The organism is Mycobacterium sp. NGS26 (assembly GCF_059813025.1).
Window position 1 is genome coordinate 228902 of the sequence record NZ_JCALDU010000003.1, and the last position, 115343, is coordinate 344244.

The 115343-nt window shown below is 68.3% G+C and carries 96 protein-coding genes and 2 pseudogenes (2 of these 98 running past the window's edge); 53 read left to right on the forward strand and 45 right to left on the reverse strand.

The window, feature by feature from the left end; translation table 11 throughout:
• The 3 genes from rpmA to proB form a co-directional block, all read left to right on the forward strand.
• A protein-coding gene (gene rpmA / locus AC5Y6X_RS12060; RefSeq protein ID WP_499986669.1) for a 50S ribosomal protein L27 crosses the window boundary here: on the forward strand, window positions 1–71 show its end. It extends 187 nt beyond the left edge of the window; only the last 71 of its 258 coding nucleotides appear in the window; its start codon lies off the left edge, out of view; its stop codon occupies window positions 69–71.
• Between the two features lie 89 nt (window positions 72–160).
• The gene (gene obgE / locus AC5Y6X_RS12065; protein ID WP_499986670.1) at window positions 161–1603 is read left to right on the forward strand and encodes a GTPase ObgE; all 1443 of its coding nucleotides are present in this window, start codon (window positions 161–163) and stop codon (window positions 1601–1603) included.
• Between the two features lie 35 nt (window positions 1604–1638).
• Window positions 1639–2703, forward strand: coding sequence for a glutamate 5-kinase (gene proB, locus AC5Y6X_RS12070; RefSeq protein ID WP_324680966.1), 1065 nt, complete (start codon window positions 1639–1641; stop codon window positions 2701–2703).
• Between the two features lie 4 nt (window positions 2704–2707).
• Here proB and AC5Y6X_RS12075 read toward each other — a convergent pair whose 3' ends face one another.
• Window positions 2708–3346, reverse strand: coding sequence for a TetR/AcrR family transcriptional regulator (locus AC5Y6X_RS12075; protein WP_499987036.1), 639 nt, complete (start codon window positions 3344–3346; stop codon window positions 2708–2710).
• An 89-nt stretch (window positions 3347–3435) separates the two neighbouring features.
• On the opposite strand from AC5Y6X_RS12075, the gene AC5Y6X_RS12080 reads away from it, so the two are divergent.
• Window positions 3436–4704, forward strand: coding sequence for a cytochrome P450 (locus tag AC5Y6X_RS12080; protein WP_499986671.1), 1269 nt, complete (start codon window positions 3436–3438; stop codon window positions 4702–4704).
• On the opposite strand, the gene AC5Y6X_RS12085 is transcribed toward AC5Y6X_RS12080, so the two are convergent.
• From AC5Y6X_RS12085 to AC5Y6X_RS12100, 4 genes are all read right to left on the reverse strand, one after another.
• Complete coding sequence (locus AC5Y6X_RS12085; protein ID WP_499986672.1) at window positions 4701–5531, reverse strand: Sir2 family NAD-dependent protein deacetylase; 831 nt, start codon at window positions 5529–5531, stop codon at window positions 4701–4703. The genes AC5Y6X_RS12080 and AC5Y6X_RS12085 overlap by 4 nt on opposite strands.
• Window positions 5532–5627: 96 nt before the next feature.
• Entirely contained in the window at window positions 5628–8297 is a 2670-nt protein-coding gene (locus AC5Y6X_RS12090) for an ATP-binding protein (RefSeq protein ID WP_499986673.1), read from the reverse strand.
• On the reverse strand, window positions 8294–11467 hold the full coding sequence (locus AC5Y6X_RS12095; protein WP_499986674.1) for an ATP-binding protein: 3174 nt from the start codon (window positions 11465–11467) through the stop codon (window positions 8294–8296). The genes AC5Y6X_RS12090 and AC5Y6X_RS12095 overlap by 4 nt, the downstream gene beginning before the upstream one ends.
• A gap of 140 nt (window positions 11468–11607) precedes the next feature.
• Window positions 11608–12084: a CAP domain-containing protein gene (locus AC5Y6X_RS12100; RefSeq protein ID WP_499987037.1), complete on the reverse strand. Its 477-nt coding sequence runs from the start codon at window positions 12082–12084 to the stop codon at window positions 11608–11610.
• A gap of 167 nt (window positions 12085–12251) precedes the next feature.
• Between AC5Y6X_RS12100 and AC5Y6X_RS12105 the strand changes: the two genes are divergently transcribed.
• Window positions 12252–13712, forward strand: coding sequence for an FAD-dependent oxidoreductase (locus AC5Y6X_RS12105; RefSeq protein WP_499986675.1), 1461 nt, complete (start codon window positions 12252–12254; stop codon window positions 13710–13712).
• Here the strand turns inward: AC5Y6X_RS12105 and AC5Y6X_RS12110 are convergent.
• Genes AC5Y6X_RS12110 through AC5Y6X_RS12120 form a run of 3 tightly spaced genes read right to left on the reverse strand, consistent with a single transcriptional unit; the run spans window position 13705 to window position 15871 of the window.
• Window positions 13705–14082: a nuclear transport factor 2 family protein gene (locus AC5Y6X_RS12110; protein ID WP_499986676.1), complete on the reverse strand. Its 378-nt coding sequence runs from the start codon at window positions 14080–14082 to the stop codon at window positions 13705–13707. The genes AC5Y6X_RS12105 and AC5Y6X_RS12110 overlap by 8 nt on opposite strands.
• Before the next feature lie 49 nt (window positions 14083–14131).
• Window positions 14132–15271 carry an amidohydrolase family protein gene (locus tag AC5Y6X_RS12115; RefSeq protein WP_499986677.1) on the reverse strand — a complete coding sequence of 380 codons (1140 nt, stop codon included), beginning with the start codon at window positions 15269–15271 and terminating at the stop codon, window positions 14132–14134.
• A gap of 60 nt (window positions 15272–15331) precedes the next feature.
• Window positions 15332–15871: a cysteine hydrolase family protein gene (locus AC5Y6X_RS12120; protein WP_499986678.1), complete on the reverse strand. Its 540-nt coding sequence runs from the start codon at window positions 15869–15871 to the stop codon at window positions 15332–15334.
• 59 nt (window positions 15872–15930) lie between these two features.
• On the opposite strand from AC5Y6X_RS12120, the gene AC5Y6X_RS12125 reads away from it, so the two are divergent.
• Window positions 15931–17973 carry an NAD(+) synthase gene (locus AC5Y6X_RS12125; protein ID WP_499986679.1) on the forward strand — a complete coding sequence of 681 codons (2043 nt, stop codon included), beginning with the start codon at window positions 15931–15933 and terminating at the stop codon, window positions 17971–17973.
• Here the strand turns inward: AC5Y6X_RS12125 and AC5Y6X_RS12130 are convergent.
• Window positions 17970–18839, reverse strand: a complete 870-nt coding sequence (locus AC5Y6X_RS12130; protein ID WP_499986681.1) for a PfkB family carbohydrate kinase — start codon at window positions 18837–18839, stop codon at window positions 17970–17972. The genes AC5Y6X_RS12125 and AC5Y6X_RS12130 overlap by 4 nt on opposite strands.
• A gap of 127 nt (window positions 18840–18966) precedes the next feature.
• Between AC5Y6X_RS12130 and AC5Y6X_RS12135 the strand changes: the two genes are divergently transcribed.
• The 5 genes from AC5Y6X_RS12135 (at window position 18967) to AC5Y6X_RS12155 (ending at window position 26289) form a co-directional block, all read left to right on the forward strand.
• A complete protein-coding gene (locus AC5Y6X_RS12135) occupies window positions 18967–21180 on the forward strand; it encodes an adenylate/guanylate cyclase domain-containing protein (protein ID WP_499986682.1) in 2214 nt (737 codons plus the stop codon).
• Window positions 21180–22583, forward strand: a complete 1404-nt coding sequence (locus tag AC5Y6X_RS12140) for a mechanosensitive ion channel domain-containing protein (protein WP_499986683.1) — start codon at window positions 21180–21182, stop codon at window positions 22581–22583. Before AC5Y6X_RS12135 ends, AC5Y6X_RS12140 begins: the two co-directional genes overlap by 1 nt.
• A 69-nt stretch (window positions 22584–22652) precedes the next feature.
• On the forward strand, window positions 22653–23924 hold the full coding sequence (locus AC5Y6X_RS12145; RefSeq protein ID WP_499986684.1) for a glutamate-5-semialdehyde dehydrogenase: 1272 nt from the start codon (window positions 22653–22655) through the stop codon (window positions 23922–23924).
• A 35-nt stretch (window positions 23925–23959) separates the two neighbouring features.
• A complete protein-coding gene (locus AC5Y6X_RS12150; RefSeq protein WP_076064394.1) occupies window positions 23960–24835 on the forward strand; it encodes an AAA family ATPase in 876 nt (291 codons plus the stop codon).
• A 5-nt stretch (window positions 24836–24840) separates the two neighbouring features.
• Window positions 24841–26289, forward strand: coding sequence for a vWA domain-containing protein (locus AC5Y6X_RS12155; RefSeq protein ID WP_499986686.1), 1449 nt, complete (start codon window positions 24841–24843; stop codon window positions 26287–26289).
• 184 nt (window positions 26290–26473) lie between these two features.
• Here the strand turns inward: AC5Y6X_RS12155 and AC5Y6X_RS12160 are convergent, their stop codons facing one another.
• Window positions 26474–26635, reverse strand: coding sequence for an AbrB/MazE/SpoVT family DNA-binding domain-containing protein (locus tag AC5Y6X_RS12160; RefSeq protein ID WP_499986687.1), 162 nt, complete (start codon window positions 26633–26635; stop codon window positions 26474–26476).
• 103 nt (window positions 26636–26738) lie between these two features.
• On the opposite strand from AC5Y6X_RS12160, the gene nadD reads away from it, so the two are divergent.
• The 5 genes from nadD to AC5Y6X_RS12185 are packed head-to-tail and all read left to right on the forward strand — an operon-like array spanning window position 26739 to window position 30003.
• Window positions 26739–27371 (forward strand): nicotinate-nucleotide adenylyltransferase, encoded by a 633-nt coding sequence (gene nadD, locus AC5Y6X_RS12165; RefSeq protein WP_499986688.1) that lies wholly within the window; start codon window positions 26739–26741, stop codon window positions 27369–27371.
• Entirely contained in the window at window positions 27368–27757 is a 390-nt protein-coding gene (gene rsfS / locus AC5Y6X_RS12170) for a ribosome silencing factor (protein ID WP_324680785.1), read from the forward strand. Before nadD ends, rsfS begins: the two co-directional genes overlap by 4 nt.
• The gene (gene gpgP / locus AC5Y6X_RS12175; RefSeq protein ID WP_499986689.1) at window positions 27754–28434 is read left to right on the forward strand and encodes a glucosyl-3-phosphoglycerate phosphatase; all 681 of its coding nucleotides are present in this window, start codon (window positions 27754–27756) and stop codon (window positions 28432–28434) included. The genes rsfS and gpgP overlap by 4 nt, the downstream gene beginning before the upstream one ends.
• On the forward strand, window positions 28424–29161 hold the full coding sequence (gene octT, locus AC5Y6X_RS12180) for a diglucosylglycerate octanoyltransferase (RefSeq protein WP_499986690.1): 738 nt from the start codon (window positions 28424–28426) through the stop codon (window positions 29159–29161). Before gpgP ends, octT begins: the two co-directional genes overlap by 11 nt.
• A 2-nt stretch (window positions 29162–29163) precedes the next feature.
• Entirely contained in the window at window positions 29164–30003 is an 840-nt protein-coding gene (locus AC5Y6X_RS12185; protein ID WP_499986691.1) for a DegV family protein, read from the forward strand.
• Here the strand turns inward: AC5Y6X_RS12185 and AC5Y6X_RS12190 are convergent.
• From AC5Y6X_RS12190 to AC5Y6X_RS12220, 7 genes are all read right to left on the reverse strand, one after another.
• Window positions 29995–30888, reverse strand: coding sequence for a hypothetical protein (locus tag AC5Y6X_RS12190; protein WP_499986692.1), 894 nt, complete (start codon window positions 30886–30888; stop codon window positions 29995–29997). The two genes, AC5Y6X_RS12185 and AC5Y6X_RS12190, sit on opposite strands and share 9 nt — an antisense overlap.
• Window positions 30889–30948: 60 nt before the next feature.
• Entirely contained in the window at window positions 30949–33855 is a 2907-nt protein-coding gene (locus AC5Y6X_RS12195; RefSeq protein WP_499986693.1) for an MMPL/RND family transporter, read from the reverse strand.
• Entirely contained in the window at window positions 33852–34310 is a 459-nt protein-coding gene (locus AC5Y6X_RS12200; protein ID WP_499986695.1) for an MmpS family transport accessory protein, read from the reverse strand. The genes AC5Y6X_RS12195 and AC5Y6X_RS12200 overlap by 4 nt, the downstream gene beginning before the upstream one ends.
• A gap of 165 nt (window positions 34311–34475) precedes the next feature.
• Window positions 34476–35534, reverse strand: a complete 1059-nt coding sequence (locus AC5Y6X_RS12205) for an NAD(P)H-dependent amine dehydrogenase family protein (RefSeq protein ID WP_499986696.1) — start codon at window positions 35532–35534, stop codon at window positions 34476–34478.
• Window positions 35535–35560: 26 nt separating this feature from the next.
• Complete coding sequence (locus AC5Y6X_RS12210; protein WP_499986697.1) at window positions 35561–35983, reverse strand: PPOX class F420-dependent oxidoreductase; 423 nt, start codon at window positions 35981–35983, stop codon at window positions 35561–35563.
• A gap of 3 nt (window positions 35984–35986) precedes the next feature.
• On the reverse strand, window positions 35987–37102 hold the full coding sequence (locus tag AC5Y6X_RS12215; protein WP_499986699.1) for an acyl-CoA dehydrogenase family protein: 1116 nt from the start codon (window positions 37100–37102) through the stop codon (window positions 35987–35989).
• A gap of 7 nt (window positions 37103–37109) precedes the next feature.
• A complete protein-coding gene (locus AC5Y6X_RS12220; RefSeq protein WP_499986700.1) occupies window positions 37110–38267 on the reverse strand; it encodes an acyl-CoA dehydrogenase family protein in 1158 nt (385 codons plus the stop codon).
• Window positions 38268–38463: 196 nt separating this feature from the next.
• Between AC5Y6X_RS12220 and AC5Y6X_RS12225 the strand changes: the two genes are divergently transcribed.
• Genes AC5Y6X_RS12225 through holA form a run of 3 tightly spaced genes read left to right on the forward strand, consistent with a single transcriptional unit; the run spans window position 38464 to window position 41904 of the window.
• Window positions 38464–39318, forward strand: coding sequence for a ComEA family DNA-binding protein (locus AC5Y6X_RS12225; RefSeq protein WP_499986701.1), 855 nt, complete (start codon window positions 38464–38466; stop codon window positions 39316–39318).
• 51 nt (window positions 39319–39369) lie between these two features.
• Window positions 39370–40884 (forward strand): ComEC/Rec2 family competence protein, encoded by a 1515-nt coding sequence (locus AC5Y6X_RS12230; protein WP_499987038.1) that lies wholly within the window; start codon window positions 39370–39372, stop codon window positions 40882–40884.
• Window positions 40885–40938: 54 nt separating this feature from the next.
• Window positions 40939–41904: a DNA polymerase III subunit delta gene (holA, locus tag AC5Y6X_RS12235; protein ID WP_420715958.1), complete on the forward strand. Its 966-nt coding sequence runs from the start codon at window positions 40939–40941 to the stop codon at window positions 41902–41904.
• Window positions 41905–41919: 15 nt separating this feature from the next.
• Here holA and rpsT read toward each other — a convergent pair whose 3' ends face one another.
• Entirely contained in the window at window positions 41920–42180 is a 261-nt protein-coding gene (gene rpsT, locus AC5Y6X_RS12240) for a 30S ribosomal protein S20 (protein ID WP_324680811.1), read from the reverse strand.
• A 147-nt stretch (window positions 42181–42327) separates the two neighbouring features.
• Here rpsT and AC5Y6X_RS12245 point away from each other — a divergent pair, with 147 nt between their 5' ends.
• The 4 genes from AC5Y6X_RS12245 to AC5Y6X_RS12260 are packed head-to-tail and all read left to right on the forward strand — an operon-like array spanning window position 42328 to window position 46511.
• A complete protein-coding gene (locus tag AC5Y6X_RS12245; protein ID WP_499986703.1) occupies window positions 42328–44025 on the forward strand; it encodes a circularly permuted type 2 ATP-grasp protein in 1698 nt (565 codons plus the stop codon).
• The gene (locus tag AC5Y6X_RS12250; protein WP_499986704.1) at window positions 44025–45005 is read left to right on the forward strand and encodes an alpha-E domain-containing protein; all 981 of its coding nucleotides are present in this window, start codon (window positions 44025–44027) and stop codon (window positions 45003–45005) included. The genes AC5Y6X_RS12245 and AC5Y6X_RS12250 overlap by 1 nt, the downstream gene beginning before the upstream one ends.
• Window positions 45005–45844 (forward strand): transglutaminase family protein, encoded by an 840-nt coding sequence (locus AC5Y6X_RS12255; RefSeq protein WP_499986705.1) that lies wholly within the window; start codon window positions 45005–45007, stop codon window positions 45842–45844. The genes AC5Y6X_RS12250 and AC5Y6X_RS12255 overlap by 1 nt, the downstream gene beginning before the upstream one ends.
• A gap of 10 nt (window positions 45845–45854) precedes the next feature.
• A complete protein-coding gene (locus tag AC5Y6X_RS12260; protein ID WP_499986706.1) occupies window positions 45855–46511 on the forward strand; it encodes a hypothetical protein in 657 nt (218 codons plus the stop codon).
• Here AC5Y6X_RS12260 and AC5Y6X_RS12265 read toward each other — a convergent pair.
• A complete protein-coding gene (locus AC5Y6X_RS12265; RefSeq protein ID WP_499986707.1) occupies window positions 46508–47341 on the reverse strand; it encodes a ribonuclease Z in 834 nt (277 codons plus the stop codon). The genes AC5Y6X_RS12260 and AC5Y6X_RS12265 overlap by 4 nt on opposite strands.
• Before the next feature lie 182 nt (window positions 47342–47523).
• On the opposite strand from AC5Y6X_RS12265, the gene AC5Y6X_RS12270 reads away from it, so the two are divergent.
• Entirely contained in the window at window positions 47524–47952 is a 429-nt protein-coding gene (locus AC5Y6X_RS12270) for a CBS domain-containing protein (protein WP_324680823.1), read from the forward strand.
• A 76-nt stretch (window positions 47953–48028) separates the two neighbouring features.
• On the opposite strand, the gene AC5Y6X_RS12275 is transcribed toward AC5Y6X_RS12270, so the two are convergent.
• Window positions 48029–48643, reverse strand: a complete 615-nt coding sequence (locus tag AC5Y6X_RS12275; protein WP_499986709.1) for a type II toxin-antitoxin system PemK/MazF family toxin — start codon at window positions 48641–48643, stop codon at window positions 48029–48031.
• Between AC5Y6X_RS12275 and lepA the strand changes: the two are divergent.
• Window positions 48637–50575 (forward strand): annotated as a pseudogene (gene lepA, locus AC5Y6X_RS12280) (translation elongation factor 4). The gene AC5Y6X_RS12275 and the pseudogene lepA overlap by 7 nt on opposite strands.
• 67 nt (window positions 50576–50642) lie before the next feature.
• On the opposite strand, the gene AC5Y6X_RS12285 reads toward lepA, so the two are convergent.
• Together AC5Y6X_RS12285 and AC5Y6X_RS12290 are read right to left on the reverse strand one after the other, a co-directional pair.
• Window positions 50643–52694 carry a glycoside hydrolase family 15 protein gene (locus AC5Y6X_RS12285; protein ID WP_324680827.1) on the reverse strand — a complete coding sequence of 684 codons (2052 nt, stop codon included), beginning with the start codon at window positions 52692–52694 and terminating at the stop codon, window positions 50643–50645.
• Between the two features lie 67 nt (window positions 52695–52761).
• A complete protein-coding gene (locus AC5Y6X_RS12290) occupies window positions 52762–53997 on the reverse strand; it encodes an FAD-dependent oxidoreductase (protein ID WP_324680829.1) in 1236 nt (411 codons plus the stop codon).
• Between the two features lie 70 nt (window positions 53998–54067).
• Between AC5Y6X_RS12290 and AC5Y6X_RS12295 the strand changes: the two genes are divergently transcribed.
• The 5 genes from AC5Y6X_RS12295 (at window position 54068) to AC5Y6X_RS12315 (ending at window position 58361) form a co-directional block, all read left to right on the forward strand.
• Entirely contained in the window at window positions 54068–54262 is a 195-nt protein-coding gene (locus tag AC5Y6X_RS12295) for a hypothetical protein (RefSeq protein ID WP_324680831.1), read from the forward strand.
• A 311-nt stretch (window positions 54263–54573) separates the two neighbouring features.
• Window positions 54574–55605 (forward strand): sulfate ABC transporter substrate-binding protein, encoded by a 1032-nt coding sequence (locus AC5Y6X_RS12300; protein WP_324680833.1) that lies wholly within the window; start codon window positions 54574–54576, stop codon window positions 55603–55605.
• Window positions 55602–56462, forward strand: coding sequence for a sulfate ABC transporter permease subunit CysT (gene cysT, locus AC5Y6X_RS12305; RefSeq protein ID WP_324680835.1), 861 nt, complete (start codon window positions 55602–55604; stop codon window positions 56460–56462). The genes AC5Y6X_RS12300 and cysT overlap by 4 nt, the downstream gene beginning before the upstream one ends.
• Entirely contained in the window at window positions 56459–57277 is an 819-nt protein-coding gene (cysW, locus tag AC5Y6X_RS12310; protein WP_324680837.1) for a sulfate ABC transporter permease subunit CysW, read from the forward strand. The genes cysT and cysW overlap by 4 nt, the downstream gene beginning before the upstream one ends.
• A 16-nt stretch (window positions 57278–57293) precedes the next feature.
• The gene (locus AC5Y6X_RS12315; protein WP_324680839.1) at window positions 57294–58361 is read left to right on the forward strand and encodes a sulfate/molybdate ABC transporter ATP-binding protein; all 1068 of its coding nucleotides are present in this window, start codon (window positions 57294–57296) and stop codon (window positions 58359–58361) included.
• A gap of 20 nt (window positions 58362–58381) precedes the next feature.
• On the opposite strand, the gene AC5Y6X_RS12320 is transcribed toward AC5Y6X_RS12315, so the two are convergent.
• The 5 genes from AC5Y6X_RS12320 to AC5Y6X_RS12340 form a co-directional block, all read right to left on the reverse strand.
• The gene (locus AC5Y6X_RS12320) at window positions 58382–60310 is read right to left on the reverse strand and encodes a gamma-glutamyltransferase family protein (protein ID WP_324680842.1); all 1929 of its coding nucleotides are present in this window, start codon (window positions 60308–60310) and stop codon (window positions 58382–58384) included.
• A gap of 24 nt (window positions 60311–60334) precedes the next feature.
• Entirely contained in the window at window positions 60335–61066 is a 732-nt protein-coding gene (locus AC5Y6X_RS12325; protein ID WP_499986710.1) for a sirohydrochlorin chelatase, read from the reverse strand.
• Window positions 61045–61782 carry a phosphoadenylyl-sulfate reductase gene (locus AC5Y6X_RS12330; RefSeq protein ID WP_324680846.1) on the reverse strand — a complete coding sequence of 246 codons (738 nt, stop codon included), beginning with the start codon at window positions 61780–61782 and terminating at the stop codon, window positions 61045–61047. The genes AC5Y6X_RS12325 and AC5Y6X_RS12330 overlap by 22 nt, the downstream gene beginning before the upstream one ends.
• On the reverse strand, window positions 61779–63461 hold the full coding sequence (locus AC5Y6X_RS12335) for a nitrite/sulfite reductase (RefSeq protein ID WP_324680848.1): 1683 nt from the start codon (window positions 63459–63461) through the stop codon (window positions 61779–61781). Before AC5Y6X_RS12335 ends, AC5Y6X_RS12330 begins: the two co-directional genes overlap by 4 nt.
• 114 nt (window positions 63462–63575) lie before the next feature.
• Window positions 63576–63677: an Ms4527A family Cys-rich leader peptide gene (locus AC5Y6X_RS12340; protein WP_420715959.1), complete on the reverse strand. Its 102-nt coding sequence runs from the start codon at window positions 63675–63677 to the stop codon at window positions 63576–63578.
• A 224-nt stretch (window positions 63678–63901) separates the two neighbouring features.
• On the opposite strand from AC5Y6X_RS12340, the gene hemW reads away from it, so the two are divergent.
• Window positions 63902–65074 carry a radical SAM family heme chaperone HemW gene (hemW, locus tag AC5Y6X_RS12345; protein ID WP_499986711.1) on the forward strand — a complete coding sequence of 391 codons (1173 nt, stop codon included), beginning with the start codon at window positions 63902–63904 and terminating at the stop codon, window positions 65072–65074.
• 3 nt (window positions 65075–65077) lie between these two features.
• Here hemW and AC5Y6X_RS12350 read toward each other — a convergent pair whose 3' ends face one another.
• Together AC5Y6X_RS12350 and AC5Y6X_RS12355 are read right to left on the reverse strand one after the other, a co-directional pair.
• A complete protein-coding gene (locus AC5Y6X_RS12350; RefSeq protein WP_499986712.1) occupies window positions 65078–66298 on the reverse strand; it encodes a sodium-dependent bicarbonate transport family permease in 1221 nt (406 codons plus the stop codon).
• A 232-nt stretch (window positions 66299–66530) separates the two neighbouring features.
• Window positions 66531–67757: a sodium-dependent bicarbonate transport family permease gene (locus AC5Y6X_RS12355; protein WP_499987039.1), complete on the reverse strand. Its 1227-nt coding sequence runs from the start codon at window positions 67755–67757 to the stop codon at window positions 66531–66533.
• Window positions 67758–68106: 349 nt separating this feature from the next.
• On the opposite strand from AC5Y6X_RS12355, the gene AC5Y6X_RS12360 reads away from it, so the two are divergent.
• Window positions 68107–69459, forward strand: a complete 1353-nt coding sequence (locus AC5Y6X_RS12360; RefSeq protein ID WP_499986713.1) for a salicylate synthase — start codon at window positions 68107–68109, stop codon at window positions 69457–69459.
• Window positions 69460–69615: 156 nt separating this feature from the next.
• A complete protein-coding gene (locus tag AC5Y6X_RS12365) occupies window positions 69616–70620 on the forward strand; it encodes an acyl-ACP desaturase (RefSeq protein WP_499987040.1) in 1005 nt (334 codons plus the stop codon).
• A gap of 4 nt (window positions 70621–70624) precedes the next feature.
• Here AC5Y6X_RS12365 and AC5Y6X_RS12370 read toward each other — a convergent pair whose 3' ends face one another.
• The 5 genes from AC5Y6X_RS12370 to AC5Y6X_RS12390 are packed head-to-tail and all read right to left on the reverse strand — an operon-like array spanning window position 70625 to window position 75842.
• Entirely contained in the window at window positions 70625–71548 is a 924-nt protein-coding gene (locus tag AC5Y6X_RS12370) for a MerR family transcriptional regulator (RefSeq protein WP_499986714.1), read from the reverse strand.
• A complete protein-coding gene (locus AC5Y6X_RS12375; protein WP_499986715.1) occupies window positions 71529–73031 on the reverse strand; it encodes a flavin-containing monooxygenase in 1503 nt (500 codons plus the stop codon). The genes AC5Y6X_RS12370 and AC5Y6X_RS12375 overlap by 20 nt, the downstream gene beginning before the upstream one ends.
• Window positions 73028–73948 (reverse strand): ferritin-like domain-containing protein, encoded by a 921-nt coding sequence (locus AC5Y6X_RS12380; protein WP_499986716.1) that lies wholly within the window; start codon window positions 73946–73948, stop codon window positions 73028–73030. The genes AC5Y6X_RS12375 and AC5Y6X_RS12380 overlap by 4 nt, the downstream gene beginning before the upstream one ends.
• A 17-nt stretch (window positions 73949–73965) precedes the next feature.
• A complete protein-coding gene (locus AC5Y6X_RS12385) occupies window positions 73966–74829 on the reverse strand; it encodes an SDR family NAD(P)-dependent oxidoreductase (protein ID WP_499986717.1) in 864 nt (287 codons plus the stop codon).
• 2 nt (window positions 74830–74831) lie between these two features.
• Window positions 74832–75842 carry an alpha/beta hydrolase gene (locus AC5Y6X_RS12390; protein WP_499986719.1) on the reverse strand — a complete coding sequence of 337 codons (1011 nt, stop codon included), beginning with the start codon at window positions 75840–75842 and terminating at the stop codon, window positions 74832–74834.
• Window positions 75843–76028: 186 nt separating this feature from the next.
• On the opposite strand from AC5Y6X_RS12390, the gene AC5Y6X_RS12395 reads away from it, so the two are divergent.
• The 5 genes from AC5Y6X_RS12395 to AC5Y6X_RS12415 are packed head-to-tail and all read left to right on the forward strand — an operon-like array spanning window position 76029 to window position 81053.
• Window positions 76029–77294 (forward strand): saccharopine dehydrogenase family protein, encoded by a 1266-nt coding sequence (locus tag AC5Y6X_RS12395; RefSeq protein ID WP_499986720.1) that lies wholly within the window; start codon window positions 76029–76031, stop codon window positions 77292–77294.
• 31 nt (window positions 77295–77325) lie between these two features.
• Entirely contained in the window at window positions 77326–78015 is a 690-nt protein-coding gene (locus AC5Y6X_RS12400; protein WP_499986722.1) for a transporter, read from the forward strand.
• 8 nt (window positions 78016–78023) lie between these two features.
• Complete coding sequence (locus AC5Y6X_RS12405) at window positions 78024–79244, forward strand: acyl-CoA dehydrogenase family protein (RefSeq protein WP_499986723.1); 1221 nt, start codon at window positions 78024–78026, stop codon at window positions 79242–79244.
• Window positions 79241–80023 (forward strand): SDR family oxidoreductase, encoded by a 783-nt coding sequence (locus AC5Y6X_RS12410; RefSeq protein ID WP_499986724.1) that lies wholly within the window; start codon window positions 79241–79243, stop codon window positions 80021–80023. Before AC5Y6X_RS12405 ends, AC5Y6X_RS12410 begins: the two co-directional genes overlap by 4 nt.
• On the forward strand, window positions 80016–81053 hold the full coding sequence (locus AC5Y6X_RS12415) for a phosphotransferase family protein (RefSeq protein WP_499986725.1): 1038 nt from the start codon (window positions 80016–80018) through the stop codon (window positions 81051–81053). The genes AC5Y6X_RS12410 and AC5Y6X_RS12415 overlap by 8 nt, the downstream gene beginning before the upstream one ends.
• Before the next feature lie 3 nt (window positions 81054–81056).
• Here the strand turns inward: AC5Y6X_RS12415 and AC5Y6X_RS12420 are convergent, their stop codons facing one another.
• The 6 genes from AC5Y6X_RS12420 to AC5Y6X_RS12445 form a co-directional block, all read right to left on the reverse strand.
• Window positions 81057–82349: an NAD(P)/FAD-dependent oxidoreductase gene (locus AC5Y6X_RS12420; protein WP_499986727.1), complete on the reverse strand. Its 1293-nt coding sequence runs from the start codon at window positions 82347–82349 to the stop codon at window positions 81057–81059.
• Window positions 82337–83656 carry a saccharopine dehydrogenase family protein gene (locus tag AC5Y6X_RS12425; RefSeq protein WP_499986728.1) on the reverse strand — a complete coding sequence of 440 codons (1320 nt, stop codon included), beginning with the start codon at window positions 83654–83656 and terminating at the stop codon, window positions 82337–82339. The genes AC5Y6X_RS12420 and AC5Y6X_RS12425 overlap by 13 nt, the downstream gene beginning before the upstream one ends.
• Window positions 83657–83685: 29 nt before the next feature.
• On the reverse strand, window positions 83686–84675 hold the full coding sequence (locus AC5Y6X_RS12430) for an alpha/beta hydrolase (RefSeq protein ID WP_499986729.1): 990 nt from the start codon (window positions 84673–84675) through the stop codon (window positions 83686–83688).
• Window positions 84672–86174, reverse strand: coding sequence for a flavin-containing monooxygenase (locus AC5Y6X_RS12435; RefSeq protein ID WP_499986730.1), 1503 nt, complete (start codon window positions 86172–86174; stop codon window positions 84672–84674). The genes AC5Y6X_RS12430 and AC5Y6X_RS12435 overlap by 4 nt, the downstream gene beginning before the upstream one ends.
• A 354-nt stretch (window positions 86175–86528) precedes the next feature.
• Window positions 86529–87644, reverse strand: a complete 1116-nt coding sequence (locus tag AC5Y6X_RS12440) for an NDMA-dependent alcohol dehydrogenase (protein WP_499987041.1) — start codon at window positions 87642–87644, stop codon at window positions 86529–86531.
• A 156-nt stretch (window positions 87645–87800) separates the two neighbouring features.
• Window positions 87801–89051, reverse strand: coding sequence for a PucR family transcriptional regulator (locus AC5Y6X_RS12445; RefSeq protein WP_499986732.1), 1251 nt, complete (start codon window positions 89049–89051; stop codon window positions 87801–87803).
• Between the two features lie 123 nt (window positions 89052–89174).
• Here AC5Y6X_RS12445 and AC5Y6X_RS12450 point away from each other — a divergent pair, with 123 nt between their 5' ends.
• Both AC5Y6X_RS12450 and AC5Y6X_RS12455 read left to right on the forward strand, forming a co-directional pair.
• Window positions 89175–89585, forward strand: coding sequence for a TA system antitoxin ParD family protein (locus AC5Y6X_RS12450; RefSeq protein ID WP_499986733.1), 411 nt, complete (start codon window positions 89175–89177; stop codon window positions 89583–89585).
• Window positions 89586–89598: 13 nt separating this feature from the next.
• Window positions 89599–90177, forward strand: a complete 579-nt coding sequence (locus AC5Y6X_RS12455) for an ATPase (protein WP_499986734.1) — start codon at window positions 89599–89601, stop codon at window positions 90175–90177.
• Between the two features lie 15 nt (window positions 90178–90192).
• Here the strand turns inward: AC5Y6X_RS12455 and AC5Y6X_RS12460 are convergent, their stop codons facing one another.
• Entirely contained in the window at window positions 90193–90783 is a 591-nt protein-coding gene (locus AC5Y6X_RS12460; protein WP_499986736.1) for a TetR/AcrR family transcriptional regulator, read from the reverse strand.
• Window positions 90784–90879: 96 nt separating this feature from the next.
• Between AC5Y6X_RS12460 and AC5Y6X_RS12465 the strand changes: the two genes are divergently transcribed.
• The 10 genes and pseudogenes from AC5Y6X_RS12465 (at window position 90880) to AC5Y6X_RS12510 (ending at window position 101928) form a co-directional block, all read left to right on the forward strand.
• Entirely contained in the window at window positions 90880–91713 is an 834-nt protein-coding gene (locus AC5Y6X_RS12465; protein WP_499986737.1) for a CoA transferase, read from the forward strand.
• Between the two features lie 2 nt (window positions 91714–91715).
• On the forward strand, window positions 91716–92876 hold the full coding sequence (locus AC5Y6X_RS12470) for an acyl-CoA dehydrogenase family protein (RefSeq protein ID WP_499986738.1): 1161 nt from the start codon (window positions 91716–91718) through the stop codon (window positions 92874–92876).
• Window positions 92877–92904: 28 nt separating this feature from the next.
• A pseudogene (locus tag AC5Y6X_RS12475) lies at window positions 92905–93756 on the forward strand (SDR family oxidoreductase); the annotation flags it as partial.
• Complete coding sequence (locus AC5Y6X_RS12480; RefSeq protein WP_499986739.1) at window positions 93753–94967, forward strand: acetyl-CoA C-acetyltransferase; 1215 nt, start codon at window positions 93753–93755, stop codon at window positions 94965–94967. The pseudogene AC5Y6X_RS12475 and the gene AC5Y6X_RS12480, both read left to right, overlap by 4 nt.
• 5 nt (window positions 94968–94972) lie before the next feature.
• Window positions 94973–97129: a 3-hydroxyacyl-CoA dehydrogenase NAD-binding domain-containing protein gene (locus AC5Y6X_RS12485; protein ID WP_499986740.1), complete on the forward strand. Its 2157-nt coding sequence runs from the start codon at window positions 94973–94975 to the stop codon at window positions 97127–97129.
• A complete protein-coding gene (locus AC5Y6X_RS12490) occupies window positions 97126–97944 on the forward strand; it encodes an alpha/beta fold hydrolase (RefSeq protein WP_499986741.1) in 819 nt (272 codons plus the stop codon). Before AC5Y6X_RS12485 ends, AC5Y6X_RS12490 begins: the two co-directional genes overlap by 4 nt.
• 2 nt (window positions 97945–97946) lie before the next feature.
• The gene (locus AC5Y6X_RS12495) at window positions 97947–99722 is read left to right on the forward strand and encodes an AMP-dependent synthetase/ligase (protein WP_499986742.1); all 1776 of its coding nucleotides are present in this window, start codon (window positions 97947–97949) and stop codon (window positions 99720–99722) included.
• A 120-nt stretch (window positions 99723–99842) separates the two neighbouring features.
• Window positions 99843–101291, forward strand: coding sequence for an FAD-dependent oxidoreductase (locus AC5Y6X_RS12500; RefSeq protein WP_499986743.1), 1449 nt, complete (start codon window positions 99843–99845; stop codon window positions 101289–101291).
• Between the two features lie 53 nt (window positions 101292–101344).
• Complete coding sequence (locus AC5Y6X_RS12505; protein ID WP_499986744.1) at window positions 101345–101626, forward strand: type II toxin-antitoxin system RelE/ParE family toxin; 282 nt, start codon at window positions 101345–101347, stop codon at window positions 101624–101626.
• Window positions 101627–101640: 14 nt separating this feature from the next.
• Window positions 101641–101928 (forward strand): HigA family addiction module antitoxin, encoded by a 288-nt coding sequence (locus tag AC5Y6X_RS12510; protein ID WP_499986745.1) that lies wholly within the window; start codon window positions 101641–101643, stop codon window positions 101926–101928.
• A gap of 104 nt (window positions 101929–102032) precedes the next feature.
• Here AC5Y6X_RS12510 and AC5Y6X_RS12515 read toward each other — a convergent pair whose 3' ends face one another.
• The 4 genes from AC5Y6X_RS12515 to AC5Y6X_RS12530 form a co-directional block, all read right to left on the reverse strand.
• Entirely contained in the window at window positions 102033–104858 is a 2826-nt protein-coding gene (locus tag AC5Y6X_RS12515) for an MMPL/RND family transporter (protein WP_499986746.1), read from the reverse strand.
• On the reverse strand, window positions 104855–105253 hold the full coding sequence (locus AC5Y6X_RS12520) for an MmpS family transport accessory protein (RefSeq protein WP_324680970.1): 399 nt from the start codon (window positions 105251–105253) through the stop codon (window positions 104855–104857). The genes AC5Y6X_RS12515 and AC5Y6X_RS12520 overlap by 4 nt, the downstream gene beginning before the upstream one ends.
• 154 nt (window positions 105254–105407) lie before the next feature.
• On the reverse strand, window positions 105408–105836 hold the full coding sequence (locus AC5Y6X_RS12525; protein ID WP_499986748.1) for a hypothetical protein: 429 nt from the start codon (window positions 105834–105836) through the stop codon (window positions 105408–105410).
• A gap of 68 nt (window positions 105837–105904) precedes the next feature.
• A complete protein-coding gene (locus tag AC5Y6X_RS12530; protein ID WP_499986749.1) occupies window positions 105905–107542 on the reverse strand; it encodes a (2,3-dihydroxybenzoyl)adenylate synthase in 1638 nt (545 codons plus the stop codon).
• A 99-nt stretch (window positions 107543–107641) separates the two neighbouring features.
• Between AC5Y6X_RS12530 and AC5Y6X_RS12535 the strand changes: the two genes are divergently transcribed.
• The 3 genes in view from AC5Y6X_RS12535 to mbtD are tightly spaced (each overlapping or abutting the next) and all read left to right on the forward strand, a layout consistent with a single transcriptional unit that may run on beyond the window.
• Window positions 107642–111901, forward strand: a complete 4260-nt coding sequence (locus tag AC5Y6X_RS12535; protein WP_499986750.1) for a non-ribosomal peptide synthetase — start codon at window positions 107642–107644, stop codon at window positions 111899–111901.
• The gene (locus AC5Y6X_RS12540) at window positions 111891–113222 is read left to right on the forward strand and encodes a beta-ketoacyl [acyl carrier protein] synthase domain-containing protein (protein ID WP_499986751.1); all 1332 of its coding nucleotides are present in this window, start codon (window positions 111891–111893) and stop codon (window positions 113220–113222) included. The genes AC5Y6X_RS12535 and AC5Y6X_RS12540 overlap by 11 nt, the downstream gene beginning before the upstream one ends.
• Window positions 113212–115343: the 5' portion of a mycobactin polyketide synthase MbtD gene (mbtD, locus tag AC5Y6X_RS12545; RefSeq protein WP_499986753.1), read on the forward strand. It continues 865 nt past the right edge of the window; 2132 of the gene's 2997 nt are visible here — the first part of the coding sequence; the start codon lies at window positions 113212–113214; the stop codon falls past the right edge of the window. Before AC5Y6X_RS12540 ends, mbtD begins: the two co-directional genes overlap by 11 nt.

Below are 115343 nucleotides of genomic sequence, written 5' to 3' on the forward strand. Positions count from 1 at the left end.
AAGCCGGGTCCGTCGAGTTCGGCGTCCGGCGCGGGCGCAGGACCGTCAGCATCGTCGCGTCGGCCGACTGAGCGTCACGAGCGTGCACCCACTGCGATAATTCGAGGCAAATCTCGCAGTAGCTGCACGTTCGGCGAGCGAGACGGGTGAGAGGATCCCGATGCCCCGGTTTGTCGACCGCGTCGTCATCCACGCACGGGCGGGTTCCGGCGGTAACGGCTGCGCGTCGGTGCATCGCGAGAAATTCAAGCCGCTCGGCGGGCCCGACGGCGGCAACGGCGGCCGCGGCGGCAGCGTCATCTTCGTCGTCGACCCGGCCGTGCACACCCTGCTGGACTTTCACTTCCGCCCGCACATCACCGCGCCGTCGGGCAAGCAGGGCATGGGCAACAACCGTGACGGCGCCGCCGGAGCGGACCTGGAGGTCAAGGTTCCCGACGGCACCGTCGTGCTGGACGAAAACGGCCGGCTGCTCGCCGACCTGGTCGGCGCGGGCACCCGCTTCGAGGCCGCCGCCGGTGGCCGCGGTGGCCTGGGCAACGCCGCGCTGGCGTCGCGGGCCCGCAAGGCCCCCGGTTTCGCGTTGCTCGGCGAGCCGGGCCAGGCCCGTGACCTCACCCTCGAGCTCAAGACCGTCGCCGACGTCGGCCTGGTCGGATTCCCGTCCGCGGGAAAGTCCTCGCTGGTGTCGGTGATCTCGGCGGCCAAGCCGAAGGTGGCTGACTACCCGTTCACCACGCTGGTTCCCAACCTGGGCGTGGTCTCGGCCGGCGAGCACTCGTACACGGTGGCCGACGTGCCCGGTCTGATACCGGGCGCGTCGCAGGGCCGCGGCCTGGGCCTGGATTTCCTGCGGCACATCGAGCGCTGCGCCGTGCTGGTGCATGTCGTCGACTGCGCGACCGCGGAACCCGGCCGCGACCCGATCTCCGACATCGACGCGCTGGAGGCCGAGCTCGCCGCGTATACGCCGACGCTGCAGGGCGACCCGGCGCTGGGCGACCTCACCGAGCGGCCGAGGGCGGTGGTGCTCAACAAGGTCGACGTGCCGGAGGCTCGCGAGCTCGCCGAGTTCGTCCGCGACGACATCGCCGAGCGCGGCTGGCCGGTGTTCCTGGTGTCGACGGCGACCCGGGAAGGCTTGCAGCCGTTGATCTTCGGGCTGTGGGAGATGATCGAGGCCTACAACGCCGCCCGGCCGGCGCCGGTGGCGCGTCGCCCGGTGATCCGCCCGGTGCCGGTGGACGACAGCGGCTTCACCGTCGAACCCGACGGGCAGGGCGGCTTTGTCGTGACCGGCGCGCGTCCCGAGCGCTGGGTCGGACAGACCAACTTCGACAACGACGAGGCGGTGGGCTATCTCGCCGACCGACTGGCCCGCCTGGGCGTCGAGGACGAACTGGTGCGGCTGGGCGCCAAACCGGGCTGCGCGGTGACCATCGGCGAGGTGACGTTCGACTGGGAGCCGCAAACGCCGGCGGGCCACCAGGTCGCGCTGTCCGGCCGGGGCACCGACGCGCGGCTGGAACGCAGCGAGCGCGTCGGCGCCGCCGAGCGCAAGGCCGCCCGGCGTCAGCGGCGCGAACACGGCGGCCCCTCGTGAGCACGCATCGCGAGGCCATCCGCACCGCGCGCAGCATGGTCGTCAAGGTCGGGACGACCGCGCTGACCACGCCGTCGGGCGTGTTCGACGCCGGCCGGCTAGCCGGGCTGGCCGACGCCATCGAGGCGCGGATGAAGGCGGGTACCGACGTCGTCATCGTGTCCTCCGGCGCCATCGCCGCCGGCATCGATCCGCTCGGGTTATCGCGTCGCCCAAAGGATTTGGCCACCAAGCAGGCCGCCGCCAGCGTCGGGCAGGTCGCGTTGGTGAATTCGTGGAGCGCCGCGTTCGCCCGCTACGGCCGCACGGTCGGGCAGGTCCTGCTGACCGCTCAGGACATCTCCGTCCGGTCCTCGCACACCAACGCCCAGCGCACGCTGGATCGGCTGCGCGCGCTGCATGCGGTGGCGATCGTCAACGAGAACGACACGGTGGCCACCAACGAGATCCGGTTCGGCGACAACGATCGGCTCTCGGCGCTGGTGGCCCACCTGGTCGGCGCCGAGGCCCTGGTGCTGCTCTCCGACATCGACGGGCTCTACGACTCCGATCCCCGGAAAGTGCCTGGGGCGCAGTTCATTCCGGAGGTAGCGGGGCCGGCCGACCTCGACGGTGTGGTCGCCGGTCCGAGCAACCACCTGGGTACCGGCGGGATGGCGTCGAAGATGTCGTCGGCGCTGCTGGCCGCCGACGCCGGGGTGCCGGTGCTGCTGGCCGCCGCGGCCGACGCCGCGACGGCGCTCACCGACGCCTCGATCGGCACGGTGTTCGCCGCGCGGCCCGTCCGGATGTCGGCCCGCCGATTCTGGGTGCGTTACGCCGCCGAGGCGGCCGGCGCGCTGACCCTCGACGAGGGGGCGGTGCGCGCGGTGGTGGGGCAGCGCCGCTCGCTGCTGCCCGCGGGGATCACCGCGGTGTCGGGCCGGTTCTACGGCGGCGACGTCGTCGAATTGCGCGGTCCCGATGCGGCCCTGGTGGCCCGCGGCGTGGTCGCCTACGACGCGGCCGAACTGGCCACCATGATGGGCCGGTCCACCTCGGAGCTGCCCGGCGAGCTGCGCCGCCCCGCCGTGCACGCCGACGACTTGGTTACCGTGTAACGCGTCAGCTCGCCGTCATGGGTTTGAGATATAGTGCACCCCAGGCGATCTCGGCCAGCGTCTCGGCCAGCTCCGCATCGTAGTCGCGCGGCTTCACCGGAAGGTTCTGGTGGCAAGCCCTCTCGACCATCCACACCAGTGCGCTAGCAGTGGTGGCGGCAGGCAGCTCGCGACGGATTGCGCCGTCGGCCTGGCCGTCCTCGATGACACGGGTCATACGCGCGGAGATCGCGGTCAGCAGGTCGCGATACGTCTGCCCTGTTTCCGGGTCGTAAGCGGCCATCTCGTTGAGGGCAACGAGCACCGCTTGATGACGTCGATAGGTTTCGATGATGGCGGCCAGCGCGGCGCGCACGTCGTCTGGATCGCGACGCCTCGCAACCCCCCACCACCGCTCGGCGCCGGCGGCAAGATCGCCGAACACCTGGACGGCGAGGCGGCGCAGCAGGTGGCCCTTGTCCTCGAAGTAGATGTAGAAGCTGGCCCGCGAAATGCCGGCCTCGGTGGACAGCCGATCGACGCTGAGCTCGGTGAAGCTGGCGCCGTCGCGCATCAGCCGTTCGGTGGCGTCCAACAGCCGACGTTCCAGCTGCGCTCGCCGCTGCTGGCGAGTCACCTGTGGCTTGCGGGTAACCGACGGCATTGGTAGATCATAACCGACCTTGGACATATTGACTAGACAGTATGTCTAGGCATATCGTCGGGTTCAAATCGGTTCTTTGGAGGATTCCCATGACGGCTATGACAGGGATGTCTGGCACCGCCCGTGCTTACGACCCGATCGATCTGTCCTCGCGCGCGTTCTGGTCTACCACCGCCGCGGACCGGGAACGCTCGTTTGCCGTGCTGCGGGCAGAGCGGCCGGTGAGCTGGCACCCACCGGTCGAGGACGCCCTGATGCCCGACCCGGACGACCCCGGCTACTGGGCCGTCACCCGGCGCGCCGACATCGTCACCGTCAGCCGCAACAACGAGGTGTTCCAGTCCGGCAAGGGCGTGATGTTCGAGAACATCCCGGCGGAGCTGCTCGAAGCGTCGCAGTCGTTCCTGGCGATGGACCCGCCCCGACACACCAAGTTGCGCAAGCTCGTCAGCGCCGCCTTCACCCCGCGGCAGGTTCGCCGCATCGAGGACTCGATCAAGGCGAATGCCAAGACCATCGTCGAGGAGCTCCGGGCGGCCGGCAGCGGGGCCGACTTCGTCGACCATTGCGCCAAGGAATTGCCCATCCGCACCCTGTCGGACATGGTGGGGATTCCCGAATCCGAGCGCGAGCACATGGCGCACGCCACCGACGCCATGGTGTCGTGGGCCGACCCCGCCTACCTCGACGGCCGCAACCCGATGGAGGTGCTGGTCGAGAACCAGGTGTACGTGCATCAGGTGGCCGGCGCGCTCGCGGCGGAGCGCCGTGAGCATCCCGGCGACGACCTGATCAGCAGCCTGGTGCACGCCGAGGTGGACGGCGACCGGCTTTCCGACGCCGACGTGGCCGCGTTCTTCGTGTTGCTCTCCGTCGCGGCCAACGACACCACCCGCCAGACCACCAGCCATGCCATGAAGGCGCTCACCGACTTCGGAGACCAAAGGGCATGGCTGCTAGAGGATTTCGACAACCGCATCGGCATCGCGGTCGAGGAATTCGTCCGGTGGGCCTCCCCGGTGATGACCTTCCGCCGCACCGCCGCAACGGATTACGAGCTGGGCGGCCAGACCATCCGGGCGGGCGAGAAGGTGGTGATGTTCTATCCGTCCGGCAACTGGGACACCGAGGTGTTCGACCACCCGGAGCGGTTGGATCTGAGCCGCAACCCCAACCCGCACGTCGGCTTCGGCGGCGGCGGAGCGCACTTCTGCCTCGGGGCGCACATGGCACGCGCGCAGCTGCGCGCCATCTTCGGCGAGCTACTGCGCCAGCTGCCGGACATCGAGGCGGGCGATCCGACCTACGTGGCGGGCAACTTCATCCACGCCGTGCGCAGCATGTCCTGTACATTCTAGGCCAACGCTCCGGCGAGTTCGGTGGCCAGCAGCGCCAGCAGCTCCGAGCAGCCGCCGTCGAGTTTGACGGTCGCCAGGCCATCGCCGCGGGTGGGGCCGCGGTTGACGATGGCGATCGGAATGTCCCGCGCGGCGGCGTGCCGCACGAACCTGTAGCCGGAGAACACCGTCAGCGACGAGCCCGCGACCAGCAGCGCCTCGGCTTCTTCGACCACCGAATACGCCTGGGCCACAGTGTCTTTGGGGACGCTTTCGCCGAAGTAGACGATATCGGGCTTGAGCATCCCGGCGCAGCTCGGGCAGTCGAGGTAGCGGAACGACTTGGTGTCGGCGACGACGGCGTCGGCGTCGGGCGCCACCGCCAGCCCGCCGATTGCCTCGGCGCGCTCGATGAACCCCGGGTTGAGCGCCTCGAGCTCTTCGGCCAGCGCCGCGCGGCTCATGGTGTGGCGGCAGTCCAGGCAGATCACTCGCGCGTAGGTGCCGTGCAGATTGACGACGTTGCGGCTGCCGGCCTTGGTGTGCAGCAGGTCGACGTTCTGGGTGATGACCCCGGTCACCACGCCGGCGCGCTCCAGCGCGGCCACCGCGCGGTGCCCGGCGTTCGGCAGCGTGTCGTCCATGTGCCGCCAGCCGACATGGTTGCGCGCCCAATAGCGCTGCCGGAACACCGGGTCGGAGGTGAACTGCTGGATGGTCATCGGGTTGCTCGGCGGCGAATCCGGGCCCCGGTAGTCGGGGATGCCGGAGTCGGTGGAGATCCCGGCGCCGGTGAGCACCGCGACTCGGCGCCCGGCCAACAGCGCGATCAGCTCCGGAGCATCCATGGCCCAAGGGTATCCACCCCTCCGCGAGCGTGCGCGTTTGCACATCGCCACGCCGATAATGCCGTCATTCTGCGCACCCTCGCGCGAGGCTGGGGTCTATTTCGCGACGGTGTTCAGTTCCGCTCGGGCCTGTTCGATTTGGTCGTATGCGTAGGTCACCATCTCGGCGGTGGTCATCGTCTCACCCTTGCGGGCGAGCGATTCGTAGGTTTGGTCGCCGAGGACCTCGTGAAGGTGGGTAATCGTTGTGGCGAGTTCGGGGAACCCCGCTGCGGTCATGGGATTGACCGTTGCGAAACCCGCGATGGTGGCCGCTGGCAGGTAGCGCCCGAACCGGTCGAGAACGAAAGCAAGCATGGCCAAGGGGTTATGCACCATGCCGAAGTTGCCCGACTCATGGTGATTGCGGACCGCCACGGCAAGGTAATTCAACGCCACCATCGGGTCGCCGTGTTCGGCCTCAATGCCGGAGACCAAGTAGGCCAGTTGTGTCTCATAGAAACGGTTGCCGCTGTCCCGCGCGATGAGCACACCGCGGCGCAGCGCTTCGAGAGCGCGGCCCGGCTCGGCGTTGCGGCAGGCAGCCCCGGACACGAGCAGTGCGTACGCAAGCAACCACGGATTGCGGCTCGCTTCAGCCGCATCGACGAGCCCGTTCGCGGCAACCATCGCCTCGTCAGTCGAACCGGAGACAGTCAACGCGAGCACAAGGTGCGCCCTGGCGTATGTGTTGGTGCCGCCACTGCGTGCCAGCTGGGCGCGACATAGCTCGACCCACCGGTCGAGCTGGCCGACAAAACCGTACGCACTCGCCAGCCAGCCCTCACCGACGTACGACACCTTGTCGCTGGCGGCGGCGATAACCCGCTGACCGACCTCGCTGTAGCGCACAGCCTCCTCGAAGCGTCCGATGACGCAGCACAGCGATGCCACCACGCACACCGCGGCCAGTCGAGGATGGTCGACGGCGCGAACAGGCTCTACCAGCTCTCCGGCCCAGGCTGTGGGTTCGTAGTTCCCCAGAGAGGAGCCGAGAAACGCAGCACATGTCGCGATGGCGGCAGCGGCGTCGAGATCGCCGCGGTCGGCAGCCCACCGAAACGCGGTACGCAGATTGGCCAGTTCGACGCTGAGCCAGCCGTACGCCTCGCGCTGGCGGGGACTGTCCCACAGGGCCAGGATGTCGGCTTCCCGCCCGGCGAAGTAGTGCGAGTGGGCGGTCCGCACCTCGGACGCTTCGTAGTGGCCGACGAGTTGGTCTTCGGCGAACTGGCGGATCGTCTCCAGCATCGAAAACCGGGTCCGCCCCGAAGATCGGTCGGCGATCAGCAGCGACTTGCGCACCAGTGCGTCGAGTACGTCAAGAACGGCGTACTCGTCGAGATCATCCGATGCAGCTACCGCGCAGGCGCCTTGGAGGTCAAATCCGCCCGCGAAGACCGAACAGCGTTCCAGCACTGACTTTTCGGTGTCGGCGAGAAGGTCGTAGGACCAGGCCACCGCATGGCGCAGCGTGTGGTGGCGTTCCAGGCCGCGCCGCGAGCCAACCAGCAGCCTGAATCGGTGATCAAGCCGATCACGCATTTCGCTGGCGGTCATCGACGCCATCCGGGAAGCGGCCAGTTCGATAGCCAATGGAATCCCATCCAGGCGCTGACAAATCTCGGTGACCGCAGCGGCCTCATCGCCGTCGACCATCGAGAAGCCCGGTGAAATGCCTTGAGCGCGTTCAACGAACAGACTCACCGCCACAGAATCGATTCCCGCGGCAGCGTCCAGCGAGCGCACCGGTCGAACCTGCTCGTCTGAAACTCCGAGTCCCTCGCGGCTGGTGGCCAGGATTCGCGCAGTCGCCGAGTGCGCGAGGACGGCTTCGATCAGGTCGGCGGCGGCGGTGAGAACGTGCTCGCAATTGTCGATCACCAACAGTCGGATCCGGCCCTCCAACGCAGCGGCCACCGACTCGCTGACGGTCTTGCCCGGCTGCTGGGTGATGCCCAGCACCGCGGCCACGGCGTCGGGTACCGCAGCCGGATCGGTCACCGCTGCGAGTTCGAAAAACCAAACACCGTCCGGGAATTCATCAGCTAGGTGTGCCGCGACTTCCAACGCCAGACGGGTCTTGCCGACCCCACCCACGCCGGTCAGCGTCACCAACCGATGCGACTTGACCGCCGCTTCGATCTCGGCGACCTCGGACTCACGTCCGATCAAGCTGGTGGTCGCAGGCCGCAGATTTCCCGGGGTCGTATCGAGTGCCCGCAATGGGGGAAACTCCTCGCGCAGGCCCGCTGCCCGTACTTGAAAAACACCGACCGGCCTTGGTACGTCCCGCAACCGCCGCGGCCCCAGATCCACCAGATCAACTCCAGTGAGCAGAACCGCCGTCGACTCGGCCAGGAGAATCTGACCACCGTTCCCGGCGCCCATCACCCGCGCCGCACGATTGAGCACCGCACCGAAGTAGTCGCCCGCCCGCAGTTCGGCTTCGCCGGTTGCGATGCCCATCCGCACGGGCAACTCCAGCGTCCGCTGCGCGGCAATGGCGGCATCCACCGCGGACGTTGGTGACGCGAATGCGGCACACACTCCGTCACCGGTGTGCTTGAACAAAAAACCGCCGTGCGCCTCGATCGCCGAGCGCAACACTTCGTCGTGTGCGGCGAGGGCCTTCCGCATCGCATCCGCGTCCGTCTCCCACCGACGGGTCGAACCCTCGATATCGGTGAACAAAAACGTCACAACTCCGGAAGGGGCAGCCGTCATGGCATCGCCTCGGCCCAGCCGATATGACCCTCGAAGCCAAGCCTTTTCGCCATGTCGCGGTAGCGATCCCGGTACTCGCGATAGCCGGCGTCGTCACCGTGAGCCCGCGCCAAACCAGCCCGGCAGCGCAGCAGCCAGATCTCGCGCGTTACCAGACCGTCCTCACCCCGCGCCGCGGCCAATTGCTCGACGGCGGCCTCGGCTTCGGCCATGTCACCGTCGGCCCCGCGATCGAGCAGTGTCTCCATCAGGACACCGGTCGCCAGCGAGCCGAGCGCCTGCAGCACTCCGTCGCGGAACAAATCGTCGACGGCGGCGCGCATCAGCGGTATCGCCTCATCGCGATCTCCACGCCGAACCATCTCACGCGCCCGGCACACGTTGATCGCCGGTAACAGACCCACGTTTTGGCCGCGGCTTCTGTACATTTCGCTGACCGTGGCCAGCAGCTCATTTCCGCGCTCACGCTCGGCGGCCGTGTGGCGGTGGACCAGCGCGACGCTGAGCGTCATGCGAGCGAAGGCCAACGCCACGTCATCGCCGGATCGTTCGGCGATCCGCACTGCGTCCTCGATCTCGCGCATCGCGGAATCCTCGGGCAGGAGCATGCCGCTCAGGATTCCGGGGAAGTAAACGTAGGCGATGACTCCGGTGTAGGAGAGGGGGTCGGCGTGGCGCGCCATGGCGATTGCTTGCCGCTGATCATCGCGCCATCCGGGAAGGCCCAGCGAACAACGGGCAATACCCCTAACCGCCAAGGCATTCGCCAGCGGACAGCCGATCATGAAGTTCCCCTTGGACGGGTCACCCTCGGCCAGGTCGATGGCCCGTTGTGACCACCGCAGCACCGTGGACCACTCAGACGTCGCGGTCTTGGCCCGGATCGGCAAGGGGGAGAGCCCCACCGTCAGCACCGGATTGTCGAGCGCCTCGATGAGCTCCCAGGCCTCGGATGCCAGCCGCGAGGCCTCGAGAATCCTGCCCTGATAGAGGCAATCGTGGCCCAGCCCCGCCGTGGCGATGGCCAGTGACGCCTTGTCCCCGGCGGCGCCACACAGCTCCCGCATTTCCTCGAAACGGGCGCCGGCAACATGTTCGTGGACTCGCCAGGCGATCGCGCACAACATCGTGCGCGGCGCAATGCGCATGGCTGCCCGGTCCGGCTCCCCGGCAGGCAAGGCGTCGGCGAGCATCCGGGCGCGCTCCCATCTGAAACGCGCCGCGGCGATGTCGCGGTTGGTCGCCCACTTCGCGGCGCGCATGTTCCAGCCGTATGCGTCGCGCAGGTCGCCGGCGGCCTGGAGATGGTCGGCGATCAGCGCGGCGTTCTGGTCGGCCGATTGCGGCTCGCGGGTTTCGATCGCGGCGGCTAGCCGCCGGTGCGACTCGGCGCGATCGGATTTCAGTTGAGCCTCGTAGGCCACGGTCCGAATCAGCGGATGGTGAAACGCATATTCGGCATCCGGCCCGTGCCGAACCTGTTTGATCAGCTCGGCGGTGATCAGCTCGTCGACGCGGGCGTCGATGCCCAGGCTGGCCAGCAGGTCGCAGCTGAAGCTGGATCCGATGACCGCCGCGGCGGCAAGGGTGCGTTTGGCCGCCGGGGGTAGCCGGTCGATGCGAGCGGCGATGGCGGCTTGCAGCGTGGCCGGTACTTGCACGTCGGTGACATCGGTGCGGCAGGAGTAGTTGGCGCGCTCGCCGACGAGTACGCCGCGTTGGGCGAGCTCCCGGGTGATCTCTTCGGCGAAAAACGGGTTGCCCGCCGCGCGTGCGGTGATGATCTGGCCGATCTCGGCGACTGACGGATCGGGGCCCAACAGTTCGGCGACCAGGGCGGCGGTTTCGGCATCGCTGAGGGGCGCGAGGGTGATGCCTTGCGCACCGGGCACCCGGCTCAGCGCGCCGCGATATTCGGGGCGGTAGCTGATCAGTACCAGCGAGCGCGTCCGCGGGATCACCTCGAGGAAGTCGGCCAGCATCGATTCGCTGACGGCATCGATCCAGTGGGCGTCCTCGATGACGTAGAGGGTGGGGGTTGTGCGGGCCAGTGATGCGGCATTGACCAGCGCGGTCAACCGTCGCCGTCGCGCGTCGGCATCGGTCTTGGGCAGGAAAAACTCGGGATCGGCGATGCCCAGCAGGTCGTCGAAGAGCGCCAGGTCCTCGAGGTCTGCGCCGCGAACCTGGGCATGGACCTGTGCGCGGGCCGCCTCCGCCTCGACGCCCTCGATCCCGGTGGCCGCGCGCAACAGCCGCGCCACCACGCGGAACGGAACGTCGGCGGCGTGCGATTCGCAAAAGGTGGTGAACACCTCCACACCTCGGACTGCTGCCATCGCGGCGACCTCGCGCACCAGACGGCTCTTGCCGATGCCGGGTGAGCCCACCACGCTGACCACACCGCCGTGGCCGTCGATTGCGCGCTCCAACAAAGCCTCGACGGTGGACAACTCGCACCGTCGACCGACCAGACTCGACTCGCCGTGCCCGACAACGCGATGCCCGTCTCCCAGGCCCAACAGCCGATACGCCACGACCGGCTCGTCCGCACCCTTGATCCGGACCAGCTCGGGATCGCCCAGAGTCGCAACGTCATCAACAAGTCGTTTCGTTGACGCGGTGAGCATCACCCCGCCCGGCGGGGCGACCGATTCCATCCGTTGCGCCATGCCGACCTGCTCACCGATGGCGGTGTAACCGAAAGGCCCGGAACCGATTTCACCGGCGATCACCTGACCGGAGTTCAGTCCCACCCGTATCCGGAGGTCCACGCCGTCGTGTTCTTGGACGTCGACGGCAAGCCGCGCGGCCTCGTCTTGAATCCCCAGGGCCGCCAGACCGGCACGAATCGCATGGTCCTCCAACGCCATCGGCGCGCCGAACACGGCCATGATCCCGTCGCCGGTGAACTTGTCCACCGTGCCGCCGTACCGCTTGACCACCGCCGAGCAGCGGTCGACAAGGCCGGTGATGATCTCGCGGAGCCGCTCCGGACCCACCGCCGCGGCGATGTCCATGGAGTGCACCACATCGGCGAACAGGATGGTGACCTGTTTGTACTCGGCGCGGGCATCTCCGTCTGGCAGCGGTGAACCACACCTATGGCAAAACCGGGCATTCTCCAAGGGCTCGCTGCCGCACGTCCGGCACGCTGCTATGGCAGTCACCCGACCCTCCGCCAATCCCGGCCCCCGGTTCTCACAGGATAGGCGATCGCAAACCCCACGAGGAGGGGTTCGCGGTGGTGATCGCTGTGCCGAGTGCTACGGCGGAGGTGGTGACTCGAAACGTCGTGGCCCGCCCGGTTTCAGGGGCTCGCGAAGTCACCCACGACGGTCATCTTGTTGCCGTCCGACGCGGTGGCGAAGCCGGCCGTGGTGAACGTGCAATTCAGGATGATCGCTCGGTGTGGGGGACTACCCATCCAGAGGTCGACCGCTGAGCTCGGGGTCGCAGCGGAGCCGGTGCCCCAATAGACGATCTCACCCGTGGCGCCGGTCGTCGGGTAGCCCGCATCCGCGATGCGCGCCCGCGGCGAAGAGCCATCCGAACCGATATGGCCGCTCACCCCGTTCGCCAGCATGTCGTTGGCGTGCCGCTGCGCCGAGGCTGCCAAACGCGGGTCGTCCCCCATCGGCCCGCACGTTTGGCGCAGCCGGCTGATGCCGCTGTACACCGCGGTCCCCGAATCGTCCGCGCGCGCGACAAAGCCAGCAACTGTGCCCGGAGTTGTGAAGACGGCGCAGATCGAGAAGACGGCGACAAATCTGACTTTCATCGTCACGTTGCCACTTGCCACGCGCTCGCGTTGCTGGTTAGCAAACAAATGCTACTCACGTTCGACCATAAAAGGCAGAGAATCAAAAGAGAATCAAAGGAGTAGTCGATTACTCTTCCCGGGCGGCGCCGCGCGGACACATACTTGACGCCTGTACAAGAAGAGGTGGTCTGATGTCCGCACCCCAGCCTCCGCTTGTGGAAAGCTGCGACGTCTGCATCGTCGGAGCCGGCATCGCCGGGCTCAACGCCCTGTTCGCCGCGAGCCGATACCTGTCGCGCGACCAGAGGGTGATCCTGATCGACCGTCGGGCGCGTGTCGGCGGCATGTGGGTCGACGTGTACTCCTATGTGCGCCTGCACCAGCCGCATCCCATGTTCACCGCGGGCGACATCGAGTGGACGCTCGGCAAGGATCGCGGCTACCTGGCGACCAAGGACGAGGTGCTCGACCATTTTCGGCACTGCGTCGACGTGATCCGGGAGCGCGTGCGGGTCGATGAGTACCTCGGCTGGGACTTCGAGTCGGCGGAAGAAGCCGACGGCATCGTGCGGGTCACCTGTCGGGCCGCCGACGGTCGGGTGCTCGTCGTCGAGGCAAGGCGGTTGATCAAAGCCTTTGGTCTGGCAATCACGACGAACCAGCCGCTCGAGCTGTCCAGCAAGCGCATCCATTCGGTGTCGCCCGACTACTGCGACGTTCGGGCGGGCGATATCAGGGAAAGCGACGCGCCCGTGTGGATCATCGGCGGCGGAAAAACCGCGATGGACACCGCGCACGCACTGATCACGGCGTACCCCGGTCGCGAAGTGAACCTCGTCGCCGGCCGGGGAACGTTCTTCTCCAGCCGGGACAACCTTTTCCCGAGCGGCGCCCGACGGTGGTGGACTGGCACGCCGGGGAGCACGATCGGCGCACAGATGGGTCGCCGGTACGACGGCACCAACGAATCGGAGGTCCAGGGCTGGTTCCGCGCCACCTACGGCACCTACCTGACTCCGCAGGCGGACAACTTCGTGTTGGGGGTGCTGTCCGAGGCCGAAAACCGCACCATCTCAGCAGGTCTCAACGATGTCGTCATGGACTATTTCGAGGACGCGGTCGATCGCAACGGCACGACCGAGTTGGTGTTCCGAAGCGGATCGACGAAGACGATCCAACGCGGCAGCTGGGTGGTCAACTGCACCGGATACGTCAAATTCCCCGACGACAACTCCTACGAGCCGTACGTTTCGCCCAGTGGCGCAGTCGCTTCCATCAATGTGCGGTCGGCCATACTGCACCTACCCGCGTTCATGGGCTACTTCATGGGCCACCTGCTGTTCCTCGACAAGCTCGGCGAGATCCCGCTCTACGAAATCGACTGGCAGGAACTGCGGCAAAAGTCACCGTTGGCGTTTCCGTACGTGCTGTTCGCGCTCATCCAGCACAACCTCAGCCTGATCTACGACAACGTCCCCAGGCGCGTATTCGCCGAGAACAGCCTCGATTTCGACAAGTGGTACCCGCTGCCGCGCCGCTTGCCGGGCATGGCACGGTTCGTGCTCACCCACCGCCGCGAACGCGAGCGCCAGCGCCGTGTGCTCGACACCGTGCGGGAGCGATTCGACATCCGTTGCGGTCCACTCAAGTAGCGATCTGAGTCTGCTGATACAGCGCGAGCTTCCAGCCGTCCTGCGTGCGGTGGTACACGCTCGACATCGCCCCGACGAAAGCGGGTTCCGCGCCTTCGCGGTACCCGGTTCCGGTGTAGACCAGCGCCGCGTTGTCGTCATCGAGTTGGACCAACCGCACATCGCCGATGTCGTATGCGCGCCACGGCGGGGACTCGGACAGCGCCGATACGACGGCGTCGCGGTCCATCACCATGCCGTTGGCGAGCACCATCACCGCATCGGGCAGCATCGCGCCGCCGTAGAACTCCGAACCGGTCGCGTTGCACAACGAATCCCAGCCCGCCCGTTCGAGTTCCATCAGTGCGTCGAGCACCGAATTGTCAGTCATGCATGGTGGGTACCCATTTTGGCCGGCGCAACAGCGCGACGGCGCTCGCCTATCGGTTGAGCAACGAGTCGACGTTGGTGTGAAACAGGCCGGGCAGTTCCTGCTCGTCGCAGCCCATCCGCCGGTAGTCGTCCAGCGGCGTCGCGGTCCCCTCGGAGTGGGGATAGTCGCTGCAGAACATGAACACGTCGCCGCTCATCGTGGCCAGCTGCCTGGGGTTCTCGTAGGAGAACGAGGACACCCGGACATGATCGAGAAAGTATTCGCTCGGCCGCCGGGACAGTTCCGCCGTCGGCTTGCCGTTGAGCATCGTGGTGAACGCGGACGCCCCGTCCAACATCATCAGAAACTGCGGCACCCAGGCGGAGCTGAGCTCGACCACGCCGAAGCGCAGGCCCGGATGACGCTCGAACACGCCGTGCAGGATCAGGTCGGATAACGCCAGCGCCGGTGGCACCCATAGGAATACCGCCTCGGTGGCGGGCACCAGATCCTGGGCCGGGTCGTCGTGATACCAGCAATCGTCGAAGACGCGCACCTGATCGGCGACGTGGAACACCGGCGTGACGGCGTGGTCGACGAACGCGGACCAGATCCGGTCGTGCTCGGGATGCGACAGCTCCCGGCCGTCCACCGGCCCGGCGCCGATCATCGCGAGCGTGACGCCGGCGCCCGCCAGCGCATCCAGCTCGGCCTCGAGCCACTCCGGGTCGCGCAACGTCAGGTGCGCCACCGGATGCAGCCGCCCGCCCCCTTCGGCCCGCACGATCGCGCACCACCGGTTCCATGCCGTCATGTTGGCGGTCATCGCCGGAAGTGACGACGACAGGCGGCGCTCCCAGAGCAGCCCGAAATTGGGGAACAGGACCGCCTCGTCGAGCCCCGCACCGTCGAGCCAGCGAACGCGGGACGCGGGCTCCCAATAAGAGGCGGGCAGCGCCTCGTCGTACCGATACGAGGAGCGCCTGCCGGCCCGCTGGCGCTTGCGGTGTTCCCCGCACGACGCGGTGTTGCCGGGCAGGTGGACGTCGGCCAGCGCAAGCTGAGCGCCGTGCCAGCTGAGCCAGGTGTAGCCCAGTTCGTCGTCGACCAGGCTCAGCGCGTCATCGCGCGCGGCCGGGTCGATGTGGTCGGCCCACAGCGAACGGCCCTCGTAGAGGTGTTGGTCCGAGTCGACGATGCGAGCCACACCGCCAGTTGTCCCACCGCCGGCGTGCCGCGTCAAGGCCCGGAAAGGGCGCCCGGCCGCTCAGCCGAGGCAGTCCGCCGCGGTGGTGAGCTCGGCGGACATGTTCTGCTCCATCATCTTCAGCGCCGCCGCGCCCAGGTCGGCGTCGATGTGGGCGACGGCGTCGGTCGGGATCACGACGGCGAAGTGGCGGACATAGGCGTCGAGCGCGGTGTAGAGGATGCACTGCTCGGTGACCTGGCCGGTGACGATCAACCGCTTGGTCTCGAGGCGACCCAGCAGGTACGCCAGCGCCGTCGCGTAGAAGGCGCTGTGGCGGACCTTGGTCAGTACGCGGCATTCTTGCGACGGCACGATCGGCTTGACCAGATCGGGCCGCGCGCCGTCGCACGCCGAGCGGACGATGTCGGAGAACTGGGCGGTGAAATCGCCGTAGTTGTCGTTGACGTACACCAGGTCCACGCCGTCGGCGGCCCGGGCGCGGCGAACCAGATCGGCCAGCGGCTCGATGATCTTTTCGACGTTGGGTACGAGGTCTTCGGCGTCGGGATGCCGGTAGGTGTTCATCATGTCGATCACGACGACGGCGGTATCGCTCACGCTGTCGGGGATACCCGGCGCATGCTTTTTGACACCGGGCAGGCGACAATGGAAGGGCGATGGACTTTTACAACTGCTACAGCCAGGGCTTTGTCCGGGTCGCCGCGTGCACGCACCACACCACGATCGGCGACCCGGCGGCCAACGCCGAGTCGGTCCTGCGGTTGGCGCGCGAGTGCCACGACGAGGGCGTCGCCCTGGCCGTGTTCCCGGAGCTGACGCTGTCCGGCTACTCCATCGAGGACATCGTGCTGCAGGACCTGTTGCTCGACGACGTGGAGGCCGCCGCCTCCGACATCGTCGCGGCGTCCGCCGAGCTGTTGCCGGTGCTGGTGGTCGGCGCCCCACTGCGGTACGGGCAGCGCATCTACAACACGGCGGTCGTCATCCACCGCGGCGCGGTGCTCGGGGTGGTGCCCAAGTCGTACCTGCCTACCTACCGCGAGTTCTACGAGCGTCGCCAGATCTCTCCCGGGGACGACGAGCGCGGCGTCATCCGCATCGGCGACACCCGGGCCCCGTTCGGGCCCGACCTGCTGTTCGCCGCGTCCGACCTGCCGGACTTCGTGTTGCACGTCGAAATCTGCGAGGACATGTTCGTGCCGATTCCGCCCAGCGCGGAAGCCGCGTTGGCGGGTGCCACGGTGCTGGCGAACCTGTCCGGCAGCCCGATCACCATCGGGCGCGCCGAGGATCGTTGCCTGCTGGCCCGCTCGGCGTCGTCGCGTTGCCTCGCCGCCTACGTCTACGCCGCGGCGGGCGAGGGCGAATCGACCACCGACCTGGCCTGGGACGGCCAGACCATGGTGTGGGAGAACGGCGTGCTGCTCGCCATGTCCGAGCGCTTCCCGAAGGGGGAGCGAAGCAGCGTCGCCGACGTCGACACCGGGCTGCTGCGCTCGGAGCGGCTGCGGATGGGAACCTTCGACGACAACCGGCGTCACCACCGCGCGTCGGCTGAGTCGTTCCGGCGCATCGAGTTTCGCCTGGACCCGCCTTCCGGAGACATCGGGTTGCGGCGCGTGGTGGAGCGGTTTCCGTTCGTCCCCGCCGATCCGCAACGGCTGCAACAGGATTGCTATGAGGCCTACAGCATCCAGGTCGCCGGGCTGGAACAGCGGCTGCGCGCGCTGAACTACCCGAAGGTGGTCATCGGGATCTCCGGTGGGCTGGACTCGACGCATGCGCTGATCGTCGCCGCGCGCGCAATGGATCGCGAGAAGCGGCCGCGCAGCGACATCCTGGCGTTCACGCTGCCCGGCTTCGCCACCGGAGATCGCACCAAGCGCAACGCGATCGAGCTGTGCCGCGCGCTCGGGGTCACCTTCTCCGAGATCGACATCCGCGACACCGCGCAGCTGATGCTGAAGGAGATCGACCATCCGTTCTCCCGCGGCGAAAAGGTCTACGACGTCACCTTCGAGAACGTGCAGGCCGGATTGCGCACCGACTACCTCTTCCGCCTGGCCAATCAGCGCGGCGGCATCGTGCTGGGCACCGGCGACCTCTCCGAGCTGGGGCTGGGCTGGTCGACATACGGTGTCGGCGACCAGATGTCGCACTACAACGTCAACGCCGGCGTGCCCAAGACGCTGATCCAGCACCTGATCCGCTGGGTGATCTCGTCGGGGCAGTTCCAATCCGACGTGTGCGAGGTGCTGCAGTCGGTGCTCGACACCGAGATCACGCCGGAACTCGTTCCCAGCGGGGAAGAGGAAGAACTGCAGAGCAGCGAGGCGAAGGTGGGGCCGTTTGCGCTGCAGGACTTTTCGCTGTTCCATGTCCTGCGCTTCGGGTTCCGGCCGTCGAAGATCGCGTTCCTGGCCTGGCATGCGTGGAGCGACCCCGAGCGTGGCAGCTGGCCGCCCGGCTTCCCGGTGGACAAGCGCCCGTCGTATTCGCTCAAGGAGATCCGGCACTGGCTGGGGGTCTTTGTGCAGCGGTTCTATTCGTTCAGTCAGTTCAAGCGCTCGGCATTGCCCAACGGCCCCAAGGTGTCTCATGGCGGGGCCCTGTCGCCGCGCGGGGATTGGCGTGCCCCCTCGGACATGTCGGCGCGCATCTGGCTCGACGAGATCGAGCGCGAGGTCCCCGAGGACTAGCGCAACGCCGCCTCGATTGCCGTGGTGTCCGGCGCGCAGTCACCGGCGCCGGGAACCAGCGTCGACAGCGCCGCCGCGGCGCAGGCCCGCCGCAGGGCGTCGAGCCGATCGGCCCGCGAACCCGGGTTGCGCGGCCAACTCGCGGCCAGCACCCCGGCGAACACGTCGCCGGCGCCGGTCGTGTCCACCGCGCCGACCGCGGGAGCGGGCACCCGGAACTCGCCGTCGGGACCGGCGCAGCCGGCGCCGCGCGCGCCGAGGGTGGTCACCAAGTAGGTTGGCCGCCAGGGCCATTCGCGGGCCTCGGCCTCGTTGACGATCACCACGTCCGCGACGGATGCCAGCTCGGCGAGCGAGCTTTGGTCCCGGCCGGCGGGTGAGGCGTTCACCATGACGACAGCTCCCGTCGCCTGGGCAGCGCGCGCCGCGGCCACCGCCGTCGGCACCGGAATCTCCAACTGGGTCAACAACACTTCGCAATCCGTGACGGCCGCGCGCGCGGCGCCGTCGGCCAGCGTCAACCGCCCGTTGGCGCCCGGTGCCACCACGATGGTGTTCTCGGCGCCGGCGTCGACGACGATGATCGCCGTTCCACTCGGCCCGGGCATCGCGACGGTCCCGTCCAGCCCAACGCCGTTGACCAACAGGTGGGCCCGCAACTGTTCGCCGGCCGCATCGTCGCCGACCGCGCCGACGAACTGCACCCGCGCGCCCGCGCGCGCCGCGGCGACCGCTTGGTTGCCGCCCTTGCCGCCGGGCGCGTAGGTCAGCGACGACGCCAGCACCGTCTCGCCGGGGCGCGGCAGGGTAGCGACGTCCAACGTGAGGTCCATGTTCACGCTGCCCACCACGCAAACCCGCGCCATCCCGCCGACGGTAGTCGCATCGGTGGGACCATTTCGACGCCGAACGCTTCGTGCAAACCCCAATTTCTCGGGTTTTGCGCGCTAGTCTGCTGCGTTAGCGATGCCGAATCTAGGAAGGCGGAAGGCATTGACATCGAGCGAGCTCAAAGACGCCGAACCGACCGCCGATCTACCGGAAAGCGCGCCGGAATCCGCCCCGGCCGAAAAGACCCACGGTGCTTCCCGCCGACGGGTGTGGCGCCGTTTCCGGTTCGGCATCCAATCCAAGATTCTGGTGGCCTTGCTTCTGTCGAGCATCCTGGGTGTGGCGGTGATCGCCCTCATCGGGGCGATGTCCGGTCGCACCGCGTTGCGGCAAGTCGAATCCGACCGGCTGATCGAGTTGCGCGAGTCCCAGAAGCGGGCGGTGGAGGCACTGTTCCGGGAGGTGACGAATTCGCTGATCGTCTACAGCGGCGGATACACCGTCAACGACGCCACGACGGCGCTCACCGCGGGCTTCGCTCAATTGGCCAACGCGACGATCACCCCCGCCCAGCAACAGGCGCTGGTCGGCTACTACGACAACGAGATGCTCAAACCGATCAAGCAGCGCACCGGTGAGGGCATCGACATCAACGCGGTTCTGCCGAGTTCGGCCGCGCAGAAGTACCTTCAGGCGTACTACACCGCGCCGCCGAGGCCGAGTGCCGACTCGCTGCCCGTCGAGGACGCCGGCGACGGCAGCGCGTGGTCGGCGGCCAACGCGCGCTTCGATTTCTACATCCGCGGCATCGTCAGCCGCTTTTCCTATCGGGACGCGCTGCTGCTGGACATGCAGGGCAATGTCGTCTACAGCGTCATGAAGGGGCCCGACTTCGGAACCAACATCCTCACCGGCCCCTATCGCGAATCAAACCTGCGCGACGCCTACGAAAAGGCGTTGGCCTCCAACGACGTCGACTACGTGTGGATCACCGACTTCCAGACGTATCAACCGCACCTCGGCGAACCCACCGCGTGGGTGGTGTCGCCGGTCGGCATGAACGGCAAAATCGTGGGGGTCATGGCCCTGCCGGTGCCGATCGCAAAGATCAACAAGATCATGACCGCCGACAAGCACTGGGACCGCGCCGGTATGGGCGCCGCCACCGAGACGTATCTGGCGGGTCCCGACAACTTGATGCGTTCGGATTCGCGGCTCTTCCTGGAAGACCCGAGGGAATACCGGCGTGAGGCCATAAACGCCGGCACGCCCCCCGATGTCGCGGACCGGGCGATCCGGTTGGGTGGCACGACGCTGGTGCAGCCGGTTGGAACGGCGGGCCTTCGGGCCGCCCAACGCGGCGAGACTGGAGTCGTCAGTGCCACCGATTACACCGGCAACAAGGAACTGGAAGCCTACGCCCCGTTGAACGTGCCGAATTCCGATCTGCATTGGTCGGTCCTGGCGACCCGAGATAATTCCGACGCCTTCGCGCGGCTGGGCAGGTTCAGCAAGGGGCTCGTGATCGCGGTCACGACAATGGTTTTCGCCATCTGTGTGGCCTCGATGCTCATCGCCCAGGCGGCGGTGCGCCCCGTCCGCCGCCTCGAGGAGGGCACGCGGAAGATCAGCTCCGGCGACTACGAAATCAACATCCCGGTGAGGTCACGCGACGAGATCGGTGATCTGACTGCGGCTTTCAACGAGATGAGCCGCAATCTGGCGATCAAAGAGGAGCTGCTCAACGAGCAGCGCCGGGAAAACGACCGCCTGTTGCTTTCGCTGATGCCCGAGTCGGTGCTGCAACGCTATCGTGAGGGCGAGGAGAACATCGCCCAGAAACACCACGACGTCGGCATCATCTATGCCGACATCGTCGGCCTCGACGAAATCTCCAACGTGTTGCCGGAGGACGAACTGGTCGGGATTGTCGATGAACTGTTCCGCCAGTTCGATTCGGCCGCGGAATCCCTTGGCGTGGAACGGATTCGCACGTTCCACAACGGCTATCTGGCCAGCTGTGGCGTCGTCACCCCGCGGCTGGACAGCATTCACCGCAGCGTTGACTTCGCCCTCGAAATCAGCCGGATCATCGATCGATTCAATACCGAGACCGGCCACCAGCTTCGCCTCCGGGTCGGCATCAACACCGGCAACGTCGTCAGCGGGCTGGTGGGCCGCTCCGGCCTGGTCTACGACATGTGGGGTGGCGCGGTGAGCCTGGCCTACCAGATGCACAGTGGCGCACCGCAGCCCGGCATCTATGTCAGCTCGCACGTATACGAGGCGATGCGGGACGTCCGGCAGTTCACTCCCGCCGGCGCGATCTCGGTGGGCGGCGCCGATCAGGCGATCTACCGGTTGTTGGAGCGGTAATGAACGTATTCGACTCGTCGTGGTTCTACTGGGCGGTGGGTATCGCGGTCGGATTGCCGGTCGGGCTGATCCTTTTCACCGAGCTGCAGGACGCGCTCCTGCGCAGGAACAGCAAGTTGGCCGGGCCGGTGAGCCTGATTCGCAACTACCTGCTGCCGCTGGCCGCGCTGCTGCTGTTGCTCGTCAAGGCATCGGAGATCCCGGCCGGGGACGTCCCGGTGCGCGTGCTGACCACGGTGTTCGGCTTCCTGGTGATGGTGCTGTTGCTGTCGGGGCTCAACGCCACCGTCTTCGAGGGCGCGCCCGAAGACAGCTGGCGCAAACGCCTGCCCACCATCTTCATCGACGTCGCGCGCTTCGTGCTGATCGGCGTGGGTCTGGTCGTGATCCTGTCCTATATCTGGGGCGTGCGAGTCGGCGGCTTGTTCACCGCGCTGGGCGTGACGTCGGTGGTCATCGGCCTGATGCTGCAGAACTCCGTCGGCCAGATCGTCTCGGGTTTGTTCATGCTGTTCGAGCAGCCGTTCCGGATGAACGATTGGCTGGACACCGGGACGGCGCGGGGCCGCGTTGTCGAAGTGAACTGGCGGGCCGTGCACATCGACACGGGCAGCGGGATGCGCGTCACGCCGAACTCGATGCTGGCCACGACGGCGTTCACGAACCTCAGCCGTCCGTCGGGCTCCCACAAACTGGCGATGACGACCACGTTTTCGGTGGCCGACCCGCCCGACCAGGTGTGCGCCATGCTTTCGCGGGTCGCCCTCGGGCTGCCGCAGCTGCGGGGCGACAGCGTGCCCCGCTCGGTGCCGCTGGGCGGCGCCGAGTACCGCACCAGCATCGGGTTGGCCTCGCCGGCCGATGACGGCGCCGCGCGGGCAACGTTTCTGCGCTGGATCTGGTACGCGGCCCGACGCGAGGGGCTGCACCTCGACGACTGCGACGACGACTACTCGACCACCGAACGCGTGGAAAAGGCGGTGCGCACCGTGGTGGCGCCGGCTTTGCGACTGAACGCCGACGAACAGCGATCGCTGCACACCTGCGCCAGGCTCGTTCGATACGGCGCCGACGAAACCGTGGAGTACGCCGGCCAGGTGCCCGACGCGATGAGGTTCCTGGTCGCGGGCCGCGTGCAGCTGGTCGCGACGGCCGACGACGGGTCGGCCGTGCCGATCAGCACGCTGGTGCAGGGATCATTCCTGGGACTGACCGCGCTGACGCGGCAACCGAACATGGCGAGCGCGTACGCGCTCGAAGAGGTGACCGCGCTGGAGATCGATCGCGAGCACGTCGAGCATCTCGTGATGCGTGAACCGTTGCTGCTGCAGAACTTTGGCCGCATCCTCGAAGAACGCCAGAGCAAGGTGCGGCAGGCCCGGCGCGGTGAGCGGGTGGCGTGAGCCGACGGCGCCGGACGCTGCGCGAGGGGCAGCCAAACCCGGTCGGCCAAGGACCGATACGCTGGTCAAATGAGTCTGCAAGCACCGTCCCGGAGCGGAGCGACCCAACAGCAGCAATCCGACTCGCGCCGAGAGGTCCATGATGCCGCCCGCCGCGCCCGCGTCGCCTCGCGGGTCCTGGCGTTGTTGCCGACGGTGGCCAAGGACCAGGCGCTGCAGTCCGCCGCGGACGCGATCGCGGCCCACGTCGATTTGATCCTGGCGGCCAACGGCGAGGATCTCAAGGCGGCCGAGGCCGCCGGCACCCCGTCCGCGATGCTCGACCGGCTGGCGCTGGACCCCAAACGTGTCGAAGGAATCGCCGCCGGCCTGCGACAGGTCGCGGGGCTGCCCGACCCGGTCGGTGAGGTGCTGCGCGGTTACACGCTGCCGAACGGGCTGCAGTTGCGGCAGCAGCGGGTCCCGCTGGGCGTGGTCGGCATGATCTACGAGGGCCGGCCCAACGTCACGGTCGACGCGTTCGGTCTGGCGCTAAAGTCCGGCAACGCCGTGTTGCTGCGGGGCAGCTCGTCGGCGTCGAAGTCAAACCAGGTGCTCGTCGAGGTGCTGCGCGCTTCCCTGGTGAGCGAGGACCTGCCCGCCGACGCGGTTCAGCTGCTTTCGGCCGCGGACCGGTCCACGGTCACCCACCTGATCCAGGCTCGCGGCCTGGTCGACGTGGTGATCCCGCGCGGCGGAGCCAGCCTGATCGACGCGGTGGTCCGCGACGCGCAGGTGCCCACCATCGAGACCGGCGTGGGGAACTGCCACGTCTACGTGGACGGGGGCGCCGACCTGGAGGTGGCCGAACGGGTCCTGCTGAACTCCAAGACCCGGCGGCCCAGCGTCTGCAATGCCGCCGAGACGCTGTTGGTCGACGCCGCGATCGCCAGGGAGGCCGTGCCCAGGCTGGTGTCCGCCCTGCAGGACGCCGGGGTGACGGTGCACCTCGATCCCGACGAGGAGAACCTGCGCCGCGAATACCTCGCGATGGAGATCGCGGTGGCGGTGGTCGACGGCGTCGACGCCGCGATCGCCCACGTCAACGAGTACGGCACCGGACACACCGAGGCCATCGTGACCGACAATATGGCTGCCGCGCAACGGTTTACCGACGGAGTCGACTCCGCGGCGGTGATGGTCAACGCGTCGACGGCGTTCACCGACGGCGAGCAGTTCGGTTTCGGCGCCGAGATCGGCATCTCCACGCAGAAGCTGCATGCTCGCGGGCCGATGGGGTTGCCGGAACTGACCTCGACCAAATGGATTGCGTGGGGGGACGGCCAAACTCGTCCGGCCTGACGCCCGCGCGCCAATGCTTTAGGAGAACTGAGATTGTGAGCGTGCCCGCCCGACCCGTGCCGCTGTTCGCGGACATCAACGATGTTTCGCGGCGGCTGGCCGAAACCGGTTATCTGCCGGACACCGCCACCGCGACGGCCGTCTTCCTGGCCGACCGGCTCGGCAAGCCGCTGTTGGTGGAGGGTCCCGCCGGGGTGGGCAAGACCGAGCTGGCCCGCGCCGTCGCCCAGGCCACCGGCTCGGGTTTGGTCCGGCTGCAGTGCTACGAGGGTGTCGACGAGGCGCGGGCGCTGTACGAGTGGAACCACGCCAAGCAGATCCTGCGCATCCAGGCCGGCTCCGGGGACTGGGACGCGACCAAGAGCGATGTGTTCAGCGAGGAGTTCCTGCTGTCGCGTCCGCTGCTGACCGCCATCCGGCGCACCGAGCCGACCGTGCTGCTGATCGACGAGACCGACAAGGCCGACATCGAGATCGAGGGCCTGCTGCTGGAGGTGTTGTCCGACTTCGCGGTGACCGTCCCGGAGCTGGGCACGCTGACCGCCGAGCGGGCGCCCTTCGTGTTGTTGACCTCCAACGCCACCCGCGAGCTGTCGGAGGCGCTCAAGCGCCGCTGCCTGTTCCTGCACATCGACTTTCCCAGCCCCGACCTGGAGCGCCGCATCCTGCTGTCCCGGGTTCCCGAGCTGCCCGCCCACCTCGCCGAGGAATTGGTGCGCATCATCGGGGTGCTGCGCGGGATGCAGCTCAAGAAGGTGCCGTCCATCGCCGAGACCATCGACTGGGGCCGCACACTGCTCGCGCTGGGCCTGGACACCATCGACGACGCCGTCGTCGCCCAGACGCTGGGTGTGGTCCTCAAGCACCAGTCCGACCAGCAGCGCGCCAGCGGCGAGCTCCGGCTGAACTAGGAATCATGGCCGTCCGCCGCATCCGCCCCACCCGGCCGCTCGCCCCGCACGGGCTGCCCGGTCACCTGGTGGGCTTCGTGGAAGCGCTTCGCGGACAGGGCATTTCGGTCGGGCCGTCGGAGACGGTGGACGCGGGCCGGGTGATGGCCACCCTCGGACTGGGCGACCGCGAGGTGCTGCGCGAGGGCATCGCCTGCGCGGTGCTGCGGCAACCCGATCACCGCGAGACCTACGACGCGATGTTCGACCTGTGGTTCCCCGCGGCGCTGGGGGCGCGCGCGGTGGTCTCGGAGGACGAGGCGGGGCCGGAGGGCGATCCGGGCGGTTTGCCGCCCGACGACCTCGAGGCGATGCGCCAGATGCTGCTCGACCTGCTCACCGACAACCCCGACCTTGCCGACATGGACGAGCGGCTGGTCGCAATGGTCGCGCGGATCGTGGAGGCCTACGGGAAATACAGTTCCAGCCGCGGTCCGTCGTTCTCGTCGTACCAGGCGCTCAAGGCGATGGCCCTCGACGAGCTGGAGGGCAAGCTGCTGGCGGGGCTGCTCGCCCCGTACGGCGACGAGCCGAGCCCCACCCAGGAGCAGATCGCCAAAGCGCTTGCCGCGCAACGGATCACCCAGCTGCGCAAGCTGGTCGACGCCGAGACCAAGCGGCGCACCGCCGAGCAACTGGGCCGCGAGCACGTCCAGATGTACGGCATCCCACAGCTGTCGGAGAACGTCGAGTTCCTGCGGGCCTCCGGCGATCAGCTGCGCCAGATGCAGCGGGTGGTCGCACCGCTGGCCCGCACCCTGGCGACGCGGCTGGCGGCCCGACGGCGCCGCGCTCGCGCCGGGTCGATCGATCTGCGCAAGACGCTGCGCAAGTCGATGTCCACCGGCGGGGTGCCGATCGACGTGGTGTTGGCCAAACCGCGCCCGGCACGCCCGGAACTGGTGGTGCTGTGCGACGTGTCCGGTTCGGTCGCCGGGTTCAGCCACTTCACCCTGCTGCTGGTACACGCCCTGCGCCAACAGTTCTCGCGCGTTCGGGTCTTCGCCTTCATCGACACCACCGACGAGGTCACCCACATGTTCGGGCCCGAGGCCGACCTGGCCGTGGCGATCCAGCGGATCACCCGGGAGGCCGGCGTCTACAGTCGCGACGGTCACTCCGACTACGGCAACGCCTTCGTCTCGTTCCTGCAGGCCAACCCGAATGTGCTGTCGCCGCGCAGTTCGCTGCTGGTGCTCGGCGACGGCCGCACCAACTACCGCGACCCTGCCATCGACGTGCTGGCCGACATGGTGACCGCCAGCCGGCACGCGCACTGGCTCAACCCCGAGCCCAAACACCTGTGGGGCAGCGGCGACTCGGCCGTGCCGCGCTACCAAGAGGTGATCACGATGCACGAGTGCCGGTCCGCCAAGCAGCTGGCCGCGGTGATCGACCAGCTGCTGCCGGTCTGAGGGTCCCGGCGAGCGTGCGTAGGTGTCCGCACGGCGGCACGCCGCGTCGGGCGTACAACTGCGCACCCTCGCGGACGCGCATCAGGCCAGTAGTTCGACATTCACGTCGAGTTTGCGATAGACCTCCAACGCGCGGCGATCGCGCGTCACGGCGACACCGGCGTCGGCCAGAACTGCGGCTGTCCTAGCGCGGGCCGGCGCGCAATGCCTGCACGACCGCGTCGTTGACCTCAGCGCCCGCGGGTATGACGAAGCGCACGTCGCGCTCTTCCAGGGCGCCACCGGCGAGCGGTTCGCCGCGCAGACCTGCGCCGTCGGCCGTCACCTCCACCTCACCGGGCTGCATCCGTAAATGGTCGCGCAGCGCCTTCGGAATGGCCAGTCGGCCTGCCTGGTCAGTGCTGACGTCACCCGAGCCGCACCAGCCCGCTCAAGTAAGCTGGCAAATCGTGCAAAAGCAGCTTCGCAGGCTAGGAGTGATGGGCGGGACGTTCGATCCCATCCATTACGGCCACCTGGTCGCTGCCAGCGAGGTCGCCGACCTGTTCGATCTCGACGAGGTGGTGTTCGTGCCCAGCGGCCAGCCGTGGCAAAAGGACCGGCACGTGTCGGCCGCCGAGGACCGCTACCTGATGACCGTGATCGCCACCGCCTCCAATCCCCGGTTCTCGGTGAGCCGCGTCGACATCGACCGCGCCGGACCCACCTACACCCGCGACACCCTGCGCGATCTGCACGCCCTCAACCCGGATGCCCAGCTGTTCTTCATCACCGGCGCCGACGCGCTGGCGTCCATCCTGTCCTGGCAGGGCTGGGAGGAGCTGTTCGGATTGGCGCGCTTCGTCGGGGTCAGCCGGCCCGGTTATGAGTTGCGCCGCGAGCACATCACCGGCGTCCTGGGCGAGCTCGCCGACGATGCGCTGACGCTGGTCGAGATTCCCGCACTGGCGATTTCGTCGACCGACTGCCGTCGCCGCGCCGAGGAGCACCGGCCACTGTGGTACCTGATGCCCGACGGTGTCGTGCAATACGTCTCGAAGCGCGGGCTTTACAGCAAGCCCGGCGCCCCGGGGTCGGCATGACCGCAACCCCCGAAGCCATCGACATGGCGACGGTGGCGGCCGGGGCGGCCGCGGCCAAGCTCGCCGACGACGTCGTGGTCATCGACGTCTCCGGCCAGTTGGTGATCACCGACTGCTTCGTCATCGCCTCGGCGTCCAACGAGCGGCAGGTCAACGCCATCGTCGACGAGGTCGAGGAGAAGATGCGCAGGGCGGGCTACCGGCCGGCGCGCCGCGAGGGCGCCCGCGAAGGCCGCTGGACCCTGCTGGATTACCGCGACATCGTCGTGCACATCCAGCATCAGGACGACCGCAATTTCTATGCGCTGGACCGGCTTTGGAGCGACTGCCCGGTGGTGCCGGTGGATTTGGGCGAGAACCCCGACGAGTCGGCGAGCGCGCGATGAGGGTCCGTCGCCTGGTGATGTTGCGGCACGGGCAAACCGACTTCAACCTCGGCAGCCGGATGCAGGGCCAACTGGACACCGAGCTCAGCGAACTGGGCCGCGCGCAGGCCGTCGCCGCCGCCGAGGTCCTCGGCAAGATGCAGCCGCTGCTGATCGTGTCGTCGGATCTGCGGCGCGCCTACGACACCGCCGTCAAGGTGGGGGAGCGCACCGGCCTGACGGTGTGCGTGGACGAGCGATTGCGGGAGACCCACCTCGGTGACTGGCAGGGCCTCACCCATGCCCAGATCGACGCCGAGGCCCCCGGCGCCCGACTCGCGTGGCGCGAGGACGCGACGTGGGCGCCCCACGGCGGGGAGAGCAGGGTTGACGTGGCCGCTCGCGGCCTGCCGTTGATCGCCGAGCTGGTATCCGGCGACCCCGAATGGGGAAACAGCAACCACCCGGATCGGCCCGTGGTGCTGGTGGCCCACGGCGGCCTGATCGCGGCGTTGTCGGCCGCGCTGCTGAAGCTTCCGGTCGCCAACTGGCCGATCCTGGGCGGCATGGGCAACGCCAGCTGGGTGCAGCTGTCCGGCCACTCCGAGGACTCCGACGATACAGGCGATTTCGATGCCATCCGCTGGCGCCTCGATGTGTGGAACGCTTCGGCGCAGGTCTCCAACGATGTCCTCTGAACCACGGCCGGTGCTGCTGGTCTTCGCGGACTCGCTGGCCTATTACGGGCCCACCGGCGGTCTGCCCGCCGACGACGCCCGGATCTGGCCCAATATCGTTGCCGCACAGCTCGATTGGGATGTGGAACTGATCGGCCGCATCGGCTGGACGTGCCGCGACATCTGGTGGGCGGCGACCCAGGATCCGCGGGCCTGGGCGGCGCTGCCCAGGGCCGGGGCGGTGATCTTCGCCACCGGCGGCATGGATTCGCTGCCCTCGGTGCTGCCGACGGCGCTGCGCGAGCTGATCCGCTACGTGCGGCCGCCGCGGCTGCGGCGCTGGGTTCGCGACGGGTACGCCTGGCTGCAGCCCAGGCTCTCGCCGGTGGCCCGGTCCGCGTTGCCGCCGCACCTGAGCGCCGAATACCTCGAACAGACCCGCGGCGCAATCGATTTCAACCGCCCCGGCATCCCGATCGTGGCGTCGCTGCCGTCGGTGCACATCGCCGAGACGTACGGCAAGGCCCACCACGGTCGCGCGGGTACCGCCGCGGCGATCACCGAATGGGCGCAGCGCCACGACATTCCCCTGGTGGACCTCAAAGCCGCGGTGGCCGAACACGTCATGAGCGGACGCGGCAACCCCGACGGCATCCACTGGAATTTCGAGGCGCACCAGGCGGTCGCGGAGCTGATGCTCAAGGCGCTGGCCGAGGCCGGCGTATCGACCGGGAAACCGCGGGGGTAGGCGTGCCTGTTGTGGTGGTGACCGATGCGTCGTCGCGGCTGCCGGCCGAGCTGCTCGAAAAGTGGGCCATCCGAGTGGTTCCGCTGCACATCCTGCTCGACGGGGACGACCTGCGCGACGGGGTGGACGAGATACCCGACGACATCTACCAGCTGCACGCCACCACCGCCGCGGCCACCCCGGCCGAACTGGCCGACGTCTACCAGGAGGCGCTGGCCGACAGCGACGGGTACGGCGTTGTGGCGGTGCATATTTCGGCGGCGTTGTCGGGCACCTACGGCAACGCCGAACGCACCGCCGCCGACCTCGACCCGGCCATCCGGGTGATCGACTCGAGGTCCGCCGCGATGGGCACCGGCTTTTGCGCGCTGGCCGCCGCGCGGGCCGCGGCCGCCGGCGCCGACCTGGACGCCGTGGCGGACGCCGCGAGCTCGGCCGTGTCCCGGACCCGCGCGTTCATGGTGGTGCACCGCCTGGACAATCTGCGCCGCAGCGGCCGCATCGGTGGCGCCAAGGCGTGGCTCGGCACCGCGCTGGCGCTCAAGCCATTGCTGCGCGTCGAGGACGGCAAACTTGTTCTGGCCCAACGGGTGCGCACCGTCAGCAACGCGACGGCGGCGATGATCGACCGGGTGTGCGAGATCGTCGGGGATGGCCCCGCGGCACTGGCCGTGCACCATGTCGCCAACCCCGACGGCGCGAGCGAGGTGGCGGCGACGCTGGCGCGGCGGCTACCGGCCTGCGAGCCGGCGATCGTCACGCCGCTGGGGCCGGTGCTCGCGCTGCACGTTGGTGCGGGAGCGGTCGCGGTGTGCCTGGAATTGCCGGAGCCGTCACGCTGATTGCCTGGTTGGCGTCGAAGAGCCGGTGAACGGCACTTCCACGCCCTTTTGAAACGACAAGGCCGCGCTTTGAGCGACCAACACGACGACGAGCGCGACCACCCACAGCCAGGCTTCGGCAGGACTGATGTGTGCGGCCGGATCCTTATAACGTAACGCCATGATGGACCGCACGATCACGGCCGCAACGACGGCGACGGTGATGTAGGGGACGACGGTGCGGACCCGAAGCGCCGTGCGCCCCGTCGGTGATTCCGAACGCCGCCTGCCGATTCCGGCGTACCACACCGCGGCGCAGACGACGATGATCGCCAGCGGTATCGGAATCGAGAGCCGGTTGGCCCAGTCCCACAGCGGTTGCAGCGGCCGGTGCGTTTGCGGGTCACCCAGCGAGAGCGCGAGGTGCATGATCGTGTCTTCGACGAGGAACACGGTGATCGGGGGCACGAGCACCGCCAGGATGAACACGCAGTGTTTGGCGAGGACGCCCGCGGTGCCCGAAATAAACTGCACGATGGCGTAAAGCAACATGTAGATCGAGGCCCCGAACGCCACGGCGCCCAGCACCTCCACCGACCCGGCTCGGCCGTTGCTGAGGGCGCAGCCGCTCTCGCCGGCCAGCAAGCCGTACCGCAGGGTCGTCAGGAACAGGCCCAGAAACGCACACACCAGCGCGATGCCCACCTGGGTGTCGTGCTCGACCTCACGCGGCTCCGGCGAATGACCCTCGCCGCGGCGCCGATAGGCGCGGTCGAGCACGAGATTGATGACGACGAAGGCGAACCCGGCGAGGATGCCGGTGAATTGCGCGTAGGTCCTGGCCACGATCGACATGTCGAAGCCAGTCCAGAGGTTGCAGGAGTCGGCGAGCAGTCCTGTGGCCATCGTCGGCATCTTAAGGCCGACCGCGGCGTCACGCCGTCAAGAGACTTCGGACACGCCGCGCTAGGCGCTGACCGCCCGTCGCGCATTGTCGCCGCGCGGGTGCACAACCCGCGGCCACCAAAACCACCGTCCCAGCAGGGTGGCGATCGACGGCATCAGCAGCGTGCGCACGATCAGCGTGTCGAGCAGCAGGCCGATGCAGACGGTGGATCCGAACTGGCCCAGCACCCGCAGGTCGCTGCCCAGCATGGACGCCATGGTGAAGGCGAACACCAGGCCCGCCGCGGTCACCACCCCGCCGGTGCCGGCCATCGAACGGATGATCCCGGTCTTGAGCCCGCCATGGATCTCTTCGCGGAACCGGGACACCAGCAGCAGGTTGTAGTCGGATCCGACGGCCAACAGGATGATCACGGACAGCGCCGCGACGATCCAGTGCACCTTGATGCCGAACAGGTCCTGCCAAATGAGCACGGACAGGCCGAAAGACGCCGCGATGGAGCTGGCCGCGGTGCCGACGATCACCAGCGCGGCAACCACGCTGCGGGTGAGCAGCAGCATGATCATGAAGATCAGGGTGAGGGCCGAGACCACCGCGATCATCAGGTCGTACTTTTCACCGTCGGCCATGTCCTTGAATGTCGCGGCGGTTCCGCCGAGATAGACCTTGGCGTCCGACAGGGAGGATTGCTTCAGTCCCTCCTGCGCGGCGGTGCGCTCGGAGTCGACCCGCGAAATCCCTTCCGGGGTCATGGGATCGCCCTGATGGGTGATGAAGAAGCGCGCCGACTTGCCATCCGGCGACAGGAACATTCGCAACCCCGTCTGAAAGTCCGGGTTCTGGAAGGCCTCCGGCGGCAGGTAGAAGAAGTCGTCGTTTTTGGAGGTGTCGAAACTCTGGCCCATGACGACCCCGGTGTTACTCATCGCCTCCATCTGGTCGATCATCGCCTTGAACGTCTGGTACAGCGTCAGCGTGATGCCGCGGGTGGTCTTCAGCGTCGCGATCAGCGTGGGAAACAGCGCCGTCAGGTCGTGTGTGGCGTTGGCGGTGTGCTGAATGTCGGCCGTGAGCAGGTGGAACTGCTCGGACAATTGATCGAATCCGTCGAGCGAGTCGAACAGGGATCGCAACCCAAAGCACAACGGGATGTCGTAGCAGTGCTTTTCCCAGTAGAAGTACGTGCGCATCGGCCGGAAGGTGTCGTCGAAATCCGCGATGTGATTGCGCAACTCGTCGGTGATCTCCGACGTGTCCGCCGTGGTCTTTGCGCTGTCATCGGCGGCCTTCGAAAGATCCAGCGACACTTCGTACTGGCGCTGCGTGGTGTCGATCTGGGTCTGCAGGTCATCGGCCATCCGGAGGATGTCGGCGATGCGGTCCTTCAGAAACTGCATGTTTTGCATCGTCGTCTGGCTTTGCATGCTGGTCTGGAACGGTATCGAGCTGTGTTGGATCGGGATGCCCAGCGGGCGGGTGATGTCCTGGACCATGGCGATGCCGACGGTGCGCATGACGTTCTTGGCCACCCTGTCCAACACCAGCATGTCGGCGGGGTTTCGCATGTCGTGGTTCGCTTCGACCATCAACATGTCGGGGTTCATCCGGGCCTGTGAGAAATGCCGGTCCGCGGCCGCCTGACCGAGGTTCGACGGAGCCGAGGTCGGCAGGTAGTAGCGGTCGTTGTAGCTCGTTTTGAAGCTGGGCAGGGCGACCATGCCGACCAGCACGATCGCCGCGCTGACCGCCAGAATCGGTGCGGGCCAACGCACTACCGCGGTGCCCACCCGCCGCCACAGCCGACCCCGCTTGGCCGCCCTCTTGGACTCGAAGAGATGAAAGCGACTGCCCACGAACACGACCGCGGGACCCAGTGTGAGCCCGGCCAGCACCACGACCAGCATGCCGATCGCGACGGGTGCGCCCATGGTGTTGAACCAGGGCAGCCGGGCGAAGCTCAGGCAGTAGGTCGCCCCGGCGATGGTCAGGCCCGACCCCAAGACGACCGGGGCCACCCCGCGAAACGTGGTGTAGTAGGCGGTTTCTCGATCCTCGCCGGCCCGCAGCGCCTCCTGATAGCGGCCGACGAGGAAGATCCCGTAGTCGGTGCCGGCGGCGATCGCCAACATGGTCAGGATGTTCGCGGCGAACGTGGTCAGCCCAAATGCGTTGTGATAGGCCAGAACCGCGACGACGCCGCGCGAACATGCCAATGCGACGAAGGTCATGAACAGCTGGACCAACGTCGTGACGATGGACCGATACACCAGCAGCAACATGATCGCGATGGCGCCCAGGGTGAACAGGGTGATCTTGGCCAGGCTCGCGTTGCCGATGATGTGCATGTCGTCGGACAGCGCGGCCGGCCCGGTGACGTAGGCCTTCACCCCGGGTGGCGTCTGGTTGCGGTCGATCACCTTGCGGACGGCGTCGACGGACTCGTTGGCCTGCGTGGTGCCCTGGTTGCCGGCGAGGTTCAACATGACGTAGGCGGCCTTGGCGTCGGCGCTCTGCGCTCCCGCGGCCGTTAGCCGGTCGCCCCAGAAGTCCTGGATGTGCTGGATGTGCTTGGGATCGGCGCGCAGCTGGCGGACCAGGTTGTCGTAGTAGCGGTGTGCGTCGTCGCCGAGGGGCTTTTGGCCCTCCAGGACGATCATCACGGTGCTGTTGGAGTCGAACTCGTGGAAGTTGTGACCCAGCAACATCATCGCCTTCATCGACGGCGCGTCCAGCGGGGTCATCGGCGCCGAGTGCGCCTCGCCGACCACTTCCAATCGCGGGACGATCACGTTGACGAGGACCGTCACGAACACCCAGCCCAGGATGATGGGCACCGCGAAGATGCGGATCGTGTGCGGGAGGGCCGGCCGGTGGCCGCGCTCGGCCTTCGCGCGGCCCTGGGTGCCGATTGGCGCCGTGTCGGCGTCTTCGGCGGTCGTTTGACTCTTGCTGTTCACGTCGCTCATGCGGACTTCACCAGGCAGAAGGTCTGGGCGTTGTGGCCTTCGGAGTTTTGTTGCTCGCGGACGACGCCGTCCACGGTGATCTTGCAACTGATTTGGCTGCTATCGCTTTGCGCCATGATGTTGGCGCTGACCGCGGGCAGTGTCGTCGAGATCGTGGTCGACCACGGCAGCGGTGCCGAGTTGACCTGGTGGGTGTTGGCGTACTCGTCCCAGTAGTTGATGCTCGCGGTGGCGCCCGGCGGGCCGGACACCTCGTAGACGACGACCTTGGGGTTGAACTGCACGATCTCGATCCCGGCGCCGGCGTTCGCGTTGAGGTCCTGGGAGCCGAAGATCTTGTGCAGCCGCATCACCACCAGGCCCGAGACGGCGAGAACAACGATCAGCAGCAACGGTATCCAGGCCCGCTTGAACAGGCGGGTGAGGGCACCGGTAGTGGAACCTGGACCAGCCATCACCGACCGCCTTCCGCTCGCCCCCGACGGGGCCCGCCGTCCTGCCGGAACGCTCGCCGCCGTCGTCGACAACATTAGTTGTCGCCGGAACCATTTGCTCGGCTAAGTACTCTAACCCTTAGAGGACGGCAGCGTTCCTCCGGGGGGTCGGCCCGCGCCGGGCAGCTAGCGCGCCACTCGCCCGGTGACCGGCGGCAAGTCCGCCAGCGTCACGATCCCGGGCTGCGCCGCCACCACCGCCGGAACCGCGTTGGTGACCGGCATCGCGGTGTAGATCATGCCCAGTCCCATGAACCCGGGCTCGGTCCAATCCTTGGGCGGCAGGCAGTGCAGGACCGTGCGCATGTTGGGCAACCCGAAAACCTGGATGACGTGGCCGTGCTCGAGCGGCTTGGGCGGGACCACGTGGCCGCCCATGACCCAGTTGAATCCGACGCTGACGACGTTGCGGTCGCCTTCCCAGCCCCGGTGGTAGCCGTAGACGCCGCCGACCGTTCCCGCGGGGATCTTCATGAAGCCCAGATCGGAATCGGCGGTGGCCGCGGTGAACGTGACGTCGAAGGTCATCCTGTCCAGCTTCGCGCCGATCGCGTCGGCCATCATCGCCGCCGACTCCGCGAAGACCTCGCTTTCGGTGCGCACGCTGTCGGCCAGCCCCGGGGTGTCGGGATCCTGCGAGAACCCCATCGCCGTCTGGGTTTCCGCCGATTCGTAGGTCGAGCAGTCCACCGACTCGGTGATTCGGATCTCGTCGACGCGCTCGCAGGAGCCGGACAGCACCATGCCGACCATGTTCGTCATCCCGGGGTGCGCGCCGCTGCCGAAGATCGTCGAGCCGCCGCGCTCGCAGGCGTCCTCGATGCGCTTGCGGTCCTGCGGCGTCTGCTTGCCGCCGGTGATCCACGCCGCGCTGGTGCACACGTTGACGCCCGACTCCAGCAGGCGGACCAGTTCGTCGATGTTGGGCCACAACGGGTTATAGCAACACGCGTCGGGCTTCAGCGCGAGCAGCGCGTCGACGTCGTTGGTCGCCTGCACCCCGGTCGGCTCGGGCCAGCCGGCCAGCTTGGCGGCGTCGACGCCGACCTTGTCCGCTCCGTGCGCGTAGACGCCGACGAGCTCCATGTCGGGTCTGCCGATGATGGCGTGCAGCGACCGCCGCCCGATGTTTCCGGTCGTCCACTGGATCACCCGCAACGGACGATCCATCGGGGGCTTACTCATCGCGTCTCCTTTGACGTTGCTGAAATTCAGTCGCTGATGTCGAATCCGGCGACGACCTTGGTCGGGCGCACGCGCACCACCAGCTCGCCGGGAACGGCGTTGCGCCGGCCGAATTCGTCGGCGCGGTCGGCGCCCATGTACCGCGCGCCGGTGCGGGTCGCGATGTCCAGCACGTCCCGCGGATCGTCGGTCGCCGTCGCCACGCCCTGCACCTGGACGAACGAATAGGGTGGGTGGGGGTCGTCGACGCAGATCACCACTCGCGAATCACGGGCTATCGCACGGCCTTTCGACGTGTCACGGCCGGTGGTGAACGCCAGTTGACCGTCGTCGACGACGAACCACACCGGCGCGACCAACGGCCGGCCGTCGGCGGCCAGGTAACCGAGCATCCCGGTGCGGGTTCCGGCCGAGAGGAATTCGACGACCTTGTCGGACAGCTCGGCCATGCGTCAGAGCCGCGCCAGGTCGTAGTCGGCGATGTGGTCGATCAGCACCTGGAGGTGGTCCCGCGAGGAGCCGAGCGTGTGCTCGATCGCGGTGAGCCGGGCGGCGTAGTGGCCGACGGGATATTCGGCGGTCATGCCGATGCCGCCGTGCAGCTGGATGGCCTCCTGGGCGATGTGCCGTCCGGAGCGGCCGACCTGCAGCTTGGCGCGCGACGCGATCACCGGGTCGAGGTTGCCGTCGGCGATCGACATCGCGGCGTAGAAGCTCATGCTGCGGGCCAACTCCAGCGACACGTACATGTCGGCGGCCCGCTGGGTGAGCGCCTGGAACTTGTTCAGCGTGACGCCGAACTGCTTGCGGGTCTTGAGGTAATCGGTGGTCAGGCGCAGCGCCTCCTCCATCGCTCCGACCGCCTCGGAACACAACGCCGACTGGATGCGGATGAGGGCGTCGCGGATGGCGGGGGAGGCATCCCGGACGTCGGAGGCGTCGCCCAGCGGCTCGGCGGGCGCGGAGTCCAGGTCGATCTGAGCGCCGCGCTGACCGTCGAACGTCGGGTAGGGGTGCCGGTTCACGGCGCCGGCGTCGACCAAGAACAGCCCCGTGCCGCCGTCCGGCAACGCGGCGCTGACCACCAGCGTGTCGGCGCAGTCACCGGCCGGGACGGGGTTCTTGGTTCCGGTCAGGGTCCACGAATCGCCTTGCCGCGCAGCCCGAGTGGTGACCGTCGCGGTCGGTCTCCGGTGGCCGGCTTCCAAATGCGCGAACGCGAGCAGCCTTTGACCCGCGGCCACCTCGTCCAGCAGTTGCTTTTGCGCGTCGCTTCCGCGCTCGGCGATCAGCGCGCCGGGCGCCAGCGCGGCGTGCACGACGGGCTCGGGGGCCAACCGCCGCCCGATCTCGGTGAGCACCACCATGATCTCGATCTGGCCCGCCTCGTCCGGCTCGAACCCGAGGCCCAGGATCCCGGTGTCGGCGAGCTGGCTCCAGACGTCGCGGCTCCAGCCGAGGTCGGTCTCGATGATCTTGTTGCGGCTCTCGGGATCGTAGGTGCGCGACAACAGGTCGCGGGTCGTGTCGCGGAGCAGGGCCTGCTCGTCGCTCAGCTGAAAGTCCATGGCTGCCTCACAATCCCAGAATGGTGGACGCGATGATGTTGCGCTGCACCTCGTTGCTGCCGCCGTAGATCGATGTCTTGCGGTAGTTGAGGTAGCGCGGGGCGCTGGCCTGCGCCCACGGTGGTGACGCGATATCGTCACCGTCGACCGGCAGCGCGTCGGGGCCGGCCACCTCGACGAGCAGCTCGGTGGCGATCTGCTGCAATTGGCTGCCGCGCATCTTGAGCACCGACGATGCCGGGTTGGGCTTGCCGTCCGCGGAGTCCGTCGTCACCCGGGACTGCGTGAGTTCCAGTGCCAGCACCTCGTTTTCGGCCTCGGCCAGGCGCGCGGCGAACAGCGGGTCGTCGAGCAGGCCCGTCTCGATGGCGTACTTCTTCACCTCGGCGAGGCGGACCTTGGTCCGGCCGACCCCGGCGATGCCGGTGCGCTCGTTGCCCAGCAGGAACTTCGCGTACGTCCAGCCCTGATTCTCTTCTCCCACAAGCTGATTGGCCGGTACCCGCACGTCTTCGAAGAAGACCTCGTTGACCTCGCGGCCGCCGTCGATCGTCTTGATCGGCCGCAGCGTGATGCCCGGCGTCGCCATGTCGATGAGCAGGAAAGAAATGCCGGCCTGGCGCTTGGGCGCCTGTGGGTCGGTGCGCACCAGGCAGAAGATCCAGTCCGCGTACTGGCCCAGCGTGGTCCACGTCTTCTGACCGTTGACGACGTAGCTGTCGCCGTCGCGCACCGCGGTGGTGCGCAGCGACGCGAGGTCCGAGCCGGCCTCCGGCTCGGAGAACCCCTGGCACCACCAGATGTCGATGCTCGCCGTCGGCGGCAGGAAGCGCTCCTTGATCTCCTGGGACCCGAATTCGGCGATCACGGGGCCGACCATCTTGGTGTTGAAGTTCAGCGGCTCCGGCACGCACGCCAGCTGCATCTCGTCGGCCCAGATCTGGTACTGGGTCGGCGTCCAGTCCTTGCCGCCCCACTCGACGGGCCAGTTAGGCACCGCGAGCCCGTGCTCGTTGAGGATCTTGTGGCTGGTGACGATCAGCTCCTTGGTCACCGGCGCGCCCTGGCGCACCGCCTCGCGGAGCTCTTCGGGGATCTGGGTGGTGTAGAAGGTGCGCAGCTCGTCGCGAAACGCCGCTTCCTCGGGTGTGAGCGCCAACTTCATGGCTGCCTCCTGTCGTCTGGGGGGTGAGCGTGGCGACCCGCCGCGGTTCGGGCGTCGGGTCCCGGTCGGTCGCTCCGGCCTCCATCTTGACCCATCCCGTGTGGTGGTTGTGCACAGCCTCGGGTTAATCCACAAACGGTCGCCGCAACGGTCCCGGACGGGTCGTCCGGGCGGTCGGCGCGCTTACCGTCGGCGCATGCGAACCGAACTGCCCGCCCAGCGACTGCACCGAAGGCTCGGCGCCGACCCCGATGCGGATTCGCGCGCCGACCCGGAGGACTCCGGGCACGACCCGGACGTGCGGGACGACGACCAGAATTCGTTGCTGCCGCGGTGGCTTCCCGACGGCTCCCGGCGCGACGGCTGGGTGGCCAGGCTGCGCGCCGATCCGGGCCGCGCCGGCGCGATCGCGTTGGCGGTGGTCGCCGCGCTGGCCGTGCTGGTCACGATCTTCACCCTGGTGCGCGACAAGCCGGCGCCGGTGATGTCGGCCAAGCTGCCACCGGTCGAGCGGGCAGCCACGGCGAGCCCGCGATCCTCGTCGGGTCCGGCCGCCGGCCAGCCGGTGGTGGTCAGCGTGGTCGGCCTCGTCCACACGCCCGGATTGGTCACCCTGGCACCCGGCGCGCGGATCTCCGATGCGCTGCAGGCCGCCGGCGGCGCCGTGGACGGCGCGGACACCATCGGGCTGAACATGGCCCGCCCGGTCGGCGACGGCGAGCAGATCGTGGTCGGGCTGGCCCCGATCTCGGGACAGCCGAGAGCGTTGGGCAGCTCGGTGGCCTCCGGCCCGGCACCGACGCCCGGGATGTCGACGCCGGGGGTGCCCGCACCGACGCCGGGCAAGCCGAAGGCGGGCGGGCCCGTCGACCTCAACACCGCGACCGTGGAGCAGCTGGACGCGCTGCCGGGGGTCGGACCGGTCACCGCCGCCGCGATCGTGGCGTGGCGGCAGGCCAACGGCAAATTCACCAGCGTCGATCAGCTCGCCGACGTCGACGGCATCGGCCCGGCGCGGCTGGAGAAGCTGCGTGCCCTGGTCCGTGTCTGAGACCCGGTGCGCCAGCCCGGCTTCGAGGACGCGTCGCCGGCGCACCTCGATGTGCGCCTGGTCCCGGCCGCGCTCACCGGGTGGACGGTCACCGCCGCCGGGATCGTGTGGCCGGTGGGCCGGGCGCTGGCGATCTGCTGCGCCGGGCTGGTCGCCGCCTCGTGCGCGCTGCTGTGCGTGGCGCGACGCGACCGGCGCCTGCGGGCGATCGGCGCCGGCGCGCTGGCGATCGGTGTGGTCGGCGCGGGCTTCGGGCTCGCGATCGCGCTGCGCGCCGATGCGGTGGCCCGTCATCCCCTCGCCGCGGCGTTCGGGACCGCGGCCCCGCTGACGGTCACCCCCAGCGAGAGCCCGGTGTCGTTGGGTAGCGGCAGGCTGATGTTTCGCGCCACGCTGCAGCGGCTGCGCGCCGACGAAATATCCGGGCGCGTAGTCGTTTTCGCGCGCACCTCGGATTTCGGCGGTGTGATGGCGGGACAGCCGGTGCGCTTCACCGCGCGGATCAGCCGTCCCGCCCGCCATGACCTGACGGTTGCGGTGCTCAACGCGACGGGACGTCCCACGATGGGCGAGGCCGGCGCGGCGCAGCGCGCCGCCCACACCGTGCGCACCCGGTTCGCCGCCGCGGCCCGCGACGCGTTGCCGGCCGAGCAGGCCGCGCTGCTGCCCGCCCTCGTCCTCGGCGACACCGCGGCGGTCAGCGCCGAGACCGGTCGCGACTTTCGCGCCGCCGGCCTGACACACCTGATGGCGGTGTCGGGGGCCAACGTCACGATCGTGTGCGCGGCGGTGCTGTTCTCGGCTCGGCTGATCGGCCCGCGCGCGGCCGTGGCGGCGGCCGCGGTGGCGCTGCTTGCCTTCGTCGTCGTCGTCCAGCCGACCGCCAGCGTGTTGCGGGCGGCCGTGATGGGTGCCATCGCGCTGGCGGGGATGCTGTCTTCGCGACGGCGGCAAGCGATTCCGGCCCTGTCGGCGTCCGTGCTGATACTGCTGGTCGTCGCCCCGCACCTGGCCGTCGACGTGGGCTTCGCGCTGTCGGTGCTGGCCACGGCGGCGCTGGTGGTCATCGCGCCGGCCTGGTCGCGGCGCCTGACCGCCCGGGGCTGCCCCAGGCCGCTGGCGGATGCGCTGGCGGTGGCGTTGGCCGCGCACGTGGTTACCGCCCCGCTGGTCGCCGGCATCTCGGGCCGGCTCAGCCTGGTGGCGGTCTTCGCCAATCTCGCGGTGGCGGCGGCGATCGCGCCGATCACGGTGCTGGGCAGCGCGGCGGCCGTGCTGTGCCTGCTGTGGCCGACCGGCGCGCAGCTGCTGATCCGGTTCGCCGGCCCCGAGCTGTGGTGGGTGTCGAGCGTGGCGCGGTGGGCGGCCGATGTCCCCGCGGCGACCGTGCCCGTGCCGTCCGGGACGGCCGGTGTGGCGGCGGTCGGCGGTGCCACCGTCGTCGTGTTTCTGGTGGCCCGGCCGTTGTGTCGGTGGCGATGGTTTCGGGTGGCGGTCGGAATGAGCGGCGCGGCGGTCGTCGTGTGGGTGTTGGCGTGGTCGCTGTCGGGACTCGTCGGCCCATAGTCGAGCCCAGTCGGACCGGCGTGACACCATCGTGGAATGAGCGATCTTGCGCCGTTGCACCTGGTCCTGGGGGACGAGGAACTGCTGGTCGAGCGGGCGGTGGCCGACCTGCTGCGCGCGGCTCGGGAGCGTGCCGGCGCCCACGCCGGGGCCGACGATGTGCCGGTCAGCCGGATGCGCGCCGGCGACGTCGGCACCTACGAACTGGCCGAACTGCTGAGCCCGTCGCTGTTCGCCGACGAGCGCATCGTCGTGCTGGAGGCCGCCGGCGAAGCGGGCAAGGACGCGGCCGCGGTGATCGCCGCGGCCGCCGCCGACGTCCCGGCCGGCACGGTGCTGGTGGTGGTGCACTCCGGCGGTGGGCGGGCCAAGGCGCTGGCCGGCGAGCTGCAGAAGCTGGGTGCGCAGGTCCACCCGTGCGCGCGGATCACCAAACCCAGCGAACGCGCCGACTTCGTCCGCAAGGAATTCCGCGCGCTGCGGGCCAAGGTCGACGAGGAGACGGTGACCGCGCTGCTCGACGCCGTCGGCTCCGACGTGCGCGAATTAGCCTCGGCCTGTTCGCAATTGGTCGCCGACACCGGCGGCGCCGTCGATGCCGCCGCGGTGCGGCGCTATCACAGCGGGAAGGCGGACGTGAAGGGATTCGATATCGCCGACAAGGCGGTGGCCGGCGACATCGAGGGAGCCTTGGAGGCGCTGCGCTGGGCGATGATGCGCGGTGAGCCGCTGGTGGTGCTGGCCGATGCCCTGGCCGAGGCCGTGCACACCATCGGCCGGGTCGGGCCGTTGTCCGGCGAAAACCCCTACCGCCTGGCGGCGCAGGTGGGGTTGCCGCCGTGGCGGGTGCAGAAGGCGCAGAAGCAGGCCCGGCGTTGGTCGCGCGACACGGTGGCAACCGCGATGAAGGTGGTGGCGGCGCTCAACGCCAACGTCAAGGGTGCGGTGGCGGACGCCGACTACGCCTTGGAGTCGGCGGTCAGGCAGGTCGCCGAGCTGGTGGCCGACCGCGGCCGATGAGTGCCGGACCCGCGCTCAGAGCTTGTTGAGGGCCTTGGCCAGCGCCGACTTCTTGTTGGCCGCCTGGTTCTTGTGGATCACGCCCTTGCTGGCCGCCTTGTCCAGCTTGCGGTTGGTCGACACCAGCAACGCCGTGGCCTTGTCCTTGTCGCCGGCGTCGGTGGCCTCGCGGAACGCGCGCACGGCGGTGCGCAGCGAGGACTTCACCGACTTGTTGCGCAGGCGGGCGCGCTCATTGGTGCGATTGCGCTTCTGCTGCGACTTGATGTTGGCCACGCGTTGTTTCCTTCTTGGATTCGGTGTTGGCTTGAGGCGGCCGGATACAGCCGGCGGCGACTGCCCAGGTTATCAGTCGGTTACGTTTTCTCCCAAAAGGGGAAACCGTGACCTGCCGCAACGTCGATTTGAGGCAGCATCTGAAAAGTGAGCCTTACGAGCCAGCTCGAGGAGACCAGGTCGCGCGGCCCGGCGCGGCTGCCGAGGCGTTCCGAGCGCATCTTCGCCGGATACAACTCGTCGGACGCCTATTCGATGGCCTTCGACGAGATGTTCGACGGTCAGGGCAACGTCCGCGGCCCGTACAAGGGCATTTACGCCGAGCTCGCGCCGTCGGACGCGTCCGACCTCAAGGCCCGGGCCGAGGCGCTGGCCCGCGCGTTCATCGACCAGGGCATCACGTTTTCGCTGTCCGGACAGGAACGGCCGTTCCCGCTGGACCTGGTCCCGCGGGTGATCTCGGCCGCCGAGTGGAGCCGGCTGGAGCGCGGCATCACCCAGCGGGTCAAGGCCCTCGAGATGTACCTCGACGACATCTACGGCGACCAGGAGATCCTGAACGACGGCGTCATCCCGCGCCGGCTCGTCACGTCCTGCGAGCACTTTCACCGCCAGGCCGTGGGCATCGTCCCGCCCAACGGGGTGCGCATCCACGTCGCCGGCATCGACCTGATCCGCGACGAGAAGGGCAACTTTCGGGTCCTCGAGGACAACCTGCGCTCGCCCTCGGGCGTGTCGTACGTCATGGAGAACAGGCGCACGATGGCCCGGGTCTTCCCGAACCTGTTCGCCACCCACCGGGTGCGCGCCGTCGACGACTACTCCTCGCACCTGCTGCGCGCGCTGCGCAACTCCGCGGCCACCAACGAGGCCGACCCGACGGTGGTGGTGTTGACCCCCGGGGTGTACAACTCGGCGTACTTCGAGCACTCGCTGCTGGCGCGGCAGATGGGCGTCGAGCTGGTCGAGGGCCGCGACCTGTTCTGCCGTGACAACCAGGTGTACATGCGCACCACCGAGGGGGAGCGCCAGGTCGACGTCATCTATCGGCGCATCGACGACGCGTTCCTCGACCCGCTGCAATTCCGCGCCGACTCGGTGCTGGGCGTGGCGGGCCTGGTCAACGCCGCCCGGGCCGGCAACGTCGTCATCTCCAGCGCGATCGGCAACGGCGTCGGCGACGACAAGCTGGTCTACACCTATGTGCCGACGATGATCGAGTACTACCTGGGCGAGAAGCCGCTGCTGGCCAACGTGGAGACCTACCGGTGCTGGCTCGACGACGAGCGCGAGGAGGTGCTCGACCGGATCGACGAGCTGGTCCTCAAGCCGGTCGAGGGCTCCGGCGGCTACGGCATCGTGTTCGGGCCGGAGGCCTCCGAGAAGGAGCTTGCGGCCGTCGCCAAGAAGATCCGCGACGATCCGCGCAGCCGGATCGCGCAGCCGATGATGGAACTGTCGACGGTTCCGACCCAGATCGACAACGAGCTGGCGCCCCGCTACGTCGACCTGCGGCCGTTCGCGGTCAACGACGGCGACGACGTGTGGGTGCTGCCCGGCGGGCTGACCCGGGTGGCGCTGGTCGAGGGCTCCCGGGTGGTCAACTCCAGCCAGGGCGGCGGCTCCAAGGACACCTGGGTGCTCGCGCCCCGCGCCGCGGCCGTCGCGCGCGAACTGGGCGCCGCCGAGGTCGTGCGGTCGCTGCCGAACGTCATCCCCGACGCGGCCGGCGACGGCTCGCCCCGGACGCAACAGCCGCCGTCGGCCGAGCACGCGCTGGACGAGCAACCGCAACAGCAGCAGCAACAACAGCAGCAGCAGCAGCGGCAGAGGGCGATCCGCTGATGCTGGCCCGCAACGCCGAGGCGCTCTACTGGATCGGTCGCTACGTCGAGCGCGCCGACGACACGGCGCGAATCCTCGATGTCGCGTTGCACCAGCTGCTCGAGGACTCCAGCGTCGACCCCGATCAGGCGTCTCGGCTGCTGCTGCGGGTCCTCGGCATCGAACCCCCGGACCACGACCTGGACGTCTGGTCGTTGACCGACCTGGTGGCGTACAGCACCAACAGCCAGGGTGGTGGCTGCTCGATCGTCGACGCGATCACCGCGGCCCGCGAGAACGCGAAGTCGGCGCGCGAGGTGACGTCCAGCGAGATCTGGGAGTGCCTCAACACCACCTACCATGCGCTGGCCGAACGCGAACGTGCCGCCAAACGCCTTGGCCCACACGAGTTTTTGTCGTTCATCGAGGGCCGGGCGGCGATGTTCGCCGGCCTGGCCGACTCGACGCTGTCCCGCGACGACGGATACCGCTTCATGCTGCTGGGCCGCGCGATCGAGCGCGTCGACATGACGGTGCGCCTGTTGCTGTCGCGGGTCGGGGACAGCGCGTCCTCGCCGGCGTGGGTGACGCTGTTGCGCTCGGCGGGCGCGCACGACACCTACCTGCGCACCTACCGCGGTGTGCTCGACGCGGCCCGGGTGGTCGAGTTCATGCTGCTCGACCGGCTGTTTCCGCGTTCGGTGTTCTACTCGCTGAGGCTGGCCGAACACAACCTCGACGAGTTGCTGCACAATCCGCAGAGCCGGATCGGGGCCACCGCCGAGGCGCAGCGGCTGCTCGGTCAGGCGCGCAGCGAGCTGGAGTTCATGCAGCCCGGTGTGCTGCTGGAGACGCTGGAGACCCGTCTCGCGGGCCTGCAGCGAACCTGCCGCGATGTCGGAGAAGCGTTGTCGCTGCAGTACTTCCACGTCACCCCGTGGGTGGCGTGGTCGGATGCCGGCCAGCGGGCCCGGCTGACGACGAGGCCGGGGGACGCCTGATGTGGCGGATGCGGGTGGTGCACACCACGGGCTACGCCTACCAATCGCCGGTGACCGCCTCCTACAACGAGGCCCGGCTGACCCCGCGGTCGGACGCCCGGCAGAACGTCATCCTCAACCGCGTCGAAACCATCCCGGCGACCCGGTCCTATCGCTACATCGACTACTGGGGCACCGCCGTGACGGCCTTCGATCTGCACGCGCCGCACACCGACCTGACCGTGACGTCTTCGTCGGTCGTCGAGACCGAGGGGCCGGAGCCGGCCGCGATGGAGGCGGGGTGGGGCGACCTGCGCTCCGAGGCGGTGATCGATCGGTTCGACGAACTTCTCCGCCCCACCGCTCACACCCCGTCGAGCAAACGCGTTGCCTCCGTTGGCAAGAAGATCGCCAAGAACAACAAGCCGCAGGAGGCCGTCGTCGCCGCCGCCAAGTGGGCGCACGACGAGCTGGACTACCTGCCGGGCACCACCGGTGTGCATTCTTCCGGGCTCGACGCGCTGAACGAGGGCAAGGGCGTCTGCCAGGACTTCGTGCACCTGTCGCTGATGATGTTGCGCGCCATGGGAATTCCCGCGCGGTATGTCTCCGGTTACCTGCACCCCAAACGGAACGCGATCGTCGGCGACACGGTGGACGGGCGAAGTCACGCCTGGATTCAGGCGTGGACGGGCGGCTGGTGGAACTACGACCCCACCAACGACACCGAAATCACCGAGCAGTACGTCAGTGTGAGCGTCGGCCGCGACTACACCGACGTGTCCCCGCTCAAGGGGATCTACTCGGGCGAGGGCGCAACCGACCTCGACGTGACCGTGGAGGTCACCCGGCTGGCGTAGGGAGCACCCGATGAACGATTCGCCGGCGCCGAGTCGGCTGGCCCTGCCGGGCCTCGGGCTGCTCTGCATCGCGCTGCTGTTCGGCGGGCTTGCCATCGGGGTGGCGCTGGGCGGGCTGATGCCGCTGCCCTACGGGCCGATGGGGGAGGTCGTCGCGTATGTCCGCGCCGAGCCCGTCGCGCTGCAGGTGATGGCCGTCGCGGTGTTCGCCTCGTCGGTGCCGCTGGCGGTCTACGCGGCGACGGCCGGCGCCCGGTTGCGGCGGCTCGGCGCGGCCCCGCCCGCGGCGGCGATCGCGCTGGCGGGTGGAACGTTGGCGGCCGGCGCGCTGGGCCTGACGGGGTTGCTGGGCTGGACGTTGTCGCGACCCGAGGTGGGCGCGGACGCCGCGCTGGTTCGGGCGATCTACCTCCTGGTGTTTCTCGTCGGCAGCCCGGGGCACCTCGTCGCGCTGGGCCTGTTGGTCGCCGGGATGGCCGTGCCGGGCCGTGCGCTGGGGTTGCTGCCCGCACCGCTGGCCTGGGCCGGCCTGGTGATTGCCACGCTCGCGGGGGCGACGACGCTGGTGCTGGCGTGGCCGGCGCTGGGGGTCATCCTGCCGATCGCGCGGGTGGCGGCGCTGGTCTGGCTGGTGGCGGCGGGGTGGCGGCTGCGGGCGTCCGCTTAGCTGACCTCGACCCGGAGCAGGTCGTCGCCGAGCTCGACCTGTCCGGCGAACTCGGTGGCGGCCAGTGCCCGCCACTGCTCTTCTTGCCCCGGCACCAGAGCCGGCACGTAGTGCGTCATGACCAGGGTGCCCACCCCCGCGCGGGCCGCCGTCGCTGCCGCTTCCTCTACCGAGGAGTGGTAATCGCAGATGTCCTGGAGCCTCTGTTGCGGGATGTTGACCACGATGTCCTTCCGGATCACGGTGTGCACCAGCGCGCCGGCGCCGCTGGCCAACTCGTCCAGGCTCGCGCACGGCACCGTGTCCCCGGCCAGCACCACCGACGCGCCGTCGAATTCGATGCGGAACCCGATGGTGGGCGCCACCGGCCGGTGATCGGTGGGGGCGACCCGGATCGACACGCCGTCGCGGTCCCACACCGCGCCGTCGGTGCATTCGTGGACTTCCACGGCCGGCGGCGCGTTCAGGTCGGCGTGGTGGGCGATCCGGTAGCCGATGTCGTGGCGGAACGCGTCCAGCGTCGCCTGCACCGTTTCCGCGGTGCCCGGGGGTCCGATGATCGGCAGCGGCGCCGGGTCCGGGGCGAAGGTGCTGACCCAGCGCGTGATGAGGACGTCGCCGAGGTCGCCGATGTGGTCGCTGTGCAGGTGGGTGAGCAGCAGCGCCGACAACCCGGCGGCGCCCACGCCGACCGCGGCGGCACGTTGCAGGACCCCGCGGCCGCAATCCACCAGGAACACCTGCCCGCCGGCCCGCACCAGGGTCGACGGCCCGGCGCGGTTCGGGTCGGGGATGGGGCTTCCGGTGCCAAGCAGGGTGACCTCGATCATGGACCCATCCTCGCCGAGGTTGTCGGCGAGCGTGCGAGTCTGCGCGGCGACACGCCGTGTCGCCCGGCATTCTGCGCACGCTCGCGAACCGGTTTCGGCCGCCGGTCCTCGCGTCGCCTTTCCCGCCGCGCGAGTTAGCCGTAGCCTGGTGTGCAGCAGCTCACAACCGCCTGGGAGGCCTGATGCGGATCGCGGACGTCTTGCGGAACAAGGGTGCGGCGGTGGTGACGATCAACCCCGAGGCAACCGTCAAGGAGCTGCTCGCCGGCCTCGCCGAGCAGAACATCGGCGCCATGGTGGTGGTGGGTGACGAGGGCGTCGTCGGGATCGTGTCGGAGCGCGACGTCGTGCGCCAGCTGCACACCCATGGGGCCAGCGTGCTGTCGCGCCCGGTGTCGAAGATCATGACCGGCACCATTGCCACGTGCACCAAGTCCGACACCGTTGACTCGCTCAGCGTGCTGATGACCAAGAACCGGGTGCGCCATGTGCCGGTGCTGGAGGGGAAGAAGCTGATCGGCATCGTCAGCATCGGTGACGTGGTGAAGACCCGGATGGAAGAGCTCGAGGCCGAGCAGCAGCAGCTGCAGTCCTACATCACGCAGGGCTGAGCACCGCTTCGCCGAGAGTGAAGCTGTTGCGAGATCTGGCCGGCGTTTTCGCAGCGGTTTCACGCTCGGTGAACGGCTAACGCCAGGCGTATTCCGCGCGCAACCGCTCGGCGACCACCTCGAAGATCTCCCGGTCCAGGATCGCGCCCTCGCGGCGAATGCCCTCCTCGGGCACGTCGAGCACGCGGTCCAGCCGGACCCAGCTCGGCCTGCCCTCGTAATCCCAAGCGCCGGAACCGATTCCGACCCAGTCGCGATCGGTGGCGTGGCGCTCCTGGCTCGACACCATCAGCCCGAGCAGCACGCTGCGGTCGCGGCCGACGACCAGGACCGGCCGGTCCTTGCCGCGAGTGGGATCGTCCTCGTAGACCACCCACGTCCACACGATCTCTCCGGGATCGGCCCGGCCGTCGAGGTCGGGGGAGTAGACCAGCTTGCGGGCCCGCTGCGCGGTGGGAAAGCTGGTGCGGGTCACCGGGCGGCCCGCCGTGATCTCGGTCGGCGGCTGCGGGGCGACCGAGGCGATGACGTTCGCGGTGATCTTCACGGCCTGCTGGAGTTCCCGCAGCACGGTCTGCGAGTTCTGCACCTGCCGGACCAGCCGCGGGGCCCGCTCGAACACCAGGTTCTCCGCGAAACGCTGAAACGTCTTCCACTGCGATTTCCGGGCCGATTTCCCGTCCGGTGCCATATTCGCAGCATAGACGCGAGGGCCATCTAGCGATTCGGCCTTGGCCACCGGACACGGATACGCTGGATGCTCGAAAACCGCCACTTCCAGGAGATTCCCATCAGCAGTTTCGCCGACAAGACCTTCACCGCGCCGGCGCAGATTCGGAACTTCTGCATCATCGCCCATATCGATCACGGCAAGTCCACCCTGGCCGACCGGATGCTTCAGCTCACCGGCGTCGTCGACGAGCGGTCGATGCGCGCGCAGTACCTGGACCGGATGGACATCGAGCGCGAGCGCGGCATCACCATCAAGGCGCAGAACGTGCGGCTGCCCTGGAAAGTCGAGGACCAAGACTTCGTCCTGCACCTGATCGACACCCCGGGTCACGTCGACTTCACCTACGAGGTGTCCCGCGCGCTGGAGGCCTGCGAGGGCGCGGTGCTGCTGGTCGACGCCGCGCAGGGCATCGAGGCGCAGACGTTGGCCAACCTCTACCTGGCGCTGGACCGCGATCTGCACATCATTCCGGTGCTCAACAAGATCGACCTGCCCGCGGCCGACCCGGATCGCTACGCCGCCGAGATCGCCCACATCATCGGCTGCGAACCCGGCGACGTGTTGCGCGTGTCCGGCAAAACCGGGGAGGGCGTTGCGGACCTGCTCGACCATGTGGTGCGCGAAGTGCCGCCCCCGCAGGGCGACGCCGACGCCCCGACCCGCGCGATGATCTTCGACTCCGTCTACGACATCTACCGCGGCGTGGTGACATACGTGCGCGTGGTGGACGGCAGGATCGTCCCGCGGGAGCGCATCCTGATGATGTCCACCGGCGCCACCCACGAACTGCTCGAGGTCGGCATCGTCTCGCCCGAACCGAAGGCCAGCGACGGCCTGGGCGTGGGCGAGGTCGGCTACCTGATCACCGGGGTGAAGGACGTCAGGCAGTCCAAGGTCGGCGACACCGTCACCACCGCCCGCCACGGCGCCACCGAGGCGCTGACGGGCTACCGCGAACCCAGGCCGATGGTCTACTCGGGGCTGTATCCCGTCGACGGCTCGGACTACCCGGATCTGCGCGACGCCCTGGACCGGCTGCGGCTCAACGACGCGGCGCTGACCTACGAGCCGGAAACGTCGGTGGCGTTGGGCTTCGGATTCCGTTGCGGCTTCTTGGGTTTGCTGCACATGGAGATCACCCGCGAGCGGCTGGAGCGCGAGTTCGACCTGGACCTGATCTCGACGTCGCCGAACGTCGTGTACCGGGTGATCAAAGAGGACGGCACCGAGATCCGGGTGACGAACCCGTCGGACTGGCCGGAGGGCAAGATCCGCACGGTTTACGAGCCGGTGGTCAAGACCACCATCATCGCGCCCAGCGAGTTCATCGGCACCATCATGGAGCTGTGCCAGTCGCGCCGCGGCGAGATGGGCGGCATGGACTACCTGTCGCCCGAGCGGGTGGAACTGCGTTACACCATGCCGCTCGGCGAGATCATCTTCGACTTCTTCGACTCGCTGAAGTCGCGCACCCGCGGCTACGCCAGCCTCGACTACGAGGAGGCCGGCGAGCAGGAGGCCCAGCTGGTGAAGGTCGACATCCTGCTGCAGGGCGAGGCCGTCGACGCGTTCAGCGCGATCGTGCACAAGGATTCGGCGTTCGCCTACGGCAACAAGATGACCACCAAGCTCAAGGAACTCATCCCGCGCCAGCAGTTCGAGGTGCCGGTGCAGGCGGCGATCGGGTCGAAAATCATTGCGCGCGAAAACATTCGGGCGATCCGCAAGGATGTGCTGTCGAAGTGCTACGGCGGTGACATCACCCGCAAACGCAAACTTCTGGAAAAGCAGAAGGAAGGCAAGAAGCGGATGAAAACCATCGGCCGCGTCGAGGTGCCACAAGAGGCGTTTGTGGCCGCGCTGTCCACCGACGCCGTGGGTAAGAAGTAGCGGCGAGCAGACGCAAAAGCACCGATTTCGGCACGAAATCGGTGCTTTTGCGTCTGCTCGCCACAAGCTACATCGGGGCGTTCGCGGGCTGGAACATCCCGGAGCCGTCGGACTCCTCCTCGGCGCGGATCACGTGCACCACCGCGTTGATCAACGCCAGGTGGGTGAACGCCTGCGGAAAGTTGCCCAGGTGCCGGCCGGTGCGCGGCTCGATCTCCTCGGCGTAGAGGTGCAGCGGGCTGGCGTAGGACAGCAGCCGCTCGCAGAGCCGCTTGGCGCGGGCCACCTCACCGATCTCGACCAGCGCCGACACCAGCCAGAACGAGCAGATCGTGAACGTGCCCTCCTCGCCGGACAGCCCGTCGTCGGTCTCCTCGACCCGGTAGCGCAGCACCAGGCCCTCCTCGGTCAGCTCGTTGGCGATGGCCAGCACCGTGTTGCGCACCCGCGGATCGTCCGGGGGCAGGAACCGGGTCAGCACCACCAGCAGCAGCGAGGCGTCCAGCGCGTCGCTGCCGTAGCGCTGGGTGAACACGCCTCGCGAGTCCACACCGTGCTTGAGAATGTCGGCCTTGATCTCCTCGGCGATGGCCCGCCACTGCTGGGCGTAGCTCTTCTCGCCCTGCCGCTCGGCCAGCTTCGACCCGCGGTCCAGCGCCACCCAGCACATCACCTTCGACGACGTGAAGTGCTGCGGCTCGCCGCGCACCTCCCAGATTCCGCGGTCGGGCTCGCGCCAATGCGCGATCGCCTCCTCGACCTGCTTCTTCAACACCGGCCACAGGGTCTCTGGAACCTGCTCGCGCGACTTGGCGTGCAGATAGAAGGAGTCCAGGATCGAGCCCCAGATGTCGTGCTGGGCCTGGTCGTAGGCGCCGTTGCCGATCCGCACCGGGCGGGCCTGGTCGTAGCCGGAGAGATGGTGCAGCTCGTCTTCGACCAGGCTGCGTTCGCCACCGACCCCGTACATCACCTGCAGCGGATGGCGCTCGTTGCTGTTGGCGCCGGACACGTCGGCGATGAAGGCGAAGAAGTCGTCGGCCTCGCGGTCCAGCCCCAGCGTGTAAAGCCCCCACAACGCGAACGTCGAATCACGAACCCACGCGTAGCGGTAGTCCCAATTACGTTGCCCCCGCGGTGTTTCCGGCAGCGACGTGGTGCTCGCGGCCAGCAGCGCGCCGGTGGGGGAATAGGTCAGCCCCTTCAGCGTCAGCGCGCTGCGCTGCAGATACGCGCGCCACGGGTGGTCGGGGAAGTTGCCGATGTTGATCCACTGCCGCCAGCACTCGGTGGTCTGCCACATCTTGTCGGCGGCCTCGGCGTAGGTTTGCGGCGCCGGATGCTTGGTCCAGCTCAGCGCGACGAAGACGTCGTCGCCCTCCGTCATGCGGGTGCGCGCCCGCGCCTCGCGGCCCTCGATGCCGATGCGCAGGTTGGTGGTCAGCCGCAGCGTCGGGTGGGAGTCGGGTTGCCGGACGGCACGCGCGACGGTCTCGCTGTACGCGTTGGACGAGTACTCCCAGGCCGCGCCGTCGCGGTGGTAGTCGAACGCCGGCTCGCAGCTCATCATCAGCTCGACGGTGCCGCTGACGCAGCGCACGGTGCGCAGCAGGATGTGCTCGGCGTCCCAGTCCATCGGCGTGCGACGGTGCGTGTGTGAGCGACGCTCGAGGTCGTGCCAGGGTCCCATCACCAGGGCGTCGCGCACGATCAGCCAGCCGGTGTGGGTCTGCCAGGTGGTCTCCATGATCAGGCTGCCGGGCAGGTAGCGGCGGGCCGAGGGGACCGAGACGCCGTAAGGGCCCAGCCGGAAATGGCCGGCGCTGCGATCCAGGATCGCGCCGAACACGCTCGGGGAATCCGGCCGGGGCACACACATCCACTCCACCGACCCGGCCGGGGAGATCAGGCAGGTCGTCTCCCAGTCGGACAGGAACGCGTAATCGGCGATCGGCGGAAACGGGTTGCGCAGCACCCCGCTGGACGCATTGGGTGCGGGCGCGCTGAAGTCGAGGGGCGACGCCAAGGCGGATTCGCGGCTGTTTTTCGGTGCCGCTTCAAGGGCTTCCTCGGGGCCGGCGTCGGCCGGTTGGTCGGCGGGTTGCGCGTGCAGCACCATTTCGACATCATCGACCGTCGACCTGGCCGGAGTCCACGATTTGGCCCATGTGGCGCGTTGCGGTGGCCTACCCGCGGCGCCTGGCGTACCCGGGCGCATGCTCGGGCAGCGGGCCGATCGCCACCAGGTAGCCGACGAGCCGCCGCAAAACCGCCGATCTGCTGACCACGCGCACGCCCCGTGGCACGGCATTGCTGCCTCGCACCGTCGCCGCGATCACGTTGGCATGGATCGCCCGCTGCGCCGCCTGCAGCATCACGGTCGGAAACCAGCGGCGCCTCTGCACCCGGGCCAGCCGGCTGGCCGACACTCGTCCCGCGCGCAGCGGGTCGGCCAGGATGCGGGCGGCGGCCACCGCGTCGGCCACCGCCAGGTTGATGCCGACGCCGCCGACCGGCGACATCGCGTGCGCCGCGTCGCCGATCAACAGCACGCCGTCGGAGTACCAGCGGGGGAGCCGATCCAGTTGCACGTCAAGCAGTTTCACGTCATCGAACGACGTGAGCTGGTCGACCCGATCGACGAGCCAGGGCACCATGCCGACCAGCGCGCGCCGCAACGCCTCGATGCCCTGGGCGCGCATCTGGGCGTCGGTTCCCTTGGGAATGATGTAGGCGATCTGGTAGTAGTCGCCGCGGTCGACCATGATCGTCGCGTGCCCGGCGCGCAGCACGCCGGCCAGGCCGCTCGGGTCGTCGGGCCGGCGAGGCAGCCGGAACCACCACACGTCCATCGGGGCGCCGAAACGGCGCGGCGTGAGCCTGACCGCCGAGCGCACGGTCGACGAGCGGCCGTCGCAGCCCACCGTCAGCTCGGCGCGCATCTCCCTGGTCTTACCCGTCTCGTCGCGGTAGCTCGCGCCGACGACGCGGCCGCCCGAACCCCGGATCACCCCGACCACCTCGGCGTTGCGCAGCAACCGGAAGCTGGGCTCGGCCTCGGCGGCGGTGGCCACCATCTCCAGGAAGTCCCACTGCGGCACCAGGGCGATGTGCTGATGCTCGCCCGAAAGGCGGGTCAGGTCGAGGCTCACCGGTTGGTTCTGGATCTCCATGTGAACGGTGTCGATGAGGCGATGCGGAAGCCGGGCGAACCGCGGCCCCAACCCGAGCTCGTCGAGCAGTCGCAGGGTGCTCGCGTGCACGGTGTCCCCGCGGAAGTCACGCAGGAAGTCGGCGTGCTTTTCCATCACGGTGACTTTTATGCCGGCGCGGGCCAACAGCAGGCCAAGCACCATGCCGGCCGGTCCGCCGCCGGCGATCAGACAGGTCGTCGCCTCGGGTTCGGCGGACGCGGGAGGCACCCGCCGATCTTGGCACATCGGTGTACCGGCGCCTTGGTTTACCGGGGCCGGGGCGAATAGGGTGAGCCCGATGGACGCGTTCCTGAATTGGTGGGACGGCAACGAGCTGTGGCTTTCCGGGCTGGCCTTTGTGCTGCAGGCCATGGTGGTGATGCCCGTGGTGCTGGTGGTCGCCTACCTCACCGCGGCTTTGCTGGACGGCCTGCTCGGCAAGGGCATCGCGTTGATGCGGCGTGCCCGCCATGCCGACGGGACGCCCGGGTAACCGCATGCCGCGCTCCCACGTGACGCTGGTCCTCGTCGCGCTCGTGGTGCTGGTGATCGTCGCGTGGCTGCTGGCCCGCTGAGGCCAACCGTTGCCGACGCGCCGCCCGGTGACCCCCGCGGATTCCTGTTAGGCTTCGCGCCATGCACGTAGCAACCGGTGTTTTGGAGTGCTATGTATTCGTGCACTGTTGTCGCTGACTCCCAAACCCGTGCGCGGTCTGGTCTGGAGTTCCTAACCCCTGCCGAAGTTCTCGGCGCCTTTCCGCAACAACGGACCGATATCCCCAGTCCCGCACCGGAAGGCCACCAATGGACATCGGAAGCGCGCTGCGCCGCACGCATGTCGTCGCGCTCGCGCTGATTGCCGGTGTCGTCGCGGCCTGCCAGGGCGGCGCCAGCGACGTCGTCGGCGGCGGCGGCCTGGCCAACGCGCATGCGAGCCTGACCCTGGTCGCCTACTCCGCCCCGGAACCGGGCTGGAGCAAGGTGATTCCCGCGTTCAACGCCTCGGAGGAGGGCAAGGGCGTCCAGGTGATCACCTCCTACGGCGCCTCCGGCGACCAGTCGCGCGGGGTTGTCGACGGCAAGCCGGCCGATGTGGTGAACTTCTCGGTCGAACCGGACATCAGCCGTTTGGTCAAGGCCGGCAAGGTTGCCAAGGACTGGAACACCGACGCCACCAAGGGCATCCCGTTCGGTTCGGTGGTGACGTTGGTGGTGCGCGCGGGCAATCCCAAGAACATCAGGGACTGGGACGACCTGGTGCGGCCCGGCGTGGAAGTCATCACGCCGAGCCCGCTGAGTTCGGGCTCGGCCAAATGGAATCTGCTCGCCCCGTACGCGGTGAAGAGCAGCGGCGGCCAGAACCCCGATGCCGGCATCGATTTCGTGCGGAAGCTGGTGAGCGAGCACATCAAGCTGCGCCCCGGGTCGGGACGCGAGGCCACCGACGTTTTCGTCCAGGGCAGCGGTGACGTGTTGATCAGCTACGAGAACGAGGCCATCGCCACCGAGCGGCAGGGCAAGCCGGTGCAACACGTCACCCCGCCGCAAACGTTCAAGATCGAGAATCCGCTGGCGGTGGTGACCACCAGCCCGCACCTGGACGCCGCGCGGGCCTTCAAGAACTTCCAGTACACCGCCGAGGCGCAGAAGTTGTGGGCACAGGCCGGTTTCCGGCCGGTCGACCCCGCGGTCGCCGCCGATTTCCGCGACCGGTATCCGGTGCCGGCGAAGCTGTGGACGATCGCCGAGCTCGGCGGCTGGGCCACCGCCGATCCGCAGCTGTTCGACAAGAACGGCGGCAGCATCACCAAGATCTACACGCAGGCCACCGGATGACGGCGGCGATCACGTCGGAGGTGACCCGGCCGGAGCCGCAGGGCCGACCGGCGTCGGGCGGGCGGCCGTCGGGCGGCACGTCGCTGCGGGTGGGTGTGGCGATCGTGTGGCTGTCGGTGATCGTGCTGCTGCCGCTGGCCGCCATCGCGTGGCAGGCCGCCGGCGGCGGCTGGCGGGCCTTCTGGCTGGCGGTCACGTCGAACGCCGCGCTGGAGTCGTTCCGGGTGACGCTGACGATCTCGGCCGGGGTCACCGTCGTCAACGTGGTCTTCGGCCTGCTGATCGCCTGGGTGCTGGTGCGCGACGACTTCGTCGGCAAGCGGCTCGTCGACGCGATCATCGACCTGCCGTTCGCGTTGCCGACGATCGTCGCCAGCCTGGTGATGCTGGCCCTGTACGGGAACAACAGCCCGGTGGGTCTGCATCTGCAGCACACCGCGTGGGGTGTGGCGGTGGCGCTCGCGTTCGTCACACTGCCGTTCGTGGTGCGCGCGGTCCAGCCGGTGCTGCTGGAAATCGACCACGAGACCGAGGAGGCGGCGGCGTCGCTGGGCGCCTCCGGGCCGAAGGTGTTCACCTCGGTGGTGCTGCCGTCGCTGACCCCGGCGTTGTTATCCGGTGCGGGGCTGGCGTTCTCGCGCGCGATCGGCGAGTTCGGTTCGGTGGTGCTGATCGGCGGGGCGGTGCCGGGCAAGACCGAAGTGTCGTCGCAGTGGATCCGCACGCTGATCGAGAACGACGACCGCACCGGCGCGGCGGCGATATCCATTGTGCTGCTTGCGATCTCGTTCGTCGTGCTTCTTGTGTTGCGCATCGTCGGGGCGCGCGCGGCCAAACGGCAGGAGCTGGCCGCATGAGATCGTCCGCGCGGGTTCGCTACCTCATCCGCTATGTCGCGTTGGCGTACATCTTCGTGCTGCTCGTCGTCCCGGTGGCGGTGATCCTGTGGCGCACCTTCCGGCCGGGGCTGGGCCAGTTCTTCGACTGGATCAGCACCCCGGCGGCGGTATCGGCGCTCAACCTGTCGCTGCTGGTGGTGGCCATCGTGGTGCCGCTGAACGTCGTCTTCGGCATCCCGACGGCATTGGTGCTCGCGCGCAACCGTTTTCGCGGCAAGGGTGTGCTGCAGGCGATCATCGACCTGCCGTTCGCGGTGTCGCCGGTGATCGTGGGTGTGGCGCTGGTCCTGCTGTGGGGATCGGCCGGCGCGCTGGGCTTCGTCGAAAGAGACCTCGGGTTCAAGATCATCTTCGGCCTGCCCGGCATCGTGCTCGCCAGCGTCTTCGTCACCCTGCCCTTCGTGGTGCGCGAGGTCGAACCGGTGTTGCACGAGTTGGGGACCGATCAGGAGGAAGCGGCGGCCACGCTGGGTTCTGGTTGGTGGCAGACGTTTTGGCGGATCACGCTGCCTTCCATCCGGTGGGGCCTGACCTACGGCATCGTGCTGACGGTCGCGCGTACCCTCGGCGAATACGGCGCGGTCCTCATCGTGTCCTCCAACCTGCCGGGGAAGTCGCAGACGCTGACGCTGCTGGTCTCCGACCGCTACAACCGTGGGGCCGAGTACGGCGCGTACGCGTTGTCGACGCTGCTGATGGCCGTTTCCGTGCTGGTGCTGATCTTCCAGGTGGTTGTCGACGCCCGCCGGGCCCGGGCAACCAGAACGGCGTAAACGAGGGGGACGTGAAATGACCACCGCCGAGACGGACCGGCGCGAAAAGGCGATCGTCGTGCGCGACGCCAACAAGCGCTACGGCGACTTCGTCGCGCTCGACCACGTGGACTTCGTCGTGCCCGCCGGTTCGCTGACGGCGTTGCTGGGCCCCAGCGGGTCGGGTAAGTCGACCCTGCTGCGCACCATCGCCGGCCTCGACCAGCCCGACACCGGAACCGTCACCATCAACGGCCGCGACGTGACCCGGGTGCCGCCGCAGCGGCGCGGCATCGGGTTCGTGTTCCAGCACTACGCGGCGTTCAAGCACATGACCGTCCGCGACAACGTGGCCTACGGGCTCAGGATCCGCAAGCGGCCCAAGGCCGAGGTCAAGAAGAAGGTCGACAATCTGCTGGAAGTGGTTGGGCTGAGCGGGTTTCAGACCCGCTATCCCAACCAGCTGTCCGGCGGCCAGCGGCAGCGGATGGCGCTGGCCCGGGCGCTGGCGGTCGACCCGCAGGTGCTGCTGCTCGACGAGCCGTTCGGCGCGCTGGACGCCAAGGTCCGCGAGGACCTGCGGGCCTGGTTGCGGCGCCTGCACGACGAGGTGCACGTCACGACCGTGCTGGTCACCCACGACCAGCACGAGGCGCTGGACGTGGCCGACCAGATCGCCGTGCTCAACAAGGGCCGCATCGAGCAGGTCGGATCGCCCACCGAGGTTTACGACTCCCCGGCGAACGCGTTCGTGATGTCCTTTTTGGGCGCGGTTTCCGCGCTGAACGGCGCCCTGGTCCGACCGCACGACATCCGCGTGGGGCGTCGGCCCGACATGGCGATCGCCGGCGGCGACGGCACCGCCGACTCCATCGGGGTGGTGCGCGCCGTCGTCGACCGGGTGGTGGCACTGGGTTTCGAGGTGCGCGTCGAGCTGACCAGCGCGGCCACCGGCGGCGCGTTCACCGCCCAGATCACCCGGGGCGACGCCGAGGCGCTGGCGTTGCGCGAGGGCGACACCGTATACGTGCGCGCCACCCGGGTGCCGCCCATCGTCGGCAGCGGCGGCGCCGACGAGGAACGGACCACGCTGACGACGGCGTAGCCCGGCCCGGTAAGTGGCCGTTATCCGTTGTCGCCCATCACCGAACCGTCGCGGCGCGGGTCGGCGCCGCCGGCCCACTTCGACGAGGCGCGGGTGATCGCCGACAGCCCGCTGGACTGGTCGGCCAGGTTGACCTGGTGTCCCAGCGCGCGCAGACCCTGCACCAGCGGGTCGTGGTCGCCGTCGTCGGACGCGTTGATCTCGGGATCCTCGCCCCCGACGTTGGTCCGCGGCGAGTTCTCGGCGCCGAAGTCGACCAGGGACACGGCCTGTTGCGGGTTCAGCCCCCAATCCAGCATCGCCACAAGCGTTTTCACGACGTACTGGATGATCGTGGAGCCGCCGGGCGAGCCCGTCACCGCGTACAGCGGTCCCCGCCCGGCCGGCGCGGAGTCGAACACCAGCGTCGGCGCCATCGAGCTGCGCGGCCGTTTCCCGGGCTGGACCCGGTTGGCCACCGGCGACCCGTCGGGCGTGCGCGGCTCGACGGCGAAATCGGTGAGCTCGTTGTTGAGAACGAACCCGTCGACCATGTGGAAGGAGCCGAACGGCGACTCGACGGTCGTGGTGAACGCGGCCGCGTTGCCGTAGGAGTCGATGACGCTGACGTGGCTGGTGCCGTGCTCCCTGCCGGGCGGCACGAGATCGGCGGGCGCGCCGAAGTCGCCCGGCCTGGCGGTTCCCATGCTGCGCTGCAGCGAGATCAACGCGGCGCGCCCGGCCAGGTAGCCCGGGTCGATCAGCGTGTTGAGCGAACCGCCTGGCGGCGCAACGAAATCGGCGTCGGCGACGTATTGGTCGCGGTCGGCGTAGGCCAGCCGCTCGGCCTCGGAGACCAGATGAACCCCCATCACGCTCGGGCGCCCGCCGTTGAGATCGACACGGTCGGGCGGGTAGTCGCTCACCGGGAGATGCTGCAGGATCCCCAGCGTGGCGGCCACCGCGACGCCACCCGACGAAGGCATGCCGCAGACCTGTCGGCCTCGATACGTCATGCACAGCGGTTCGCGCTTCTTGGCCACGTAGCCCGCCAGATCCTTGTCCGTCATCAGGCTCGGCGTGCGACCGTCCGTGGAAGCGGTTGCCTCCGTGACGATGTCGTGCGCGATGGCACCGGTATAGAACGCATTGCTGCCCGACGAGGCGATCGCGAACAAGGTCTTCGCATACGCGGGATTGGTCAACCGCGTTCCCGCGGGCCTCGGGCCGCCGTCGGGATTGAGGAAATACTCGCGGGCCTGCGGGTCGACCCGCAGTTGCGCCGCCGAGTCGGCGATGGCGGCCGCCAACCGCGGGCTGACGTCGAAACCGCCGTCGGCCAACGCCATTGCGGAGTTGAACAGGTCGCGCCACGCCGTGTGCCCGTGGTCGTTGTGCACGAGCTCGAGCATTCGCAGGACGCCCGGCACCCCGATCGACCGCCCCGAGGCCCGCGCGTCGGGCCTGGGCGCGGCGTGGTCGGCGTCGCCGACCCAGCGCAGGTAGTTCTCGGTCGCCGCCGCGGGGGCGACCTCGCGGCCGTCGTAGGCCTGCACCGAGCCCGTGCCCGCGTCGTAATACAGCACGAAGCCACCGCCGCCGAGCCCCGACGACTGCGGTTCGACCAGACCCAGCACCGCCTGGGCGACCACCAAGGCGTCGGCGGCGGTGCCCCTGTCGCGCAGCACCCGGCAGGCCGCCTGCGTCGCCAGGGGATTGGCCGTGGCCACCGCGTAATGGGTGGTCTGCACGACGGTCATGTCGCGGCGGTACCCGGTCGCGACCTCGGGATTGGTCGCGGTGACCCGCGACGACGGCGCCCGCGGCGTCCCCGGGCCCGGCGTGCCGTTGGGCACGATCTCGCACTGAGCCGCCGCGTTCGGCGCGGCCACGTGGTTGGCGCCGCTACACCCAGCCAGGAACAGCACCAGCGCAGCCAGCGCAGCTCCAATTGCCCAGGGCGTTTTCAACACCCGAAGTGTACTGAACGGTGTTCAGGCCGCAATCCGGTCGGCGGCGGCCTTGCGGGCCTGCTCGTAGCGATCCAGCACGGTCGCCGCCACCAGCCGGTGCGCGCCCAGCGGCTGCGCCATCGCGACGCCGGCGTCGGCCGCGTAGGCGCGCAGCCGGTCGGGCAGCAGCCCCGGCGCCAGAAACCACGGCGCGAAAACCACCCGACGCGCGCCCCGGCGCCGCAACTCGCGAACCGCGTCGGCCGGCGAGACGTCCGGGCGGGTCACGAACGCGGTCGTCGTGCCGGCCCAGCGGGTGCCGGCCGCGAGCTTCTGCGCGACCTCGGCGGTGCGGGTGTTGGCGTCGCGGTCCGATGAGCCGATCGCCACCACCGCCACACCGAGCCGGTCGTCGAACCGGGAAACCCCCAACTCCGCCACCCGGTGCCGCAGCACCGCCACCAGCCGCTCGTCCTCGCCGAGCACGGGCGCCTGCCGCACGCCCGCGAAACCCGCGATTTGGCGGGGGATGTCGATGCGGGCGTGGTACGCGTCGGCCAACAGCAGCGGGGTGACGACGGCCGGGCCGGACAGGTCCGTAAGGACATCGCCCAGGCAGGGGGCGTTGAGCTCGCAGAAGGCCAGCCGCACGTCGAGGCCGGGCCGCATGCGCGCGAGAAGGTCCGCGACGGCCCGCGCGTTGGCCGCCGATCGTGGATCCCTGCTTCCGTGCGCGGTCAGCACCAGGGGAGTCACGAGGCGTGCAACCCGCATTCCGTCTTGGCCAGCCCCTGCCAGCGCCCGCTGCGCGGGTCGGCGCCGTCGATGGGCTTGGCGGTGCAGGGGGCGCAGCCGATCGACGGATAGCCCTCGTAGACAAGCGGATTGACCAACACGTCGTGCTCGTCGATGTAGTTCTGCATGTCCTGATCGGTCCACGCCGCCAGCGGGTTGACCTTCACCAGCTTGAACGCCTCGTCGAAGCTGACCAGCGGCGCGTTGGCACGCGTGGGTGCCTCGACCCGGCGTAGTCCGGTCACCCAGGCGGAGTAACCGCGCAGCGCTTTGCCCAGCGGGGCGACCTTGCGCAGCCGGCAGCACTCGCTCGGGTCGCGGGCGAACAGGTCCTTGCCCAGCAGTCGATCCTGCTCGGCCACCGAGTGTTCCGGCGTGACGTTGAGAACCCTTATGTCGTAGACGGATTCGATCGCGTCCCGGGTGCCGATGGTTTCGACGAAGTGATAGCCGGTGTCCAGGAACAGCACCGGCACGCCGGGCCGGACCTTTGCGGCCAGGTCGACCAGCACCGCGTCCTGCATATTGGAGGCCACCACGTAGTTGCACGTCGCCCAGCCGCGGGGTCCGTTGACACCGCCGAAGTTCTCGTCGGTCCATCGCAAAAGGTCCGTCGCGCTGGCGCCTTCGAGTTCCGCGGCGCCGCGCGCCGCGAGCTCACGCAATTGGGCTTCGGTCCGTGTTTGGTCGCTCATCGCAGGTCGGCCTCCTCGGCGCGAATCGCCCACTGCGCGAAGCGTTCACCCTCGTTGCGGTGTTTGACGAAGTTGCGCACCACCCGATCGATGTAGTCGCCCACCTCGTCGCTGGTGACCTTGTGCTGACGCAGTTTTCGGCCGAATCCGCTGTCCAGGCCTAGGCTGCCGCCCAGGTGGACCTGGAAGCCCTCGACCGAGCCGCCGTGGCCATCGTCGACCATCTGGCCCTTGAGCCCGATGTCGGCGACCTGAATTCGCGCACACGAGTTGGGGCAGCCGTTGATGTTGACGGTGATCGGCACGTCCAGCTGAGCGTTGATGTCCTCCAGCCGGCGCTCCAGCTCGGGCACCAGACCCTGTGCCTTGCCGCGCGTTTCGGCGAACGACAACTTGCAGAATTCGATTCCCGTGCAGGCCATCAGGTTTCGCCGCCAGTGCGACGGCTTCGACTGCAGGCCCAGCGCCTCCACGCCCGCGATCAGGTCGTCGAGCTTGTCGTCGGGCACGTCGAGGACCACCAGCTTCTGGTAGGGGGTGAACCGGACCCGGTTGGAGCCGGCTTGCTCGGCCAGGTCGGCCACCGTCGACAGGATGGTGCCGCTGACCCGGCCGGCGATCGGGGCGAACCCGACGGCGTTGAGCCCGTTCTTGAGCCGCTGCACCCCGACGTGGTCGATCGGGTGCGCGACGGGCTCGGGGGCCGGGCCGTCGATCAGCCGGCGCTTGAGGTACTCGGTCTCGAGGACCTCCCTGAACTTCTCGATGCCCCAGTCCTTGATCAAGAACTTCAGCCGCGCCTTCGACCGCAGCCGCCGGTAGCCGTAGTCGCGGAAGATCGACGTCACCGCGACCCACACCTCGGGCACCTCGTCCAGCGGAATCCAGGCGCCGACGCGCTGAGCCAGCATCGGGTTGGTGGACAGGCCGCCGCCGACCCACAGGTCCAGGCCCGGGCCGTGCTCGGGATGGTTGACGCCGATGAACGCGATGTCGTTGATCTCGTGCGCGACGTCCTGCAGGCCGGAGATGGCGGTCTTGTACTTGCGCGGCAGGTCGGCGAAGTCGGGCTTGCCGATGTAGCGGCGCACGATCTCCTCGATCGCCCAGGTGGGATCGATCACCTCGTCGAGCGACTCGCCCGCCAGCGGTGAGCCCAGGATCACGCGCGGGCAGTCGCCGCACGCCTCGGCGGTCTGCAGCCCGACCTCGTCGAGCCGGCGCCAGATTTCCGGGACGTTCTCCACCTCGACCCAGTGGATCTGCAGGTTCTGCCGGTCGGAGATGTCGGCGGTGTCGCGGCCGAACTCGGTTGAGATTTGACCCACCGTGCGCAGCGCGGCCGTCGACAGCGCGCCGCCGTCACAGCGCACCCGCATCATGAAGTACTCGGCCTCGAGCAGGTCGGCGTTCTCGTCGCCGGTGAACGTGCCGTCGTAACCCTGCTCGCGCTGGGTGTACAGGCCCCACCAGCGGAAACGGCCGCGCAGATCGCTCTTGTCGATGCTGTCGAATCCGCCCTTGGCGTAAATGTTTTCGATGCGCTCCCGAACCTCGAGCGGGGCACCGGCCTGTTTCATCTCTTCGTTGGGGTTGAGCGGCTCGCGATCGCCCAGCGCCCACTGGCCCTCGCTGCGGGGGGCCTTGTTTGCGGATCCAGCGGGACGTGCCGTGGTCATCCGGGGGGTTCTCCTTCGCGGACGGTGCCAGCCATGGGCGCGCAAAACAACCGGTATCTCCGGGCTGCGCAGATCCGGGGCCGGCTGGAAGTACAGGGGGCTGGGTCTACGACGTCAAGGCAGACAGCAACAGCTGCAAACGCGCTTGAGGTCGATGTGCCGCCGCGCCACTAAGGCGATACGCAGGGTGGGGTTGGCGACGGTCACGGCGCCCATTCTGCCATGAATCCCGCCGGGCGTCGCCACCAGGTCAAATTTCTTTTCACAGTGATTTAAATTACAGTCGGCCGCCCGGCCGATCCCTTGCGAGCACCGCCGCTTCGCCGGACGCCGAAATCGACGCGAGCGTGCAGCTCACTCGCGATTCTTCGCGCCGGTGTCGATCTCGACGATGACTCTCGCGCACCCGGCCCGGCCCGCCCGCCATGGGATCATTTGGCATGGCCCCTAACCCGGCACCGGTCGACCTGCCCGACGTGCAGCCGGCCCGTGGACGGCCGTTCGGGCTGTACGTGCACGTCCCGTTCTGCCTGACCCGCTGCGGCTACTGCGACTTCAACACCTACACGCCGGCGGAGCTGGGCGGCGTCAATCCGGACGCCTGGCTGCAGGCACTGCGAACCGAGCTGGAACTCGCGGCGGCACGGCTGGGCGCGCCGACGGTGGACACGGTATTCGTCGGCGGCGGGACGCCGTCCCTGCTGGGCGGTGAGCGCTTGGCCACGCTGCTGGGCATGGTCCGCGACCGGTTCGCGCTGGCGCCGGACGCCGAGGTGACCACCGAAGCCAACCCCGAGTCGACGTGGCCGGAGTTCTTCGACGCCATCCGCGCGGCCGGGTACACGCGGGTGTCGCTGGGCATGCAGTCGGTGGCGCCGCGGGTGCTGGCGACCCTCGACCGCGTGCACTCGCCGGGACGTGCGGTGGCCGCGGCCGGTGAGGCGATGGCCGCGGGCTTCGAACACGTCAACCTCGACCTGATCTACGGGACCCCGGGGGAGTCCGACGACGACCTGATGCGCTCGGTCGACGCGGCGGTCGAAGCCGGCGTCGACCACGTGTCCGCGTACGCCCTGCTCGTCGAGGAGGGCACAGCGCTGGCGCGGCGGGTCCGAAGCGGTGAGCTGGCCGCCCCCGACGACGACGTGCTGGCGCATCGTTACGAGCTGGTGGATGCGCGGCTGTCCGCGGCGGGATTGAACTGGTACGAGGTGTCCAACTGGTGCCGACCAGGCGGTGAGTGCCGGCACAACCTCGGCTACTGGGACGGCGGTCAGTGGTGGGGGGCAGGCCCGGGCGCGCACGGATACGTCGGCACCACGCGATGGTGGAACGTCAAGCACCCCAACGCTTATGCGCAGTCGCTGGCGGGCGCCGCGCTGCCGGTCGCGGGCTTCGAACAGCTCGGCCCGGACGCCCTGCACACCGAGGACGTGCTGCTGAAAACCCGGCTGCGCCAAGGGCTTCCACTGGACCGGCTGGATCCGGGCGAACGCGAACGCGCCGAAGCCGTGGTGGCCGACGGGTTGCTGGTGCCCGACGGCGACCGGCTGGTCCTCACGTCGCGCGGGCGGCTGCTGGCCGACGGGGTGGTGCGAACGCTGCTGGGGTAGCCCTCAGGCGCCCGGGAACCAGTGCGCGACTACGCGGTTGAGCTCGATGTAGAGCGGAATCCCGATCGTGACGGTGTAGGAAAACGTCAGGCCCAGCGAGGCGGCCAGCGGCAGCGTGGGACTGGCCTCCGGGATTCCCAGGCGCTGCACCGCCGGCAGGGTGATGTACGACGCGCTGCCGCACAGCACCGCGAACAGCACGTAGGTCCCCGGCTGGAAGTGGGTGTCGGTGAGGTAGGAGTAGGTGTGGGCGGCCAGGATGCCAAGCGCCGCAAACAGGTTGGGGGCCAGCAGGGCGAAGAAGACAAACCCGCCGCCGGCCGACTTGAGGTCGCGCAACTTGCGCGACGCCGTCATCCCCATCTCGAGCAAGAACAGGCACAGCACACCCTGGAACGCCGCGACGAAGAGCTCGTTCTGGTCGTGCACGACCTTCTGCCCCTGCAGTGCGCTGACGAAGCCGATGGCGATCCCGCCGACGAGCAGGATGAGCCCGGGATTGAGGAACACCTCCTGCAATATTTCGCGCGAGAGCAGCGGCGCCTTGGTGCGCAGCGGCATCCCTTCGTACCACTCCGGGTGCGCGCGCTTTTCCAGGGAGAACTCCAGTTCCTCCTCGATCGCGCGCTCGACGTCGTCGGTGCGGCTGGCGATGCGCTGGGTGGCCGCGCCCGGGCCGACCCTGGCCGCAGCGGTGAAGCCGGGCTCGTCGGGCATGAACCCCGCCTCGTCCATTCCCCGGTGCCGCATCCGGGCCACCAGGTACAGCGCCACCAGGCAGCCCGGAATCTCCATCAAGGCCAGCATGACCGGCATGTAGGCGTCGAAGGCGATACCGACGCCGGTGAGGACGGCTACGCAGGTGGCGAACGTTCCCGCCGAATCCGACCCGTAGTAGCCGGCGACCGTCGCCCGGTCGATGCGCCGCAGCCGGGTCAGGTACCTCAGCAGGAAGTAGGTCAGGGCACCGATCACGAAATTCGACGCGATGCCCAGCGCCACGAAGCCGGCGATGTTGTCGATGTCGGCCGGTTTGACCTTGGCGAGTTCCTCACCGCCCTGCCAGCCGATGGCCACCAGGAGGTACATGGTCAGGCCTTGATAGATCACGTAGGGGAACTCGAACCGCACCCTCAGGATCGGTATCAGGAAGCCGAAGTAGAAGAACAGCAGCAGCGGCTTGAAGAGATTGTGGGTGAAGTTCTGCCACAACTCCTGAACCATCGCGCCTCCCGGTGAGCTCGCCCGGCTAAGCCAGCAGCGGCAACTGACGCGCGCCGTCCGAGAACATCAATAGAACCTTGAGGATTCACGGGCCCGGAGTCAACTCGGTGAAGCCCTCTTTACGAACAATTAACAAGTCGCGTCGGCGCTATAAATCCCAGCCGCTCGGACCCGCGGCCATTGCCTCAGCCGAATAACCCTGTGGCCGAGCCGATTTGGTCGCGCACGACCGCTAGAACCAGTGTGAGATCAGCCGGTTGAGTTCGATGTAGAGCGGGATTCCGATGGTGACGTTGTAGGAAAACGTCAAGCCCAACGATGCGGCCAACGGCAGCGTCGGGCTGGCCTCGGGGATCGCCAGCCGCTGGACGGCGGGGACCGCGATGTAGGACGCGGCGCCGCAGAGCACCGCGAACAGCACGTAGGTTCCCGGCTTGAAATCGACGTGGCTGACCGACGAGTAGATGTGGGCGACGATGATTCCCAGCGTCGCAAAGAGATTCGGCGCCAGCACACCGTAGAAGATGAAACCCAGGCCCGCCGAGCGCAGGTCCCGCAGCTTGCGCGACGCCGTCATGCCCATCTCGAGCAGGAACAGGCACAGCACGCCCTGGAACGCCAAGACGAAGAACTTGTCGTCGTCGGCGACGACCTTTTGTCCCTGCAGGCCGCTGATCAGGCCGATGATGATTCCGCCGAAGAGCAGCACCAGCCCGGGGTTGAGGAACACTTCCTGGAAGAGCTCGCGGGAGAAAATCGGGGCCTTGCGCTTGGCAAGGACCGGGCTGGGCTCCCAGTCCGGATGCTCCATCTTTTCCAGCGAGAGCTCCAGCTCCTGCTCGATGGCGCGTTCCTCCTCGGACTCGAGGCTCTGACCGTGCGGGGGCCGTGCGGCGGTGCCCGGCCCGACGCCGAGCTTGACCGGTGGCGTGTAGCCCGGCTCGTCGGGCATGTGCCCCGAGGCGTCCATCCCCCGGTGCCGCAGGCGCGCAACCAGATACAGCGCCACCAGGCAGCCGGGAACCTCCATGACGGCCAGCATCACGGGCATGTAGGCGTTGAACGCGATGCCGACCGCGGACAGGACCGCCACGCAGGTGGCGAAGGTTCCGGCGGAGTCCGATCCGTAGTAGCCGGCCACCGTCGCGCGGTCGACGCTTTTCAGCGATGTCAGCGCGTTCAGCAGCAGGTAGGCGATGCCGCCGATCGCGAAGTTCAGCACGAAGCCCAACACCATGAATCCGACGATGGCGCCGACGCTGGAGGCGTTGACGTTGGCGAGCTCCTCGCCGCCGTGCCAGCCGATGGCCAGCAGCAGGTACATCGTCAGGCCCTGATAGATGACATACGGGAACTCGAACCGCACCTTCAGGATCGGGATCAGGAAACCGAAGTAGAAGAACAGCAAGAGCGGCTTGAACAGGTTGTGGGTGAAGTTGTGCCAGAACTCCTGCAGCATTAGGGGCCTCTCCTTGACCGTGACGGTCGGGGGAGGCGCCGTCCGCAAGCGGGCGACCACGAACATCCCGACGACCGTGCAAGAACTTAACCCCGCGGGTAGGGGTCTGCCACTCGGACACAGCGCGAAGAGCCCAGGTTTAACACGGCCGTAGCGAAACGGCCGGTTTTGCCAAAGGCGGTGGTCACAGCGCCGCTGGTCGGCCGGTGTGCGCCGCGCCGGGCGTGAATCCACTGTGACTTTTCTGAAGATTCGCTGTGTGGTGTCGCGCCGCCCGGATATGCCCCGCCGCGGTCGGTTCAACCGGGGGTTGCGCGCGCTTACATAGGTTAGGCTACATTTACTAACCGTGACTGGGGTCAGCGTCGAGACGAGTTCCGCCGGCATCACGTCACCGCCGATTCCGCTGCCCCCGCATATCGACCCCGCCGACCTGGCGGCCGAGCTGGCCGCGGTGCTGCCGGAGCGGCTCGGCGAGGAGTACCTGCTCTACGAGCACGGCGGTCAATGGGTGCTCGCCAGCGGCGTGCAGGCGATGGTCGAACTGGACAGCGACGAGCTGCGCGTCATCCGCGACGGCGTGGTTCAGCGGCAGCAGTGGTCCGGACGGCCGGGGCCGGCCCTGGGTGAGGCCGTCGACCGGCTGTTGCTGGAAACCGATCAGGTGTTCGGCTGGATCGCGTTCGAATTCGGCGTCTATCGCTACGGGCTGCAGCAGCGGCTGTCGCCGGGAACGCCACTGGCCCGGCTGTTTTGGCCGCGCACGCGCATCGTGGTCACGCCCGGGGCGGTTCAGCTTTTCGACGCGGGCGCGAGCCACCGCGACGCCGTGCTCGGGGTGGTCGGCGACGGCGTGCCACACGTGGGCGACGCCCGCGGAGTGACGGTGACGGCCGACCCGTCCGGCTACCGCGATCGGGTGGCGACGGCCGTCCGCGAGATCGGTGCGGGCGGCTACCACAAGGTGATCCTGTCGCGTTGTGTCGAAGTGCCTTTCGCGGTGGACTTCCCGTCGACCTACCGGCTCGGTCGCCGGCACAACACCCCGGTGCGCTCGTTCTTGTTGCGGCTGGGCGGGATTCGCGCCGTGGGCTACAGTCCCGAGCTGGTCGCCGCGGTCGGTGACGACGGCGAAGTGGTGACCGAGCCGCTGGCCGGCACCCGCGCGCTCGGCCGTGGTTCGGCGCTAGATCGCGCGGCCCGCGAAGAGCTGGAGTCTAATTCGAAAGAGATTGTCGAGCATGCGATTTCGGTGCGCAGCTCGCTTCGAGAGATCTCCGAGGTCGCCGTGCCGGGGACGCCGGCCGTCACCGATTTCATGACGGTGCGCGAGCGGGGAAGCGTGCAGCACCTGGGCTCCACGATAAGCGCGCGCCTGGACCCGTCGCGCGACCGGATGGACGCGCTGGAGGCGCTTTTCCCCGCGGTCACCGCGTCGGGCATCCCGAAGGCGGCGGGTGTCGAGGCCATCCTGCGCCTGGACGACGGCCCGCGTGGCCTGTATTCCGGTGCGGTGGTGATGATTTCCGCGGGCGGCGGGCTGGACGCGGCGCTGACGCTGCGGGCGGCCTACGAGTGCGACGGGAAGACGTGGCTGAGGGCGGGGGCCGGCATCATCGAGGCGTCGGACCCCGAGCGCGAGTTCGAGGAGACCTGCGAGAAGCTCTCCACGCTCGCCCCGTACCTGGTTGCCCGGCAATAGCGCCCGAACCGCTGCTGCCGTTTCGTGACGTCCGTAGGGACTTTTGGCACTAGTCGCACAATTTTCCGCGTGTCACCTTGGTGTAACTGCACGACACAGGTAAAGTGAGTGTTACTGACCGCCACACATAACTGGGAGGACTCCGTGTCCGACGGCATGACCAACCTGCAGCTACTCCACGAGCTCGAGCCCGTCGTCGAGCAATTGCTCAACCGCCACCTCTCGCTGTTCAAAGAGTGGAACCCGCACGACTACGTGCCGTGGTCGGACGGCAAGAACTTCTACGCGCTGGACGGTCAGGATTGGGAGCCCGAACAGAGCCAGCTCTCGGACGTTGCGCAGGTCGCGATGGTGCAAAACCTGCTGACCGAGGACAACTTGCCGTCGTATCACCGCGAGATCGCGATGAACTTCAGCATGGACGGCCCGTGGGGTCAGTGGGTGAATCGGTGGACCGCCGAGGAGAACAGGCACAGCACCGCGCTGCGGGACTACCTGGTGGTCACCCGCGCGGTCGACCCCGTCGAGCTGGAAAAGCTGCGCATGGAGCAAATGACCCGAGGGTTCAGCCCGGGCCAGAACCAGCAGGGCGACATGTTCGCCGAGAGCCTGTTCGACTCGGTCATGTACGTGTCATTCCAGGAGCTGGCCACCCGCGTCGCGCACCGCAACACCGGCAAGGCCGCCGACGACACGATCGCCGAACAGTTGATGGCTCGGGTGTCGCACGATGAGAACCTGCACATGATCTTCTACCGCGACGTCAGCGCCGCGGGCCTGGACATCGCGCCCAACCAGGCGATGAGGTCGGTGCACCGAATCCTGCGCAACTTCAAGATGCCCGGGTTCACGGTGCCGGAGTTTCGGCGCAAGGCCGTGATCATCGCGGTCGGCGGCGTCTACGACCCGCGTATCCATCTCGACGAGGTGGTCATGCCGGTGCTGAAGAAGTGGCGCATCTTCGAACGCGAGGACTTCACCGGCGACGCCGCCCGGATGCGCGACGACCTGGCCGTGCTGATCAAGGAACTCGAGGTGGCGAGCGACAAATTCGACGAATCCAAGCAGCGCTACCTGGAGCGGGAAGCCCGCAAGGCGGAGCGGATCACGGCCAGCCGGGTGCTCAAAACCGAAGGGACGCTTACGCTCAGCGGCAGGTAGGCGCCTACTTCACCTGCCGCAGGTGCGGCTCGCTGTCGGCGGACTGCTCGAGGTAGTCGGCGAGTATGCGGCTGACGAGCGACTCGATGTTCGATTCGATCGACGCGGCCAGGGTGGCAGTGACGCTCGCCACGGCCTGGGTGCGAAACCGGACCAGCATCGTGATCAGCTCGGCGATCTCGGCGTCCGCCGGCAGCGGCTGGCCGGGCTTGATCCGGTCCATGACGTGTTCGGCGCCCGCGCGCACCAGCAGGTCGCTGATCTTGTCGATCTCGGGGACGATCTGCTCGTGCAGGTCGATGAGCTTGTCCAATTTGACGCCGTAGCCGCGGATTTCGTTGAAGGCTTCGATGAGTTTGGGCCGGGTGAGGGTGGCCTGGGCGCCGTCGACCCGGATCAGTTGCAGCGCGACCAGCCGCTCGAACGCGCGTGGGTCGTCCACCAGCCGCTGGGCGTCGCCGAGCGGCATGGTTTCCGGTTTCTCGGTGGTCCAGGTGCCCACGATCGCCGTCTCCAGGCCCAGCACGTCGCCGAGGTCCTTGCCCTCCTCCCACGCGCTGAGCATTTCGCGCACGTGCGCGATGTTGTATCCGCGGTCGAGCATCGAGGTGATCAGTCGCAGCCGCGTCAGGTGCGTGTCGTTGAACAACGCGATGCGGCCGACGCGCAACGGCGGCGGCAGCAACCCGCGATCGCGGTAGACGCGGATGTTGCGGGTGGTGGTGCCGGCCAGCCGGGCCAGGTCGTCGATCCGGTACTCGCCGGACGCCCCCGATGGTGCGGCGCCGTGGCGGGTCGCCGCGTCGAAGAGCTGCGACACGGCCGTCTCGATGAAATCGCGGGATTGGCGCCGGACGCGCTTGGGGGCGCGCCGCACGTTGTGCAGCACGCTGGCGATCGTGCCGGGCTCAGGCGGACGAGACGGCATACGTCTGGGCGTGGCGTGCCACCGCGTGGTAGTCGGAGACTCGGAAATCCCTCATCTGGCGAAGATACTGCGTGGCGAACCCGGGGTACATCGACCCGTTGAACCCGTCCGCGGTGAGATACCAACTGCGGCAACCCGACATCCAGGTCGTCTTGGTGAGCCGGCGCTGAATCCGCTCGTTGTGGCGGCGCTGGACGTCCTCGCGCACGTCGAGGTAGCGCAGGTCGCTGCCGAGGATGGTGGTGATGCCCCGCACGGCGTAATCGAGCTGACCCTCGATGTAGACCAGCAGCGAGTTGTGGCCGGGGCCGGAGTTGGGCCCGGTCATGAAGAACAAATTCGGGTACCCGTGCACGTTGATGCTCTTGTAAGCCTGTGCGCCGCGCGCCCATTCGGCGGCCAGCGAGCGCCCGCACAGTCCGGTCACCTCGAACGGCGGCCCGGTCAAATGGACGTCGTAACCGGTGGCGAACACGATGCAGTCGAGGTGGTGTTCGATGCCGTCGCTGGTGCGGATGCCCGCCGGGCTCAGCGTCGCGATCGGCCAGTCGATGAGTTTGCAGTTGTCGCGCTGCAGCGCCGGGTAGTAGTCGCTGGACACCAGCATGCGTTTGCAGCCCGGGGTGAAGTCGGGCGTCAGCTGGCGGCGCAGCCACGGGTCCTTGACGGCCATCCGCAGGTGCGCCCGCCCCAGCCGCGCCACCAGCGAGGTCAGCGGCGTGTCCCACACCAGCGCCGTGGCACTGGCCTCGTGCCCCCAGAACAGCGCCTGACGGGCAAGCTGCTGTGCCGCGGGCACTTTGGCGAACAGGGCCTGCACGGCCGGCGGGGTGGCGACGTCCAGGCGCGGCAGCACCCACCCCGGTGTGCGCTGGAACACCTTGACGAACCCGGCCCGCTTGACGAGTTCGGGGATGATCTGGATGGCGCTGGCGCCGGTGCCGATGACGGCGACCCGCTTGCCGGCGAAGTCGTAGTCGTGATCCCAGCGGGCGCTGTGGATCGTGTGGCCGCGGTAGCTGTTCAGCCCGCGGATGTCGGGGAGGCTGACGTCGGACAGCGGCCCGGAGGCCAGCACGACGGTGCGGGCGCGAAACTTCTTGCCGGTCTTCGTTTTTGCCGTCCACACGCCGGCATCCTCGTCGAACGTCAGGCCGCTGACCTCGTGGCCGAACCGGATGTGGGGGCGCACGCCGAACGACGTCGCCATGTCCTCCAGGTGGCCGCGGATCTCCGGGGCGGGCGAGTAGGTGCGCGACCACGCCGGGTTCTTGACGAAGGAGTACGAGTAGAGCAGCGACGGGATGTCGCAGCTGGCGCCGGGATAGGTGGTGTCGCGCCAGGTTCCGCCGACCCGGTCGGAACGCTCCAGGATGGCGATGTCGTCGACGCCGGCCTCGGCCAGCCGGATCGCCGCGCCGAGCCCGGTGAAGCCCGCCCCGACGATCAGGGCCGCGTGGGTGTGGTTGTTCGCCATCGTCACGCCGCCGGCTTGTAGGTGACTTCTCGGACCCAGGTGGGTACCGACGGCAGCAGCGGCCGCGGATACCGGTCGGAAAGCCACACCATCGAATTGGCCAGCAGGTGGTAGGGGTGACGCGGATTCGTCACCACGCCGGCGTAGCGCCTCAGGAACCGGTAGGTCGGCACCCGCCTGGCGTGTTCGGCGCGGTCGCCCAGTTCTTTGAATCGCTTCACGGCCTTGTAGAGCCGCTCGGGCTCCATGCCCATGGCGGTGATCTCGTTGCGGATTCTGTTGATGAGCGGTGCGCCCATGACCGCGCCGATGATGAGGCCCGGGGTTGCGTGGTGGCCGACGAAGTCGATCAGCAGCCGTCGAATCTTCGCGTGACCAATGATGTCGAGAACTTCGAAATCGACAACCAGATGCCGTGATTCGTCATTGTTGATCTTCTCGAAGACCTGATGGCACACCGGATCGTGCACCTCGTCGAGGAGGAATTTCAGCAGAGCGCCGTCCAGCGCGACTTCCAGCATCGGGATGACGGTGCCGAGCAGCGACAGTGGCATGTCGTCAGCCCAGCGGTCCAGCCAGTCGATTGCCAGTCGGATGTTCACGTTCGGCTCGGGAACCTCACCGTCCTCGAGCATGCCCCAGCGCTTCATCAGCGCCAGTTCGGCGTTGGCGTGACGCTGCTCCTCGGCGTGGAAGTAGCGGTAGATCTCGCCGACGGTCGGGGTGGGCGCCTTCTTGGCCAGCGCCGCAAATCCTCTGGCGCCGATGTTTTCGATCCAGCACAGGTCGGCCATGAACGCCTTGAGTTGTGGCCGCTGCTCGTCGGTGATCATGTCGGCACCGGGCGCGTCCCAGTCGATGTCGGCGAGCGCCCACTGGCGATCCTTGATCTTGGCGAGCATGGCTTCCATGTCGATGGCCACCGGAAGCTCCTTTCGTTCTAATGGTTGGTCGTCGCCCGGGACAGCAGGCCGATGGCACGCGTGTATGCCTGCGGGGCCAGGCGTTTGGCGTTCCAGCCGAGCTTGGCGTCGAGCTGGGGCATGCAGTACAGTTCGCCGCGGTCGTGCGCGTTCAGGCAGATGCGCGCCACCCTCGCCGGCGAGAAGCCGGTCCAGCGCATCAATTTGGTGGCCAGCTCGCCGGACTCCTCGCTGATGCGGCCCGATTCCACGATGTTGGTCTTGACGAAGGTCGGGCACAGCACGGTGACCTTGACCGCGGTTCCGGACAATTCGGCCGCCAGGGTCTCCGACAGCGACAGCACGCCGGCCTTGCTGACGTTGTAGGCGGCCATGCCGGGGGCCGCACCGAACGCCGCCGCCGACGCGACGTTGATGATGCCCCGCGGCGCGTGCGACGGGCCGGCCTCGCGCAGGATCGGGGTGAAGACGTGGCAGCCGTGAATCGGGCCCCACAGGTTGACGCCCAGGGTCCACACCCAATCGTCCAGGGGGGTATCGCCGATGGCCGCGCCGCCGGCGCCGACGCCGGCGTTGTTGATCACCAGCGTCGGTGGCGCGCCGAGCCAGGCCTGCGCCTGCTCGGCCAGCGCGCACACGTCGTCGAACCGGGACACGTCGCAACGGACCGCCACTGCTTTGGCGCCACCCGCGGTGATCGCGTCAACCGTCTGTTGGGCGGCGGCCTCGTCGATGTCGCTGCAGACCACCGCGCCACCGCGGCGGCCGAGTTCGACGGCGAAGGCCGCGCCGATGCCGCTGCCGGCGCCGGTCACCACCGCCGACGCGCCGCGGCTGGTGGTCTTCGAGTTGCCCAGCAGGTTGCCCAGCGGCCCAAGCATTTTCAGCCCGCCTCGTCGGCGAGCACGCGCGCGTCCTGCAGCGTGTGGGCGATGAAACGCGCGACGTACGCCATCGCCTTGGCCGCCTCGGGCGTCATCCGCGGCAACGCCTGAAAGACGTGCACCTGGTGCGGCCAGATCTGCAATTCGCAACGGCCACCGGCGGTTTGGATGTCGGCGGCCAGCTGGCGCGCATCCTCCTGCAGCATTTCGGCCCCGCCGGCCTGGATCAGGGTCGGGGGAAGTGCGGGGCCGCCGGCGACGTCGAGCGTCAACCGGTGATGGGTGGGATCGACGCCGCCGTGGTAGAGGCGGACCAAGCGAAGCGCGTCGGCGGCGCGGGCGGCCGGGTCGGGACGCACCCGCTCGCGCGCCAGGGACAGCTCGAAGGTGATGTCGTACAGCGGCGAGAACAGCACCATGGCGGCCGGGTGATTCGCGGCGACCTCGGGTTGCAGCAGCAAGTCGACGGACAGGTGGCCGCCCGCCGAATCACCGGCGATCACAACCTGTTTCGGCGACACCCCGCGGGCCTGCAGCAGCCAGTCCCAGCCCGCCCGGACGTCGTCGGCGGCGGTGGGGAAGCGATGGCGCGGCGCCAGCCGGTAATCCACGCAGAACACCGGCAGGCCGGTCAATGACGACAGCCAGGAGATCAACCGCCGGTGGGTTCTTGCCGAACAGACGGCGTAACCGCTGCCGTGCACGTAGTAGATGGCGCCCGCGCTGGTTGACGAGTGTCTGGCCTCACTCGCCGGAGTCCGCGGCCCGCACACCCATTCGCCCTTGACGCGTCGCCCGTCGGGCAGCCTGGCGTCGACCTGTTCGACGCGGGTGCCCGCCAGCGACGGGCCCAGCGTGCCCATGATCCTGGCGATGATGCGGCGCGACAGCCAGATGCCCCACGCCCGCTCCGGCGGGATCGCCGCGGTGATCGGCCGCAGTGTGTACGCGCTCACCGCGGCCGCGCCGCGGGAGCGCAGTGACCCCCGGGCCGGAACGACGTCCGTCATGCAACGAAGTCAATACCAAATGGTGACATTAGTCAATGGCAGCTTTGGCGATGTGTTTGCGCACATATCTGGATGGAAAGTCAAGGCGTGCGTACATAGCCCAGCGGATTTTCCAGGCCTACCGTGAAACGGACCAAGCCTTGCCAGACTCGTCGGGCAACACCGTGACGGCACAAAGAGGGGGCCATGACCAGCAGGAGTGCCAAGAAGCGCGTCGTCTTCATCGGCGCCGCGGGTGAGATGTGTCGATTGGCCATCGAGCGTTTCGTCGTCGCCGAGGGCGATTGGGAGCTGGCGCTCTACGACATTCGTCCCGAGCTCCTCGATCAGCTGCTACAGCGGCTGCCGACCGGCCTGGCCACCGCGGCGCGGCTCGACCTGTACGACGCCGAGGGGCTTCGCAACGCGATCGAGGGGGCCGCGCTCGTCGTGCTCGGCGCCGGTCCGTACAACCGCACCGCCGGCCCCGTGATGGAGGCGTGCCTGGCGGCCAAAGTGCCGTATCTCGATTTCGACGACGACATCGAGAGCACCCTGCATGCACTGACGCTGCACGACGATGCCCGGACGGCCGGGGTGCCGATGTACGTCGGCTGCGGTGCCTCGCCCGGCATCACCAATGTGATGGTCGCCGACGCGGCCGGCGAACTGGATAGTGTCGAGAACATCGATGTGTATTGGGTAGTCGGCGACGAGCGCGGATCCATCGGCCGCGCGGTCCTCGACCACATGCTGCGCGTCGCCGCAGGCCCCTGCATGACCTGGCAGAACGGCGGCCCGGTGATGCACCAGTCGTGGCTGGAGACCCGCTGGACGGAGTTGGGTGGCGGACTGGGGCTGACCATGGTGCACGAGACCGCTCACCCCGAGCCGGTGACATTGCCACGAAAATACCCGGATGCCAAGAACATTCGCTGCTTCGGCGGCCTGGATCCGGCACCTTACAACGGCCTCGTCCGCGGTGTCGGGCTGGCCGTGCAGAAGGGAAAGATGCCGATGGAGGAGGCCATCGACTTCCTGGAAGCGCTGATGACAAACAAATTCGGCAGCGTGAAGGGTTGGCGCCACGCACTATCCGGAATGCGCAACCTGGTGCGCACCGGGGAGGCGACCCGCACCGGGCTGATCAAGTTCCTTGCCCTGGCGGCGGTGGGTCATACGTTCCCCTACAAATCGGGCCTGAAGGTCGAGGTGACCGGTCTCCGCAACGGCATACCCACGGTGGTCGGTCGCCGCACCCCGGTGTGCGGTCCCGGCACCTACCTGTTCACCGACATGGCAGCGGCGACGGGAACGGCGTGCGCCGCGTTCATGGTCGTCGCACTCGACGACGGGTCCGACGCCCGCGCAGGGGTATTCACGCCCGAGGAGTGGGCCGAGCCGCAGCGGTTCTATCACGCACTCGAACGTGTCGGCACCCCGCGCGACGAAATCCTCGACGCCACGCACTAGGCGTCATCGAGCCTCGACACAAAGGTTGACCATGGATCTCAAAACCGGACTCTTCGCACTCGCCGATCTCTTCATGATCGTCGCCGGGCTCACCTACGGCTGGAAGTTCCTCCGCAACTACAACAACTACCTGCTCGGCCTGGAATGGATCATCGTCGGGTCCTCCGGGACCAACTTCCTCCTTTGGGGGCTCCTCGGCGGCGACGAAGCCAGCCCGATGTATCACCTGGCGTTCTTCTTGGATGCGTTCTCCCGGTCGGTCGGAATCACCGTGATTCTCGTCCTGGGTCTGATGAAGGTCACCCACGGGTTCAAGCCTTCACCGGCCTTCGACATCGGGGTGTTCGCGCTCGCCATCGTCGGGGGACTGGTCATGTTGTTCTACGCCCAGGACCTCGGGCTGACCGCGGCGATCTTCTATGTCGTGATGAATGCGCTCACCAGCCTGTTCCTGCTCTATTTCGCGTGGCGGGTGTGGAGAATCGGTGAATACGGTATCGCGATAGCCGTAACGGTCGCCACGGCCGCTGCGGCCGCGATCGCAGGGATCTACGACTTCTACCACATCCCCGGCGACGATCGACACCACACGATCTTCTACATCCTGGCCCTCACCACGTGGGCCACCCAGCTGACCGTGTACTACTTCGGTTACCGCGCACTGCATAACAGCAACGAACGAACACGCGCTCCGCGCCACGAGATTATCGAATCGGTGTGATCACCAGCATGTCCCTGTTCGATGTTTCCGAGCGCGCCCAGCAGTATCAGTCGGCTTTGCTTGAGTTCATGGATTCCCACGTCTATCCGGCCGAGCCGGGCTACGACGAGCAGATGCGCGAATCGCGCGACCCGCACTACCATCCGCCGATTCTGGAGGAGCTCAAGGCCGAGGCGCGAAAGCGTGGGCTGTGGAACCTTTTTCACCCGCATCCCGAGTGGGGGCCGGGGCTGACCAATCTCGAATACGCGCCGCTGGCGGAGATCATGGGCCGCAGCCACCTTGCCCCCGAGGCGTGCAACTGCAGCGCCCCGGATACCGGCAACATGGAGGTGCTCACCCTCTTCGGCACCGACGAGCACAAGGAGAAGTACTTGAAGCCGTTGCTGGACGGCACGATCAGGTCCGCATTCGCGATGACCGAGCCCCAAGTAGCCAGCTCGGACGCGACGAACGTCGAGATGTCGATGGTGCGCGACGGTGACGAGTACATCCTCAACGGTCGAAAGTGGTTCGCCTCCAACGGCTTGCACCGAAACTGCGCGGTCTTGATCGTGATGGGCAAGACCGACCCGACCGCACCTGTGCACCGCCAGCAATCGATGATGGTCGTGCCGATCGACGCCCCGGGCATCACGGTGCTGCGCAACCTGCCGGTCTTCGGCTACCACGATCGCGAAGGGCACGCCGAAATCGACTTCGACAATGTACGGGTCCCCGCAAAGGATGTGCTGAAGGGCGTGGGCGAGGGCTTCGCGATCAGCCAGGCCCGGCTGGGTCCCGGTCGCATTCATCACTGCATGCGCGCGATCGGCATGGCCGAGCGGGCACTGGAGCTGATGTGCAAACGGGCCCAGTCGCGGGTCACCTTCGGCAAGCCGATCAGCGACAATGCGAATGTCCGCGACTGGATTGCCGAGTCCCGCATCGACATCGAGATGATCCGGCTGCTCACGCTCAAGGCCGCCCATCTCATGGATACGGTGGGCAACAAGGAAGCCCGCACCGAGATCGCGGCCATCAAGGTGGCCGCACCCAAGATCGCGTTGAAGGTCGTCGACCGGGCCATCCAGGTGCACGGCGGGGGCGGGGTCACCGATGACTTCCCGCTGGCGATGGCGTGGGCGCACCTGCGCACCCTGCGGTTGGCGGACGGCCCCGACGAGGTGCACAAGCGGACCATCGCGACCCAGGAGTTGCGCAAATATCGAAACGGAGCATCGGCATGACCCGCCTGGATCTGGCCGGGCGCACCGCGATCATCACGGGCGCCTCCCGAGGCATCGGTTTGGCCGCGGCGCAAGCGATTGCGGCAGCGGGCGGCAATGTCGTCTTGACCGCGCGCAGCCAGGAATCCGCGGATGCCGGCGCCAACGAGGTGGATGGCAATGCGATTGGTGTCGCTGCGCATGCCGTCGACGAGCAGGCCGCCCAGCGCTGTATCGAGGTGACGCTCGAACGGTTCGGCAGCGTCGACATCCTGGTCAACAACGCGGGCACCAACCCGTCCTTCGGCCCGGTCATCGATCAGGACCATGCCCGCTTCGCCAAGACCTTCGACGTGAACCTGTGGGCGCCGATCCTGTGGACATCCCTGGCGACGCGCGCATGGATGAGCGAGCACGGTGGCGTCGTCGTCAATATCGCTTCCATCGGGGGGATGGGTTTCGAACCCAACCTCGGGCTGTACAACGTGTCGAAGGCCGCATTGATCCACCTCACCAAGCAGCTGGCCCTCGAGCTGTCGCCCAGGGTGCGGGTCAACGCGGTCGCCCCCGGCGTGGTGCGCACGAAACTGGCCGAGGCGCTGTGGAAAAGCCAGGAGAGCCAGTTGAATTCGGCCACGGCGTTGGCGCGGATCGGTGAACCCGACGACATCGGCTCGGCCATCGCGTTCCTCGCCTCCGATGCGGCGAGCTGGGTGACGGGGGAGACGTTCGTGATCGACGGCGGACAGCGCCTCGGCGACGCCGGGCTCTTCCAGGCAGGTGCGTCCGTCCATGCCTGAGACGCGGGAGGTGGTCGGCGTCGATGCCGGCGTGGTGTCGCGCTGGCTCGCGACGCTGGGCATCGAATTCGTGGCGCCACTGCATTTTCAGCGGATCGGGCTCGGGCAATCGAACCTGACGTATCGCGTCGCCGACGCCGCGGGTCGCGCCTGGGTGCTGCGCCGCCCACCGCTGGGTGACCTGCTGGCATCGGCCCACGATGTGATGCGCGAGGCGAAAATCATTGCGGCGCTGGGCAACACCGACGTACCCGCCCCTCGAATCCTCGGTGTTACAGCGGATTCGGAATACTCCGAGGCGCCGTTGGTGTTGATGGAGTTCGTCGACGGCGTGGTCATCGACACGATGGACGTCGCCGAGGCGTTGCCACAGCACAAGCGTCGCCAGATCGCCCGGTCCCTGCCCGCCACCTTGGCGAAGATCCACGCCGTCGACCTCGCGACGGTGGGACTTGAGGATTTGGCCAGCCACAAGCCGTACGCGCAGCGCCAGCTCAGGCGGTGGGCAGGGCAATGGGAGAAGTCCAAGACCCGGGAGCTACCTGAATTGGATAAGCTCACCCGTCGGCTGACCGCCGCCGCTCCCGAGCAGCACGAAATCAGTCTGGTACATGGCGACTTTCACCTGCGCAACCTGGTCATCTCGTGGGAGACCGCCGAGGTGGCCGCCGTGCTGGACTGGGAGTTGTCCACGCTGGGTGATCCGCTCGCGGACATGGGCACCCTGCTCACCTACTGGCCAGAGCCCGGTGAAGCGACGGGCGGTGAATTCGCGCCGTCGACCCTGCCGGGCTTTCCCGATCGCGCGGAGATGGCGCGGCAGTACCTGGAAGCGACCGGCCGCGACTCGGCCACCTTGCAGTACTGGCACGCACTTGGCTTGTGGAAGCTGGCGATCATCGCCGAAGGCGTGATGCGCCGAGCGAGGGAGGAACCGCAAAACAAGGCAGCCGCGGGAACGCCCACCACCGCACGGATAGATGCGCTGGTGCACAAGGCTCGTGAAATCGCTGACGCCGCAGGGATTTAGGTGTCAGAGGCGCGCAAGGCGATCGGCCAGGCGGTCGCCGAGCCAGGCCAGCGACAGTGCCGGTGAGCTGACCAGGCTGGGCCAGAATCCGCCGCGGCTGTGCCAGATACTTGCCAGGTCCGCGGGCATGGGTTCGCCGGAGAGTCTGCCGGCGAGCATGTGGCCGACGTACTGGGCTTGCGCGAAGCCATGTCCGTTGCAGGCCAGCGAGTACAGGACGTTGGCCGAGGCCTGCCCCGCGACGGGCAGCCAGGTGGAGCTCATGCCGATCCAGCCGCCCCAGGCCCGACGCGGCGCGACATCGCGCAAGCCCGGGAAGCGTTCGCGGAAACCGCGAACAAGGTCGTCGACCACGAAAGTCGAAGGGGTCCGCGGGATCAGCGGCCCCCTCGTTGTCTCCAAGCGCCGGGTGCCGAAGACGATCGTGTTTTGCGGGGTGACGCGGTAACTCTCCAGGATCATATGTGCGGTCACCAGCGGTGCACGACTGGTCCAGCCGATAGCATCCAGGCGTTCCGGGGCGATCGGCTCGGTTTCCACGAGCGAGGTCCACACCGGGGACACCAGCCGGCGCGGCGTGATCGAGAGGTCCTTGCTGTAGGCGTTCGCGGTCAGCAGCGCCTGCCTGGCATGCACGCTGCCATCGGCCGTCACGATCGTTGCCCCGGCATTGCCGTCAGTGACGTCTCGCGCCCGAGTGTGCTCGAATACCCTCGCGCCCGAGGCGAAGACGGCACTGCGCAGCCCGAGCACATACTTCGCCGGATTCAAGGTTCCGCCGACGCCTTCTCGCATGCCTCCGAGGAACCCTTCCGGGAGGCCTGCGTCCCTTCCCTCGACAAACTCGGCCGAGGACCCCGCTTCGGTCATGATCTTCGCGTTGCGCCGCGCCTTGCGGAGTTGCACCTTCGACACCGCGGCCTGCACGATGCCGGCCTTTTCGAAGTCGCACTCGAGGGAACGCTTTTCGATGGCGTTCTGAGTGAATTCCACTGCCGCCTCGGCGAACTGGAACAGCGCACGGACCTTGCTGCGTCGGAACAACAGGACCAGCAACGCGGGGTCGGCCGCGATCGAGTTGGTCACGTAGCCCGCGTTGCGTGAGCTGGCACCCCACCCGCACGTTTCGGCTTCGAGCAGCACGACGTCGGCACCGGACTCGGCGAGCCGCAGCGCTGCCGTCATACCGCCGACGCCGCCCCCGACGACGGCGACGTCGCATGTCACGTCTTCGGCGAGCGCGGGCTCACCCGCGGTGGGCAGCTCGGCCCAACCGGTTTCCGTCAAGAGGTCCATGCATTGCTGTTCAGAGTTGGCGTCCGCGATGTCACCGCGGTGCTCGGGGTGACCACTGCCTCCACGACCTCGTGCAGTGGCGACCCGCCGGCGGCGGCGAGCGTCTCGTAAAACTTCTCCGGGGCGACCCAGTCCTCCGGCGCCAAGACCCCCGACTGCTCGCCCAGTTCGTCGAGTGCCAACACCATGAACGCCGCGGTGGCCGAACCGGTGAGCGATGCCATTGTGGTCCATACGGTGCCGGGCCCACTCACGGGCGCGCGACGCACCGAAACCACGTGCATCCCATCGCGTTTGCCGGTCACCCGCACATAGTTGGTCCCGCGGAATGGGGGGTGTTTGCGAGCTGCCGACATCGCCAGGAACTTCAGGACCTCGGCCGCGCTGACCTCACCGCGACGAATCGTGCCCCACAGCCCCGACAATGCGTGCCTCCACACCTTGGGTGAGCCGGTCTTGTCGGTCAGGAGGTCGTTGATGAAGTCGATGGCCTCGTCCATCGAGATCTTGCGTTCCTGTACGGCCACTGCGACGCCACGCATGATGCCGTTGGTGGGGGGCGGGTCGAGTGCGCCCAGCACCCGGATCCGGTCGGCGCCCGGCCAGCGCCGCGGCATCGTCACCGGCTCCGGATGCGCACACTCGTAGAGACGGTAGGAATCGCCGAGGGTGTTGCCCAGCGCGAACACATCCGTCTCAAGAAAGGTCTGATGAGTCACCGAGCGGCCGTGCTCCCACGTCTGACACGGTCCGGCAAAACCCCGGATCGCGTGGTCGAGTACCGCCCGCCCGAACGCGACCGGCCCCTCGTCACCGGTCACCCAGCACACATCGATGCGTTCGACGGTGTCCATGTCGCGGGCCGCGTCGGCCGCCATCACATTGGTGAACCCGGGCGACGCGCCACAGCCGATGAAGATCGGCACGCCAGCGTCCTTCGCCTGCGCGTCGAGCTCCATCGCCGCGCGGGTGCTTGCCTCGTCATCATCGAGGTCGAGATACGGCACCCTCTTTTCGATACACGCCTGCATCACCGGTTCCGCGGTGCGGATGTAGGGCCCGGCGCCCAGCACGACAAGTGCGGCACCCTCGATCGCGTTGCGAAGAGCGGCCTCGTCGAAGAGGTCAAATGATCCGACGGTCGCGGACCCGGCGGGCAACGTCTTGACCAGGCCGTCGAGGGCCTCTGGCCGGATGTCGTACAACTCCAGCTTCCAGGCCACATCTCCGGCGGCCTTCGCGAAACGCTCGATCGCGACGCGAGACATCTCGCCGGCCGCCCCGATGAAGACAATTCTCTTAGTCATGTCGTGTCCTCTGCTTTTGTTGATTTCGGCTAGGAAGCGAGCCACGGCAACTTCACAACCCCATGGCCGGCCCGCATTCGCTCGGCGGCAGACCGGAGGTGAACGTCGGCTGCCCGTGCGGGATCGAGGACGCGGGTGAGGAATTCGAGTTGGTCGGCCAGCGCCTGTTTTTGCCACGGAACTTGGAAGACGTCCAGGTGGTCGATGGGGTATTCGCGCAGCTGTGCCCAATATCCGGCCTTCTTGGCGGCGCGGCGCGCCGCACTCGGGGGCACGACGGCGTCGTTGGTGCCGACCTGCATGAGCATCGGGCAGCCCAGGCGGCTCGCAAAGGTGGTGGGACGGTTCGCTGCCACCTGGAGCGCATGGCGGGCGCAGACCTCGTTGCGCGCGGTCGGGCCGGCCATCGCGTAGTAGGCCTCTTCGAGGCCCGGGGCGGTGATGATCGCCGTCGATCCGGGCTGTCCGACCACGGGCACGACATGCGGCGAACGCTTGGTGAGGGCTCTGGCCATGTCGCGCAATGCGTGTCCGGTCAGCCGCGCCAGGAGACCGCTTTCTCCCCGGCGCACCATCCGCGCCAGCGTGGCCCGCCCGTCGGCGGCGGGATTCATCGAAACGATCGCTGCGACACGTGGATCCTGAGCGGCGACCGCGATGACATGCCCACCGGCATACGAGAATCCCCACAACGCGATCCGGTCCCGATCGACGCCGGGTAGGTGGCGGGCCGCCGCGATGGCCGCGTGGTAGTCCTGCCGCTGACGGCGGACCGAAACATCCTGGCGGGGCATGCCTTCGGAGTCGCCGAAGCCGCGGTAGTCGAACACGAACGCGTCGATACCGGCGTCGGCGAACGGCTCGGCGAAGTCCAGCAGCCCGCTGTCGCGGGTGCCGCCGAAGCCGTGCGCCATGACCACGCACGGCCGGCCGGCCGCGTCGGCGAGTGCGTCGGTGCTGGCCGGGACATGCCAGGCGGCGCAGCTGACGCCGCGGCTGGGGAAGGTGAGTTCTTTCATGTGCGCACCAGAGCCGGCTTGGCGGGAGTGAATTTCAGCGCGTCGTCCTCGACCGGGCCGTCGCGCAGGCGTTCGGCATCCATTTCATAGGCGTGCTTGAACGCCCACGGCCCGCTGGTGCCTCCGCGCGGAAACTTCGCGATCGCCCGCTGGACATAGCCCGAACTCATGTCCATCGCCGGCACCCGCTCCATGTCCGGGTCGTCGAGCACCGGTTCGACGGTGCCGTAACCGTGGGCGTCCATGTAGTCGAGCAGGCGGCAGAAGTGCTCGCAGACCAGATCCACCTTGAGCGTCCAGGAGATGTTGGTGTAGCCGACGGCGAACGCCAGGTTGGGCACACCGGAGAGCATCATCGCCTTGTAGATTGTCGTGTCCGGCAGATACACCGGCCGTCCGTCGACGCTGAGCTGGATCTTGCCGAACGGCACCATGTTGAGCCCGGTTGCCGTCACGATGATGTCGGCAACCAACTCCTGGCCCGACTCCAGCAGGATGCCGGTCTTGGTGAACCGTGCGATCCGATCGGTCACCACCGAGGCCTTCCCGGACGAGATCGCCTTGAACAGATCGCCATTGGGCACCATGCACAGCCGCTGGTCCCACGGGTCGTAGCGCGGGGTGAAGTGGGTGTCGACGTCGAAGTGCTTGGGCAGCTGCCGGCGCACGTTGGCGATCAGCAGCCTGCGCATCAGCTTCGGAGCGCGCTTGCAGGCCTTGTACATGCCGCGGCCCATCGCGATGTTCTTGCGCCGGACAATCTTGTACGCGCGGTCATGGCCGAGCAGCTTGTTCAGCGTGTTGGCGAGCGGGTCCTCGGCCGGAATCGAGAACACGTAGCTCGGCGAGCGTTGCAGCATCGTGATGTGGTCCGCCTTGTCGGCCATCGACGGGATCAGCGTGACCGCGGTGGCGCCGCTGCCGATCACGACGACGCGCTTGCCGGTGTAGTCCAGGTCCGCCGGCCAGTGCTGGGGGTGGATCAGCTGGCCCGCGAAGTCATCGACACCGCTGAACTCCGGCGCAAAACCCGCATCGTGGTCGTAGTAGCCGGTACCCAGGAACAGGAAGCGGGCGGTGAAAGTCGTTGTCTCACCGGTGCTGGCGTGGTCGGCGGTGACCGTCCAGCGCCCCTGCTGCGAATCGAACTCCGCGCCGCGCACCCGATAGCCAAACCGGATGTGCTCGCCCAGACCGTTTTCTGTGACTGTCTGCTGCAGATAGTCCAGGATGATGTGCCCGTCGGCGATCGACTTGCGGTGTGTCCAAGGCTTGAAGCTGTAGCCGAACGTGGGCATATCCGAATCCGACCGAATGCCCGGGTACTGGAACAAATTCCACGTGCCGCCGATCGAGTCGTGGGCCTCTAAGACCACAAACGACGTGTTTGGCCGGCGGGTCTTGAGGTGATAGGCCGCGCCGATACCCGAAATCCCGGCGCCCACGATAAGGACGTCGAAATCGGTGGTCTGCGTCTGGTTGGTGGTCGTGATCGTCACGGGCGTCTCCTGGCCACGGTGGGGGCTGCGATGTGTTGTCACGGTATCCCCGCAACCAGGCCCTTCGACATGTCTGCTCGCCTTGCGTTAGCGCCAAAATATGTGTGACGGCACACTCGATCGCTGAGCCCCGCCGGCCCTCACTAAGTTGACGGCGACTGCGCCGCGATGTGCTCGCGCAGCCAGTGCGGCCATGGTCGCTTCGCGAAAGACTTGCTGTCCACGCAGACGTGAACCATCACGCACTCTGCAATCAATTCGTCACCGCGCAGGATCGTGTATTCGCTTCGCAGCGACGTGGGTCCGCCAGAAAATACGCTCGGCCCGATCTTCGATCAACGGGCGCCGAACATGTTATGCGCCCCCGTGGATCACGATCCCGCGAATGTTCTTGCCGTCGCGCAGATCCTGATATCCCTGGTTGACGTCCTCGAGGCGGTAGCGGGTTGTCACCAGTTCATCGAGTTTGAGCTGTCCGGCGTCGTAGAGGCGGAGCAGCCGCACAATGTCGTACTGCGGATTGGCGGAACCGAACAACGTGCCCTTGATGGTCTTCCCCATGAGCGTCATCATCATGCCGGACACGTGGATTGTCAGCTTTTCCGGGTTGGCGAGGCCGGTGACAACCACGACACCGCCCTTGCCGACGATGTCGAACGCCGCCGAGACGACTTCTTCGTCCACGATGCCGACGGTCACGAGCGCCTGGTCGGCGCCTTGGCCCCAGGACAGCTCGTTCACCTTTTCCACCGCCTCGGCCGCGCTGGAGAAAGCGTGTGTCGCACCGAATTTCAGGGCCGTCTCGCGCTTGAAGGCGATCGGATCGACCACCACGATGGACTTTGCGCCAGCGTGCACGGCACCTTGCACGGCGTTGATGCCGATGCCGCCAATGCCGTAGATGACGGTGATATCACCCGCACGTACATTCCCGGCGTAGGTGGCGCTGCCCCAGCCGGTCGGCACCCCGCATCCGACCAGGACCGCGGTTTCCAACGGCAGCCAGTCATCGATCTTGACCACCGAGTGCTCGGAGATGGTGGCGCGCTCGGAGAAGGTGCCAAGCATGCACATGGCGCCGAAATCTTGTCCGGCGCCGTGGAATCGGAAGCTGCCGTCGGGCATGAATCCGTCGAGGATCGTCGCACCCATGTCGCAGAGGTTCTGCCGGCCGGTGGAACAGTAACGGCAGTGCCCGCAGCTGGGAATGAAGCTGCACACCACGTGATCGCCCGGCTTGACCTTGGTGACGCCGGGACCGACCTCCTCGATGATGCCGGAACCCTCGTGGCCGCCGACGATCGGATACCGCGGCGGCAGGTCGCCATCGGTGAGATGCAGATCGGAATGGCACAACCCGGCCGCGACATAACGGATCAGTACCTCGCCCGGGCCGGGACCGTCGAGATCGAGTTCCATGATCTCGAACGGCTTTCCAGCATCCAGTAACACGGCTGCGGTGGTCTTCATCGGATTCTCCTCAGAGGGCGACGTTGACGGACTTGGTCTGGGGCCCCTGGCGCGGGAGGGCGAGGTTGTGATGCGGTTCACGGTAGCGGTGTAGCCAGGCGCGCGACATGTCTGCCGGCATTGTCTCGGCGCCAAAATATGTGCGCGAGCACACGTCTACCGGGTGAGCACCCGCGGGCCGAGGTAATGCGCCAGCTCGAGAGCGAGCTCGACCGCCAAGCGACGCTCCCCTGGAGCGTGCCCGAGGAGTTCGGTGGCGCGCGCGACGCGTTGGAGGACGGTGTTGCGGTGGGTGTGGAGGCGCGCGGCTGCTTGGGGTGCGTTGTTGGCTTCGTCGAGGAAGACACGCACTGTCTCGCGGAGGCGCGCCGCGCTCGGTGTGTCGGCGCTGAGCGGGCCCAATGTTGTGGCGACGAACTCGGCGGCGCGGTCGAGATCTTGCGCGGCAAGCGTGGTCACCTCGAGCTCGTGGTAGAGCGCGAGCCGCTCGCCGCCTGCGTGTCCGGCGAGCATCCGCTGGACGGCTAGTGCGCCGTCGTGGGATCGCCGGAAGCCGGTGATGCCGGATTCGGTCGGGCCCACGGCAACACAGATGTTGGGCTGCGCTTGCCCAATCGCGTCGCGCAGCGTGCTAGGCGTCACGCCACCGTCGGTGCCGATCCACGCCCACAGCGTCGACGTTCCCGCGGGAACCGTGAGCGGTTGGCGGGCGCCGACGGCCCGCGCCAGCAGGGCAGCCGCCGATTCCAGTGCGCCCTGGACATCGCCGGGTGGTTCGGCCCAGAGCACGAGCGCCGTGTGGCGGCGGTCCAGGTCGTAGCCGAGCCGTTCGCTTGCTCTTCGGCTCTCGATGGGGGCACCGTCGAGGATCAGACGGATCGTCTCGGTCCGTCGCGCAAGGGCGCCACCGAGGACTCGCTCGCGCTCGCGATGCGCCTCCTCGAGAACGCGGCCGAGCACCCGGTCGGCGTAGTCGAACACCAGTTGCGAGGAGACCTCGAGGAACTCCACGAGCTCGGGACCCGGCGGGACCACGCGCGCTGCCATTGCCATCCAGCGTCGCCAGGCGATGTGCGTTCCGCGGCGGTAGGCCTGGATGATGACGTTGAACTCGATTCCTCGACGGGCGACCGTTCGGGCGGCGTCCAGCGCCTCGGGTGGCACGTCGACGTCGACCAAAACGGGTCTGTCCTCGGTGCGCGCGCACACGGTGAGGAAGCGCCGGACGACGGCGCGGTTGCTCGCCGACGTATCCGCCAGGATCGCGGCGTCCGCGCCGAGCTCCGGTGAGAGCTCCACCTCGGCGGCATCCATCTGGTCGCCGACCTCGTCGAGCTCGGCGAGCATCGCCGCGGCGACCTTGGCGATGCACTCGTCGATCGCGGGTGTGACGGTTTCACCGTCCATGAACGGCAGTGTGCCACTGCACGAATATCACGCCAAGTGTGGGCACGCTGCCCATTCGCACCACACCCACCATCCGTAGCTAAGTGCTACGCTTGTTGCAGATTGCTACAGGATCGAGGAGCGATGGCCGATACCGCCGACCGAGTCACCCGGTTTGCCGCCGACCTGTTCGACAGCGCCGCGGCCGAGGGCGCACGGCAGAGCCGCTCGGCCAAGCAGCAACTCGATCACTGGGCCCGGGTGGGCCGCGCCGTGTCGAGTCAGCACACCGCTGCACGTCGACGGGTCGAAGCAGCGCTGGCCGGGGAAGTGGAATTGCGCGACCTCAGCGTCGAGGAAGGCGTCGTCTTCAACGCCGAGATCGCCGCGGCGATCCAAGAGAACCTGGCGGAGTCAAACTACGGCGAGCTGCTGGCCAAGCGCGGCATCACGACCGTGGCCCTCAACGAGGCCGGCGAGATCGTCGAGCACCGCCCCGACGGCACTTCGGTGGTGGTGACGGCCAAACGCCGACCCACACGACGCAAAAAGTGAGCCCCGCGGCCCGATGAACCGGCTCGACCTGGTCGTCGGACCCAACGGAGCCGGCAAGTCGACATTCATCGAGCTCACTCTCGCCCCGCTGCTGCCGAAAATCGTCGTCGTCAACGCCGACGAGATCGCCAAACATCGCTGGCCCGCCGACCCGGAGGCCCACGCGTACGACACCGCCCGGGTAGCCGCCGACACCAGGACCAGGCTGATCGAACTGCGCCGATCGTTCGTCGCCGAGACCGTGTTTTCGCGCCCTTCCAAACTCGAGCTGATCGACGCCGCACACGCGGTGAGCTACACGGTGATCCTGCACGTGCTGCTCATCCCCGAAGAGTTGGCCGTGCAGCGCGTCAAACACAGGGTCGACGCCGGCGGACACACCGTCCCCGAGGAGAAGATTCGTCAACGCTACCAACGCCTTTGGCCACTCGTCGCAACCGCGATCGCCCGCTGCGACACCGCCACCGTGTTCGACAACAGCGCGCTCAAAGGTCCTCGTGTCGTCGCGCAACTGAGCAGCGGCCACGTCGTCGGCGCACCCACCTGGCCGACGTGGACACCGCACGTGTTGTCCTCGCACTGGCCGCCATAGGGGACTCAGCCGGTGTCAGTCGGCGACGCGGATGACCAGGCGGGGCAGCTTCTCGCCTTTGGATGCCGCCCGTTCCCACACCGCCTCGAGCATCGGCTGAAGCAGCAGTTCGCCGAACTGCCGCAGCAGAACCGTGACGATCTGATGCGATTCCGGTCGCGCCGTCGACGCCAGGCCCGCGTCGCGCAGCATGCCGATCTCGCTGCGGGTGAAGTCGACGATGGCGTGGAGCAGTTGCTGCTGGTTGTCCGACGGTTCGAGCATCACGCGCCGGAGGTAGTTGACCACCGGCGGATTCTCCGCGAGCATGCGCCGGACCGCGTCATCGCGCGCCGCCGCCACGTCCTCCGGCGTCCCGTCCGTCGGCACCGCGGCGACGGTCTGGGCGAAGTAGTCGACGACCAACTGGTCCACCGCGCGGCGCAGTCCGGCCTTGGTCTTGAAGTGGTGTTGCACCAAACCCAGCGTGACCCCCGCAGCGGCGGCGACCGCGCGCAGCGACGTGCGTTGTTCGCCGTCGCGGGCGTAGAGATCCAACGCCGCGTTGCGGATTCGGGCCTTGGCCGTCAGATCGTCATCGCTGGCCCGCGGGTTGACCGTCACCACGCTCGACGCACCTCCTAACGTGCGGCAATTGTAGCGCGGGTAACCCAACAGCCGTTACGTTTGACCTAATACCAATACAACTGTATTGTCGATCCTATGAACGCCGCGAAGGTGCAGCCGCTGCGCGAGGTCAGCGTCGTGTCGCTGGCGGTCAACCTGCCGGGGCCGTTGGCGGCCGCGCGGTTGGCCGAGCTGGGCGCGTCGGTCACCAAGGTGGAACCGCCGTCGGGCGACCCACTGGCCGCCGCCGCGCCGGATTGGTATGAGCGGTTGATCGACGGCCAGGCGGTCGTGACGCTGGATCTCAAGGATGCCGGTGACCGCGCCAAGCTCGACGAGCTGCTGGCGGACGCCGACCTCCTGATCACGTCGATGCGGCCCTCGGCGTTGGCGAGGCTGGGGCTCGCCCGGCCGCAAGAGCGGTTCCCGAATTTGTCGCTGGTGGAAATCGTCGGTTACGACGGCGATTCGGCGGAAGCGCCCGGTCATGACCTCAACTACCAGGCGGCCCACGGGACGCTGACCCCCCCGCACATGCCCAAGGTGCCGATCGCGGACGCACTGGGCGCCGAGCGGGCGGCGTCGACCGCGCTCGCGGCATTGGTCGCTCGGGCGAGAACCGGTGCGGGACAGGCGTATCGGGTGTCCCTGGCGGAGGCGGCCGCCCGCGCCGGCGACGCCGTGCGGTACCGGCTGCTGGGCGACGGCGCCGTATTGGGCGGAGCGTTTCCCGGCTACGGGATCTACCGGGCCGCCGACGGTTATGTCGCGCTGGGGGCGATCGAGCCGCACTTCTACCAGCGCACGATCCAGGTTTTCCAGACCGACGGGTCCCATGAGGGACTTAGCGGCGCCTTCGCCGGGCGGACCGCCGCCGAGCTGGAAGCCGTTGCCGCGCAAGCCGACATCCCGCTGAACCGAGTGAGGTAGCCATGTCCGAACTGTTTCCCGACTATCGCGCGAGCTGGGAGACCGACGCGCATCGTGAGCTGCGGTCCCATGTCGCGGAGTTCCTGCGCAAGGAGGCGACTCCGAACCAGGAGCGCTGGGCCAAACAGCACCAGGTCGATCGCGAGTATTGGAACAAGCTCGGCGACGCCGGCCTGCTCGGCCTGGACCTGCCCGAGGAGTACGGCGGTGCGAACGGTGACTTCGGCTACTCGGCGGTCGTCGCCGAGGAACTTTCGATGGCACACGACACCGCGTCCGGGTGGGTGGTGCACTCGCCGATCGTGGCTCACTACATCAACACCTACGGCGACGAGCAGCAGAAGAAACGGTGGATGCCGGGCATCATCAGCGGAGAGCTCGTGCTCGCCATCGCGATGACCGAGCCCGGCACGGGCTCCGACCTGCAGGCGGTGCGCACCACCGCGGTGCGCGACGGCGACGAGTACGTCGTCAACGGGTCGAAGACCTTTATTTCCAACGGAACCCATTGCGACCTGTTGGTCATCGTCGCGAAGACCGATCCTGCAGAGGGCGCGGCGGGGGTGTCGCTGATCGTCGCCGAGGTCGACGACCTACCCGGCTTCGAGCGTGGGCGCCTGCTGGAGAAGGTCGGCCAGCACGGCCAGGACACCCGCGAGCTGTTCTTCTCCGACATGCGAGTCCCCGCGGCCAATCTGCTCGGCGCGCGGGAGGGTCTCGGCTTCTACCAGCTGATGGAACAACTCGCTCGGGAACGCCTGATCATCGCCTCGCTGTGCGCGGGCATGGCCGAAGCCGCCGTGCTGGAGGCGATCCGCTATACCAAGGAGCGCGAGGCCTTCGGCCGGCCGCTGATCAAGTTCCAGCACAACAAGTTCGAGCTGGCCGAGCTCAAGGCGGAGGTGCTGTCGATCAAGACCACGGTCGACTACTGCGTGCAGCAATACATCGACGGTCACAACGACCCGGCGACCGCCTCGATCGCCAAGCTGATCGCCGCCGACAAGGGCGTGGCGGTCGTCGACCGGTGCGTGCAGTTCTTCGGGGGCTACGGCTACATGATGGAGTACCCCATCGCCCGCGCCTATGCCGCCGCCCGCGTCAACAAGATCTACGGCGGCACCAGCGAAATCATGAAGGAAATCATCAGTCGCTCGCTGTAGCGCGCGTCCCCAGACGGAAAGGGAGACAGTCGAACTCGCAGGCAAAGTTGTTGCGATCACCGGTGGTGCGCGCGGCATCGGGCGCGCGACGGCCGAGGCGTTCCTCGCCAGGGGTGCCAAAGTCGCCATCGGCGACCTCGACGCCGACCTCGCGCACACCGCGGCCGCGGCCCTCGCGGCGAACGCCGGTGCGCGGGTGGTGGGCCTTCCCCTCGACGTGATCGACAGCGACTCGTTCGCGCGGTTCCTGGAGACCGCCGAGACCGAGCTCGGCCCGCTCGACGTACTGGTCAACAACGCGGGCATCATGCCGACCGGCCCCTTCCTCGACGAGGAGCAGAAGACGACCGACCGCCTGATCGACATCAACGTGCATGGCGTGCTGAACGGTTCGCGGCTGGCCGGCCGGCGGTTCGTCACGCGCGGGCGCGGCCACATCGTCAACGTCGCGTCGGTGGCGGGCATCCACGCGGAGCCCGGCATGGCGACCTACTGCGGCACCAAGCACTTCGTCGTCGGCTTCACCGTGGCGCTGTACCGCGAATTGCGCGAGCAGGGCGTAAGCGTGACCTGCGTGTTGCCCGGAATCATCAACACCGAATTGTCGGCCGGCAGCAAGGTTCCCGGGTGGGCCAAGCCGATCGCGACGGCGGAACCGGAAGACGTCGCGCGCGGAATCGTCGCAGCCGTCGGGAAGAACCGTGTCGCGGCGACCGTGCCCGCGTCGATGGGTGCGCTGCTCAAGACGCTGTCGTTGTTGCCGCCCCGGGCCCGGTTCGCGGTCGCCCACGCGACGCGATTCGACCGGGTGGTGGCCGGGGCCGACGCCGCGACGCGGGCCGCATATCACGCTCGTCTGGCGGAACAGGCCAACCGATGACCACCGAAGCGTTTGTCTACGAGGCGATCCGCACGCCACGGGGTAAGGGCAAGAGCACCGGCGCGCTGCACACGATCAAGCCGATCGACCTCGTCGTCGGGCTGATCGGCGAGCTGCGCAGCCGGTTCCCGAACCTGGACGAGGACCGCGTCTCCGACGTGGTGCTCGGCGTCGTCACCCCGATCGGCGACCAGGGCATGGACATCGCCCGCACCGCGGTCAACGTCGCCGGCTTGCCCGACACCGTCGGCGGCGTGCAGGTGAACAGGTTCTGCGGCTCGGGCCTGGAGTCGGTCAACATCGCCGCGAAGGGCGTGCGTTCGGGTTTCGACGAGTTGGTCATCGCCGGCGGCGTCGAGTCGATGTCGCGGGTGGAGATGGGCAGCGATCGCGGCGCGATGGCCCACGACCCGGCTACCGCCTACGACAACTACTTCATCCCGCAGGGCGTGGCCGCGGATCTGCTGGCCACCATCGCGGGCTACACCCGCGACGACGTCGACGCCTACGCGGTGCGCTCGCAGGAGCGCGCCGCGGCGGCGTGGTCGGGCGGGTGCTTTGCGAAATCGGTTGTGCCGGTGCGTGACATCAACGGGCTGACGGTCCTCGACCACGACGAGCACATGCGCCCGGGAACCACGGCCGAGGACCTGGCGAAACTGCAGCCCGCGTTCGCGGGGATCGGCGAGTTCGGCGGGTTCGACGCGGTGGCGCGGCAGCGCTACCACTTCGTCGAGACCATCGACCATGTCCACACCAGCGGTAACAGCTCCGGCATCGTCGACGGCGCCGCGCTGGTGCTGGTCGGCAACGAAGGCGCCGGCAAGGCGTCGGGCCTGGTGCCCCGCGCCCGGATCGTCTCCGCGGCGACCAGCGGCGCCGACCCGGTGCTGATGTTCGAGGGCCCGATCCCCGCGGTGCGCAAGGCATTGGCGACCGCCGGCCTGACCATCGACGACATCGACGTGTTCGAGATGAACGAAGCCTTCGGGGCCATCGCGATCAAGGTCCAACGGGAGTTCGGCGTGCCCGACGAGAAGTACAACGTCAACGGGGGCGCCATCGCCATGGGCCACCCGCTCGGGGCCACCGGCGCCATGCTGCTCGGCACCGTCGTCGACGAGCTCGAACGCCGCGACGGCCGCTACGGGCTGATCACGCTGTGTGTCGCCGGCGGCATGGGCGTCGCCACCATCGTCGAAAGGCTCTGAACATCATGACCGACAACATCATTCGTTGGGAGCGCGACGCCGACGGGATCGTCGTGCTCACCATCGACGACCCGAGCGGCAGCGCCAACACCGTCAACGAGGCCTACCTCGCGTCGATGCGGTCGACGGTCGACCGGCTCGAAGCCGAGATCGACGACGTCACCGGGGTGGTGCTCACCTCCGCGAAGAAAACCTTCTTCGCCGGCATGGACCTGAACCTGCTGCTGGACGTGGGTCCCGACGACGCGCGGCAGATCATGGACACCGCAACGGAGTTCAAGCGCGACATCCGCCGGCTGGAGCGGCTCGGCAGGCCGGTCGTCGCGGCGATCAACGGGGCGGCGCTCGGCGGCGGCCTGGAGATCGCGCTGGCCACTCACCACCGGATCGCCGTCGATTCACCCGGTGTGCAGATCGGACTGCCCGAGGTCAAGCTGGGATTGCTGCCGGGCGGTGGCGGTGTCGTGCGCACGGTGCGGATGTTCGGCATCCAGCGCGCGCTGATGGAGATCCTGTTGCAGGGCAACGCCTACCGGCCCGCCAAGGCGAAGCGGGTCGGCCTCGTCGACGAGCTGGTCGGCGGCATCGACGAATTGATTCCCGCGGCAAAGGCGTGGATCGCGGCCAACCCCGACCGCAACAGGCAGCCGTGGGACGTCGAGGGATACCAGATCCCGGGCGGCACACCGTCGACGCCGACGTTCGCGGCGGCCCTGCCGGCGTTCCCGGCCAACCTGCGCAAGCAGATCAAGGGCACCAACATGCCGGCGCCGCGCGCGATCATGGCCGCCGCGGTGGAGGGTGCGCAGGTTGACTTCGCCAATGCCGAGCTCATCGAGTCGCGCTACCTGACCAGCCTGGTCATCGGCCCGGTGGCCAAGAACATGATCCGGGCGTTCTTCTTCGACCTGCAGAAGGTGCAAGGCGGCGGATCGCGTCCGGCCGGCATCGCGAAACGCGAGATCCGCAAGGTCGGCATCGTCGGCGCGGGCATGATGGGGGCCGGAATCGCCTACGTCACCGCCAAAGCGGGCATCGACGTTGTGCTCAAGGACGTCTCGCTCGAGGCCGCGCTGAAGGGCAAGGCCCACTCCGAGCGGCTCGAGGCGGGGGCAGTGGCGAAAGGGCGCACCACCGAACAGAAGTCGAAGGCGTTGCTTGCCCGAATACATCCGACTGGCGACGTCGCGGATTTCGCGGGCGTCGACCTCGTCGTCGAAGCGGTCTTCGAGGATCCGGCGTTGAAGCACAAAGTCTTCGGCGAGATCGAAGACATGGTCGAGCCCGACGCCCTGCTCGGCTCCAACACCTCGACACTGCCCATCACCACGCTGGCCGCCGGGGTGAAGCGGCGGGAGGACTTCATCGGGATCCACTTCTTCTCTCCGGTCGACAAGATGGCCCCGATCGAGATCATTCGCGGCGAGAAGACCTCGGACGAGGCGGTCGCCCGGGCCGTCGACTACGCACTCGCGCTCAAGAAATACCCGATCGTCGTCAACGACAGCCGTGGCTTCTTCACCTCCCGGGTGTTCGCCACGTTCCTGCACGAGGCGTGCGCCATGCTCGCGGAGGGCGTCGACCCGGCGACCATCGAGCAGGCCGGCCACCAGGCCGGCTACCCGGCGGCGCCGCTGCAACTGGCCGACGAGCTGAACTTCACCACCATGCGCACGATCCAGCAGGAGGTGGTCACCGGCCTGGCCGCCGAGGGCAAGAAGCCGACCGAGGCCGGCGAGGTCGCGCTGCAGGTGCTCGAGACGATGATCGAGAAGCACCGCCGCACAGGCAAACTCGGCGGCGCCGGGTTCTACGACTACGAGGTCGGCAGGCGCACCCGGATCTGGCCCGGGCTGCGGTCGGTGTTCGGCAGCAGGCCGCAGCTGGAGGCTCCATTCCAGGACCTCATCGACCGGCTCACGTTCATCCAGGCGATCGAGACGCAGCGGGTGTTCGACGACGGCGTCATGGACTCGGACGCCGACGCGAACATCGGCTCGATCTTCGCCATCGGCTACCCGGCATGGACCGGGGGTGTCCGCCGGTTCGTCGACGGCTACGCCGGCGGACGGTGCGCGTTCGTGCGGCGCGCCGACGAGCTCGCCGCACGCTACGGTTCGCGATTCGTCGTTCCCGACACCTTGCGAAGGGACGCGGCATGAGCGAGTGGCATCGAATCGATTGCGGCACAGGCGAACCCCTCGTACTGTTGCATGGCGGCGGCGCATCGGTGCGCAGCTGGGAACCGGTCATCGACCTACTGGCCGCCCGGCGCCGCGTGCTCGCCTTCGACTTTCCCGGCTTCGGGCTGACCCCGGCGGTGCCCGGCGTGGAACCCACCATGGACTGGGCGATGGAGCAGTTGGCCGCCCAACTGACTCGCCTGGGCATTCCGACACCGGTCGACATGGCGGGCAACTCGATGGGTGGCTGGATGGCGCTGGAGGCCGCCAAACGCGGACTGGCGCGCTCCGTCGTCGCCCTTGCGCCCGCCGGTCTGTGGGCGACCCGCATGCCGTTGCTGACCCGCGCGCAGTTCGCCCTCGGGCTGGGCGCCGGCCGGCTGTGCCAGACACCGGCGCGGCGGCTGTTCGAGCGCCGGTCGGTGCGCTGCGCGGCGCTGTCGCTGGTCTTCCGGCACCCGGGACGGATCGCGGCCGAGGACGCCATCGAGTTACTGGACACCCTGCACCGGTCCGCCCCGACGCTGCGCAAAGTCCTGCGGGTGGGCAGACGGACCCGGTTCGAGGGCGGGCAGGGCGTCACGGTGCCGGTCACCGTCGCGTTCGGCACCCATGACCGCATGGTGCGGGCCCGCAGCATGCGGTGCACCGACCAACTGCCGCCGCACACGACACACGTCACCCTTGCGGACTGCGGCCACGCGCCGATGTGGGATGACCCGGACCTGGTCACCCGCACCATCCTCGACGGCATCGGTGACCCGGTGCGACACAACGAAGTCGAGGCGGGGTAGCCATGACGCAGACAACCGTGGGCGTTTTGTCGACGCTGTGCGCGGCGTTTCAGCGCACCGCGGCGCAGCAGCCCGACGCCGTCGCGCTGCGCACCGCCGACGGCACCGTCGAGATCACCTGGCGCCAGTACGCCGAACGGGTGCGAAGGATCGCCGCGGGACTGGCGAATCTCGGTGTCGGCCCCGGCGACACGGTCGCGCTGATGATGACCAACCGCCCCGAGTTCCACCTGTGCGACACCGCGGCCTTTCATCTGGGTGCCGCACCGTTCTCGGTGTACAACACCAACCCGCCGGAGACGATCGGCTACCAGTTCGACAACGCCGACAACCGGGTGGTGATCTGCGAGCGGCGATTCCTGCCGCTGATCCGGGCGGCCAGGGAGCTCGGCGGCAAGGTGGAGCACGTCGTGTGCGTCGACGGCCGACCCGACGGCACGATCGGCCTGGGACAGATCGAGGACCGTCCGGCCCCGGGCTTCGACTTCGACGCGGTCTGGCGAGCGGTGCGCCGCGACGACCTGCTGACGATCGTGTACACGTCGGGTACCACCGGCCCGCCGAAGGGGGTGGAGCTCACCCATGCCAACGTCCTCGCGAACGCGGCGCTGGCGGCGGAATTCGGCGGCCTCGATCACTCGGACACCGTCGTGTCCTACCTCCCGGATGCGCACGCCGCCAACCGGCTTTTCGTGCACTACCAAAACCACCTGCACGGAATGCAGATCACGACCGTCCCCGAGGTGGCCCGGGTGCTCGAGGTCCTCACCCGGGTCAACCCCACCGCGTTCCTCGGCGTCCCTCGGGTGTGGGTCAAGGTCAAGGCGGGCGTCGAGGCGGCCATCGCCGACCAGCACCCGCTCAAGCGGCGGCTGACCGACTGGGCGATGCGAGTCGGGCGCGGGCGCGTCATGTTGAACGGCCGCTCGCCCAGCGTCGTCGATGAATTGCGGTATGCGCTCGCCGATCGCCTTGTGCTGTCAAAGATTCGAGCCGGGCTGGGGCTGGGCAACGCGCGCGTCCTGATCACCGGCGCCGCGCCGATCCCGCGCGACGTCCACGAGTTCATCCTCGGGCTGGGCCTGCCGCTGTGCGAAGGCTACGGCATGTCGGAGTTCCCGATCGCCATCGCGTTCACCCGGCCCAACCAGGTCAAGGTCGGAACCGTCGGCGCGGCGGCCCCGGGCGTCCAGCTGCGCATCGCCCCGGACGGTGAGGTGCTCGCGCGCGGGGTTCCCGCCATGCGCGGCTATCGGAAGGATCCCGAAAAGACCGCGGAGACAATCGATCCCGATGGCTTTGTGCACACCGGCGACATCGGGACGATCGACCGCGACGGCCGCCTGACCATCATCGATCGCAAGAAGGAGATCATCATCAACGCGGCGGGCAAGAACATGTCGCCGGCCAACATCGAGAACGCGGTCACGGCCAACTGCGCGCTGGTCGGGGCTGTCGCGGTGATCGGCGAACAGCGTCCGTACAACACCGCATTGATCACCTTGGACGCCGAGGCCGCGGCCCGGTTCGCGGCCAGGCACGGGCTCGCCGACGGCTCGGTCGCCGCCCTGGCCGCCGATCCGGTCGTGCGCGCGGAAATCGAAAGGGGCGTCGCAGCCGCAAACGCCAAACTCTCGCGGGTCGAGCAGATCAAGCGGTTCACGATCCTGCCCGACACGTGGGAACCCGGCGGCGACTTCTACACGCCGACAGCCAAACTCAAGCGCAAACCGATCGCCGCCGCCTATGCCGAGCGGATCGAGGCCATGTACGCCTAACGCCGCACCTCGGGCGGGTAACGGTCCGGGCACGTTTCGGTCACCCCGCGACACGTCATGCGGCGTCGCGGTTGCCGTGGTCGAGAATGCGGAACATGACGCAATCGCGGGAGCCCGACGATGGCGCGTGAGATCTCGCGGCAGGCGTTTCTGCGGGGCGCCGCCGGGGCGTTGGCCGCCGGCGCGGTTCTTTCGTCGGGCCGAATCGGTTCGATGCGGGCCGTCGCGGCTCCGAATCCCACTGGCTGGGAAGGGCTTTCGACCGCCCTCGGCGGGGAGGTGTTGCTGCCGGGCAGTCCGCAATTCGCGGGGGCCAAGCAGGTTTTCAACACCAACTACAACGGCTTCACGCCGGCGGCGGTCGTCACCCCGAAATCGGCGGCGGACGTGCAAAAGGCGATGGCGTTCGCCGCCGCCAACAACCTCAAGGTCGCCCCGCGCAGCGGCGGGCACTCCTATATCGGGGCGTCGACGGCGAACGGCGCCATGGTGCTCGACCTGCGCCAACTGCCCGGTGACGCGCACTACGACGCCGCCACCGGGCAGGTCACGGTGACGCCGGCCACGAGCCTGTACACGATGCACCGCACGCTGGCCGCGGCCGGCCGGGGGGTTCCGACGGGGACCTGCCCGTCGGTCGGTGCCGCGGGGCACGCCCTGGGCGGCGGCATGGGCGCCCAATCCCGGCATGCGGGCCTGCTGTCCGACCAGTTGACGTCGGCGCAGGTGGTGCTGCCCAGCGGCCAGGCGGTCACCGCGTCCGCGGCCAGCAACCCCGACCTGTTCTGGGCGCTGCGCGGCGGCGGTGGCGGCAACTTCGGCGTGACGACCGCGCTGACCTTCGCCACGTTCCCCACCAGGGACGTCGACGTCGTGAACCTCAACTTCCCGCCGCAGTCGTTCGCGCAGGTGCTGGTCGGTTGGCAGAACTGGCTGCGCACCGCCGACCGCAACAGCTGGGCGCTGGCCGACGCCACCGTCGACGGGATGGGCACGCACTGCCGAATCCTGGCCACCTGCCCCGCGGGGTCGGGAAACAACGCGGCGGCCGCCATCACCCAGGCGGTGGGAATGCAACCGTCCGGCACCGAGACCCACACGTTCAACTACATGGACCTGGTGAACTACCTCGCCGTCGGAAACCTCAACCCGTCGCCGCTCGGGTACGTCGGCGGGTCCGATGTCTTTCCCACCGTCAACGCGGCCGTCGCGCAGGGCATCGCCGCGGCGGTCAACGCCTTTCCCCGCAACGCGGGCCGCATGTTGGCGATCATGCACGCGCTCGACGGGGCGCTGGCCAGCGTGGCGCCGGACGCGACGGCGTTTCCGTGGCGCCGGCAGTCCGCGCTGGTGCAGTGGTACGTGGAAACCGGCGACCCGGCGGCCGCGACCAGCTGGCTGAACACGGCGCATCAAGCGGTGCAACAGTATTCGGTGGGCGGGTATGTGAACTACATCGAGGCCAACCAGCCGCCGTCACGCTACTTCGGCCCGAACCTGCCCCGGCTGGTCGCCGTGCGGCAGAAGTACGACCCCGGCCGAATCATGTTCTCGGGCCTGAATTTCTAGGCGGCATGTGATAACGCTTTACGTTAATAATGTTTGGCGTTATCATTGGTCGAGTGATTCGCTCGTTCCGGGACAAGGACACCGAGGCGATCTGGCAGCGCCGCTACGTCAGGAAACTCAGTCCGGAACTCAGCAAACTCGCATACAACAAGCTCGTTCTCATCAACGCTGCCGAGAGCATTAACGACCTGCGGGTGCCCCCAGGCAACCGACTCGAGAAGCTGGCCGGCAACCGTGCCGGGCAATACAGCATCCGCGTCAACGACCAGTGGCGCATCTGCTTCACGTGGAGTTCCAGCGGCGCCGGGAACATCGAACTCGTCGACTATCACTAGAAAGGGCAAACACAATGGCAGACTTCGCACCGACCCACCCCGGCGAGATCCTTAAGGCCGAATTCCTTGATCCGCTTGGTATCTCGCAGTACCGGATTGCAAAGGCGATCGACGTGCCGCCGCGCCGTATCAACGAAATCGTGCATGGCAAGCGCGGCATCAGCGCCGACACGGCCTTGCGGCTCTCCCGCGCGCTCGGACTGAGCGACATGTTCTGGATCAACATGCAGGCTCACTACGATGCCGAAATCGCCCGTGAACAGCTGGCGGGGCAACTGGCCACCATTGATCGCATCGCGTAATCCGCGGCCGACCAACAGGTGGTCTTGATTTGTGCTAGCGCCGGTGATAGTGCAAATGGGAATCACCGCATGGCCGGCTGACGGTACTCACGTGGCAGGTGTGACTATCCATGCGGCAGCGGGCGCGAACGCACCAGCGTGGGCCACCAGAACCACGGCCCGAGGATCCTGACGATGCAGGGCACCACGAACGAACGCACGATCAGCGTGTCCAGCAGCAGGCCGATGCACACCGTCGAACCAACCTGGCCGACGGTCCGCAGGTCGCTGGTGAGCATCGCCAGCATCGTGAACGCGAACACCAATCCCGCGGACGTCACCACACCCCCGGTGCTGCCCAGCGCGCGGATGAGACCGGTGTTCAACCCGGCGTGCAGCTCGTCCTTGACCCGGACGATCAACAGCAGGTTGTAGTCCGACCCCACCGCCACCAGGATGATGAACGTCAGCGGCAGCACCAACCAGTGCAGCGGCAGGCCGATGAGGTGTTGCCAGACGAGGATGGCGAGGCCGAACGCCCCGGCGTAGGAGAACGCGACGGTGCCCGGAATCACCAAGGCGGCCATCAGACTTCGCGTGAGGAACAACATGATCAAGAAGATCAGCACGAACGCGGCGATCGCCACGATGAGCAGATCGGACGCCGCGTATTCCTTGATGTCCTTGTCGTTCGACCCCGACCCGCCGATGTAGACCCGGGCGCCGGCCAACGACGTCTCCTTCAGCGCCGTGGTGATCGCGGTGGGGAACTGGTCGACGTGCTGCACCCCTTCGGGTCCCATGGCGTTGCCCTCGTGGGTGACGATGAACCGGGCGGCCCTGCCGTCGGGCGACATCATCAGCTGCATACCGGTTTTGACGTCGTCGTTGTCGAAACCCTCGTGCGGGATGTAGAAGAAGTCGTCGCTGCGGGACCGGTCGAAGTCGAGTCCGACATTGACCAGGTCGTCGAATGTCTGGTCCGTCGCCGTCGACTGCAGGGCCGACTGGCCGTAGCTGCTGACCAACAGGGCGGCCAATGCCTCCGAGTCGTCGGCCGTGAGCTTCAGCTGGGTTATCACCTGCGGCAGCAGCCGATCCACGGCCTCGAGGGACGTCTTAGCGTCGTTGATGTCGGCGGCCAGGTGGTCGATGTTGTCCAACCCGTCGAACAGCGACCTGAATGCCCAGCAGATGGGGATGTCGAAACAGTGCTTCTCCCAATAGAAGTAGCTCTTGACGGGCCGGAAGAAATCGTCGACGTTCGCGATCTCCTGGTTCATCTCGTCAGTGATCTTCTGCAGGTCCTCGACGGTGAGGACCGTCTTGTGCAACTCGTCGGACATGCCCTGGAAGAAGACGATCTCCTTGCGCAACACCGCGACGGTGTGCTGCGTTATCTGTGCCTGCTGGTCGGTATTGGCGTTCTGCTGCTTGGTGAACGGGAGCTGTTGGCCGTTCCCGCTGCCCTGCGTGGTGAACAGGTAGGGCAGGGTGGCATGTTCCAGGGGCCGGCCCAGGGGCCTGGTGATGCTTTGCACCATCGCGACGCCGGGAAGGCGAATGAGGCTCTTGGCCACCCGGTCCAGCGAGATGAAGTCGGCCGAGTTCCGCATGTCGTGATCGGTCTCGATCATCAGCATCTCGGAGAACAGCTTGCTCTTCGGGAAGTGCCGATCGGCCGCCGCGAAACCCCGGTTGGCGGGGGCGTTGTGGGGCTGGTAGGCGCGGTCGTCGTAGTTCTGCCGGTACGTCGGCACGAAGATCGCCCCGAGCAGGACGGCCGCGGCGCTGGCCGTGAGGATCGGCACCGGCCACCGCACCACGCTGGTCCCGATCCGCCGATACAGCTGCGCCTTGGCCTTGCGCCTGGGGTCGAAGAGCCCGAACAGGCTGCCCACGGTCAATATCGCCGGCCCGAGCGTCAGCGCCGCCGCGATGGTGAACAGCATGGCGATGCCGACGGCGGGCCCCATGGTGTGAAAGTAGTTGAGCCGCGCGAAGGTCAGGCAGTAGCACGCGCCCGCGATCGTCAGCCCCGAGCCGACGATGATCGGCGTGACGCCCTTGTACGCGATGTAAAACGCATCCTCCCGGCTTTCGCCGGCCTGTCGCGCCTCGTGATAGCGGCCCATCAGGAATATGCCGTAATCGGTCCCCGCGCCCAGGGTCAGCGCGACGACGATGTTCACGGCGAACGACGAGAGCTCGATGTAGCCCAGGTGCCCGAGGGTTGCGATGACGCCCTTGGACACCAGCATCTCGATCAGGACCCCGAGGAGGGGCACCAGCAGGGTGCTGATCGAGCGGTACACCAGGAGCAACATCGTGACGATGAGGATGATCGTCACGATGGTGATGTTGTTCAGGCTCGAATTGGCGATGGCCACGGTGTCCGACGCCAGCGGGGCCGCGCCGCTGACGTAGACCTTGAGCCCGGGCGGCGCGGGGTCCTTCGCGACGATGTCGCGCACGGCGTTGACGGAATAGTTTGCCTCCATTTGGCCGATGTCGCCCGCGAGGCGCAGCAGCACGTACGCGGCCCTGCCGTCGACGCTCTGCGCTCCCGCCGCGGTGATCGGCTTGCCCCACAGGTCCATGACGTACTGCACGTGCTTGGGGTCGCGCTTCAGCCGGCGCACCAGGTCGTCGTAATAGCGATGGTCCACGTCGCCCAGCGGCCGGTCGGCCTCCAGCACGAGCATCGTCAGATTGGTCGAATTGGATTCGTGGAACTTCTCGCCGATGCGCAGCAGCGCCCGCTGCGACGGCGCGTAGTGCGGGACCATCGGCCCCGCAAGTTCTTCCGCGACCCTCTCGACCTGCGGCATGAACGTGTTGGTCGACACGGCCAGCAGCGCCCAGAAGGCGATGATGGGTATCGCGAGGACGCGAACCATGCGGGGGATGAACGGTCGCTGGGGCCGCCGTTCGATCATGGGCTCGCTCATGCGGACTTCACCCTGCACATGACGTGCGCGTCCCCGTGACTATCGGACTGCTCGTCGCGGACAACGCCGTTCACCAGCATCCGGCAACCGAGTTGACCGCCGTGCACCTGCGCCGAGATGCTGCCGGACACCACGGTGAGCGTGGTCGTTTCCGTGTGCGACCACGGCAGGGTCGTCAGATTGACCTGATGCGGATGCCCGTCGATGTCGAGGTAGACGAGCATTCCCCCGTCGCCGGGGGACCCGAACAACTCATACGTGAGCTGTTTGGGAGTGGTTTGCTCGGGCGCCGCCGGGCCATTGACCGTGATGACGGGCGGGGGAGCGGAGAACTGGTGCACCTTCCACATGCACACCGCGCCCACCCCGACCGCGACGACGGCGACCAACGGCATCCAGATTCGCGCCAGGACAGTCCTGCCGGCCGAACGAGGGCTCACCCGACCACCTCCCCGCCGAGGTCCCGAGACCTCGTGTTTTCGCTCTGCCGACGCTCATGCAAGTGCAAATAGTAGACGGTCCTGTGCCCAATGGACACCCTCGGGTGGGTCAGGACATCTTCCGCAGGAGCCTTTTCAGCCGCGCGCTGCGCAGAATCTGAGCGGTGAAGTTGATGGAGGCCAACATCGGGAACACGCCGAGAAACGTCCGCTCCGAGGGCGTCGCTCCGTGCAGGTGGTAGAGGCTGCCGAACACGTAGAAGCAGCCCACCATGAACAGGGCACCGGGGATGCACAGCGCCATCGGGGAGCTACGGGCGGCGACGACCCGTCGCGCAAAGTCCAACTCGTCGGCGGACATCGGTTCGCGGTTGCGCACCTTTTTCGTCACCGCCGTGGCGCTGCCGATCTCTTCGCCGATCGGGGTGGTCGGCCGGTCGCCCAGCCGTTTGACGAACACCGCGGCGACGGCCACGAACACCAGCGCCAGCGCAAGGGAAAGCAGCGTCAGAAAACCCCACAACCCGGACTCCACCATCGCGCTCCTTCGTCCCGCCGTCGAACGTAGCACCACGCACCGGGCGGGCGCACGACGTCAGTCAGCGGTCAGTCGGCGCCGACGATCTGGCGGGCGATCGCCCTCTTGTCGACCTTGCCGATGGGCGTGGTGGGCAGCGACGGCAGCGCGACCAGCATGTCGGGCCGGGCGTGGGCGGCCACGCCGCGCCGGTCGAGGTGGGCGTTCAGCTCCGCCAGGCTGACCGGTTCGCCGTTGAACACGACGGCGGCGCAGATCTTTTCGCCCAGGTAGGGATCGGGCAGCGGCACGGCCGCGGCCGAGAAGATCGCCGCGTGGCTGACCATCTGCTCCTCGAGGTCGGCGGCGGCGATGGTTTCGCCGCCGCGACAGATGACGTCCTTGACCCGGCCGGTGACCACCAGGTAGCCGTCTGCGCGGCGGCGGACGAGGTCGCCGCTGCGGAAGAAACCGTCGGGATCGAAGCAGCGCTCGTTGTCGCGCTCGGCGCGGAAGTAGCCGTTGAACGTGTACGGTCCGCGCACCAGCAGCTCGCCCTCGTCGCCGGGCGCGCCCGCGGCGTCGACGATGCGCAACTCGTCACCCGCGCACAGCGGCCGGCCCTGGGTGTGGTCGACGACTTCCGGCGGATCGTCCAGGCGGGTGTAGTTGAGCAGCCCCTCCGCCATCCCGAACACCTGCTGCAGGCCCGGGGTCAGCGTTTCGCGCACCCGTCGGGCATCCTCGGGTTCCAGCTTGGACCCGCCAACCTGCAAGAGGCGCAACGTTTTCGGTGTCACCGGCTCCCAGTCACAGGCCTGCGCCCACAGCTTCGCCAGCGCCGGCACCACGGCGGTGACCGTGACGCCGTGCCGGTCGATCGCGGCGAAGGCGGCCTCCGGGCTGGGGTCGGTGCCGAACACGGTGGCAGCGCCCACCGTCATCGCGCCGAGCAGGCCCGGACAGGCCAGCGGAAAGTTGTGGCCCGCGGAAAGAACCGCCAAATAGACGTCGTCGGCGGTGAGCCGGCAGACCTCGGCGCTGGTGGTCGCGTTGAACACGTAGTCGTTGTGGGTGCGGGGGATGAGCTTGGGCAGGCCGGTGGTGCCACCCGAAACCAGCAGCAGGGCAGGCGATTCCGGGTCGACGGGCGGTGCCGGCGAGGGGGCGGCCGATTCGCACAGTTGCGCCCACGAGACGAACGGCCCCGGGTCGCCGTCGACGATGACGTGCTTCAGCGCGGGGTTGTCCCCGGCGAGGTCGCGCGCCATCGCCCGGTAGTCGAAACCGCTTGCGGTGTCGGCGATCAACAGCCCGCTGGCCTCGCCGAGGGCGGCGAAGTGCGCCAATTCGGCGGCCCGATGACCGGGCAGGCACATCACCGGGATCGCCCCCGCGCGCAACAGCCCGAACAGCGCCACCGCGAACTGGCAGCCGTTGGGCAGCTGCAGCAGGACCCGATCGCCCGGCGCGATCCCCAGGCCGCGCAGGCCCGCCGCGGCGCGGTCGGCCCGCTCGTCGAGTTCGGCGTAGCTGAGTCGCGCACCCGGCAGCGCATCGAGCACGGCGAGCCGGTCGGGCCAGCGCCGCGCCGCACGGGTGAGGATCGTGTCCACGGCCTGGCCCGTCCAATACCCGGCCGCCCGGTACACGGCGGCTCGATCGGCGGGAAACGGCACGAATCCGTCCGGGCCTCCCGCCGCCGGTTGCGCGGTGTCTGCGGGCATCGGACTCCTTAGAAGGGGGCGTGGTAGCGGCGACCCGGTGATCGAGGATAGGGTACCCAAAGAAATTAGGGCAGCCTTTGCTAATTCCAGGGAGGGTTCGTGGTGCGTGCCCCGGCGTGCTCGGAGGATATCCGCGCGGAGGTGGCCGAGCTGCTCGGCGTCCCCACCGACTCCGTTCACCCAGGTAGCAACCTCATCGGCCAGGGGCTCGACTCGATCCGGATGATGACGCTGGCCGGCCGCTGGCGCCGGCACGGCATCGGCATCGACTTCGCCACGCTGGCCGCGACCCCGACCATCGAGGCGTGGTCGGAACTAGTGACCGTCGGCTCGCCGGCCATCGCCGCCGACACGGCCGCCCCGGCCGCCCCGGCTGTCGATGGAGCCGGCGATGCGTCAGAGCCGTTTCCGCTGGCCCCGATGCAGCACGCGATGTGGGTCGGCCGCCAGGACAACCAGCGGTTCGGCGGGGTGGCCGGGCACCTCTACGTCGAGTTCGACGGCGGCGCCACCGACCCGGGCCGGCTGCGCGCCGCGGCCACCCGGCTGGCGCGCCGCCACCCGATGCTGCGCGTGCGGTTCGGCTCCGACGGCACGCAGCGCATCGCCCCGGCGAACGACAGTCCCGACTTCCCGGTCGCCGTCGAGGACCTGCGCGACCTCGACGGCGATCTCGTCGAGGCGCGGCTGGCCGCGATCCGCGAGGCGAAGTCGCACCAGCAGCTCGACGGCGCGGTCCTCGAACTCGCCCTGACGCTGCTGCCCGGCGGGCGCTCGCGCCTGCACGTCGACCTGGACATGCAGGCCGCCGACGCGATGAGCTACCGCACCCTGATGTCGGACCTGGCCGCCCTCTACCTCGGACGCGATCTGCCCGAATTGGCTTACACTTACCGGGAATACCGGCAGGCCGTCGCGCGGGAGGAGACGCAACCGGCCCACGACGCCGACCGCGACTGGTGGGCGCAGCGCGTCCCGCGGCTGCCGGACCCGCCGGCTCTGCCGACCATCGGCGGCCGCGCATCGCGCCGGAGCATCCGTCGCTGGCACTGGCTGGACCCGGCCACCCGCGACGCGCTGTTCGCCCGCGCCAGGGCGCGCGGCATCACCCCGGCGATGGCGCTGGCCGCGGCGTTCGCGAACGCCCTGGCGCGCTGGTCGGCCTCGTCGCGGTTCCTGCTGAACGTCCCGCTGTTCGGCCGTCAGGCCCTGCATCCCGACGTCGACCTGCTGGTCGGCGACTTCACCTCGTCGCTGCTGCTCGACGTCGACCTGACCGGCGCGGGCACCCCGGCGGCGCGCGCGCACGTCGTGCAGGACGCCATGCGGGCCGCGGCCGCCCACTCCGCGTACCCCGGGCTGTCGGTGCTGCGGGACCTGAGCCGGCATCGCGGCACGCAGGTGCTGGCGCCGGTTGTGTTCACCAGCGCGCTGGGGCTGGGCGAACTGTTCAGCGCCGACGTCACCGAGCAATTCGGCCGCCCCGGCTGGATCATTTCGCAGGGCCCGCAGGTGCTGCTCGACGCGCAGGTCACCGAGTTCGACGGCGGGGTGATGGTGAACTGGGACGTGCGCGACGGCGTCTTCGCGCCCGGCGTCATCGACGCGATGTTCGCCCACCACGTCGACGAGTTGCTCCGGCTGGCCGCGGCCGACGACCCCTGGGACGTGCGCGATCCGTCGCCGCTGCCGGCCGCGCAGCGCGCGGTGCGCGACGCGGTCAACGGCCGCACCGCCGAGCCCAGCGGCGAGACCCTGCACGACGGCTTCTTTCGCCGGGCCGCCCTCCAGCCCGATGCGCCGGCGGTGTTCGCCGGTTCCGGCGACCTCAGCTATGCGCGGCTGCGCGATCAGGCGCTGGCGGTGGCTGCGGCGTTGCGCGCCAACGGGATCGGCGCCGGCGACACGGTCGCGGTGATGGGGCCCAAGACCGCCGAGCAGGTGCCCGCGCTGCTCGGGATCGTGGCCGCCGGCGGCGTGTACCTGCCGATCGGTGTCGACCAGCCGCGCGATCGCGCGCTCCGCATCCTGGACACCGGCGGGGTGCGGCTGGCGCTGGTGTGCGGCGGGCAGCGGCTGTCGGTTCCGGTGCCGGTGCCGCAGTTGACGATTGCGGATGTGCTGCGCGATCCGCCCGCCGCGCCGGACGTCGCGCCCGCGAGCTGCGATCCCGCCGACGTCGCCTACGTGCTGTTCACCTCGGGCTCGACGGGGGAGCCCAAGGGCGTCGAGGTGACGCACGACGCCGCGATGAACACCGTGGAATTCATCAGCCGCCACTTCGATCTCGGCGCCGCCGATCGGTGCCTGGCCCTGTCGACGCTGGAATGCGACATGTCGGTGCTCGACGTCTTCGCGACCCTGCGCGCTGGCGGGGCGATCGTGGTGGTCGACGAGGCGCAGCGACGCGATCCCGATGCGTGGGCCCGGCTCATCGCCGCCCACGACGTCACCGTGCTGAACTTCCTGCCGGGCTGGCTGGAGATGCTGGTCGAGGTCGGCGAGGCCGCATTCCAGGGGCGCCTGTCGTCGCTGCGGGTGGTGCCCACCGGCGGCGACTGGGTGCGCCCCGGCCTGGCCCGCCGGTTGCGGGACCTGGCGCCCAACGTGCGCTTCGCCGGGCTGGGCGGTGCCACCGAAACCGCCGTCCACGCAACCATTTTCGAGGCGGACGACGACCTTCCGGCCGACTGGACCGCCGTGCCCTACGGCGTCCCGTTCCCGAATATCGCGTGCCGCGTCGTCGGCGACACCGGCGCGGACTGCCCCGACTGGGTGACGGGCGAGTTGTGGATATCCGGGCGCGGCATCGCGCGGGGCTACCGCGGCCGCGACGATTTGACCGCGGAACGCTTCGTCCGACACGACGGCCGGACCTGGTACCGCACCGGCGATTTGGCCCGCTACTGGCCGGACGGCACCCTCGAGTTCGTCGGCCGCGCCGATCACCGGATCAAGATAAGCGGCTATCGGGTGGAGCTCGGGGAGGTCGAGGCCGCGCTGCGCCGGGTGCCCGGCGTGCGCGCGGCGGTCGCCGCGGTGCTGCCCGGGGCCGGCGGCCCCGAGGTGCTGGCGGCGCAGGTCTGCGCCGACGCCGACCTGACCGCTGAAGCGATCTGCGAGGCCCTCGCCGATCTCGTTCCCGCGCACATGATTCCGCGGCACATATCGCTGGTGGATCGCATCCCCTTCACCGACGGCGGCAAGATCGACCGCAATGCCGTCGCCGGCCGGCTGGCCGCCGCGGTCGCCGAGCGTTCGCGCGACGCGGCGGCGACGCACGCGGCGCCGCGCACACAACTGGAACGGGCGCTGTGCCATATCGTTGCCGGCCTCCTCAACCGCGACACGGTGGGTGTGCACGACGACTTCTTCTCCCTGGGCGGCGATTCCGTGCTGGCGACGCAGGCCGTCGCGGCCATCCGGCAATGGCTGGATTCGCCGAGCCTCATGGTCGCCGATGTCTTCGCCGCGAGGACCACCGCCGCACTGGCGGAATTGCTCGTCGGCCGCGAAACCGACAAGAACCGGCTCGAGCTGGTCGCCGACGTGTACCTGGAGATCGCGGACATGTCCCGCGGCGACGTGTTGTCCGCGCTCGACAATTCGAAGGCCGAACCGGCGCCGCGGCCGTTCCAGCCCTGGGTGAAGCGGTTCACCAGTGACCGCGCGAGCGGGTCGGTCGTCGTCTTCCCCCACGCCGGCGGCGCCGCCGCCGCCTACCGGTCGCTGGCAAAAGCTTTGGCCGCCAACGATGTCAACGCGTACGTGGTGCAGTACCCGCAGCGGGCCGACCGGCGCGACCATCCCGGCGCGGGCAGCGTCGGCGCGCTGGCGCTCGACTTGTTCGAGGCGGGCGACTGGGCCGCGGCGGCCCCACTGAACCTGTTCGGCCATTGCATGGGCGCGGTCGTGGCCTTCGAGTTCGCCCGCATCGCCGAACACCACGGCGTGCCGGTGCGCGTGCTGTGGGCCTCGGCCGGGCAGGCGCCGTCGACGGTCACCGCCACGGGCCCGCTGCCGACCACCGAAGGCGGCGTGCTCGCGGACATGATCGACCTCGGCGGCACCGATCCCGTGCTGCTGGAGGACGAGGAATTCGTCGACCTCCTGGTAAGGGCGGTGCAGGCCGACTACACCGCCATGAACACCTATTCGTGCCGGCCGGACGTGCGGATCCGCGCCGACATCCACGCGGTCGGCGGCAACCGCGACCACCGGATCAGCCGGGACATGTTGGCCGCGTGGGAAACTCACACGTCCGGCCGATTCACGCTCTCGGACTTCGACGGCGGTCACTTCTACCTCAACGACCACCTCGACGCGGTGGCCCGGATGGTGAGCGCCGATGTCCGATAACGACCCGGTCGTCATCATCGGGTTGGCGCTGGAGGCCCCCGGCGGGGTCGAAACCGCCGACGATTTCTGGGCGCTGCTGTCCGAGCAGCGCGAAGGCCTCGGCCCGTTCCCCACCGATCGCGGCTGGGCGCTGGGCGAGCTGTTCGACGGCTCGCGCCGCGACGGCTTCAAGCCCATCCACGACCTTGGTGGCTTTCTGTCCAGCGCAACGACATTCGATCCGGAGTTCTTTCGCATCTCGCCGCGCGAGGCCACCGCCATGGACCCCCAGCAGCGAGTCGGGCTGCGACTGGCATGGCGCAGCCTGGAAAACAGCGGCATCAACCCCGATGACCTTGCCGGCCACGACGTCGGCTGCTACGTGGGCGCCTCCGCGCTCGAATACGGTCCCGGGCTGTCCGAATTCTCCCATCACAGTGGGCATCTGATCAGCGGGACGTCGCTGGGCGTCATCTCGGGACGCATTGCCTACACGCTCGATCTGGCCGGGCCCGCGCTGACGATCGACACGTCGTGCTCGTCGGGGCTGAGCGCGTTTCACACGGCGCTGCAGGCGATCCGGGCCGGCGACTGCGACATCGCGCTGACCGGCGGTGTGTGCGTGATGGGGACACCGGGCTACTTCGTCGAGTTCTCCAAACAGCACGCGCTGTCCGACGACGGCCACTGCCGTCCCTACAGCGCCCACGCCAGCGGAACCGTGTGGGCGGAGGGCGCGGCCATGTTCGTCCTGCAGCGCCGGTCCCGCGCCGCGGCCGACGGGCGCCGGATCCTCGCCGAGGTTCGGGCCAGCTGCCTGAATTCCGACGGTCGAAGCAACGGGCTGACGGCTCCGAGCCTCGATGCGCAGCTGCGGCTGTTCCGGCGCGCCATCGCGCAGGCGGGGGTCGAGCCCGTCGACGTCGGGATGATCGAGGGGCACGGAACCGGCACTCGGCTCGGCGACCGGACCGAACTGCGGTCGCTGGTGGCGAGCTACGGCTCGGCACCGGCCGGGCGCGGACCGCTGTTGGGATCGGTCAAGTCCAACATCGGGCACGCGCAGGCCGCGGCGGGCGCGCTGGGCCTGGCCAAGGTCATCGTGTCCGCCGAACACGCCGCGATACCCCCGACGCTGCACGTCGACGAGCCGAGCCGCGAAATAGACTGGGAGGGCGAAGGTTTGCGGTTGGCGGAGAAGCTGACGCCGTGGCACGCGGTCGACGGCCTGCGGACCGCGGCGGTATCCGCGTTCGGCATGAGCGGCACCAACGCCCATGTGATCGTCTCGATGCCGGACACCGCGAACGCGTCGTGTCACGAGGTCGCCGATGGCGGTTAGACGACTCCCCGATGGGCGGATTCCGGTCCTGCTGAGCGCGCACGCCGGCGAACTCGTCTCCGTCGATGCGCGGGCGATTGCCGACTATCTCGGGCGCTTTCCGGAAACGACGGTGGACCAGGTGGCCCGGCAGCTGCGCACGACCCGGCGCGTCCGCAGGCACCGGGCGGTGCTGCGCGCCGCGGATCGGCTGGAGCTCGTCGACGGGTTGCGGGCGCTCGCCGACGGGCGGGAGCATCCGCTGGTCGCCCGGTCGGAGCTGGGTTCGGCGCCCCGGCAGGCGTTCGTGCTTCCCGGTCAGGGCGTTCATTGGCCCGGCATGGGCGCCGTCGCCTACCTGGCGCTCCCGGCCTATCGAGCCGTGGCCGATGGCTGCAGCGCGGCGTTCGAAAGCGCCGGCATCGTGTCGCCGCTGGCCTACCTGACGGCCGCCGACGATTCGCGGGCGTTTACCGAAATCGAAGTCCAGGGCGCACAATTCGTGCACGCCGTTGCGCTGGCGGAGGTGTGGCGCTCGTGCGGCGTTGTCCCCGACCTCACCATCGGCCAGAGCCTCGGCGAGGTCGCCGCGGCACTCATCGCCGGGAGCATCACCCTGCCGGATGCGGTCGCGGTGGTCGCCGCCCGCGCCGGCGTGGTGAACCGCCTTCCCGGCTGCTACGCGATGGCCACGCTGGGCGTCGGCGCCGAGGCGGCCCGGGCGCTGATCGGGGCCGCCGACGGCTGGGTGGAACTGTCCGTGGTCTTCTCCACCTCGACCGTGGCGATATCGGGCGATCGGGATGCGGTGTTGGCCATCGTCGACAAGGTTCGCGCCGACGGCCGGTTCGCCCGCGAGATCACCGCGGGTTTCCCGGGGCACACCAGCCTGCTCGAGCCGCTCCGCGACGAATTCCTCGCGCTGCTGCCGTCGTCCGAGTTTGCCGAGGCCCCAGTGCAATTCATCGGTGGCGCCACCGGGGAGGTGGTGGCGCCGGACACGCCCTTCGGCGAGTACTGGTATGCGAACCTGCGCAACACGGTGCGATTGGACCGCGCGTTCGAGTCGGCGATCCGCTGTGGCGCACGGTCGTTCATCGAGTTGTCGGCGCATCCCGCGCTGTTGTTGTCCATCGGCCAGGTCTTCGAGGCGAACCTGCCCGAAGACGCTGCGGTATTGGTCGGCTCGGGCCGCAGGGACGAGCCGCTTGTCGACGCGCTGTCGGCGAACATCGTCACCGCGGCGGTGGCCGACCCGGGCTACCCGTGGGGCGATTTCGACGGCGGCGCGGCCGACGTCGGTTTGCGCGGATTCCCCAACGCGCCGATGCGCGCGATCCCGTTGTGGGCCCACCCGGAGCCGCTGCCGCCGATGCCGAACACCGGATTGACCATCGCGGTGGAGCGCTGGGAGCAGCGGGAGCCGGAGCGGCCGGTCGCAACGGCGCCCCGGCGGGTGGCCGTGCTCGACCTCGGCACCGACGGCGCGCTCGCCCAACCCCTGTGCGCGGCGATCGACGAACACCCGGCGACCGAGCGGAGCGCACCGCGAGACGCGGAGCTGCTCCTGGTGACGGCACCCCCGCTCGAGCACGCCGCCGCGGACCGGGCCGCCGGTGCGCTTGCCGAGATGGTCGGGGACGGTCTGCTCGACTATCCCGCCGACGTCGGTCCGCAATGCCAAACGGTGTGCCTCGTCACCGTCGGCGCCGAACAGGTGGGCCCGGGGGATCCGGTGCCGTCCCCCGGCCAGGCGGCGCTGGCGGCGATGCACCGCAGCATCGGAACCGAGTATCCCGATTTGGTTTTCAGCCACCTCGACCTGCCGTCGTGGGACGTGACCGCGGGCGTCGTCGACGCGCTGCTGGCGTGCTCGGGCGAGACCGCACTGCGCCGCGCCGGAAGCGGATACGCGCGATTCGAGCGCACCCTCGGCGACGCGCCGGCCGCGCCGGAATGGCCCCTGGACTCCGGGCTGCTGGACGAGGTGGTCATCACCGGCGGCGCCGGCGCCATCGGTCTGAACTACGCCCGGCATCTCGCCGAGCGCGGCGCGCGGCGCATCGTGCTGCTGAGCCGCCACCCCGCGGACCCGGCGAGGCTGGCGGCGCTGGCGCAGCGGTGCGGCATCGCGGTCGTGTC

Coding starts and splice junctions, on each gene's coding strand:
- obgE (WP_499986670.1), top strand. CDS start 161: ATGCCCCGGTTTGTCGACCGCGTCGTCATCCACGCACGGGCGGGTTCC.
- proB (WP_324680966.1), top strand. CDS start 1,639: ATGGTCGTCAAGGTCGGGACGACCGCGCTGACCACGCCGTCGGGCGTG.
- AC5Y6X_RS12075 (WP_499987036.1), bottom strand. CDS start 3,346: ATGCCGTCGGTTACCCGCAAGCCACAGGTGACTCGCCAGCAGCGGCGA.
- AC5Y6X_RS12080 (WP_499986671.1), top strand. CDS start 3,436: ATGACGGCTATGACAGGGATGTCTGGCACCGCCCGTGCTTACGACCCG.
- AC5Y6X_RS12085 (WP_499986672.1), bottom strand. CDS start 5,531: ATGGATGCTCCGGAGCTGATCGCGCTGTTGGCCGGGCGCCGAGTCGCG.
- AC5Y6X_RS12090 (WP_499986673.1), bottom strand. CDS start 8,297: ATGACGGCTGCCCCTTCCGGAGTTGTGACGTTTTTGTTCACCGATATC.
- AC5Y6X_RS12105 (WP_499986675.1), top strand. CDS start 12,252: ATGTCCGCACCCCAGCCTCCGCTTGTGGAAAGCTGCGACGTCTGCATC.
- AC5Y6X_RS12110 (WP_499986676.1), bottom strand. CDS start 14,082: ATGACTGACAATTCGGTGCTCGACGCACTGATGGAACTCGAACGGGCG.
- AC5Y6X_RS12125 (WP_499986679.1), top strand. CDS start 15,931: ATGGACTTTTACAACTGCTACAGCCAGGGCTTTGTCCGGGTCGCCGCG.
- AC5Y6X_RS12130 (WP_499986681.1), bottom strand. CDS start 18,839: ATGGCGCGGGTTTGCGTGGTGGGCAGCGTGAACATGGACCTCACGTTG.
- AC5Y6X_RS12140 (WP_499986683.1), top strand. CDS start 21,180: ATGAACGTATTCGACTCGTCGTGGTTCTACTGGGCGGTGGGTATCGCG.
- AC5Y6X_RS12145 (WP_499986684.1), top strand. CDS start 22,653: ATGAGTCTGCAAGCACCGTCCCGGAGCGGAGCGACCCAACAGCAGCAA.
- AC5Y6X_RS12155 (WP_499986686.1), top strand. CDS start 24,841: ATGGCCGTCCGCCGCATCCGCCCCACCCGGCCGCTCGCCCCGCACGGG.
- AC5Y6X_RS12160 (WP_499986687.1), bottom strand. CDS start 26,635: ATGCAGCCCGGTGAGGTGGAGGTGACGGCCGACGGCGCAGGTCTGCGC.
- rsfS (WP_324680785.1), top strand. CDS start 27,368: ATGACCGCAACCCCCGAAGCCATCGACATGGCGACGGTGGCGGCCGGG.
- gpgP (WP_499986689.1), top strand. CDS start 27,754: ATGAGGGTCCGTCGCCTGGTGATGTTGCGGCACGGGCAAACCGACTTC.
- octT (WP_499986690.1), top strand. CDS start 28,424: ATGTCCTCTGAACCACGGCCGGTGCTGCTGGTCTTCGCGGACTCGCTG.
- AC5Y6X_RS12190 (WP_499986692.1), bottom strand. CDS start 30,888: ATGGCCACAGGACTGCTCGCCGACTCCTGCAACCTCTGGACTGGCTTC.
- AC5Y6X_RS12195 (WP_499986693.1), bottom strand. CDS start 33,855: ATGAGCGACGTGAACAGCAAGAGTCAAACGACCGCCGAAGACGCCGAC.
- AC5Y6X_RS12200 (WP_499986695.1), bottom strand. CDS start 34,310: ATGGCTGGTCCAGGTTCCACTACCGGTGCCCTCACCCGCCTGTTCAAG.
- AC5Y6X_RS12205 (WP_499986696.1), bottom strand. CDS start 35,534: ATGAGTAAGCCCCCGATGGATCGTCCGTTGCGGGTGATCCAGTGGACG.
- AC5Y6X_RS12210 (WP_499986697.1), bottom strand. CDS start 35,983: ATGGCCGAGCTGTCCGACAAGGTCGTCGAATTCCTCTCGGCCGGAACC.
- AC5Y6X_RS12215 (WP_499986699.1), bottom strand. CDS start 37,102: ATGGACTTTCAGCTGAGCGACGAGCAGGCCCTGCTCCGCGACACGACC.
- AC5Y6X_RS12220 (WP_499986700.1), bottom strand. CDS start 38,267: ATGAAGTTGGCGCTCACACCCGAGGAAGCGGCGTTTCGCGACGAGCTG.
- AC5Y6X_RS12225 (WP_499986701.1), top strand. CDS start 38,464: ATGCGAACCGAACTGCCCGCCCAGCGACTGCACCGAAGGCTCGGCGCC.
- AC5Y6X_RS12250 (WP_499986704.1), top strand. CDS start 44,025: ATGCTGGCCCGCAACGCCGAGGCGCTCTACTGGATCGGTCGCTACGTC.
- AC5Y6X_RS12255 (WP_499986705.1), top strand. CDS start 45,005: ATGTGGCGGATGCGGGTGGTGCACACCACGGGCTACGCCTACCAATCG.
- AC5Y6X_RS12260 (WP_499986706.1), top strand. CDS start 45,855: ATGAACGATTCGCCGGCGCCGAGTCGGCTGGCCCTGCCGGGCCTCGGG.
- AC5Y6X_RS12265 (WP_499986707.1), bottom strand. CDS start 47,341: ATGATCGAGGTCACCCTGCTTGGCACCGGAAGCCCCATCCCCGACCCG.
- AC5Y6X_RS12270 (WP_324680823.1), top strand. CDS start 47,524: ATGCGGATCGCGGACGTCTTGCGGAACAAGGGTGCGGCGGTGGTGACG.
- AC5Y6X_RS12275 (WP_499986709.1), bottom strand. CDS start 48,643: ATGGCACCGGACGGGAAATCGGCCCGGAAATCGCAGTGGAAGACGTTT.
- AC5Y6X_RS12285 (WP_324680827.1), bottom strand. CDS start 52,694: ATGGTGCTGCACGCGCAACCCGCCGACCAACCGGCCGACGCCGGCCCC.
- AC5Y6X_RS12295 (WP_324680831.1), top strand. CDS start 54,068: ATGGACGCGTTCCTGAATTGGTGGGACGGCAACGAGCTGTGGCTTTCC.
- AC5Y6X_RS12300 (WP_324680833.1), top strand. CDS start 54,574: ATGGACATCGGAAGCGCGCTGCGCCGCACGCATGTCGTCGCGCTCGCG.
- cysT (WP_324680835.1), top strand. CDS start 55,602: ATGACGGCGGCGATCACGTCGGAGGTGACCCGGCCGGAGCCGCAGGGC.
- cysW (WP_324680837.1), top strand. CDS start 56,459: ATGAGATCGTCCGCGCGGGTTCGCTACCTCATCCGCTATGTCGCGTTG.
- AC5Y6X_RS12315 (WP_324680839.1), top strand. CDS start 57,294: ATGACCACCGCCGAGACGGACCGGCGCGAAAAGGCGATCGTCGTGCGC.
- AC5Y6X_RS12325 (WP_499986710.1), bottom strand. CDS start 61,066: ATGCGGGTTGCACGCCTCGTGACTCCCCTGGTGCTGACCGCGCACGGA.
- AC5Y6X_RS12330 (WP_324680846.1), bottom strand. CDS start 61,782: ATGAGCGACCAAACACGGACCGAAGCCCAATTGCGTGAGCTCGCGGCG.
- AC5Y6X_RS12335 (WP_324680848.1), bottom strand. CDS start 63,461: ATGACCACGGCACGTCCCGCTGGATCCGCAAACAAGGCCCCCCGCAGC.
- AC5Y6X_RS12340 (WP_420715959.1), bottom strand. CDS start 63,677: ATGGGCGCCGTGACCGTCGCCAACCCCACCCTGCGTATCGCCTTAGTG.
- hemW (WP_499986711.1), top strand. CDS start 63,902: ATGGCCCCTAACCCGGCACCGGTCGACCTGCCCGACGTGCAGCCGGCC.
- AC5Y6X_RS12350 (WP_499986712.1), bottom strand. CDS start 66,298: ATGGTTCAGGAGTTGTGGCAGAACTTCACCCACAATCTCTTCAAGCCG.
- AC5Y6X_RS12355 (WP_499987039.1), bottom strand. CDS start 67,757: ATGCTGCAGGAGTTCTGGCACAACTTCACCCACAACCTGTTCAAGCCG.
- AC5Y6X_RS12365 (WP_499987040.1), top strand. CDS start 69,616: ATGACCAACCTGCAGCTACTCCACGAGCTCGAGCCCGTCGTCGAGCAA.
- AC5Y6X_RS12370 (WP_499986714.1), bottom strand. CDS start 71,548: ATGCCGTCTCGTCCGCCTGAGCCCGGCACGATCGCCAGCGTGCTGCAC.
- AC5Y6X_RS12385 (WP_499986717.1), bottom strand. CDS start 74,829: ATGCTTGGGCCGCTGGGCAACCTGCTGGGCAACTCGAAGACCACCAGC.
- AC5Y6X_RS12390 (WP_499986719.1), bottom strand. CDS start 75,842: ATGACGGACGTCGTTCCGGCCCGGGGGTCACTGCGCTCCCGCGGCGCG.
- AC5Y6X_RS12395 (WP_499986720.1), top strand. CDS start 76,029: ATGACCAGCAGGAGTGCCAAGAAGCGCGTCGTCTTCATCGGCGCCGCG.
- AC5Y6X_RS12400 (WP_499986722.1), top strand. CDS start 77,326: ATGGATCTCAAAACCGGACTCTTCGCACTCGCCGATCTCTTCATGATC.
- AC5Y6X_RS12405 (WP_499986723.1), top strand. CDS start 78,024: ATGTCCCTGTTCGATGTTTCCGAGCGCGCCCAGCAGTATCAGTCGGCT.
- AC5Y6X_RS12410 (WP_499986724.1), top strand. CDS start 79,241: ATGACCCGCCTGGATCTGGCCGGGCGCACCGCGATCATCACGGGCGCC.
- AC5Y6X_RS12415 (WP_499986725.1), top strand. CDS start 80,016: ATGCCTGAGACGCGGGAGGTGGTCGGCGTCGATGCCGGCGTGGTGTCG.
- AC5Y6X_RS12420 (WP_499986727.1), bottom strand. CDS start 82,349: ATGGACCTCTTGACGGAAACCGGTTGGGCCGAGCTGCCCACCGCGGGT.
- AC5Y6X_RS12425 (WP_499986728.1), bottom strand. CDS start 83,656: ATGACTAAGAGAATTGTCTTCATCGGGGCGGCCGGCGAGATGTCTCGC.
- AC5Y6X_RS12430 (WP_499986729.1), bottom strand. CDS start 84,675: ATGAAAGAACTCACCTTCCCCAGCCGCGGCGTCAGCTGCGCCGCCTGG.
- AC5Y6X_RS12440 (WP_499987041.1), bottom strand. CDS start 87,644: ATGAAGACCACCGCAGCCGTGTTACTGGATGCTGGAAAGCCGTTCGAG.
- AC5Y6X_RS12445 (WP_499986732.1), bottom strand. CDS start 89,051: ATGGACGGTGAAACCGTCACACCCGCGATCGACGAGTGCATCGCCAAG.
- AC5Y6X_RS12450 (WP_499986733.1), top strand. CDS start 89,175: ATGGCCGATACCGCCGACCGAGTCACCCGGTTTGCCGCCGACCTGTTC.
- AC5Y6X_RS12455 (WP_499986734.1), top strand. CDS start 89,599: ATGAACCGGCTCGACCTGGTCGTCGGACCCAACGGAGCCGGCAAGTCG.
- AC5Y6X_RS12465 (WP_499986737.1), top strand. CDS start 90,880: ATGAACGCCGCGAAGGTGCAGCCGCTGCGCGAGGTCAGCGTCGTGTCG.
- AC5Y6X_RS12470 (WP_499986738.1), top strand. CDS start 91,716: ATGTCCGAACTGTTTCCCGACTATCGCGCGAGCTGGGAGACCGACGCG.
- AC5Y6X_RS12480 (WP_499986739.1), top strand. CDS start 93,753: ATGACCACCGAAGCGTTTGTCTACGAGGCGATCCGCACGCCACGGGGT.
- AC5Y6X_RS12485 (WP_499986740.1), top strand. CDS start 94,973: ATGACCGACAACATCATTCGTTGGGAGCGCGACGCCGACGGGATCGTC.
- AC5Y6X_RS12490 (WP_499986741.1), top strand. CDS start 97,126: ATGAGCGAGTGGCATCGAATCGATTGCGGCACAGGCGAACCCCTCGTA.
- AC5Y6X_RS12495 (WP_499986742.1), top strand. CDS start 97,947: ATGACGCAGACAACCGTGGGCGTTTTGTCGACGCTGTGCGCGGCGTTT.
- AC5Y6X_RS12500 (WP_499986743.1), top strand. CDS start 99,843: ATGGCGCGTGAGATCTCGCGGCAGGCGTTTCTGCGGGGCGCCGCCGGG.
- AC5Y6X_RS12510 (WP_499986745.1), top strand. CDS start 101,641: ATGGCAGACTTCGCACCGACCCACCCCGGCGAGATCCTTAAGGCCGAA.
- AC5Y6X_RS12515 (WP_499986746.1), bottom strand. CDS start 104,858: ATGAGCGAGCCCATGATCGAACGGCGGCCCCAGCGACCGTTCATCCCC.
- AC5Y6X_RS12520 (WP_324680970.1), bottom strand. CDS start 105,253: ATGCCGTTGGTCGCCGTCGTCGCGGTCGGGGTGGGCGCGGTGTGCATG.
- AC5Y6X_RS12525 (WP_499986748.1), bottom strand. CDS start 105,836: ATGGTGGAGTCCGGGTTGTGGGGTTTTCTGACGCTGCTTTCCCTTGCG.
- AC5Y6X_RS12530 (WP_499986749.1), bottom strand. CDS start 107,542: ATGCCCGCAGACACCGCGCAACCGGCGGCGGGAGGCCCGGACGGATTC.
- AC5Y6X_RS12540 (WP_499986751.1), top strand. CDS start 111,891: ATGTCCGATAACGACCCGGTCGTCATCATCGGGTTGGCGCTGGAGGCC.